This is a genomic window from Hamadaea sp. NPDC050747 (assembly GCF_040654195.1).
In the GTDB taxonomy this organism is placed as follows: Bacteria; Actinomycetota; Actinomycetes; order Mycobacteriales; family Micromonosporaceae; genus Hamadaea.
In genome coordinates, this window is the sequence record NZ_JBFAHM010000014.1 from 112,840 (window position 1) to 222,226 (window position 109,387).

General features: G+C 68.7%; 125 protein-coding genes, 6 tRNA genes and 3 pseudogenes (2 of these 134 running past the window's edge). 100 read left to right on the plus strand and 34 right to left on the minus strand.

Translation table 11 applies throughout. The features are described 5' to 3' along the window. From AB0H43_RS30625 to AB0H43_RS30650, 6 genes are all read left to right on the plus strand, one after another. Positions 1 to 1,221: the 3' portion of an L-serine ammonia-lyase gene (locus AB0H43_RS30625; RefSeq protein ID WP_360005007.1), read on the plus strand. It extends 147 nt beyond the left edge of the window; only the last 1,221 of its 1,368 coding nucleotides appear in the window; its start codon lies beyond the left edge, outside the window; it ends in the stop codon at positions 1,219 to 1,221. 80 nt (positions 1,222 to 1,301) lie between these two features. Continuing rightward, a complete protein-coding gene (locus tag AB0H43_RS30630; RefSeq protein WP_360005009.1) occupies positions 1,302 to 2,111 on the plus strand; it encodes an ABC transporter permease in 810 nt (269 codons plus the stop codon). Between the two features lie 4 nt (positions 2,112 to 2,115). Further along, on the plus strand, positions 2,116 to 2,886 hold the full coding sequence (locus tag AB0H43_RS30635) for an ABC transporter ATP-binding protein (RefSeq protein ID WP_360005010.1): 771 nt from the start codon (positions 2,116 to 2,118) through the stop codon (positions 2,884 to 2,886). Between the two features lie 49 nt (positions 2,887 to 2,935). Beyond that, on the plus strand, positions 2,936 to 3,937 hold the full coding sequence (locus AB0H43_RS30640; RefSeq protein ID WP_360005012.1) for a glycosyltransferase: 1,002 nt from the start codon (positions 2,936 to 2,938) through the stop codon (positions 3,935 to 3,937). 115 nt (positions 3,938 to 4,052) lie between these two features. After that, positions 4,053 to 5,360 carry an ABC transporter ATP-binding protein gene (locus AB0H43_RS30645; RefSeq protein ID WP_360005319.1) on the plus strand — a complete coding sequence of 436 codons (1,308 nt, stop codon included), beginning with the start codon at positions 4,053 to 4,055 and terminating at the stop codon, positions 5,358 to 5,360. A 206-nt stretch (positions 5,361 to 5,566) separates the two neighbouring features. Beyond that, positions 5,567 to 6,268, plus strand: coding sequence for an MBL fold metallo-hydrolase (locus tag AB0H43_RS30650; RefSeq protein ID WP_360005014.1), 702 nt, complete (start codon positions 5,567 to 5,569; stop codon positions 6,266 to 6,268). Positions 6,269 to 6,327: 59 nt separating this feature from the next. Here AB0H43_RS30650 and AB0H43_RS30655 read toward each other — a convergent pair whose 3' ends face one another. The 8 genes from AB0H43_RS30655 to AB0H43_RS30690 form a co-directional block, all read right to left on the minus strand. Continuing rightward, complete coding sequence (locus AB0H43_RS30655; RefSeq protein WP_360005016.1) at positions 6,328 to 7,731, minus strand: glycoside hydrolase family 16 protein; 1,404 nt, start codon at positions 7,729 to 7,731, stop codon at positions 6,328 to 6,330. Positions 7,732 to 7,782: 51 nt separating this feature from the next. Beyond that, positions 7,783 to 8,223: a GNAT family N-acetyltransferase gene (locus tag AB0H43_RS30660; RefSeq protein ID WP_360005018.1), complete on the minus strand. Its 441-nt coding sequence runs from the start codon at positions 8,221 to 8,223 to the stop codon at positions 7,783 to 7,785. Between the two features lie 7 nt (positions 8,224 to 8,230). Then, positions 8,231 to 9,463, minus strand: coding sequence for an adenylosuccinate synthetase (locus tag AB0H43_RS30665; RefSeq protein ID WP_360005020.1), 1,233 nt, complete (start codon positions 9,461 to 9,463; stop codon positions 8,231 to 8,233). Beyond that, the gene (locus AB0H43_RS30670) at positions 9,460 to 10,359 is read right to left on the minus strand and encodes a hypothetical protein (protein ID WP_360005021.1); all 900 of its coding nucleotides are present in this window, start codon (positions 10,357 to 10,359) and stop codon (positions 9,460 to 9,462) included. Before AB0H43_RS30670 ends, AB0H43_RS30665 begins: the two co-directional genes overlap by 4 nt. Before the next feature lie 23 nt (positions 10,360 to 10,382). After that, positions 10,383 to 11,135, minus strand: a complete 753-nt coding sequence (locus tag AB0H43_RS30675) for an NUDIX domain-containing protein (RefSeq protein WP_360005023.1) — start codon at positions 11,133 to 11,135, stop codon at positions 10,383 to 10,385. 281 nt (positions 11,136 to 11,416) lie between these two features. Beyond that, a complete protein-coding gene (locus AB0H43_RS30680) occupies positions 11,417 to 13,021 on the minus strand; it encodes a hypothetical protein (protein ID WP_360005025.1) in 1,605 nt (534 codons plus the stop codon). A 3-nt stretch (positions 13,022 to 13,024) separates the two neighbouring features. Continuing rightward, complete coding sequence (locus AB0H43_RS30685; protein ID WP_360005026.1) at positions 13,025 to 13,891, minus strand: hypothetical protein; 867 nt, start codon at positions 13,889 to 13,891, stop codon at positions 13,025 to 13,027. A 106-nt stretch (positions 13,892 to 13,997) separates the two neighbouring features. Then, positions 13,998 to 14,070: transfer RNA gene (locus AB0H43_RS30690), tRNA-Arg, on the minus strand. A 118-nt stretch (positions 14,071 to 14,188) separates the two neighbouring features. Here AB0H43_RS30690 and AB0H43_RS30695 point away from each other — a divergent pair. The 4 genes from AB0H43_RS30695 (at position 14,189) to AB0H43_RS30710 (ending at position 18,518) form a co-directional block, all read left to right on the plus strand. Next, a complete protein-coding gene (locus tag AB0H43_RS30695) occupies positions 14,189 to 15,517 on the plus strand; it encodes an ATP-dependent 6-phosphofructokinase (RefSeq protein WP_360005028.1) in 1,329 nt (442 codons plus the stop codon). Between the two features lie 94 nt (positions 15,518 to 15,611). After that, positions 15,612 to 16,205, plus strand: coding sequence for a hypothetical protein (locus tag AB0H43_RS30700; protein WP_360005029.1), 594 nt, complete (start codon positions 15,612 to 15,614; stop codon positions 16,203 to 16,205). Further along, a complete protein-coding gene (locus AB0H43_RS30705; RefSeq protein ID WP_360005031.1) occupies positions 16,198 to 16,977 on the plus strand; it encodes a hypothetical protein in 780 nt (259 codons plus the stop codon). The genes AB0H43_RS30700 and AB0H43_RS30705 overlap by 8 nt, the downstream gene beginning before the upstream one ends. Next, the gene (locus tag AB0H43_RS30710; protein WP_360005033.1) at positions 16,974 to 18,518 is read left to right on the plus strand and encodes a hypothetical protein; all 1,545 of its coding nucleotides are present in this window, start codon (positions 16,974 to 16,976) and stop codon (positions 18,516 to 18,518) included. The genes AB0H43_RS30705 and AB0H43_RS30710 overlap by 4 nt, the downstream gene beginning before the upstream one ends. On the opposite strand, the gene AB0H43_RS30715 is transcribed toward AB0H43_RS30710, so the two are convergent. Beyond that, positions 18,511 to 19,734, minus strand: coding sequence for a hypothetical protein (locus AB0H43_RS30715; RefSeq protein WP_360005035.1), 1,224 nt, complete (start codon positions 19,732 to 19,734; stop codon positions 18,511 to 18,513). The genes AB0H43_RS30710 and AB0H43_RS30715 overlap by 8 nt on opposite strands. Positions 19,735 to 19,929: 195 nt before the next feature. After that, complete coding sequence (locus tag AB0H43_RS30720) at positions 19,930 to 20,517, minus strand: TetR/AcrR family transcriptional regulator (RefSeq protein ID WP_360005037.1); 588 nt, start codon at positions 20,515 to 20,517, stop codon at positions 19,930 to 19,932. A 99-nt stretch (positions 20,518 to 20,616) separates the two neighbouring features. On the opposite strand from AB0H43_RS30720, the gene AB0H43_RS30725 reads away from it, so the two are divergent. Further along, the gene (locus AB0H43_RS30725) at positions 20,617 to 21,570 is read left to right on the plus strand and encodes a hypothetical protein (protein ID WP_360005039.1); all 954 of its coding nucleotides are present in this window, start codon (positions 20,617 to 20,619) and stop codon (positions 21,568 to 21,570) included. A 49-nt stretch (positions 21,571 to 21,619) separates the two neighbouring features. Here the strand turns inward: AB0H43_RS30725 and serC are convergent, their stop codons facing one another. Together serC and AB0H43_RS30735 are read right to left on the minus strand one after the other, a co-directional pair. Then, the gene (serC, locus tag AB0H43_RS30730; RefSeq protein ID WP_360005041.1) at positions 21,620 to 22,741 is read right to left on the minus strand and encodes a phosphoserine transaminase; all 1,122 of its coding nucleotides are present in this window, start codon (positions 22,739 to 22,741) and stop codon (positions 21,620 to 21,622) included. A 169-nt stretch (positions 22,742 to 22,910) separates the two neighbouring features. Next, on the minus strand, positions 22,911 to 24,014 hold the full coding sequence (locus AB0H43_RS30735) for a citrate synthase 2 (RefSeq protein WP_360005042.1): 1,104 nt from the start codon (positions 24,012 to 24,014) through the stop codon (positions 22,911 to 22,913). A gap of 312 nt (positions 24,015 to 24,326) precedes the next feature. Between AB0H43_RS30735 and pdxH the strand changes: the two genes are divergently transcribed. From pdxH to AB0H43_RS30750, 3 genes are read left to right on the plus strand one after another with little or no spacing between them, the layout of a single operon-like run. Further along, positions 24,327 to 24,956: a pyridoxamine 5'-phosphate oxidase gene (gene pdxH, locus AB0H43_RS30740; protein ID WP_360005321.1), complete on the plus strand. Its 630-nt coding sequence runs from the start codon at positions 24,327 to 24,329 to the stop codon at positions 24,954 to 24,956. Continuing rightward, entirely contained in the window at positions 24,953 to 26,212 is a 1,260-nt protein-coding gene (locus AB0H43_RS30745; protein ID WP_360005044.1) for an MFS transporter, read from the plus strand. The genes pdxH and AB0H43_RS30745 overlap by 4 nt, the downstream gene beginning before the upstream one ends. Before the next feature lie 9 nt (positions 26,213 to 26,221). Continuing rightward, positions 26,222 to 27,130: an aldose 1-epimerase family protein gene (locus AB0H43_RS30750; RefSeq protein WP_360005046.1), complete on the plus strand. Its 909-nt coding sequence runs from the start codon at positions 26,222 to 26,224 to the stop codon at positions 27,128 to 27,130. 88 nt (positions 27,131 to 27,218) lie between these two features. Here the strand turns inward: AB0H43_RS30750 and AB0H43_RS30755 are convergent, their stop codons facing one another. Then, entirely contained in the window at positions 27,219 to 27,830 is a 612-nt protein-coding gene (locus tag AB0H43_RS30755; RefSeq protein WP_360005048.1) for a nitroreductase family protein, read from the minus strand. 18 nt (positions 27,831 to 27,848) lie between these two features. On the opposite strand from AB0H43_RS30755, the gene AB0H43_RS30760 reads away from it, so the two are divergent. From AB0H43_RS30760 to AB0H43_RS30790, 7 genes and pseudogenes are all read left to right on the plus strand, one after another. Then, positions 27,849 to 28,808 (plus strand): asparaginase, encoded by a 960-nt coding sequence (locus tag AB0H43_RS30760; RefSeq protein ID WP_360005049.1) that lies wholly within the window; start codon positions 27,849 to 27,851, stop codon positions 28,806 to 28,808. Positions 28,809 to 28,870: 62 nt separating this feature from the next. Next, positions 28,871 to 29,200 (plus strand): annotated as a pseudogene (locus AB0H43_RS30765) (helix-turn-helix transcriptional regulator); the annotation flags it as partial. Between the two features lie 56 nt (positions 29,201 to 29,256). Further along, positions 29,257 to 29,712, plus strand: a complete 456-nt coding sequence (locus tag AB0H43_RS30770) for a hypothetical protein (protein ID WP_360005051.1) — start codon at positions 29,257 to 29,259, stop codon at positions 29,710 to 29,712. Between the two features lie 72 nt (positions 29,713 to 29,784). Continuing rightward, positions 29,785 to 30,105 carry a DUF2516 family protein gene (locus AB0H43_RS30775; RefSeq protein WP_360005053.1) on the plus strand — a complete coding sequence of 107 codons (321 nt, stop codon included), beginning with the start codon at positions 29,785 to 29,787 and terminating at the stop codon, positions 30,103 to 30,105. Beyond that, complete coding sequence (locus tag AB0H43_RS30780) at positions 30,102 to 30,989, plus strand: alpha/beta fold hydrolase (protein ID WP_360005055.1); 888 nt, start codon at positions 30,102 to 30,104, stop codon at positions 30,987 to 30,989. Before AB0H43_RS30775 ends, AB0H43_RS30780 begins: the two co-directional genes overlap by 4 nt. A 44-nt stretch (positions 30,990 to 31,033) precedes the next feature. After that, the gene (locus AB0H43_RS30785) at positions 31,034 to 31,768 is read left to right on the plus strand and encodes an alanyl-tRNA editing protein (protein WP_360005057.1); all 735 of its coding nucleotides are present in this window, start codon (positions 31,034 to 31,036) and stop codon (positions 31,766 to 31,768) included. A 63-nt stretch (positions 31,769 to 31,831) separates the two neighbouring features. After that, positions 31,832 to 32,572 (plus strand): EI24 domain-containing protein, encoded by a 741-nt coding sequence (locus tag AB0H43_RS30790; RefSeq protein ID WP_360005059.1) that lies wholly within the window; start codon positions 31,832 to 31,834, stop codon positions 32,570 to 32,572. Positions 32,573 to 32,683: 111 nt separating this feature from the next. On the opposite strand, the gene AB0H43_RS30795 is transcribed toward AB0H43_RS30790, so the two are convergent. Beyond that, a complete protein-coding gene (locus tag AB0H43_RS30795; protein ID WP_360005061.1) occupies positions 32,684 to 33,667 on the minus strand; it encodes a hypothetical protein in 984 nt (327 codons plus the stop codon). Between the two features lie 194 nt (positions 33,668 to 33,861). Here AB0H43_RS30795 and htpX point away from each other — a divergent pair, with 194 nt between their 5' ends. Then, positions 33,862 to 34,737: a zinc metalloprotease HtpX gene (gene htpX / locus AB0H43_RS30800; RefSeq protein WP_253758395.1), complete on the plus strand. Its 876-nt coding sequence runs from the start codon at positions 33,862 to 33,864 to the stop codon at positions 34,735 to 34,737. Positions 34,738 to 34,935: 198 nt separating this feature from the next. Then, positions 34,936 to 35,085 carry a hypothetical protein gene (locus AB0H43_RS30805; RefSeq protein WP_360005063.1) on the plus strand — a complete coding sequence of 50 codons (150 nt, stop codon included), beginning with the start codon at positions 34,936 to 34,938 and terminating at the stop codon, positions 35,083 to 35,085. 249 nt (positions 35,086 to 35,334) lie between these two features. Here AB0H43_RS30805 and AB0H43_RS30810 read toward each other — a convergent pair. Continuing rightward, a tRNA-Tyr gene (locus tag AB0H43_RS30810) sits at positions 35,335 to 35,415 on the minus strand. A 205-nt stretch (positions 35,416 to 35,620) separates the two neighbouring features. Here AB0H43_RS30810 and AB0H43_RS30815 point away from each other — a divergent pair. From AB0H43_RS30815 to rplL, 13 genes are all read left to right on the plus strand, one after another. Continuing rightward, the gene (locus AB0H43_RS30815; RefSeq protein ID WP_360005065.1) at positions 35,621 to 36,115 is read left to right on the plus strand and encodes a YajQ family cyclic di-GMP-binding protein; all 495 of its coding nucleotides are present in this window, start codon (positions 35,621 to 35,623) and stop codon (positions 36,113 to 36,115) included. Positions 36,116 to 36,355: 240 nt separating this feature from the next. Next, on the plus strand, positions 36,356 to 36,553 hold the full coding sequence (locus AB0H43_RS30820) for a hypothetical protein (protein WP_360005067.1): 198 nt from the start codon (positions 36,356 to 36,358) through the stop codon (positions 36,551 to 36,553). A gap of 364 nt (positions 36,554 to 36,917) precedes the next feature. Continuing rightward, positions 36,918 to 39,119, plus strand: coding sequence for a bifunctional diguanylate cyclase/phosphodiesterase (locus AB0H43_RS30825; protein WP_360005069.1), 2,202 nt, complete (start codon positions 36,918 to 36,920; stop codon positions 39,117 to 39,119). A 106-nt stretch (positions 39,120 to 39,225) separates the two neighbouring features. Beyond that, positions 39,226 to 39,298: transfer RNA gene (locus AB0H43_RS30830), tRNA-Thr, on the plus strand. A 31-nt stretch (positions 39,299 to 39,329) separates the two neighbouring features. Beyond that, positions 39,330 to 39,402 (plus strand) — tRNA-Met (locus AB0H43_RS30835). Between the two features lie 101 nt (positions 39,403 to 39,503). Continuing rightward, complete coding sequence (rpmG, locus tag AB0H43_RS30840; RefSeq protein WP_018347744.1) at positions 39,504 to 39,671, plus strand: 50S ribosomal protein L33; 168 nt, start codon at positions 39,504 to 39,506, stop codon at positions 39,669 to 39,671. A gap of 198 nt (positions 39,672 to 39,869) precedes the next feature. Further along, positions 39,870 to 39,942: transfer RNA gene (locus AB0H43_RS30845), tRNA-Trp, on the plus strand. A gap of 130 nt (positions 39,943 to 40,072) precedes the next feature. Continuing rightward, positions 40,073 to 40,459 (plus strand): preprotein translocase subunit SecE, encoded by a 387-nt coding sequence (gene secE, locus AB0H43_RS30850; protein ID WP_360005071.1) that lies wholly within the window; start codon positions 40,073 to 40,075, stop codon positions 40,457 to 40,459. 48 nt (positions 40,460 to 40,507) lie between these two features. Further along, entirely contained in the window at positions 40,508 to 41,170 is a 663-nt protein-coding gene (nusG, locus tag AB0H43_RS30855) for a transcription termination/antitermination protein NusG (RefSeq protein WP_360005323.1), read from the plus strand. A 234-nt stretch (positions 41,171 to 41,404) separates the two neighbouring features. Continuing rightward, positions 41,405 to 41,839: a 50S ribosomal protein L11 gene (gene rplK / locus AB0H43_RS30860; RefSeq protein WP_360005073.1), complete on the plus strand. Its 435-nt coding sequence runs from the start codon at positions 41,405 to 41,407 to the stop codon at positions 41,837 to 41,839. An 80-nt stretch (positions 41,840 to 41,919) separates the two neighbouring features. Continuing rightward, entirely contained in the window at positions 41,920 to 42,633 is a 714-nt protein-coding gene (gene rplA, locus AB0H43_RS30865) for a 50S ribosomal protein L1 (RefSeq protein ID WP_360005075.1), read from the plus strand. A gap of 453 nt (positions 42,634 to 43,086) precedes the next feature. Next, the gene (gene rplJ, locus AB0H43_RS30870) at positions 43,087 to 43,626 is read left to right on the plus strand and encodes a 50S ribosomal protein L10 (RefSeq protein ID WP_360005325.1); all 540 of its coding nucleotides are present in this window, start codon (positions 43,087 to 43,089) and stop codon (positions 43,624 to 43,626) included. 63 nt (positions 43,627 to 43,689) lie between these two features. Further along, positions 43,690 to 44,079 carry a 50S ribosomal protein L7/L12 gene (gene rplL / locus AB0H43_RS30875; RefSeq protein WP_360005077.1) on the plus strand — a complete coding sequence of 130 codons (390 nt, stop codon included), beginning with the start codon at positions 43,690 to 43,692 and terminating at the stop codon, positions 44,077 to 44,079. 48 nt (positions 44,080 to 44,127) lie between these two features. On the opposite strand, the gene AB0H43_RS30880 is transcribed toward rplL, so the two are convergent. After that, positions 44,128 to 45,291, minus strand: coding sequence for a mannosyltransferase family protein (locus tag AB0H43_RS30880; RefSeq protein ID WP_360005079.1), 1,164 nt, complete (start codon positions 45,289 to 45,291; stop codon positions 44,128 to 44,130). 455 nt (positions 45,292 to 45,746) lie between these two features. On the opposite strand from AB0H43_RS30880, the gene AB0H43_RS30885 reads away from it, so the two are divergent. The 40 genes from AB0H43_RS30885 (at position 45,747) to truA (ending at position 77,153) form a co-directional block, all read left to right on the plus strand. Further along, positions 45,747 to 49,187, plus strand: coding sequence for a DNA-directed RNA polymerase subunit beta (locus AB0H43_RS30885; RefSeq protein WP_360005080.1), 3,441 nt, complete (start codon positions 45,747 to 45,749; stop codon positions 49,185 to 49,187). Between the two features lie 82 nt (positions 49,188 to 49,269). Further along, positions 49,270 to 53,160: a DNA-directed RNA polymerase subunit beta' gene (locus tag AB0H43_RS30890; protein WP_360005082.1), complete on the plus strand. Its 3,891-nt coding sequence runs from the start codon at positions 49,270 to 49,272 to the stop codon at positions 53,158 to 53,160. 84 nt (positions 53,161 to 53,244) lie between these two features. Further along, positions 53,245 to 53,568 carry a hypothetical protein gene (locus AB0H43_RS30895; RefSeq protein WP_360005084.1) on the plus strand — a complete coding sequence of 108 codons (324 nt, stop codon included), beginning with the start codon at positions 53,245 to 53,247 and terminating at the stop codon, positions 53,566 to 53,568. Positions 53,569 to 53,617: 49 nt separating this feature from the next. Beyond that, entirely contained in the window at positions 53,618 to 54,055 is a 438-nt protein-coding gene (locus AB0H43_RS30900; protein ID WP_360005086.1) for a hypothetical protein, read from the plus strand. A gap of 540 nt (positions 54,056 to 54,595) precedes the next feature. Continuing rightward, positions 54,596 to 54,979, plus strand: coding sequence for a 30S ribosomal protein S12 (gene rpsL / locus AB0H43_RS30905; protein ID WP_120317147.1), 384 nt, complete (start codon positions 54,596 to 54,598; stop codon positions 54,977 to 54,979). A 2-nt stretch (positions 54,980 to 54,981) separates the two neighbouring features. Further along, positions 54,982 to 55,452: a 30S ribosomal protein S7 gene (gene rpsG / locus AB0H43_RS30910; RefSeq protein WP_360005088.1), complete on the plus strand. Its 471-nt coding sequence runs from the start codon at positions 54,982 to 54,984 to the stop codon at positions 55,450 to 55,452. A gap of 78 nt (positions 55,453 to 55,530) precedes the next feature. Beyond that, positions 55,531 to 57,627 (plus strand): elongation factor G, encoded by a 2,097-nt coding sequence (gene fusA, locus AB0H43_RS30915; RefSeq protein WP_360005089.1) that lies wholly within the window; start codon positions 55,531 to 55,533, stop codon positions 57,625 to 57,627. Positions 57,628 to 57,749: 122 nt separating this feature from the next. Beyond that, positions 57,750 to 58,943: an elongation factor Tu gene (gene tuf, locus AB0H43_RS30920; protein ID WP_360005091.1), complete on the plus strand. Its 1,194-nt coding sequence runs from the start codon at positions 57,750 to 57,752 to the stop codon at positions 58,941 to 58,943. A gap of 460 nt (positions 58,944 to 59,403) precedes the next feature. Then, the gene (gene rpsJ, locus AB0H43_RS30925; protein WP_007073037.1) at positions 59,404 to 59,712 is read left to right on the plus strand and encodes a 30S ribosomal protein S10; all 309 of its coding nucleotides are present in this window, start codon (positions 59,404 to 59,406) and stop codon (positions 59,710 to 59,712) included. 13 nt (positions 59,713 to 59,725) lie between these two features. Beyond that, the gene (gene rplC, locus AB0H43_RS30930) at positions 59,726 to 60,385 is read left to right on the plus strand and encodes a 50S ribosomal protein L3 (RefSeq protein ID WP_360005097.1); all 660 of its coding nucleotides are present in this window, start codon (positions 59,726 to 59,728) and stop codon (positions 60,383 to 60,385) included. Then, positions 60,382 to 61,032, plus strand: a complete 651-nt coding sequence (gene rplD, locus AB0H43_RS30935; protein ID WP_360005099.1) for a 50S ribosomal protein L4 — start codon at positions 60,382 to 60,384, stop codon at positions 61,030 to 61,032. The genes rplC and rplD overlap by 4 nt, the downstream gene beginning before the upstream one ends. Further along, positions 61,029 to 61,331 (plus strand): 50S ribosomal protein L23, encoded by a 303-nt coding sequence (gene rplW, locus AB0H43_RS30940; RefSeq protein ID WP_253758317.1) that lies wholly within the window; start codon positions 61,029 to 61,031, stop codon positions 61,329 to 61,331. The genes rplD and rplW overlap by 4 nt, the downstream gene beginning before the upstream one ends. A gap of 13 nt (positions 61,332 to 61,344) precedes the next feature. Further along, positions 61,345 to 62,184, plus strand: coding sequence for a 50S ribosomal protein L2 (gene rplB, locus AB0H43_RS30945; RefSeq protein WP_360005101.1), 840 nt, complete (start codon positions 61,345 to 61,347; stop codon positions 62,182 to 62,184). Positions 62,185 to 62,196: 12 nt separating this feature from the next. Continuing rightward, a complete protein-coding gene (rpsS, locus tag AB0H43_RS30950) occupies positions 62,197 to 62,478 on the plus strand; it encodes a 30S ribosomal protein S19 (protein ID WP_360005103.1) in 282 nt (93 codons plus the stop codon). Positions 62,479 to 62,512: 34 nt separating this feature from the next. Further along, a complete protein-coding gene (gene rplV / locus AB0H43_RS30955; protein ID WP_360005105.1) occupies positions 62,513 to 62,977 on the plus strand; it encodes a 50S ribosomal protein L22 in 465 nt (154 codons plus the stop codon). After that, complete coding sequence (gene rpsC, locus AB0H43_RS30960) at positions 62,977 to 63,816, plus strand: 30S ribosomal protein S3 (RefSeq protein ID WP_360005107.1); 840 nt, start codon at positions 62,977 to 62,979, stop codon at positions 63,814 to 63,816. The genes rplV and rpsC overlap by 1 nt, the downstream gene beginning before the upstream one ends. Positions 63,817 to 63,819: 3 nt before the next feature. Then, positions 63,820 to 64,245, plus strand: coding sequence for a 50S ribosomal protein L16 (gene rplP, locus AB0H43_RS30965; RefSeq protein ID WP_360005109.1), 426 nt, complete (start codon positions 63,820 to 63,822; stop codon positions 64,243 to 64,245). Further along, positions 64,245 to 64,475, plus strand: a complete 231-nt coding sequence (rpmC, locus tag AB0H43_RS30970; protein WP_253758305.1) for a 50S ribosomal protein L29 — start codon at positions 64,245 to 64,247, stop codon at positions 64,473 to 64,475. The genes rplP and rpmC overlap by 1 nt, the downstream gene beginning before the upstream one ends. 5 nt (positions 64,476 to 64,480) lie before the next feature. After that, complete coding sequence (gene rpsQ / locus AB0H43_RS30975) at positions 64,481 to 64,759, plus strand: 30S ribosomal protein S17 (protein ID WP_253758303.1); 279 nt, start codon at positions 64,481 to 64,483, stop codon at positions 64,757 to 64,759. A 130-nt stretch (positions 64,760 to 64,889) separates the two neighbouring features. Next, the gene (rplN, locus tag AB0H43_RS30980; RefSeq protein WP_253758301.1) at positions 64,890 to 65,258 is read left to right on the plus strand and encodes a 50S ribosomal protein L14; all 369 of its coding nucleotides are present in this window, start codon (positions 64,890 to 64,892) and stop codon (positions 65,256 to 65,258) included. Next, a complete protein-coding gene (gene rplX / locus AB0H43_RS30985; protein ID WP_360005327.1) occupies positions 65,255 to 65,572 on the plus strand; it encodes a 50S ribosomal protein L24 in 318 nt (105 codons plus the stop codon). The genes rplN and rplX overlap by 4 nt, the downstream gene beginning before the upstream one ends. Beyond that, the gene (rplE, locus tag AB0H43_RS30990) at positions 65,572 to 66,141 is read left to right on the plus strand and encodes a 50S ribosomal protein L5 (RefSeq protein ID WP_360005112.1); all 570 of its coding nucleotides are present in this window, start codon (positions 65,572 to 65,574) and stop codon (positions 66,139 to 66,141) included. The genes rplX and rplE overlap by 1 nt, the downstream gene beginning before the upstream one ends. 1 nt (position 66,142) lies before the next feature. Next, positions 66,143 to 66,328, plus strand: coding sequence for a type Z 30S ribosomal protein S14 (locus tag AB0H43_RS30995; RefSeq protein ID WP_253758297.1), 186 nt, complete (start codon positions 66,143 to 66,145; stop codon positions 66,326 to 66,328). A 121-nt stretch (positions 66,329 to 66,449) separates the two neighbouring features. Continuing rightward, on the plus strand, positions 66,450 to 66,857 hold the full coding sequence (gene rpsH, locus AB0H43_RS31000; protein ID WP_253758295.1) for a 30S ribosomal protein S8: 408 nt from the start codon (positions 66,450 to 66,452) through the stop codon (positions 66,855 to 66,857). A gap of 12 nt (positions 66,858 to 66,869) precedes the next feature. After that, complete coding sequence (gene rplF / locus AB0H43_RS31005) at positions 66,870 to 67,412, plus strand: 50S ribosomal protein L6 (protein WP_360005115.1); 543 nt, start codon at positions 66,870 to 66,872, stop codon at positions 67,410 to 67,412. After that, on the plus strand, positions 67,409 to 67,798 hold the full coding sequence (gene rplR / locus AB0H43_RS31010; RefSeq protein WP_360005117.1) for a 50S ribosomal protein L18: 390 nt from the start codon (positions 67,409 to 67,411) through the stop codon (positions 67,796 to 67,798). The genes rplF and rplR overlap by 4 nt, the downstream gene beginning before the upstream one ends. Positions 67,799 to 67,815: 17 nt before the next feature. Next, the gene (rpsE, locus tag AB0H43_RS31015) at positions 67,816 to 68,448 is read left to right on the plus strand and encodes a 30S ribosomal protein S5 (protein ID WP_253758289.1); all 633 of its coding nucleotides are present in this window, start codon (positions 67,816 to 67,818) and stop codon (positions 68,446 to 68,448) included. Further along, positions 68,448 to 68,630 carry a 50S ribosomal protein L30 gene (rpmD, locus tag AB0H43_RS31020; protein WP_360005329.1) on the plus strand — a complete coding sequence of 61 codons (183 nt, stop codon included), beginning with the start codon at positions 68,448 to 68,450 and terminating at the stop codon, positions 68,628 to 68,630. Before rpsE ends, rpmD begins: the two co-directional genes overlap by 1 nt. Then, positions 68,630 to 69,073 (plus strand): 50S ribosomal protein L15, encoded by a 444-nt coding sequence (gene rplO, locus AB0H43_RS31025; protein WP_360005119.1) that lies wholly within the window; start codon positions 68,630 to 68,632, stop codon positions 69,071 to 69,073. The genes rpmD and rplO overlap by 1 nt, the downstream gene beginning before the upstream one ends. A 231-nt stretch (positions 69,074 to 69,304) precedes the next feature. Next, positions 69,305 to 70,636 carry a preprotein translocase subunit SecY gene (gene secY / locus AB0H43_RS31030; protein ID WP_360005121.1) on the plus strand — a complete coding sequence of 444 codons (1,332 nt, stop codon included), beginning with the start codon at positions 69,305 to 69,307 and terminating at the stop codon, positions 70,634 to 70,636. After that, on the plus strand, positions 70,633 to 71,286 hold the full coding sequence (locus AB0H43_RS31035) for an adenylate kinase (protein ID WP_360005123.1): 654 nt from the start codon (positions 70,633 to 70,635) through the stop codon (positions 71,284 to 71,286). The genes secY and AB0H43_RS31035 overlap by 4 nt, the downstream gene beginning before the upstream one ends. A gap of 17 nt (positions 71,287 to 71,303) precedes the next feature. After that, a complete protein-coding gene (map, locus tag AB0H43_RS31040) occupies positions 71,304 to 72,176 on the plus strand; it encodes a type I methionyl aminopeptidase (RefSeq protein WP_360005125.1) in 873 nt (290 codons plus the stop codon). A gap of 327 nt (positions 72,177 to 72,503) precedes the next feature. After that, entirely contained in the window at positions 72,504 to 72,725 is a 222-nt protein-coding gene (gene infA / locus AB0H43_RS31045) for a translation initiation factor IF-1 (protein ID WP_007073013.1), read from the plus strand. A gap of 58 nt (positions 72,726 to 72,783) precedes the next feature. Further along, positions 72,784 to 72,897 (plus strand): 50S ribosomal protein L36, encoded by a 114-nt coding sequence (gene rpmJ, locus AB0H43_RS31050; RefSeq protein ID WP_197006680.1) that lies wholly within the window; start codon positions 72,784 to 72,786, stop codon positions 72,895 to 72,897. A 184-nt stretch (positions 72,898 to 73,081) separates the two neighbouring features. Continuing rightward, entirely contained in the window at positions 73,082 to 73,462 is a 381-nt protein-coding gene (gene rpsM / locus AB0H43_RS31055) for a 30S ribosomal protein S13 (RefSeq protein WP_360005129.1), read from the plus strand. Positions 73,463 to 73,492: 30 nt separating this feature from the next. Next, positions 73,493 to 73,900 carry a 30S ribosomal protein S11 gene (rpsK, locus tag AB0H43_RS31060; RefSeq protein WP_027342532.1) on the plus strand — a complete coding sequence of 136 codons (408 nt, stop codon included), beginning with the start codon at positions 73,493 to 73,495 and terminating at the stop codon, positions 73,898 to 73,900. Positions 73,901 to 73,916: 16 nt separating this feature from the next. Further along, complete coding sequence (gene rpsD, locus AB0H43_RS31065; protein ID WP_360005132.1) at positions 73,917 to 74,543, plus strand: 30S ribosomal protein S4; 627 nt, start codon at positions 73,917 to 73,919, stop codon at positions 74,541 to 74,543. 88 nt (positions 74,544 to 74,631) lie between these two features. Then, complete coding sequence (locus AB0H43_RS31070) at positions 74,632 to 75,675, plus strand: DNA-directed RNA polymerase subunit alpha (RefSeq protein WP_360005134.1); 1,044 nt, start codon at positions 74,632 to 74,634, stop codon at positions 75,673 to 75,675. Between the two features lie 32 nt (positions 75,676 to 75,707). Then, on the plus strand, positions 75,708 to 76,268 hold the full coding sequence (gene rplQ / locus AB0H43_RS31075; protein WP_360005136.1) for a 50S ribosomal protein L17: 561 nt from the start codon (positions 75,708 to 75,710) through the stop codon (positions 76,266 to 76,268). Positions 76,269 to 76,334: 66 nt separating this feature from the next. Continuing rightward, positions 76,335 to 77,153, plus strand: coding sequence for a tRNA pseudouridine(38-40) synthase TruA (gene truA, locus AB0H43_RS31080; protein ID WP_360005138.1), 819 nt, complete (start codon positions 76,335 to 76,337; stop codon positions 77,151 to 77,153). Positions 77,154 to 77,156: 3 nt separating this feature from the next. Here the strand turns inward: truA and AB0H43_RS31085 are convergent, their stop codons facing one another. Continuing rightward, positions 77,157 to 77,774 (minus strand): methyltransferase, encoded by a 618-nt coding sequence (locus tag AB0H43_RS31085; RefSeq protein ID WP_360005140.1) that lies wholly within the window; start codon positions 77,772 to 77,774, stop codon positions 77,157 to 77,159. A gap of 77 nt (positions 77,775 to 77,851) precedes the next feature. On the opposite strand from AB0H43_RS31085, the gene AB0H43_RS31090 reads away from it, so the two are divergent. Then, a complete protein-coding gene (locus AB0H43_RS31090; RefSeq protein ID WP_360005142.1) occupies positions 77,852 to 78,670 on the plus strand; it encodes a hypothetical protein in 819 nt (272 codons plus the stop codon). Here AB0H43_RS31090 and AB0H43_RS31095 read toward each other — a convergent pair. Next, complete coding sequence (locus tag AB0H43_RS31095) at positions 78,657 to 79,139, minus strand: hypothetical protein (RefSeq protein WP_360005144.1); 483 nt, start codon at positions 79,137 to 79,139, stop codon at positions 78,657 to 78,659. The two genes, AB0H43_RS31090 and AB0H43_RS31095, sit on opposite strands and share 14 nt — an antisense overlap. Positions 79,140 to 79,324: 185 nt before the next feature. Beyond that, positions 79,325 to 80,026, minus strand: a complete 702-nt coding sequence (locus AB0H43_RS31100) for an HAD family hydrolase (RefSeq protein ID WP_360005146.1) — start codon at positions 80,024 to 80,026, stop codon at positions 79,325 to 79,327. 128 nt (positions 80,027 to 80,154) lie between these two features. Here AB0H43_RS31100 and AB0H43_RS31105 point away from each other — a divergent pair, with 128 nt between their 5' ends. Further along, complete coding sequence (locus AB0H43_RS31105) at positions 80,155 to 81,054, plus strand: DMT family transporter (RefSeq protein ID WP_360005148.1); 900 nt, start codon at positions 80,155 to 80,157, stop codon at positions 81,052 to 81,054. Here AB0H43_RS31105 and AB0H43_RS31110 read toward each other — a convergent pair. Beyond that, a complete protein-coding gene (locus AB0H43_RS31110; RefSeq protein ID WP_360005331.1) occupies positions 81,051 to 81,872 on the minus strand; it encodes an SDR family NAD(P)-dependent oxidoreductase in 822 nt (273 codons plus the stop codon). The genes AB0H43_RS31105 and AB0H43_RS31110 overlap by 4 nt on opposite strands. A 71-nt stretch (positions 81,873 to 81,943) precedes the next feature. On the opposite strand from AB0H43_RS31110, the gene AB0H43_RS31115 reads away from it, so the two are divergent. Beyond that, positions 81,944 to 82,891: a CoA ester lyase gene (locus tag AB0H43_RS31115; RefSeq protein ID WP_360005150.1), complete on the plus strand. Its 948-nt coding sequence runs from the start codon at positions 81,944 to 81,946 to the stop codon at positions 82,889 to 82,891. An 81-nt stretch (positions 82,892 to 82,972) separates the two neighbouring features. Here AB0H43_RS31115 and AB0H43_RS31120 read toward each other — a convergent pair. After that, positions 82,973 to 83,251 (minus strand): annotated as a pseudogene (locus AB0H43_RS31120) (DUF4190 domain-containing protein); the annotation flags it as partial. 191 nt (positions 83,252 to 83,442) lie between these two features. Between AB0H43_RS31120 and AB0H43_RS31125 the strand changes: the two are divergent. Next, entirely contained in the window at positions 83,443 to 84,216 is a 774-nt protein-coding gene (locus tag AB0H43_RS31125) for an SDR family NAD(P)-dependent oxidoreductase (protein WP_360005152.1), read from the plus strand. Positions 84,217 to 84,300: 84 nt separating this feature from the next. Here the strand turns inward: AB0H43_RS31125 and AB0H43_RS31130 are convergent, their stop codons facing one another. Both AB0H43_RS31130 and AB0H43_RS31135 read right to left on the minus strand, forming a co-directional pair. Beyond that, positions 84,301 to 84,882: a DUF4190 domain-containing protein gene (locus AB0H43_RS31130; protein ID WP_360005154.1), complete on the minus strand. Its 582-nt coding sequence runs from the start codon at positions 84,880 to 84,882 to the stop codon at positions 84,301 to 84,303. A gap of 132 nt (positions 84,883 to 85,014) precedes the next feature. Next, positions 85,015 to 85,464, minus strand: a complete 450-nt coding sequence (locus tag AB0H43_RS31135) for a DUF4190 domain-containing protein (protein WP_360005156.1) — start codon at positions 85,462 to 85,464, stop codon at positions 85,015 to 85,017. Between the two features lie 210 nt (positions 85,465 to 85,674). Here AB0H43_RS31135 and AB0H43_RS31140 point away from each other — a divergent pair, with 210 nt between their 5' ends. Together AB0H43_RS31140 and trxA are read left to right on the plus strand one after the other, a co-directional pair. Continuing rightward, positions 85,675 to 86,865, plus strand: coding sequence for an acyl-CoA dehydrogenase family protein (locus tag AB0H43_RS31140; RefSeq protein WP_360005158.1), 1,191 nt, complete (start codon positions 85,675 to 85,677; stop codon positions 86,863 to 86,865). A 103-nt stretch (positions 86,866 to 86,968) separates the two neighbouring features. Then, a pseudogene (gene trxA, locus AB0H43_RS31145) lies at positions 86,969 to 87,349 on the plus strand (thioredoxin); the annotation flags it as partial. Between the two features lie 9 nt (positions 87,350 to 87,358). On the opposite strand, the gene AB0H43_RS31150 reads toward trxA, so the two are convergent. Genes AB0H43_RS31150 through AB0H43_RS31160 form a run of 3 tightly spaced genes read right to left on the minus strand, consistent with a single transcriptional unit; the run spans position 87,359 to position 88,647 of the window. Beyond that, the gene (locus AB0H43_RS31150; RefSeq protein ID WP_360005160.1) at positions 87,359 to 87,721 is read right to left on the minus strand and encodes a DUF3817 domain-containing protein; all 363 of its coding nucleotides are present in this window, start codon (positions 87,719 to 87,721) and stop codon (positions 87,359 to 87,361) included. Continuing rightward, on the minus strand, positions 87,718 to 88,173 hold the full coding sequence (locus AB0H43_RS31155; RefSeq protein ID WP_360005162.1) for a hypothetical protein: 456 nt from the start codon (positions 88,171 to 88,173) through the stop codon (positions 87,718 to 87,720). Before AB0H43_RS31155 ends, AB0H43_RS31150 begins: the two co-directional genes overlap by 4 nt. A gap of 9 nt (positions 88,174 to 88,182) precedes the next feature. Next, entirely contained in the window at positions 88,183 to 88,647 is a 465-nt protein-coding gene (locus AB0H43_RS31160; RefSeq protein ID WP_360005164.1) for a MaoC family dehydratase, read from the minus strand. A 317-nt stretch (positions 88,648 to 88,964) separates the two neighbouring features. Between AB0H43_RS31160 and AB0H43_RS31165 the strand changes: the two genes are divergently transcribed. The 9 genes from AB0H43_RS31165 (at position 88,965) to AB0H43_RS31205 (ending at position 95,635) form a co-directional block, all read left to right on the plus strand. Continuing rightward, complete coding sequence (locus tag AB0H43_RS31165) at positions 88,965 to 89,465, plus strand: hypothetical protein (protein WP_360005166.1); 501 nt, start codon at positions 88,965 to 88,967, stop codon at positions 89,463 to 89,465. Between the two features lie 50 nt (positions 89,466 to 89,515). Continuing rightward, a complete protein-coding gene (locus tag AB0H43_RS31170) occupies positions 89,516 to 90,271 on the plus strand; it encodes an RNA methyltransferase (RefSeq protein ID WP_360005168.1) in 756 nt (251 codons plus the stop codon). A 38-nt stretch (positions 90,272 to 90,309) separates the two neighbouring features. After that, a complete protein-coding gene (locus tag AB0H43_RS31175; protein ID WP_360005333.1) occupies positions 90,310 to 90,960 on the plus strand; it encodes a DUF6758 family protein in 651 nt (216 codons plus the stop codon). Between the two features lie 127 nt (positions 90,961 to 91,087). Further along, complete coding sequence (locus tag AB0H43_RS31180) at positions 91,088 to 91,246, plus strand: hypothetical protein (RefSeq protein ID WP_253758209.1); 159 nt, start codon at positions 91,088 to 91,090, stop codon at positions 91,244 to 91,246. Positions 91,247 to 91,264: 18 nt separating this feature from the next. After that, positions 91,265 to 92,095, plus strand: coding sequence for a PH domain-containing protein (locus tag AB0H43_RS31185; RefSeq protein ID WP_360005170.1), 831 nt, complete (start codon positions 91,265 to 91,267; stop codon positions 92,093 to 92,095). An 87-nt stretch (positions 92,096 to 92,182) separates the two neighbouring features. Beyond that, positions 92,183 to 92,860, plus strand: coding sequence for a SigE family RNA polymerase sigma factor (locus AB0H43_RS31190; protein ID WP_360005172.1), 678 nt, complete (start codon positions 92,183 to 92,185; stop codon positions 92,858 to 92,860). Further along, positions 92,857 to 94,029 carry a hypothetical protein gene (locus tag AB0H43_RS31195; protein ID WP_360005174.1) on the plus strand — a complete coding sequence of 391 codons (1,173 nt, stop codon included), beginning with the start codon at positions 92,857 to 92,859 and terminating at the stop codon, positions 94,027 to 94,029. Before AB0H43_RS31190 ends, AB0H43_RS31195 begins: the two co-directional genes overlap by 4 nt. 70 nt (positions 94,030 to 94,099) lie before the next feature. Then, entirely contained in the window at positions 94,100 to 94,720 is a 621-nt protein-coding gene (locus tag AB0H43_RS31200) for a MarC family protein (protein WP_360005176.1), read from the plus strand. Between the two features lie 36 nt (positions 94,721 to 94,756). Continuing rightward, positions 94,757 to 95,635 (plus strand): PD-(D/E)XK nuclease family protein, encoded by an 879-nt coding sequence (locus AB0H43_RS31205; RefSeq protein WP_360005178.1) that lies wholly within the window; start codon positions 94,757 to 94,759, stop codon positions 95,633 to 95,635. Here the strand turns inward: AB0H43_RS31205 and AB0H43_RS31210 are convergent. Then, positions 95,607 to 96,293 carry a methyltransferase domain-containing protein gene (locus AB0H43_RS31210; RefSeq protein WP_360005180.1) on the minus strand — a complete coding sequence of 229 codons (687 nt, stop codon included), beginning with the start codon at positions 96,291 to 96,293 and terminating at the stop codon, positions 95,607 to 95,609. The two genes, AB0H43_RS31205 and AB0H43_RS31210, sit on opposite strands and share 29 nt — an antisense overlap. Before the next feature lie 175 nt (positions 96,294 to 96,468). After that, entirely contained in the window at positions 96,469 to 96,891 is a 423-nt protein-coding gene (locus AB0H43_RS31215; RefSeq protein ID WP_360005181.1) for a Fur family transcriptional regulator, read from the minus strand. A 136-nt stretch (positions 96,892 to 97,027) separates the two neighbouring features. On the opposite strand from AB0H43_RS31215, the gene AB0H43_RS31220 reads away from it, so the two are divergent. Further along, positions 97,028 to 97,537, plus strand: coding sequence for a DUF2231 domain-containing protein (locus AB0H43_RS31220; protein WP_360005183.1), 510 nt, complete (start codon positions 97,028 to 97,030; stop codon positions 97,535 to 97,537). A 21-nt stretch (positions 97,538 to 97,558) separates the two neighbouring features. Continuing rightward, a complete protein-coding gene (locus tag AB0H43_RS31225; RefSeq protein WP_360005185.1) occupies positions 97,559 to 98,644 on the plus strand; it encodes a CapA family protein in 1,086 nt (361 codons plus the stop codon). Positions 98,645 to 98,815: 171 nt separating this feature from the next. On the opposite strand, the gene AB0H43_RS31230 is transcribed toward AB0H43_RS31225, so the two are convergent. Then, positions 98,816 to 99,028: a hypothetical protein gene (locus AB0H43_RS31230; protein ID WP_360005186.1), complete on the minus strand. Its 213-nt coding sequence runs from the start codon at positions 99,026 to 99,028 to the stop codon at positions 98,816 to 98,818. Positions 99,029 to 99,052: 24 nt separating this feature from the next. On the opposite strand from AB0H43_RS31230, the gene AB0H43_RS31235 reads away from it, so the two are divergent. Next, the gene (locus tag AB0H43_RS31235) at positions 99,053 to 99,235 is read left to right on the plus strand and encodes a hypothetical protein (protein WP_360005188.1); all 183 of its coding nucleotides are present in this window, start codon (positions 99,053 to 99,055) and stop codon (positions 99,233 to 99,235) included. 28 nt (positions 99,236 to 99,263) lie between these two features. Here AB0H43_RS31235 and mscL read toward each other — a convergent pair whose 3' ends face one another. The 3 genes from mscL to AB0H43_RS31250 form a co-directional block, all read right to left on the minus strand. Next, positions 99,264 to 99,629: a large conductance mechanosensitive channel protein MscL gene (mscL, locus tag AB0H43_RS31240; protein ID WP_360005190.1), complete on the minus strand. Its 366-nt coding sequence runs from the start codon at positions 99,627 to 99,629 to the stop codon at positions 99,264 to 99,266. Between the two features lie 32 nt (positions 99,630 to 99,661). After that, on the minus strand, positions 99,662 to 99,946 hold the full coding sequence (locus tag AB0H43_RS31245; RefSeq protein ID WP_360005192.1) for an FmdB family zinc ribbon protein: 285 nt from the start codon (positions 99,944 to 99,946) through the stop codon (positions 99,662 to 99,664). Between the two features lie 90 nt (positions 99,947 to 100,036). Further along, the gene (locus tag AB0H43_RS31250) at positions 100,037 to 100,615 is read right to left on the minus strand and encodes a 5-formyltetrahydrofolate cyclo-ligase (protein ID WP_360005194.1); all 579 of its coding nucleotides are present in this window, start codon (positions 100,613 to 100,615) and stop codon (positions 100,037 to 100,039) included. A gap of 120 nt (positions 100,616 to 100,735) precedes the next feature. On the opposite strand from AB0H43_RS31250, the gene AB0H43_RS31255 reads away from it, so the two are divergent. The 6 genes from AB0H43_RS31255 to AB0H43_RS31280 all read left to right on the plus strand — a co-directional run bounded on the left by AB0H43_RS31255 (position 100,736) and on the right by AB0H43_RS31280 (position 107,142). After that, entirely contained in the window at positions 100,736 to 102,976 is a 2,241-nt protein-coding gene (locus tag AB0H43_RS31255) for a diguanylate cyclase (RefSeq protein WP_360005196.1), read from the plus strand. A 9-nt stretch (positions 102,977 to 102,985) separates the two neighbouring features. Then, the gene (locus tag AB0H43_RS31260; protein ID WP_360005198.1) at positions 102,986 to 103,996 is read left to right on the plus strand and encodes a UTP--glucose-1-phosphate uridylyltransferase; all 1,011 of its coding nucleotides are present in this window, start codon (positions 102,986 to 102,988) and stop codon (positions 103,994 to 103,996) included. A gap of 29 nt (positions 103,997 to 104,025) precedes the next feature. Then, complete coding sequence (gene glp / locus AB0H43_RS31265; RefSeq protein ID WP_360005200.1) at positions 104,026 to 105,306, plus strand: gephyrin-like molybdotransferase Glp; 1,281 nt, start codon at positions 104,026 to 104,028, stop codon at positions 105,304 to 105,306. After that, positions 105,303 to 105,938: a GNAT family protein gene (locus tag AB0H43_RS31270; RefSeq protein ID WP_360005202.1), complete on the plus strand. Its 636-nt coding sequence runs from the start codon at positions 105,303 to 105,305 to the stop codon at positions 105,936 to 105,938. Before glp ends, AB0H43_RS31270 begins: the two co-directional genes overlap by 4 nt. A gap of 208 nt (positions 105,939 to 106,146) precedes the next feature. Beyond that, positions 106,147 to 107,022 (plus strand): hypothetical protein, encoded by an 876-nt coding sequence (locus AB0H43_RS31275; protein ID WP_360005204.1) that lies wholly within the window; start codon positions 106,147 to 106,149, stop codon positions 107,020 to 107,022. A gap of 43 nt (positions 107,023 to 107,065) precedes the next feature. Beyond that, positions 107,066 to 107,142: transfer RNA gene (locus AB0H43_RS31280), tRNA-Ala, on the plus strand. A gap of 61 nt (positions 107,143 to 107,203) precedes the next feature. Here AB0H43_RS31280 and AB0H43_RS31285 read toward each other — a convergent pair. Together AB0H43_RS31285 and AB0H43_RS31290 are read right to left on the minus strand one after the other, a co-directional pair. Beyond that, positions 107,204 to 107,806, minus strand: a complete 603-nt coding sequence (locus tag AB0H43_RS31285; RefSeq protein WP_360005206.1) for a tyrosine-type recombinase/integrase — start codon at positions 107,804 to 107,806, stop codon at positions 107,204 to 107,206. A 359-nt stretch (positions 107,807 to 108,165) separates the two neighbouring features. After that, on the minus strand, positions 108,166 to 109,387 hold the 3' portion of the coding sequence (locus AB0H43_RS31290) for a DUF262 domain-containing HNH endonuclease family protein (RefSeq protein WP_360005208.1). Its footprint extends 455 nt past the window's final position; only the last 1,222 of its 1,677 coding nucleotides appear in the window; its start codon lies off the right edge, out of view; it ends in the stop codon at positions 108,166 to 108,168.

Consider the following 109,387-nt stretch of genomic DNA (forward strand, 5'->3'; position numbering starts at 1 on the left):
TTCGGCTCGCTGGGTGCGACCGGCCATGGTCACGGCAGCGACAAGGCGGTGCTCCTCGGGCTGGCCGGGGAGGACCCGGAGACGGTCGACACCCAGACCGCCGACGAACGCGCCGGCGTCATGCGAGCGGCCGGGCGGGCGGCGCTGCTCGGCGTCCACGACGCCACGGTCGAGCTGACCCTGCATCGGCGGCGGGCGCTGCCCTACCACCCCAACGGCATGACCTTCGCCGCCCGGGACGCCGCCGGAGCGGTCCTCCGCTCCCGCACCTACTACTCGGTGGGCGGTGGCTTCGTGGTCGACGAGGCCGCGGCCGGGGCCGACCGGATCAAGCCCGACGACACCCCGGTGCGCTATCCCTTCAGCACCGGCGCCGAACTGCTGGCGCACACCCGGGAGACCGGGCTGCGGATCAGCGACGTCATGCTGGCCAACGAGCTGTCCTGGCGTTCTGAGGCCGACGTCCGGGCCGGGCTCCTGCACATCTGGCAGGTGATGGCCGATTGCGTCGAGGCGGGGTGCACCCGGGAGGGCACCTTGCCCGGCGGGCTCAAGGTCCGCCGTCGCGCCGCCGAGTTGCGCCGTCAGCTCCAGTCCGAGGTGGGCCGGCTCGGCATGACCGATCCGCTGCGAGTGATGGATTGGGTGACCTTGTTCGCCCTGGCTGTGAACGAGGAGAACGCCGGGGGCGGCCGGGTGGTGACCGCGCCGACGAACGGAGCCGCGGGCATCGTCCCGGCGGTGCTGCACTACTACGCCCGGTTCGTGCCCACCGCCGACGACGACGGCATCATCCGCTTCCTGCTCACCGCGGGCGCGGTCGGCGTGTTGTTCAAGGAGAACGCCTCGATCTCCGGCGCCGAGGTCGGCTGCCAGGGTGAGGTCGGGTCGGCGTGCTCGATGGCGGCGGCCGGGCTGGCCGAGGTGATGGGCGGGTCGCCCGCACAGGTGGAAAACGCCGCCGAAATCGCCATGGAACACAACCTCGGCCTGACCTGCGATCCTGTGGGTGGTCTGGTGCAGATCCCCTGCATCGAGCGAAACGCGGTGGCCAGTGTGAAGGCGATCACAGCGGTTCGTCTGGCCCTCCGAGGCGACGGGGACCATTTCGTCAGCCTCGACAAGGTGATCAAGACAATGCGGGAGACCGGAGCCGATATGAAGGTGAAGTACAAGGAGACCGCCCGCGGCGGGCTTGCGGTCAACGTCATCGAGTGCTGACCGTGGGTCTTTCCGAGCGGGAGAGCGCTGTTACCCTTGCGCCCACAGTCTTTGAGGATGACGACGCCGGGAGGTCCTGGGTGAGTACGAGCGTGGCCGGGGTCTGGGGCCATCGCAGCACGCTGCGTGTGCTCGTGCAGCGGGATCTGGCGGTCAAGTACCAGCAGTCGGTGCTGGGCTACCTGTGGTCGCTGATCGAGCCGCTGTCGATGGGCCTGATCTACTGGTTCGTCTTCGGCGTGCTCTACTCGCAGCGCAGCACCTTCGAGGGCGCGTCCTATCCGCTGTTCATCCTTTCCGGCATCTTCGCCTGGCAGTGGTTCAGCAGCGCGTTGTCCGAGTCGACGACGGCGCTCACCGCGCAGGCTCGCCTGATCACGACGATCAAGGTGCCGCGCGAGATCTTCCCGCTCGGCCGGGTCACCGGCCGGTTCGCCGAGTACCTGGCGGGCCTTCCGGTGCTCATCGGGGCGGCGATCATCTTCCACGGCCACGTCACGTGGCGTACGGCGGTCGCCATTCCGCTGGCGGTGCTGCTGCAGTTCGTCCTGCTGACCGGCGTCGCGCTGCTGCTCAGCGGCCTCAACGTGATGCTGCCGGACGTCGAGCGGTTCATCCGGCTCGCCCAGCGCATCCTGCTCTACGCCGCTCCGGTCATCTATCCGCTTGAGCGCGTGACCAACACCGACAAGATCCCCGAGTGGGTGAAGATCGTCTACCAGGCCAACCCGCTGGTCGGGATCATGCAGCTCCAGCACTCGGCGTGGTTCCCGCAGGAGTGGCCCTCGACCGGGCTGCTGCTGTCCTGCGCGGCCGGCTGCACCCTCGTCCTCCTCCTCGGCTGGTGGACCTTCCACAAGCTCGAGCCCTCGGTTCTCAAGGAGCTGTGACCCCGTGAGCGAGCCCATCATCAGCGCCCGCAACCTCGGCGTGCGGTTCGTCAAAGGTCGCCGTCGCAACCTGCAGGTCCGTGAACTGATCTTCCACGGCCGTAAGCGCGACATCCACAAGGGCCCGGAAGGCGAGTTCTGGCCGCTGCGCAAGCTCTCCTTCGACATCAAGCCGGGCGAGGCGGTCGGCGTCATCGGCAAGAACGGCACCGGCAAGAGCACACTGCTCAAGCTGATCGCCGGCGTGCTGATCCCGGACGAGGGCAACATCCGAGTACGCGGACGGGTGGCGCCGCTGCTCGAGTTGTCGGCGGGCTTCTCCAACGACCTGACCGGTCGGGAGAACCTGAATCTCGTGGGTTCCCTGCACGGGCTGACCAAGCAGGAGATCGCCGCGAAGTTCGACGAGATCGTGGACTTCGCCGGGGAGCAGGTCGCCAAGTCGATCGACTCGCCGGTCCGGCACTACTCCTCGGGTATGAAGGTCCGCCTGGGCTTCTCGATCATCTCTCAGTTGCAGCACCCGATCCTGCTGGTGGACGAGGTCATGGCGGTCGGCGACGCCGAGTTCCGGGCCAAGTGCTACGCCACCATGCAGCGGCTGCTCGCCGAGGGCCGGACGATGGTCCTGGTCTCGCACAACGAGGCCGACCTCACCGGCTTCTGCACTCGGGGGCTCTTCCTCGACCGGGGCGAGCTGCGCGTCGACGGCACCGTGGAGCAGGCGCTGGAGGCGTACAAGGGTGGTCCGGTGCCGGCTCCGGCCGCCGCCTGATCTGTCGGGATTCGCCCGAAACTTCGGATGCGGCATGCGATGATGCAGCGTGCCGTTGCTGAGCGTCGTGGTGCCGGTCTACCGGGTCGAGGCGTACTTGAGGAAGTGCCTCGACTCGATCCTGCGATCGGCTCCGGAGAAGTTCGAGCTGATCGTCGTGGACGACTGCTCGCCCGACGGCTCCGGTGACATCGCCGACTCCTACGCCGCCCGCGACGGCCGCGTCCGCGTACGACATCTGACCGAGAACGTGGGTCTGGGCCGGGCCCGGAACGCGGGCCTGGACGAGGCGACCGGCGAGTTCGTCTGGTTCGTGGACAGCGACGACTGGCTGGCCGACGGCGCGATCGCCGCGGTGACCGGGCGCCTGGCGGCGGATCCCCGGCTCGACATGCTGATCGTCGACTTCGCCCGGTACGCCGAGAACACCGGCACGAGCCGGCGCAGTGCGATGGCACGGGCGCTGGCCCGCTCGCCGGGACCGGAGGTGTTCGCGGCGGTCGACCGGCCTTCGGTCGTCGGGCTCCTGCACGTTGCCTGGAACCGGGTCGTACGCCGTCAGTTCCTCCTCGACGAGGGTCTGCGTTTCCATCCCGGCTTGTACGAGGACGTGTCCTGGACGTATCCGGCGCTGCTCGCCGCACGGCGGATCGCCTTCCTCGATCAGGTCTGCGTCTACTACCGGCTCCGCGAGGGCGCGATCACCTCGACCGGCGGGGCGCGCCACCTCGGCATGATCCATCACTGGGAGCGGGTCTTCGCGGCGGTGCCACCTGATCACCCGTTGCGGCCGGTCCTCTTCGAACAGTCGATGCGGCAGGGCATAGCTGTCCTCGGCAACGAGGCCCGCATCCCGGAGCCCGGGCTGCGCCGGGAGTTCTTCTTCCGGTTGGCCGCCTTCCAGCACCGGTACGCCCCACCGGGGTGGACGCCGCCGGGCAGCCGAATCCATCAGATCAAATACATTCTGCTGGCCAAGCGGCTCTATCCCGTTTACTCCGCGCTGCGGTGGGGGTACAAGACCGCCCGGCGACAGGACCCCTCTCTCTAGCTGCTGCGTAACGGCTCGAATACGCGCTGAACATCAAACGTTTACCCGATGTACTGACCGAGAGGTTTTCGTCACAGTTACGAGACTTGCGGCCGGAACAGTGTGGGAGGTGACGGTGACTACCGTCGCGCTCAAGGACGTGACCAAGGTCTTCCCGGATGGGACGGTCGCGGTCGACAATGTGAACCTGGACGTAGCCGACGGGGAGTTCATGGTCCTCCTCGGCCCGTCCGGTTGTGGTAAGTCCACGGTGCTGCGCATGGTCGCCGGACTGGAGGATCCGACGAGCGGTGCGATCATGCTCGACGGCGTCCTGGCGAACCAGCTCGCGCCGCGCGACCGGCGGATCGCCATGGTCTTCCAGGACTTCGCGCTCTATCCGCACATGACGGTCGGGGACAACATCGGCTTCCCGCTGCGACTGTCCGGTGTGGAACCCCAGCCGAGGCAGGAGCGGGTCGCCGACGTCGCCGCCGCGCTCGGCATCGGCGACGTGCTCGCCCGCAAGCCCAGCCAGCTCTCCGGCGGTCAGCGGCAGCGGGTCGCGATGGGCCGCGCCATCGTGCGCCGGCCGGGCCTGTTCCTCATGGACGAGCCGTTGTCCAACCTCGACAGTGGACTGCGGGCCGAGCTGCGGGCCGAGATCTCCGGCCTGGTCCACGAGCTGGGCGTCAGCACCATCTACGTCACGCACGACCAGGCCGAGGCGCTCACCATGGCCGACCGGGTCGCGATCATGCGCAAGGGCGTCCTGCAGGACGTCGGCACCCCGACCCAGGTCTACGGCAAGCCGGCGACCCTCTACGTCGCCGCGTTCCTCGGCAGCCCCCGGATGAACCTGCTGGAGGCGTCGGTCTACGTGCACCTGGACCGCTACGTCCAGCTGAACCTCGGCGAGCAGTCGCTGTACCTGCGGTGGGACGACATTCGCGCCCGGGCCGTGTCGCACTATCACGGCGAGCGCATCGTCGTCGGCGTACGGGCCGAGGCGCTGATGCCGGTCGCCCCGGACACCACGGGCGACGTGCTTCAGGGCCGCATCCGCTACCTCGAGCACCACGGTCACGAGTCGCTGGCCTTCGTGGACATCGGCGCGACCGCCGTCGTCATCGACGAACTGGGCGGGGCGCCGGCCGAGGGCACCGACGAGAACGGCAACCGGGGCCTGCGCCGCTTCGGCCACGTCCTCAGCCGGCTCAGCGGCCGCTCGACGCCCCGCGATCCGGCCGCGACGACGGCGGTCGCCGAGCGGACCAGCGTCCTGAGCGACGGCCGCCATCACCGCCGCCCGGCCGAACTGGCCGTCCGGCTCGCGCCCTACCCCCAGGTGACCAACGGCCACCCGCTCGCGGTGTCGGTGCGCATGGAGGCGTTGCACTTCTTCGACGAGCGCGGCGACCGGATCGACATCGGTCGTCGCTGACCGCTTCGGACTTTCACGAGGCCGCGTTATCCGGGGATAACGCGGCCTCACGTCGTTGCGAAGGGACGTCATCCCGGATAACGCGCAAGCGCCCGAGCCCGAGCCCGCGCAAGCGCCCGAGCCCGCGCAAGCGCCCGAGCCCGAGCCCGCGCAAGCGTCCGAGCCCGAGCCCGCGCAAGCGGCGGGCGCGCAGTACCGTGCGAGTCATGCGCTTGACCGTCGTCGGCTGCTCAGGTTCCATCCCCGGCCCGGATTCACCCTGTTCCAGCTACCTCCTGGAACAGGACGGCTTCCGGCTGTTGATCGAGGCCGGCACCGGCTCGGCCGGTCCGCTGCTCCGGTACACCGACCCCGGCGCGCTCGACGCCGTCTTCATCTCGCATCGGCACGGCGACCACGCCGACGACCTGTTCACCATCGGCTACCACAAAGGACGGTTCCATCCCGGGACGCCGCCGATCCCGGTCTACGGACCGGACAACCTGCGCATCTGGCAGCACGACGCCGACGCGGAGCTGAGACGCGTACCGGAGGCGCTCGCGACGACGGCCATCGGTCCGTTCTCGGTGCGGATCGCGCCGGTCCGGCACATCGAGGACACCTGGGCCCTCCGAGTCGACGACCGGCTCTGCTACACCGCCGACACCGAGCCCTGTGCCGAGCTGGACGAGCTGGCCGCCGGATGTGAGGTGGTGCTGGCTGAGGCCGCCGGGTTCGACGCCGATCCGCAGAAGCGCCACCTCAGCGCCGGGGACGCAGGTCGCCTGGTCACGTCGGCCGGCGCGCGGCTGCTGGTCATCACGCACCTTCGGCCGTGGCACGATCCGGCCGCGCTGCTCACGGAGGCCGCGGCGTTCGCGCGGTGCCCGGTGGTCGCGGCGGCCCCCGGTCTCCGTCTCGCCCTCTGAACACCAGGGATACGCACAACGGTGGCTTCCCTGCTGGGAAGCCACCGTCGCGCGGCCGGTCAGTGACCGAACGAGATCCAGTTGACGTTGACGAAGTCGGCCGGCTGGCCGCTGCTGAAGGTCAGGTAGACGTTGTGCGTACCGGTGACGGCGCTGATGTTGGCCGGCACCGTGGTCCAGCTCTGCCAGCCGCCGGTGTTGGCGAGCGCGAACGACCCGATCGGAGCGTTGGACAGGCTGTCGAGGCGTACTTGGACGAGGCCGCTCACGCCGCCGGCCGCGCCGCTGGCCACCCGGCCGTAGAACTGCGTCGCCGGCGTACTGCCGAAGTTCACGTTCTGGTACAGCGCCCAGTCGCCGTTGCCGACGTAGGACAGGTTCTGCCCGCCGCCGCTGTCGGTGCACGCCTCCAGCTGCGTACCGCTTTGCGAGGTGTAGGACTCGGCCTGGATCGTCGAGTACGCGTCCCGCGACCCGCCGCCGTTCGTGGCCGTCGGCGTGGGAGAACTCGTCGAGCCGCCGCCCGCCTTGCTGTAGACGGCGACGTAGTCCACCTTCATCGGGATGCCCGAGACGGTGGCCGACGTGGGTCCGCCGCCGAACGCGGCTGGGAAGCCGCCGCCCATCGCGACGTTCAGGATGATGTAGAAGCCGTGGTTCGTGGCGTTCGTCCAGGTGGTGGCGTCCACCTGGGTGGCGCTGACGGTGTGGAACTGCACGCCGTCGAGGTACCAGCGGATCTGCTGCGGGCTGGTGCTGCGGTCCCACTCCACGCGGTAGGTGTGGAAGTCGGCCTGGCAGGTGGTGGGGGAGCACGCTCGCTGACCGCCGATGCCGCTGGTCTCGTTGCACGGGCCGCCCGGTGTCGTACCACAGTGGAGGGTGGCCCACTCGTTGTTGATCCCGTTGACGTTCTCCATGATGTCGATCTCGCCGACGCTGGGCCAGTTCCAATAGTTCCCGCGATACGGCGCACCCAGCATCCAGAACGCCGGCCAGTAGCCGAGGGCTGAGTTGCCGGTGACGTTGGGCAGCTGAATGCGGGCCTCGACCCGCAGTACGCCGTTCGACGGCGGCTGGAAGTCGGAGCGGACGGTTTCGACCCGGCCGGAGGTCCAGTTCCCGGCCCCGTCGCGCACGGGGGTGATCAGCAGGTTCCCCGAGCCGTCCAGCCGGACGTTCGTGGTGCTGGAGGTCATGGTCTCGACTTCGCCGGTACCGAAGTTGGCCGGCCCGCCGGGATAGCTCGTTCCGGTGGTGTACTGCCAGTTCGCGGTGTTGACGCCGGAACCGGCGCTGCCGGTGAAGTCGTCGGCGAAGACCTGGGTCCAGCCGCTGGGAGTGGCGGGGAGGGCGGCGTTGGCGCCGAGCGTGCCGGCGAACGCAGCGGCGGCGGTGAGGCCGAGGGCGACGGCCGCGACCAGCAGCCGCCGGGGCGAGGAGTTCCGTGAGAGCGCTCTCATGGACGTATAGATAACCCCGGCGTTACACAAACGTCAATACTTCGATACTGCCTACAAGGCGCGGGAGAAGACCATCATGTCCTTGCCCGGCCCGTCGTAGCCCACGACCGGACCGCGTACGGCGAAGCCCATGCGCTGGTGGAAGGCGATCGAGCCGGCGTTCACCGGCGCCGTGATGGCACCCACCCGCGTACGCCCGTCGGCCCGTGCCAGGTCGAAGAAGCGCTCGTAGAGGACGCGGCCGACCCCGGTGCCCCGAGCCGTCGGGGCGACCCCGACGAAATGGATGTAGGCGTCCTCGGCCGACGACGGCGACAGGATGCCGACGAGAAACCCGGCCAGCGTGCCGTCGGCCGTCGCCACCAGGCTCGTCCGGTGGAAGTGGTCGAAGAACAGGCGGGGCAGCGAGGCGGCGATCGGGCGGCCCCACCACTCGTCGACGACGGCGATGATCGGGTCGTAGTCCTCGGGCCGGGCGGCGCGGATCTCCATCCCGCGATCATCCTCGCGGGCGTTTGTCCGCCGCTGTCGGCCCCCACGATTCGAGGAGCACCGGAGCGTCCAGCGCGGCCGAGACGGCATCGGCCGACGGATGGCCGTCGAGCACCGGAGTGGCCTCGAACAAGTGGTTCGTCAGCTTCTCCTGGTACGCCAGATCCCCGAACTCACCGGGCACGATGCGGTCGCCGGTCGAATAGGACGGGCACATCCGCAGGTCGGGCGTACGCGCGGCGACGTCGAGATGCGTGACGGCGAGGCCGTCCACACCGCCGCAAACCTCGACGGCGTAGCGGTGGGCGACGGCGTCGAAGTGGCCGACCCGGAAACCGCCCTGCCAGCGCCCGTCGGTGTTGTACGCGTCGGGCAGCGCCGCGGTCAGGCCGGCGTCCTCGGTCACCATCGGCCCCGGCCCGTGCCGAGTCGTGTAGGCGCGGACCACACCGAGCCGCCGGGCTTCCTGCCCAGCCTCGGCCAGCAGCGTCTCCGCGTTGTCGAACGTCGTCGTCGACCAGGTGGTGTAGGGATGCCAGCCGCGCCACTCGTCCAGCAGGACACCCTGCGCGCCTTCGAAGACGCAGGGTCCGGCGGCCAGCAACTCCGCGCCATAGGAGCCGTCCACAATCGACACCGTGCGGCCGAAATCCTCGAACGCGGCCGCGACGTCGTCGACGGGCACGTCGTACCCCAAGTCGCCCAGCTCGGTGCTGAGCTTCTCGCGTACCAGCTGAAAAGCGCGACGGAGCCGCACCGGATCGCGGACGTCGCCCACCCGCGGCGCGTCGGGATGCGCGAGGCTGAAGGCCATCACCTCACCCACCCCGACCCCACACGAACCGTGACGCTCCCCGCCGCGCCGGGTCTCGCGCAGGCGATTGGCCGCGCGGTGCCACGGCGTCGCGAGCAACGCCCGCTCGTCGATGGTCAATCTCTCCCACGTCGGTACGCCCAACGCCGCGAGATGCCGTTCCTCCATCGCGAGAAGCAGCGGGTCGACGACCATGAAGCGGGACAGATGCGTCCGCACCCCCGGCTGGAACGAGCCGGAGCCGAACTGGGAGAAGGTGTGGTGGCGCCCGTCGGACGCCACCACGTTGTGGGCGGCCTGCGCGCCCCCGTTGAACCTGATGACTGCGAAGATCGGTCCACTCGCGCAGAGCCAGTCCACGACGGTGCCCTTGCCGGCGTCGCCGTAGCCGAGATCGACGACCACCGTGTGCCGGGCGTCGCTCACAGACGCACCACACGGGACAGTGCACGGCCGACGACGAACCCGGCACCCGAGCCGACCTCGGCCAGGTCACCGAGCCCTTGGTCCAGGCTGATGGCCCGCTCGCCCAGGCCGACGGTGAGCGCGATCGTCTCGCAGACCGCGTCGAGGTCGTCCAGCTCGATGACGTTCTGCCCGAGCAGGCGGCGCCAGAAGCCCAGGATCTGCCGGTCGCCGGCGTAGTTCGTGCCGGCCGGGAGGATGTAGTAGACGTCGTAGCGCTGGGTCAGCTCGGCGACGATGGCCTCGGTGCGGATCGGCTCGGGCAGCCGATCACCGATCACCCGGCTGACCTCAGCCGGATCCACCTGCGGGTACGCCATCTCGTCGCCGATGATGAACAGGTAACCACGCCGGCCCCGCCGCTGGAAGCAGTCGATGTCGGTGTGGCGCGCCATGAAGTACATGGCCAGTTCGTAAGACTCGGTGCGCTGGCCGCCACCGCCGCCTTCGAGCACGATCCGGCCGAGGTCGTCGTCCATCCGGTTGTCCGACTCGAACTGCCCGATCTGGAGCGGTACGCGATCGCAGGTGGCGTCGCCGATCGCCCCGAACATGATCTGTGGATCCGTGGCGTAGCCCTTGCGAACCAGCAGGTCGAACAGGTCCGGCAGCTTCGTCTGAAGTTTGCGGGGCACGTGCCCCATCGATCCGGTGACGTCGAAGAGCACCGCGATCGCCGTCGACCGGGGGTGCTCGGCGCTGTCCCGGCTCTCCCGCAGGCGAGCCTGCCGCGGATCCAACCGCGGATGCACCGTTCGCGCGCCGCTGTCGCTGTACGCGAAGGCGCTGCTGCCGGTGGCCGCCCGATACCGTTCCCCGGCCTGATAGACGTCGGTGGACCAGCGTCCGCTTCCCATTTCTCTCCCCTTTCCCCGTCGGGTTACCGCACACCGTCCTCGCTGGTGGGGCGCAACAGTGCGGGATGCAGCAGGCGGGCGTCGCCCGCCCGGTAGAGGCGGGCGCGCGGACCTCCGCGCTCACCGCCGCGCTCGGTTGTGGCACCAGTGCTCTCCACGAACCCGGGCACCGAAAGGACCTTGCGGTGGAAGTTGCCGGCGTGCAGGTCCTCGCCCCAGACCGCGGAATACACCGATCGCAGCTCGGCGATGGTGAACTCGGGGCCGACGAAAGCCGTCGCCAGCGGCGTGTACTCCAGTTTCGACCGGGCGCGTTCGAGCCCGGCCGCCACAATGTCGCCGTGGTCGAATGCGAGCGAACCCACCTCGTCCACCGGGAACCACCCGGCCGCGGTGGCGTCGCCGCCCGAGCGGGGATCCGGCAGGCTCGGCGCGAACGCCAAGTAGGCCACCGAAACCACGCGCATCCGAGGGTCCCGGCCCGGATCGCCGAACGTGCCCAGCTGCTCCAGATGGACCCGCTGCAGAGCGGGCTGCTCCGGGGTCAGGCCGGTCTCCTCGGCGAGTTCCCGTCGTGCCGCCTCCTCGAGCGTCTCCTCGCGGACGAAGCCACCCGGGAGCGCCCTCTTGCCGGCGAACGGGTGCTCGCCGCGCTCGATGAGCAGCACGTGCAGCCGGCCGTCGCGGATCGTCAGCGCCACGACGTCGACCGTCACCGCCGTCGCCGGAAAGGCTCGCGGGTCGTACGCGTCCAGGAACTCGCTCTCTGTTGCCACGCTCGTCCTTCTCCCATTGAGATTAACTCACCCTGAGAAGGACTGTACGCCCGACTCTTCCGTGCGGCAAGCCTTAACTCGGCGCTGGCTTCTGTCCGCTTTCCGCGCTGTCCGCTTCCGCGCTGTCCGCTTCCGCGCTGTCCGCTTCCGCGCTGGCGGCTTTTGGCGCTGGATCAGGGATCTCGGTCGAATCATGAGCCAAGATTCGACCGAGATCCCTGATCCAGTGGCTGGCTTCGGCGCTGGAGTAGCGCGTTCGGCGGTGCGGTGAGCGGGTGCGGTCAGCGTCGGAAGCGGCGGACGGCCTTCCGCAGCGCGGACAGCGGCCCGGTGACGACCCGGCCGATCATGAACGTGACCGACCGGCGCAGTTCGACCAGCTGCCGGTCGCGCTTGGCGACCAGGTCGGTCAAGAACTTGGTCTGCGCCTGCGCCTCGTCGAGTGCCGCGGTGAGCCGGGCGACGGTGGCCAGCGCCTCCCGCTGCCCCAGCGGAGCAGCGCTCTGGCCGACGGGTTCGCCCGTCGCCGTGGCGATCTCCGCATCCAGCTCGGCGGCAGTGCGTACGGCTTCGGGGGTGATCGTGAGGCCGGCCGTCGCCGCTAAGGTGATCGTCAGCCGTTCCGTGGTGGTGCCGACCGGCCACGGGTTCTCGTATGCCCCGGACCGCAGTCGCTGGGCGAACCGCAGGAACCCCCGCGTCGCCACAATGTCCGCTGCCGGTTCGGCGGAACTCGCCCAGCTCGGGTCGAACAGCTCCAGCCCGTCCTCGGTGACGACGACGTTGTCCAGGGTCGCCCCGATCCGCTGATCGATGCTGCTCAGCCAATCCACGTATCGGCTGAGCAGGGTGCGTACCGTCGCGAGATCGTGCTGTGCGCAGGCGTCGAGGAGGACGTCTTCGGCGAGCGGTCCAGCGCTCAGCTTCCCCGCGAGCAGCTCCGGCGATCGCGTGATCTTGCCCGACGACTTGGGGGCCAGGTCGCCCAGCGGCTCGCGGTGCCAGCCGCCGGCGTCGGACCGGAGCGCCTGCACGACGGCGAGTTCCGGCGCGACCGGGCGGTCGGCGTACGCCGTCGCGGCGGAGAGTGTCCCGGTGGGCGTACCAGTGTGGCCGACGAACAGCCATGCCGGGGCGAGTTCGCAGCCGACCCCGGCCCGGATCGCGTCCCGGACGAGGCGGCGCGGATCGGTGACCGCCGGGTGCTCCGGCGACCACGTCCAGGCGGAGGCGATGACGCCGGTGAGGGTCTCGGTCAGCGCCGCGCGCTCGACGACGGCGGTCGGCGCCGCGAGCCCGGGGAACAGTCCGAACGTGCGAACGTCGGCCAGGTCAAGGGTCGCCAGCGCGTCGCCGAGGCCGGTGACCGTGCGCATGGCCGTCCCGGCCGGCCAGTCCTCGTCCGTGGCGCGTACGCCGGAACCCGGGTCGGCGATCCGGTCGACGCCGAACGGATTGGCGACCACGACGGCCAAGGTTCCCCCCGGCCGGAGCTTCCGCCGAAGCGTGGCAACCGCCTCCGGCCAGCTCAAGACGCTTTCGGGCGTGTTCAATCGGGCCAACCCGCCGAGGGCGAGGACAGTGTCGTATCCAGTCCCGGCGAACAGGTTCAAGCTGCCGTTGTGCACGGTCACCGGGAGCTCGGCGTACGCCGCCGCCGCGGTCTCCGCGTCGGTGAGGCCGCGTAGCAGAAGGTCCACCCGCGTGCCTGTCGCGAGTAGCGACCGGATGAGGTCGTCGTCGCGGTAGCCGACGATCAGGACGCGCCCGCCCGGCGTGAGCAGATCCCGGATCGCCCAGCTGAGCACGGCGGAGGAACCTGGACGATCAGCGGGCGGTTCCGCCCAGTCCAGCATCTCCTCACCGGCGAGGTTGACCGCGTCCACGTCTCAGTGCCTCCGGTCGGTTCGCTGATGCGGCACCTCAGACCCGGTGCCGGGATGGGGGAGGGTCCAGCCGCAGGCGTCGGCGAGTTCGGCCGGGCTGAGGATCTGACTCAACCCGAGTTCCTCGTCGGCCACGGCCGCCGCGGCCTCCCGATCCACGAAGGTCGCGTGCAACTGCGGCCACGTACGCCGGATGCGGGCGTTCCCACCGTAGATCGGATGCTCGTTCTCGATGAGCATCTCGTCGCCGTAGACGCCGACCTCACAGCCCACACTGGCGCCGTAGAGCACCGCGGTGGCAAGCCGGTTCGACACCACCCGCCGGTGCCGGCGCAACTCCTGAAGCTGATTGCGCAGCATCGCGTTGCTGCCGCGGTCGAACCCGCCCATGCGGTATCCGTGGCAGATCACGCGGAACCCGGCGTTCTCGTACGCACGCCGGATCTCCGGCTGCTCATACTCCAGCCAATAGAGGGCGGCCGTCACCGGGCCCTCCTCGGTCTCGCGTACCTCGCGGGCGAGCTTTTCGTGATCGCCCGTCACGGACTGCGACGGAATCCCGTGGAACGGATAGAAGATCGTGCCGCTGCGCTCGACCGGTTCGCCCGGCTCCACCTGAAGCAAGTACGCCCACGGCGACCCGATCACGCGATAGTTCCGGTCGCCATAACGCCACCCACGCCGCATCGGCCGGGCCGACCAGACCAGCTTCGTGGCCCCCGGCATCAGCGGCGTTCGGACGCCGAAACCGTTGTGCACATTCCAGCCGTGCTGCAGGTATCCATCGATGCGCGGGGCACGGCCCGAGCCCAGTCCCGCGTACTCCGCGAGGAACTGAGAATGGCCGTACCAGTGGTTCTGCGGATGCATCGACTTCTCTCACGGCGACGGGAGTTCAGGGCGCTCCCAGCGTACCGGCTGAGCGTCGAAAGCCGACTGCCCGCGGACCGAAACGGTCACGCGGGCAGAAACCCGGTGGCCCCGGCGCGAATCGAACGCGCGACACCCGCTTTAGGAGAGCGGTGCTCTATCCCCTGAGCTACGAGGCCTTGCGCGTCGAGTCTACGGACCTGGAGCACCTCGGCGCGAGTCGGTATGCAACCGCAGTGTGAGACGCGGGGCATCCATGCTTGACCAGGCGAAACGCCTTCACGTTAGGCTTTGCGGATGACCCCCGGGACTGCGGATCTCACCGTACGGACACTGGGCGAGTGCCGGATCGACTCACCGCTGGCGGCGCTGCCCGCGGACGGGCCGACCACCGAGCACTACGTCCACGAGGACGACCGGGTCCTCTTCGACGACACCTTGCAGATGGTCGCGGCCCGGGGCCTGGATCCGGCGGAGTTGCCGGGGTTCGAGCCGACCGGGCCACGTCGCAAGATCTTCTTCCAGCCGTCGAAGACCCGCGTGGGAATCGTCACCTGCGGCGGCCTGTGCCCGGGACTCAACGATGTCATCCGTGGGCTGGTGCGCGAGCTGAACGACCACTACGGGGTCAAGAAGATCTACGGCTTCCGCAACGGCTACCAGGGCTTCATCTCCAAGTACGGCCGTGAGGTCGTGGAGCTGACCCCGCAGAGTGTCAGCGGGATCAACGAGTACGGCGGAACCATTCTCGGCACCTCACGAGGTGAGCAGGACGCCGAGGAGATCGTCGACTGCCTGGAGCACATGAGTATCAACGTGTTGTTCGTGATCGGCGGCGACGGCTCGATGCGTGGCGCGCTGCGGATCGCCGACACCGTCCAGGAGCGCAATCTCAAGATCGCCGTCGTCGGGGTGCCGAAGACCATCGACAACGACATCCCCTACATCGATCAGTCCTTCGGCTTCCAGACGGCGTTCGCGAAGGCCACCGAGTCGATCCGCGGCGCGAGTGTCGAGGCGCGGGCTGTGCCGAACGGCGTCGGGCTGGTGCACGTGATGGGCCGGCATTCGGGGTTCATCGCCTGCTACGCCGCGCTGGCCAACAATGACGCGGACTACGTCCTCATCCCCGAGGTTCCGTTCGCACTCGACGGCGAGAACGGCTTCCTGGCGCATCTGCGCCGCCGGGTCGAGCGACGGGGCCGAGCCGTCGTCGTGGCGGCCGAGGGAGCCGGCCAGGAGTGGCTGACCGACGCGGCCCATCCCGGGCACGACGCGTCCGGTAATCGGCGGCTGCGCGACATCGGGCAGTTCCTTCGGCATCGCATCGCGGATCACTTCGCCGAGCACGGTCTCGAGATGAACATGAAGTACATCGACCCCAGCTATGCCATCCGCAGTGTGCCCGCCAATCCGTACGACAGCGTCCACTGCATCCGGTTGGCGCACGCCGCGGTCCACGCCGCGATGGCCGGGCGGACGGCGATGGTCGTCGGACGCTGGCGCGGTCGTTTCGTGCACGTGCCGATCTCGCTCGCGATCAGCAAGCGCAACCAAGTCGATCCGCATGGCGACCTGTGGATGTCGGTGCTGGAGGCGACCGGGCAGCCCCGGGCCTTCGGCTAGGCCCCTGTCGCACGGGGTACCTATACTTCGACGCGCGCCGTAGGTGTGAGTGGTCACAAGCTCTGGGGAGGGCATCGGTGGCATGAGTGGGGTCATGGGCAGGGTCGCCCGCGCGCCGATGCAGTGGTTCCTCTACGTGGTAGGCGGGCTCGCGCTTGCGGTGTCCGCGGCCTTCGGCGGCTTCGCGCCGGTCAAGCAGGCCGAACCGGTGCTCAAGGTGGGCGAGGTCAACGCGGGCACGCCGTGGAACGTCAAGATCACTAGCGTACGCCTGGTGGGCAGCCTGGAACCGCAGGTCAGGCTGAAGGATCCGGCCGACCACTGGCTGGCCGTCATCGCCGAGGTCGAGATCACCGACGTCGAAAGCCGGAGCGACATTCGCGACATCATCCTGGTCAAGGACGTCCCCGGCATCCTTCACGACGAGTTCAACGGCGACGGTGACGAATTCGCCCGCGAGGTGGTGGTGACCAGCGACGGCACTCGTGTCACGACGCTGCATCCCGGACTCACCGAGAAGGTCGCCTTCCTGTGGGAGGTCAAGCCGGACACCGTGCCCACCCAGGTCGAGGTGCAGATCATGGGCAAGACACACCGGAAGAGTTCGCTGACGGACTTGATGGAGTGGCTCGACCTCGCTCCCCGCGCGGTGCTGACCGCGCCAGTGGAGGACAAGCGCAATGGCTGACGGAGCGACCTCAGCCCATCCCATACGCCGTCGGCTGGGCACCGCCGTCCTGTTGCTGGCGGCGCTCGCGATCGGCGGAGCGATCAGCAATTACAAGCCGAGCCCGGAGACGCAGCAGCGGCCCTTCCTCACCAGCGGCGGGGTGAACGACACCGTCCACACTCGATCGTTCGACGCCCGCTTCCTCGGCGTACGAGGTGGCGAAGCGATCGGATCAGGCGGCATCCTGCATGAGAGCAAGGGTGTCTGGATCATCGTCAAGGTCCGGCTCACCGCCAACCACGAAGCCACCCGGATCTTCTACGCGGCCCTGCGCGACGGCGACGAGCGCACCTTCGAGGCGAGCGGCCGCGTCACGCAGAACGCGCTCGGCGGCCGCAACCTCCAGCCCGGCATCCCGGTCGACATGGAGTTCGCCTTCGAGGTGCCGACCGAGGTCCCGCTGAAGCTCTCGCTGCGGCTCGCCACCGACTCGGTGGACCACCGGATGGACGGGATGGCCGAGATCGACCTCCCGATCACCCGGGACGACCTGACGAAGTGGAAGACCGACAAGAACCCGATGACGATCCTCCGGCCGGTCGTAGCCGGGGCGAGTACGAGCCCGACGCCGGCGTCCGTCCCGGGCTCGACGTCGACGCCTGGCGCGACTTCGAGTCCGAGCACCACGTCCAGTCCCCAGTCCACATCGAGTCCCCGGACCACGACGAGTCCGCGGGTGACGAAGAGCCCCAAGGCCACATCGAGTCCCAGCGTGAGGAGCAGCTCATGAGCGGGCAGTGGGATCCGCAGGGCAACCCGGTGCCGCCGCCCACGCAGGGCCGGCATCACGCCGCCCAGCCTCCGGCGCAGCCCGGCTTTCCGGCGCAGCCAGCCCAGCCCGGTCAGCCCACGCAGCCCGGACAGTCGGCGGGGTATCCACCGCCGGGGTACGCGCAGGCTGGTCCGGGCTCGGCGCCCGGTTCGGCTCACGGTTCGCCTCCTGGTTATGCCCCGGCCGGCGTACAGCCCTCGCAGCCGGGCTATCCGTCACCGGCCAGCTCTCCGTCACAGGCTGGGTATCCAGCGTCGGCGGGCCATCCGGCGCAGGCCGGGTATGCGTCGCAGCCGGGTTACGCCCAGCCCGGTTACGCCCAGTCGGCGCAGCCTGGTTACGGTTCCTCCGGCAGCCCGCAGACGGCTCAGCCGAACTACGCCCAGCCCGCCCAGGTCGCGCAGCCGGACTACGCGCAGCCGGGCCATGGGGCGCGACCAGACGCCCAGACTGCGCAGTCGAACTACGCCCAGCCCGCCCAGACTGCGCAGTCGAACTACGCCCAGCCCGCCCAGGCCGCGCAGCCGAACTACGCGCAGCCGGGCCAGCCCGGATACGCCCAGCCGGGTCAGCCCACCCAGTCCGGCTTCGCGCAGGCCGGCTTTGCGGCGCCCGGTCAGCAAGTGCCGCCGGGTCAACCGTCCCAGTTCGCCCCGCCCGGCCCGGGCACTCCCGGATACAACACACAGGGATACGGCGTACCCGGATATGGTCCGCCGCCGGGCTACGGCAATCCCGGTCAGCCCGGCGAGGTTCCGGCGTACCCGGGATATCCGGTGCGTCCCGGTCAGCCCACGGGCGTGCCGTCGCAGGCCCAGGTCCCGCCACGGTCGCCGGTGACCCCGGGCCGCCCGGCCCGTCCCGGCTGGTGGCGGCGCAATCTCTTCGGCATCCTGCTGCTCGTCCCGGCGCTGTTGTTGGCGGCGGTGTCTCCGGTCATCAGCAACTACGAGACGCTGTGGTCCCGTCGGGAACGCGTACCGGTCCACGTCGCCGAAGGCGCTTGGGCGACCTATGGCGGGGTGCGCGTACGCCTGGTCGAGGTGGCCGAGGAGAAGGACCTCCCCGGGTACGCCGGACAACGAAAACCCGCTCCGTCGGGGATGCGCGTCGTCCGGGTGGTGCTGGCGTTCGACGGTCCGGGCGCCGCGCTCAACCTGTGCAAAGTGACGTTGCTGTCGACCGCCGGCGACGAGTACGCGTCCCGCCCGGACGAGCTGGGCAGTGCCAGTCTCGGCTATGACGCCTGCTCCTTCGAGGAGGCGATTCAGCCGACCGGTGAGGAGACCTCGGCTGGGGCGTCGACCAGCGCGTCGCCTTCGGCCACCGGCGGCACCGGCACTTCGGGAGTGGGGGCGAGCGCGACTCCGAGCGTCGACCCCAGTGCGGCGCACCAGTGGCGGACCGAGACCTATTTCGTGATGCCGCTGGACGCGTACCCGGCTTCGGTGCGGCTCTCGGTCAGCACGCAACTGCCGGAGTACCTGGTCCTCAACTAGCTTCGCGCGACCGCAGGATCCGATCGGTCGCCGCGCCCAGCAGGCAGATCAGCAGTACGAAGCGGATCGCGGTGTTGATCGGCGACAGCAGGTAGGACACCGGCCACCAGACCTCCTGGAGGTCCTGCGGACCGATGAGGAGACGCTCGAGTTCCCAGAGCCCGGCGTCGGCCGACTGGAGCAGCACGAACACGAGGCAGAAGAGCAGCATCGGCCGCAGACCGGCCCGGGCCAGCATCCGTAGTCCGCCGAGGAGCGGGCCGAACCGCTTGTGCAGCTCGGCGCTGAGCGGGTTGGCGAAGGACTTCACCACCGGGATGGTGTTCATGCGCCGTGCGGTCGCGGTGAGGATGCGTTCGTCGGTCAGCTTCGGTTCCTCGATGGAACGCCCGTAGACGACGGCGCCCATCGTGAGCCAGGCGATCGGGGCGAGGAAGACCAGATCGGCGTTCTCCCAGAGGACGCCGGACCAGCTGCTCAGGACGCTGGCGATCTGCGTACCGGGGAGTTTTTCGAGCGCGTCGTGCACCCAGGTGCCGACCTGCCGCTGGCCGAACCAGTCGTCGAACGAGTTGTGCGCGGTGTTGACTCCCCAGACGAGCGTGGCGACCCAGATGACCTCGACGTACGCGCCGATGGCGGCGGTCCAGCGCAGCGACCGCCGACGCCGGAGGCGACCGAGCAGGAAGCGCAGCACCACCGCGACCGCCACGACGGAGATGATCCCGACGGTCGGGGAGAACGGCAGGTGATCCAAAGTGGAGAAAGGATCGTTCCGCCACACCTCGTACGCGAACCGCGTGAAGTCTTCCTTCATATACCCGTACGCGGAGTAGATCGCGAGGTAGGGCACCGCGACGGAGCCGATGAAGTCGAGCATCGTCGGCGGGGGCTCCGCGCCGCCCTGGATCGCCGGTGGTTCGGAGTCGAGATGGGGCAGCGAGACGCGGACCACGCGAAGCATGTAGACCAGCGAGGTCAGCGTCGCGATCGGAGCGAGGACGATTACCACCAGCCCGAGGGTGCTGTCGACCAACGCGGCCCGCACCGCGCCTTCCAGGATCAGGTCATGGGCGGCGACGCCGGTCAGTGCCAGGGTGATCAGCACCGGCCAGTGCCGTCCGAAGACGACGCCCGCCTGGCGCAGCACCCAGAGGCTGTCGGCGAGCGCCGCGAACTTGCGGGCGCGAGGGGCCTCGTACGCGATCGCGGACATGGCGGTCAGAGTAGCGAACCCGGACGACACCGCTCCGCCCCGCAGGCAGCGCCGCTCATTCGTTGATCGGTCCGTTAGGGAGTCGATCAGGACGCCCGGGACACGACACGCCAGTGGATCACGACCGTTAGTTCATGATCGCGCGGAAACAAGGCGGGCGCGCGGACAAGGCGGGGCCGTGGGGGGAGCGGAGGGTCAGGGAAGGTTGAGGCGGGTGAGGCCGCCGATGCCGGCGACGTATTCCGTCGGGGAGGGGCCGCCGGTGAGGACGCGTTGGAGGGCGTACCCCTGGGCGAGGGACAGCAGCACGCCGGAGAGTTCGTCGGCTGTCACGCCGTCGGGGAGGGGCAGTTCGGCGGCGTACTCGCGGAATTCGGCGCGCAGTCGTGCGTACAAGTCGGTCACGAGGGTGCGCAGCGACGGATTTGTGAGGGACTCCGACCAGACTTGGAGCGCGACTCGGAACATGCCGTCCGGGCCAAGGGCCGGTTCCATGACGCCGAGGGCGGCCGCGAGGGTGTCTTTGACCGAGAGTCGCGGCCGGGCGCTGGTCACTTCGTGGAGCCGACCGGTGATCTCGTCGACGACTTCGCCGACGATGGCCGCGATCAGCTCTTCTTTGCTCTTGAAGTACCGGTAGACCGCGCCGACCGAGAGCCCCGCCTCCTTGATCACGTCCTGCATGGTCGTGGCGTGGAAGCCGTTTCGCGTGAAGCAGGCCCGCGCGGCGTCGATGATCTGCTGGCGGCGGGCGGCGAGGTGCTGGTCGGAGACGCGCGGCATGGGTCACATCATAAAACGAACGTTCGTTCTTGACGCGAGCACCGCCTGGGAGCATCCTGAGGGCAATAGAGAACGAGCATTCGTTTTATTGGAGGAGCCATGAAGCGAGCCGTATTCCTCGCTGGCGCCGTCGTCATCGCCCAAGCCCTGCTCATTCCGCTCTTCGCCGCACCCGCCGCCAATATGGCGCCGCGGGACCTGCCGATCGCGGTCGCCGGACCGGCCGCCGCGACGAGCGCGATCACCGCGAAGCTGCAGGCCCAGGAGGGCGCGTTCACGATCACCCAGGCCGCCGACGCCACCGCCGCCGACCAGCTCATCCGCGATCGGGAGGTCTACGGCGCGTTCGTCGTCACGCCGACCGGCGTCGAGGTCCACACCGCGCCCGCCGCCAGCCCTGTGGTCGCCACGCTGCTCGGCTCGGCCGCCGCCGAGAACGGCGCCAAGGTCGTCGCGGTGGTCCCGCTCCCGGCCGACGATCCGCGCGGCGCGGGCTTCACGGCCGGCTTCCTGCCGCTGTTGCTCACCGGGATGCTCGCGGGCATCCTGCTGGTCGTCCTGGTGCCGGTGCCGAGGGCCCGCCTGCTCGGTTCCCTCGGGTACGCCGTAGGCAGCGGCCTGCTCGGGTCGGTGGTGTTGCGCGAGTGGCTCGGGGTGATCACCGGGAACTTCTGGGCCGACGCCGCGGCGGTCGGACTCGTGGGGCTGGCCACGTCGGCCCTGGTCGCCGGGCTGGGCACGGTCTTCGGCAATCCCGGCGTGGGGCTCGGCGCGCTGACGGTGTTCCTCGTCGGCAATCCGTTGTCCGGGGTCGCCGGAGCGCCGGAACTCCTGCCGCAGCCCTGGGGCGCCGTGGGGCAGCATCTGCCGGCCGGAGCCGGGGCGACGTTGCTGCGCAGTGTCGCCTTCTTCGACGGCGCCGGTGGGGCGTACTCGATGTGGGTGCTGATCGCTTATGCCGTCGGCGGCCTGGCGCTGATCGCGGTGGGCAGGTCCCCGCGGCCGGCTGTACGCCCGGAGCCCGAACCGGCCCGCGAGCCGGTCGCCGCCTGAACGAGCGAAGGGGAGGCGCCGAGCGGTGCCTCCCCTTCGTATCGGTGCGTCAGAGCTGCGAGATGACGTAGTCGATGCTCGCGGTGAGCGCCTCGACGTCGGCCGGCTCGACGGCCGGGTAGAGCGCGACGCGCAGCTGGTTGCGGCCCAGCTTCCGGTAGGGCTCGGTGTCGACGATGCCGTTGGCACGCAGCGCCTTGGCGATCGCGGCGGCGTCGACGCCCTCGGCGAAGTCGATCGTCGCGACCACGTTGGACCGCAGGCCCGCGTCGGTGACGAACGGCGTCGCGACCGGCGACTTCTCCGCCCAGGTGTAGAGCACCGCGGCGCTCTCGGCGGTCCGCGCCGCCGCCCAGGCCAGGCCGCCCTGCTTGTTCATCCACTCGGTCTGCTCGGCCGCGAGGAAGACCGTCGCGACGGCGGGCGTGTTGAGCGTCTGCTCCAGCCGCGAGTTGTCGATCGCGGTTACCAGGTCGAGGAAGGCCGGGATGTAGCGGCCGGTCGCCTTGATCTCGTTCGCCCGCTCGATCGCGGCCGGCGAGAGCAGTGCGATCCACAGCCCGCCGTCGGAGGCGAAGCACTTCTGCGGGGCGAAGTAGTAGACGTCGCTCTGGGTGAGGTCGACGGCCAGGCCACCGGCGGCCGAGGTGGCGTCGTGCAGCAGCAGCGCGCCCTCGTCAGCGCCGACCACCCGGGTCACCGGGACGGCCACGCCGGTCGACGTCTCGTTCTGCGGTACGCCGTAAGCGTCGACCCCGGCCTCGGCGACCAGTTCGGCGGCGGTGCCCGGCTCGGCCTTGCGGACCGTCGGCTCACCGAGGAACGGCGCGTCCTTGACGGCCTTGGCGAACTTGGCGCCGAACTCCCCGAATGTGGCGAACTGGGCGCGGTCGCGGATCAGCGAGAACGCGGCCACCTCCCAGAAAGCGGTGGTCCCGCCGTTGCCCAGGACGACCTCGTAGCCCTCGGGCAGGGAGAAGAACTCGGCGAGGCCGGACCGCAGCCGGGCGACCTGCTCCTTGACCGGCTTCTGCCGGTGAGAGGTCCCGAGCAGGGACGTGCCGGTCTCGGCCAGGGCGGTCACCGCCTCGGTCCGGATCTTGGACGGGCCGCAGCCGAAGCGACCGTCGGCGGGCTTGAGCGAGTCGGGGATGCGGATCGGATCAGCCATGGATATCGAATCCTTAACGGGCCGTGACGGGACAGCCGGCAACACTGCCGATGTCGCATCCTCCCACGTCAGCCTCGTCCCGCCGACACGCCGCCCACGAAGTGGCCCGTGACGGTCGTCACGGGCCACTGTCGATCAAGTGCCTGATCAGGCGGGTTGTTCAGGTCGCTCAGGCGTGCGCGATGGCTTCCCAGCCCTCGACGTCCTGCGGCTTGCGCGAGCCCGGGCCGACGTACTTGGCCGAGGGGCGTACCAGCCGGTTGAGCTTCTTCTGCTCCAGGATGTGCGCCGACCAGCCGGCCACCCGGGCGCAGGTGAACATCGAGGTGAACATGTGCGCCGGCACCTCGGCGAAGTCGAGGACGACCGCCGACCAGAACTCGACGTTGGTCTCCAGGACGCGGTCGGGCTTGCGGGCGCGCAGCTCGGCGAGGGCCGCCTTCTCGAGCGCCTCGGCGACCTCGTAGCGCGGCGCGCCGAGCTCCTTCGCCGTACGCCGGAGGACGCGGGCGCGCGGGTCCTCGGCCCGGTAGACGCGGTGGCCGAAGCCCATCAGGCGCTCGCCCCGGTCGAGGACGCCCTTGACGTACTCCTCGGCGTTCCCGGACCGCTCGACGCCTTCGATCATGTGCAGTACGCGGCTGGGCGCGCCGCCGTGCAGCGGGCCGGACAGGGCGCCGATGCCGGAGGAGATGCATGCGGCCGCGTCCGCCCCGGTGGAGGCGACGATCCGGGCGGTGAAGGTGGAGGCGTTCAGGCCGTGCTCGGCCGCCGAGATGAAGTACGCGTCGACCGCCTTGACGTGCCGCGGGTCGGGCTCGCCCCGCCACCGCTTCATGAAGCGCTCGACGATGGTGGCCGCCTTGTCGATCTCCCGCTGCGGGACGGCCGGGAGGCCGAGGCCACGGGCGGACTGCGCGACGAAGCTCAGCGCGGTCACGGAGACCCGGGCGAGATCCTCCCGAGCCTGCTCGTCGGCGATGTCGAGGAGCTGGCCGAGGCCCCAGTAGGGCGCGAGCATGGCGACCGCGGACTGCACGTCGACCCGGATGTCACCGGAGTGCACCGGGACCGGGAACGGCTCGGCCGGGGGCAGGCCAGGGCCGAATTTGCCGTCGACCAGCAGCGCCCACACGTTTCCGAAGGACACGTGGCCGATCAGGTCCTCGATGTCGACCCCGCGATACCGCAGCGAGCCGCCCTCTTTATCGGGCTCGGCGATCTCGGTCTCGAAGGCTACGACGCCCTCCAGCCCCGGCTTGAACTCGGACATTCCGCTCTCTCCCTATGGGACGCTCCGTGGAACCCGGCTGCTTCGCGCGTACGACCCGCAGGCGGGGGATGCTGAGTGGTGGTCAACGTCCACGGCTGCGGACGCTGAGTGGTCGTTCAGCGCACATCTTGCCCCCACGAAGGGCATCGAGGCGAGCCTCGCGGGCCTGCGACAAGCGACATTCTCCCGCTTTGCGCCCGGTTTCGCTGCGAAACTGCGTTCGGATTGGCTGGTGACGACACATCTTCGAGCAAAGCCTCACCGGTGTATGAGTATGTGAGCGTGACCACGAACACACCCGACCTCCCGCACATGCGCAACGACTACCGGCTCGACACGCTCGTCGAAGCCGACCTCGCCCCGACGTGGCACGCCCAGTTCGCGGCGTGGCTGGCCGATGCCGTCGACGCCGGGCTGCCCGAGCCCAACGCGATGATCGTCGCGACCGCGTCCGCCGAGGGCCGGCCCAGCGCGCGGACGGTGCTGCTCAAGGCGTACGACGAGGGCGGGTTCACGTTCTTCACCAACTACACCTCCCGCAAGGGCGGCGAACTCGACGCCAACCCGTACGCGAGCCTGCTGTTCCCGTGGCACGGGATGCAGCGCCAGGTGATCGTCACCGGGCGGGCGACTCGGGTGCCGCGGGCGGAGACGGAGGCGTACTTCGCCGAACGGCCGCGCGGGTCACAGCTCGGGGCCTGGGCCAGCCCGCAGTCCTCGGTGATCGACGGCCGCGCGACGCTGGAGGAGGCCTGGGAGGCGTACGCGGAGCGCTTCGAGGACGACGTGCCGCCGCCACCGCACTGGGGCGGCTACCGGATCGCCCCCGACACGGTGGAGTTCTGGCAGGGCCGCCCGTCCCGCCTCCACGACCGACTCCGCTTCAGCCGTCAGCCGCGTCTTGATCACGACGAGTGGATCGTGGAACGCTTGGCTCCGTGACGGCGACCCCCCTCGCCCGCCGGTTCCTCATCGACCTGACACCGCTGCGGCACGCCACGTACCGCCGCGTCTTCGTGGGCAACGCGTTCGGCTTCTTCGGCGCCCAGTTCACCGCGGTCGCGGTGCCGGTGCAGATGTACGCGCTGACGAAGTCGTCGCTCTGGGTCGGTCTCCTGGGCCTGGCGGGCTTCGTGCCCATGCTCGTCTTCTCGATCTGGGGCGGGGCGTACGCCGACGCGATGGACCGCCGCCGGCTGCTGCTGACCTCGTCGGTGATCGTCTGGCTGGCGACCCTGTTCCTGTTCGTCTCGACGGTGACCGGCCTGGTCAACCCGGTGCTGTTGCTGGTCGCCCTGTTCGTCCAGACCACCGGGTTCGCCGTGTCGACGCCGACCCGGCAGTCGATCCTGCCCCGGCTGGTCGGCGAGGAGGATCTGGCCTCGGCGACCACGCTCAACTTCACGATGATGAACGCCATGATCGTGTTCGGGCCGCTCGCGGCGGGCATGCTGCTCGCGTTGGCGCCCGGGCGCGGTGGGCTGACGTTCGCGTACCTCTTCGACGCGCTGCTGTTCACCGCCAGTCTCTGGGCCACCTACCGGCTGCCTCAGTTGCCCGCGCACGATTCGGCCGCCCCGGCGGGCTGGCGGAGCATCGTGGACGGTTTCGGCTTCCTGATGCGTACGCCGATCCTGCTGGCCTCGTTCGCCGTCGACCTCGTGGCGATGGTGATCGCCCTCCCGAGAGCACTGTTCCCGCAGCTCGGAGCGGAGCGGTTCGGCGGCGACGGGGCGGCGGTCGGCTGGCTCTACGCGGCCATCGCGATCGGCACCGTCGCCGCCGGGCTCACCTCGGGCTGGATCTCCCGCGTACGCCGGCAGGGCCTGGCCCTGCTCGTGGCGGTCGCCGGCTGGGGTGCGGCCGTCGCCGCCGCCGGGTTCGTCCGCCATCTCTGGCTGGTGGTCCTGCTGCTCGCCGTCGGTGGGGTGTTCGACCTGGTCAGCTCGGTCTACCGGAACATCATCATGCTGGAGGCGTGCCCGGACGAGCTGCGCGGCCGGGTCCAGGGCGTACGCACAGCGGTCGTCGTCGGCGGACCCCGCCTCGGCGACCTTCGGGCCGGCGCGACCGCGGCCGCCTTCGGCGTCACGAGCGCCTGGGTCGGCGGCGGTGTCGCGTGTGTGCTGCTTGTTGTCACGCTCGCGATGGTCGTGCCTTCGTTGGTCCGGTATACGAAGCCGCGAACGGTCGGTTAAGGTTCGCCCATGCCACAAGCGCCATCGGGCACACAATGGACGATCAGCTTCGCCGACCAGACCGCCACGGTCGTGGAGGTCGGTGGGGGGCTGCGCACCTACCGGGCCGGTGACCGCGAGGTCCTCGACGGGTACGCCGAGGACGAGATCAGCCCCGCCGGTGCGGGCCAGATCCTCACGCCCTGGCCCAACCGGCTGCGGGACGGCCAGTACGCCTTCGGCGGGCACACCTACCAGCTGCCGTTGTCCGAACCGGCGACGCACAGCGCGATCCACGGACTCGTCCGGTGGCTGCCGTGGCGGCTGCTCGACCAGGGGCCCTCGCACGTAACGCTCGGCCTGGAACTCCCCGCGCGTCCGGCGTACCCGTGGAGCTTGAGCCTGACCACCCGCTATGAGCTGGCCGGCGACGGCCTGACGGTGACGCACGGCGCGACCGACACCGCCGCGGAGCCGGCGCCGTTCGGCCTGGGCGCCCACCCCTACCTGACCCCGGCCGGCAGCGTCGAGGACACCTGGCTGACCGTGCCCGCGCGGTCCCGGCTGCTGGTCGACGGCCGCAGCCTGCCGATCGGCGCCGCCAAGGTGGCCGGTTCGGAGTGGGACTACACGACCGCCAAGCGGATCGGATCCGGCCGCCTCGACACCGCCTTCGGCGACGTCGTCCGGGGTTCCGACGGTCGGCACGCGGTCGTGCTGGGCGGCCCCGACGCGCCGCTGACCAGCGTGTGGGCCGACGCCTCGTTCGGCTGGTGGCAGCTGTACACCGCGGACAGCGTCGCCCAGCCGCGCCGCCGCCGATCGATCGCGGTCGAGCCGATGACCTGCCCGCCGGACGCGTTGCGCTCGGGCCGAGACCTGATCGTGCTCAAGCCCGGCGAGCCGTGGTCCGCTTCCTGGGGCATCACGCCGCACTGACCCGCTTCTCCCACGCGGCCTGCCCCGGCGTCGGCGTGTCGCGCCCGGCGGCCCGCTCTGCTCGGAGGCGCGCCCGGTTCGACTCCCATTAGCGGGGGGTGAAGCGGCCGCGGTGCACGACGTCGTCGAGGCCACGCCGCCCGCGACGCAGCGACGGGGACCGCCGGTCGGGTGCGCGGTACCCCACGGTGATCGCCCCGATCGGTGTGTGTGACTCGGGGACGCCGAACGCGGACCGGAAGTCGGCGGTCCGCGTGGGCGGGATGCCGAAGAAGCACGCGCCGAGCCCGTTGTCGACCGCCGTGAGCAGCATCATCAGCGAGGCCATCCCGGCGTCGATGTGCCAGTAGGGGACCGGCCAGCGGGCTTCGTCGCGGTCGGTCCAGCCCTTGTCGGGTTCGGCGTACCGGTCGAGGTAGGCGTCCTTGCAGGACAGCGGCACGATGATCACGGGCGCCGATCGCATGCCGCGCAACCAGTTGCTCGGCGGCCCCGCGTCCGGCGGGGTGGTGGCGGTCCAGAAGTCGTCCACCGTGGCCGGCGAGTCCAGGACGAGGAATGCCCAGCCCTGCGAGAAGCCCGCGCTGGGTGCGTGGATCGCATGCCGGAGGAGTTCATCGACGATCTCCGGGGGCACCGGGCGGTCGGGGTCGTAGCTGCGCACCATCCGCCGCCGGGCGACGACATCGCGGAATTCCATGCCCTCTACCCTGCCAGTATGGGCAAGACCTATCAGGGTGGCGAGTTGCTCGCCGAAGTCGTCCGGTCGGGGTTCGTCGAGGGGCTGCACCGCGGATCGGTGGTCGTCCTCGACGCCACGGGCGCGCGGGTCGCGGGCGCGGGCGACGTCGAGGCGCCGATCTTCCCGCGCTCGTCGAACAAGCCCATGCAGGCGGTGGGCATGCTCCGCGCGGGGCTGCGGCTCACCGACCCGGCTGATCTCGCCCTCACCGCCGCGAGTCACTTCGGCCAGGACTTCCACATTTCACGGGTACGCGCACTGCTGCGCTCCGCCGGGGTCGACGAGTCGGCGCTGCGCTGCCCGCCGGATCTTCCCCTGGACGAGACCGCGCGAGCCGAGGTGTTGCGCGCGGGCGGCCGAGCCGAGCGCGTTTACATGAATTGCTCGGGCAAGCACACGGGCATGCTGCTCACCTGCCTCGCGGCGGGCTGGGCGACCGAGGGATACCTCGACCCCGAGCATCCGCTGCAGGAGCGGCTGCGGCTCGCCGTCGAGTCGTTCGCGGGCGAGCCGGTGGCGGCCACCGGGGTCGACGGCTGCGGCGCTCCCGTACTGGCGATCTCGTTGACCGGGCTGGCCCGGGCCTTCCTCGCGATGGTCGAGGCGCCGGTCGGGTCGGCCGAGCGGTCGGTGGCCGACGCCATGCGGGCCTACCCGGAGCTGGTGAGCGGCACAGGGCAGGACGACGACCGCCTGATGAAGGGCGTACCGGGGTTGTTGTCGAAGGGCGGCGCCGAAGGCGTGCACGCGTTGGCCGTCCCCGGCGTGGGCGCGGTCGCGGTGAAGATCGACGACGGCGGTATGCGGGCGCGGATGCCGGTCGTGGTGAGCGCGTTGCGCCGCCTCGGCGTGGAGGCGCCCGTACTCTCGGAGCTGACGGAGTTTTCGCTGCTCGGTGGGGGAGAGCCGGTCGGGGCGGTCCGGGCTACCTGGTGACTCTGCTAACTCTTGTTAGCATTTTGCTTGCAGGAGTTAACACCCCGGCCTACCTTGGGTGAGTGCACACACCTGACATCGGCTCCTTCATCAAGGACCTGCGCGAGAACGCCAAGATCTCGCTCCGGCAGCTCGCCGAGCAGGCCGGTGTCAGCAACGCGTACATCAGCCAGATCGAGCGGGGGCTGCGTAAGCCGAGCGCGGAGGTGCTCGCCTCCATCGCCGGCGCGCTGCGGGTCTCGACTCCGGCGATGTATCTGCGGGCGGGTCTGCTCGGGAAGGACGACACCCACGGCGTCGTCGCGGCCATCTCGGCTGATCCCGAGCTGACCTTGGCGCAGAAGCAGTCCCTGACCCAGATCTACGAGACATTTCGCCGGGAGAACGCGCGGGACACCGACCGCGACGACGCCGGCACCGCCGAAAGCGCCGTTGAGGAGGACCACCAGTGAACACCACCGACAAGACCGACCAGAAGCGATCGAACGCCGTCTACGCCGCCGCCGGCATCGGCGACCTGGCCGTCGAGCAGCTCAAGAAGATCCCGGCGCTGGCCGAGCAGCTGCGGACGAAGGCCGGCCAGCTCCGTGAGCAGGGCCCGACGCTGCGCGCCCAGGCCACCGAGAAGGCGGCCGAGCTGACCGGCAAGGTCGACGTCGAGCGCATCCGCACCGTTCTCGTGACCAACGCGCAGAAGGCCGCCGAGAAGGCGACTGCCCTCTACGGCGACCTGGTCGCCCGGGGCGAGCGGGTCGTCGACACCGAGGCCGACCAGGCGACTGTGGTCGACGCCGAGCTCGTCGACCCGGCCCCGCAGGCCGTCGCCGACCCGGAGGCGCCCGCCACGCCGAAGCCCACCGCGAAGCCGACCGTCCGCAAGCCGAAGGCCACGCCGGAGGCCTGACGAAAAACGCCGATGCGCCGGGGGCGTCCTCGTGATGTGCGAGGACGACCCCGGTTGCTTACTCTTGGCGGCATGGGTTTGGTTTCGTCGTCGTACTTCGCCGACACCATCGTGGGCTGGGTCAACCTGGTCATCAACATCGCCGCGATCATTCTGGAGGCCTGGGCGGTCATCCACTGCGCGATGCAGCGCCCGGACGCCTTCACCGCCCTCGGCACGCCCATCCCCAAGGGTGGCTGGCTGGTCATCCTCATCCTCTCCCTGATCATCACGCTGTTCTTCGGCGTACTGGGATCGCTGTTCGCGCTCGGGCTGATCGGCCTCGGCTTCACCGGCTTCTACCTGCTCCAGCTGCGCTCGGGCTTCCGAGAACTCCTGGAGGGTCGCTGGTGAACCAGTTCCGCTGGCCGCCGCCGCCGGACGGCACACCCCGGCGGGTGCGGCCGCGGTACGGGGCGCCCCGGTCCGCCCGCCCGGCCCCGCTGGCGGCGACGACCGAGCTGATCGCGACGCCGCACGGCGTACTGCTGGAGCGGCTCGTCACCGGCATCGGCGACCCCGTCACCGTCTTCGCGCACGGGCTGGCCCAGGGCATCCCGGAGACCCGGGTCTACGGCAGCGGCGTCACCGGCCGCCGAGTGTTCTTCCAGTTCCGCGGGCACGGCCGATCCGACGCGCCGCCCGGCGACTGGACTTATGCCGACCTCACCCGCGACCTGCGCGCGATCGCAGATCTGTCCGGTGCCACCCGCGCGCTCGGCGTGAGCCTGGGAGCCGGTGCGCTGACCCGATTGCTGGTGGACTCGCCGGACCGCTTCGAGAAGATCGTCTTCGTGCTGCCGGCGGTGCTGACCCAACGTGCGTCCACGGCCAGCCAGGACCGCATCACCACGCTGCTGGAGGCGCTCAACAGCGGCGACATCGGCCAGCTCGCCAACCAGCTGGTGGCCGAGGTGCCGAAGACGTTCCGCAACGCGGCCCCCGGCTGGGCCTACGTGCGGCAGCGGCTCGACGCGCTGCTCCGGGACGGGCTCGCCCCCGGCGTCGCGGCCTTCGCCGAGCAGTCGGCGATCCCGGATCTCGCTCCGCTGGCCAAAGTGAAGGTTCCCGCGCTGGTGATCGGCTGCCTCGGCGACGAACTGCACCCGGTCGGCGTCGCCGAGGAGCTGGCCGAGGCGCTGCCGAACGCGCAGGTGCAGATCTATCAGCGTCCGGCCCTGCTCTGGACCGAACGCGCCGAGCTGCGCGACCGCATCTCGTCGTTCCTCAACGACTGAGTGGAGCGCCGAAGCCAGGCCGCCCGCAGAGTAGGCTCGCCCGCATGGGTGTGACGCGCCATGGGCGTACCGATCGCTTGGACCTGCTGGACCCCACCCTGCGTGAGTGGGAGTGCACCGTGGTGGCCGCGGACCCCGAGACCGGGATCGTGCTGGACCGGTCGGCGTTCTACCCGGGTGGCGGCGGCCAGCCGCCGGACCACGGCGTGCTGCTCTGGCAGGGAGTGCAGACCCGCATCGCCGGGACGCGCAAGGGCGACGACCTCTACCTGATCCCGGTCGAGGGCGACCCTGTCCCGCCGGTCGGAACGCAGGTCGTCGGCGCGGTCGAGGACGAGCGGCGGTCACTGCTCATGCGGACGCACTCCGGGCTGCACATCCTCTGCGGCGTCGTGTTCCGTGACTTCGGCGCCCTGGTGACCGGCGGCAACATGGAGCCCGGCGAGGCCCGGATGGACTTCAACCTCCCCGAGGTACCCGGCGAGTTCAAGGCCCGGCTGGAAGAGCTGGTCAACGCCGAGATCATGGCGGACCGGAAGGTCGTCACCAAGGTGCTCGCCCGTGACGAGGCACTGGCCCTGCCCGACATCATCCGCACGCAGTCCAACCTGATCCCGGCGGACGAGGCGGAGATCCGCATCGTCGACATCGTCGGCCTCGACGTGCAGGCCGACGGCGGTACGCACGTCGCCTCGACGGCGGCGGTCGGCAAAGTGCAGGTGGTGAAGGTGGAGAGCAAGGGCAAGGCGAACCGTCGGGTTCGCGTACGCCTCGTCTAGCCGACCGCACTTCTGGCGGCTCGCCCCGGTGGCTCCCCGGCGTGTCGGATAGGCTGCGCGACCATGGTGGCGCAGTTGTTCGAGGGCGTACGCATCTTCGGCCGCGGCCTGAAGATCTACGGACGCAATCCGGGGCTGGTCGTGCTCGGCATCATCCCGGCCCTGATCACCCTGCTGCTGTTCGCATTCCTCTTCGGACTGCTGCTGTACTTCGTGGACGATCTGAGCGCCACCGTCACGTGGTTCGCCGACGACTGGTCCGCCGGCTGGCGTACGGCGACGCGGATCGCTGCCGGAGTCGGGCTGGTCGGTGTCGCGCTGCTGCTCTGGGCGGTCTCCTTCACGGCGATCACCCTGCTCATCGGCGACCCGTTCTACGAGAAGATCGCCGAGCAGGTGGAAAACTCGCTGGGCGGCGTACCGGACGAGGTCGACCGGACCTTGTGGCAGGAGCTGTCCCGGGGCCTGCGGGACTCGCTGCGGCTCATGCTCGTCTCCGCGGTCTTCGGCATCCCGTTGTTCCTCGCCGGGTTCATCCCGATCGTCGGCCAGACCGTCATCCCCGTCGTGGGCGCGCTGGTCGGCGGCTGGTTCCTCGCGGTCGAACTCGTGGGCGTCGCCTTCTCCCGGCGTGGCCTGACCTTCCGGGACCGGGTCGCGCGACTCCGTGAGCAGCGGTGGATTGCGGTCGGCTTCGGCGCCTGCGTCTTCCTCTGCTTCCTGATCCCGCTCGGCGCGGTCCTGGTGATGCCGGCGGCCGTGGCGGGCGGAACGATCCTCGCCCGCCGCGCGCTCACGGCCTGACCTGCTCCTTCCGCGTGACGCTTCCCGCCGTAACGTGATCATTGCGTCAGCCATGCTGTTTCCGGCAGCGAAATGCCCGATGAAGCAACATGGCTGGCGCAATGATCATGGTCAGGCGGCGACCGGCGTACGCCGATGCTGCAGGGCGTCCGCCTCGGCCGGCGGTACCCCCGTCGCGACGAGCAGATGCTGCACGGCGGCGTCGGCACTGGCGGCGACCCCGGCCGCGGCCAGACTCAGGTGCTCCTCGCGCAGCATCGTCACCCACTGTGCGGCCGAGACCAGCAGCGGGCGGACGTTGCGCAGGCAGCCTTCGCGGTCCAGTTCCTCCCGGAGCATGCCGGTGCCGTCCGCCAGCGCGTCGAGCGCCTGGGGCAGCGCGATCGGCACCTGTTCACCTGACCGGAGCAGGTCCCACCAGGCGTGCTGAGCGAGGTTGCGGACGTGGCGGACGGCGTACCCGATCTCGGTGGCAGTAGTGGTGTGCGGCGCGAGCTGCTGTCCCGTCGTCCAGCGGAGCAGGAACGCCGATCGGCGTACGCTGAACAGCGCTTCCTCCAGGCGCTGCAGCCACACGTCGGTCTCGACGAGGGCGTAGACCGCCGATCCCGCGGCTGCGGTGTCCCGCTCGCGCAGGGCGAGCGACAGGGCGCGCAGGTTGCCCGTGATGCTCGTCAGCAGCGGCTCGACCGCCTGATTGACCAGACTGATCGGGGCACGGGGCGTCGTGAACCAGGCGACCGCCAGCGCGGTGCCGGCGCCGACGGCGGCGTCGATCAAGACGTGCGGAGTGCTCCAACTGGGTCCGACGATCGCGGTGAGCAGTGCTCCGACGGCGACTCCGAACACCATTTCGACGGCCCGGCGGTGTCTCGGAGCACAAATCAGCTCCATGGTCGTGACCGCGAAGAGCGGGGCGAAGACCGGGAAGGTGTGGTGGCCGAGCAGGAGCGCCAGCGCGGTCGCGACGATGGCTGCGAGGGAGATCTGCACGGCGATCGGGCGGACGACCGGCCAGCTGTCTCGAAGCCTGGCCCGCCAGGTACGCCGCGAGCCGGACGGCAGAGCCGAGGCGAATACGCGTGTGGTGGCCATGCCTCAAGTCTCCGGAAGCAGCCCTTATTGCCCAAGTATTGGGGGAAAGATGTGGTTAATCCCGCAGGTGCGGCCGCTGCTCACAGGCGATTCTCAGCCCAATCGGGGATGATGTGGCGCAGGCCGCCAGTTGACACCTGGCAAGGGAGGCGACCACCGCGGTCGTCACCCGGCTGTATCGAACAGGAGTGATCGTGCACAGCCACAACGGGCTCAAGACGGCCGCGCTGCTCGGCCTGCTGACCGCGATGATCCTCGCGGTCGGGTACTGGCTGGGCGGCAGCACGGGTCTCGTCATCGCCGTCGTCCTCTCCTTGGTCATGAACGGCGTCAGCTACTTCTTCTCCGACAAACTGGCGCTGCGCTCCATGGGCGCGCAGCCGGTCACCGAGCAGGAATTCCCCGCGCTGTACCAGATGGTCCGGGAGCTCTCGCAGCAGGCGGGCAAGCCGATGCCCCGGCTGTACGTCAGCCCCACCTCGCAGCCCAACGCCTTCGCCACCGGCCGCAACCCGCAGAACGCCGCGGTGTGCGTGACCGAGGGCATCACGCGCATCCTCGACTACCGGGAGCTGCGCGGCGTGATCGGGCACGAACTGTCACACGTCTACAACCGCGACATCCTGATCTCCAGCGTGGCGGGCGCCCTCGCGGGCATCATCACCATGTTGGCCAACCTCGCCTGGTTCATCCCGATGGGCGGCGACGACGAAGACGGCCCCAACCCGGCGGTCTTCCTGATGATGCTGATCCTCGGCCCGCTGGCCGCGTCAGTCATCCAGCTGGCCGTGAGCCGGAGCCGCGAGTTCCAGGCCGACCAGTCGGGCGCCTCGCTCACCAACGACCCGCTCGCGCTCGCCTCGGCCCTGCGCAAGATCCACATGGGTACGCAGCAGCTGCCGCTCCCGGCGGACAACCGCCTGACGAGCACCGCGCACCTGATGATCGACAACCCGTTCAAGGGCGGCGGCATCGCCAACCTCTTCTCGACGCACCCGCCGATGGAAGAGCGCGTCCGCCGGCTCGAACTGATGGCGGCCAACTCCGGCCCCATCCAGTACGCCCGCTGACCTCATCCCTTTCGCTGAGGCCGCCTCCCGCCCACCCGGGCTGGAGGCGGCCTCTTTCCCTGCATGCGCCGCCCCTGCCCCCGCCCTCGACCTTCTCTGCGCGATCATGAACTCATGCGCGTGATCGAGCGGCGTGTCGTGTCCCTGCGACCCTGATCGTTCCCCGCGGCGGGTGATCGATCTCGGTACCCTCTTCTCGTGTTTCGTCTGCTGGGGCCGTTGGCGCCGGCAACGGGCGACAACGAGGTCGCTCCGGCGACCCGCAAACAGCGGCAGATGCTCGCCGTCCTGCTCTCCGACTCGAAGTCATCGCGCTGCGGGGAACAGAGCGGTCCAGGCACGAGATGAGACTGGCTGCGACGATCTTCGCGCGGGTCGGTGAGCCGTACGACCGCGTCGTGGAAGCATTCTTGGCTGGAGACGATCCGACTTTGCCGCGACCCGTTCGGTGAAGTCGCGGCCCCCCGTTCGGCCGCCTCCTGCCGAAGGGCACCGTACGGGCGTGACATATACCTGAGATACGACCCGGGATCTTCGGTGCTCGCTTGGGCACCGAACGACAAGAGCCCCTGGCAGATGCCAGGGGCTCTTCGACTGTGGCGGGTGAAGGGTTCGAACCTTCGTAGCTTTCGCGACGGATTTACAGTCCGCTCCCATTGACCACTCGGGCAACCCGCCAAAGCCGTCGCCACACCCTCCGCCGGAGCGCCGGGCGCGGTGACTTGAGAAAGGATAGCGGTACCGGAGGGCGATTGTGCAACCGGGTTGCCCGGCTCACCTCCCAACCCGGTGGGGCGGCCCGATAGGCTGATGAACCGTACATATCTCCAGTCCATGAAGATCGGCCGTCTTGCGGGCGGCCAGTCCACGAGGAGCAGGGAAGATGGCTGCCAACCCGTCGTTCGACATCGTCAGCAAGGTCGACCGCCAGGAGGTCGACAACGCGCTGCACCAGACGGAGAAGGAGCTGGGCACGCGGTTCGACTTCCGTGGCACCGGCGCCTCGATCTCCTGGGCCGGCGAGGAGGCCGTGACGCTGTCGGCGGAGACCGAGGATCGGGTCAGGGCCGCGCTGGAGGTCTTCAAGGAGAAGCTGATCAAGCGGAACATCTCCCTGAAGTCCCTGGACGCCGGTGAGCCGAAGACGTCGGGCAAGGGGTACAAGATCGATTGCAAGATCATCCAGGGCATCGATCAGGAGAAGGCCAAGGCGATCACCAAGAAGATCCGTGACGAAGGTCCCAAGGGTATCCAGGCGCAGATTCAAGGCGATCAACTTCGTGTGACCGGCAAGAAGAAGGATGAGCTGCAGGAAGTCATTGCTCTGCTGAAGTCGGGGGACTTCGGAGTCGCGCTCCAGTTCACCAACTACCGTTGACTTCCTGAATTTGCCCGCTTACTGTGAGCAAGACTCAGAGTCGGACAGGTCGGACTGAACGGAACAGTCGGACCCGGCCGGGGTCCTCCGACTGTCGACATTCTCCGCGCTAAGGGACGAAACCGCGCAAGTCCATGCGGTGGCTCCGCGTTGGGGCTTTCCTTGCCACGCGCTAATGTGGCACTATCCGTTGAGCCCCCATGCCCAACGCAGACGCCGTAACGATGTCAGGAGCCGCCGATGAACACCGATAAGGTTCGTCGCCGCTTGATTATGGGCGCGTTTGCTCTCGTCCTCGGTGGAGTCCTGGCCGCGCCGAACATCGCCAGTGCAGATGACTTCGAGTGGGGCGCCGGGCCGACTGAGCCCGCTCCGGCGGCCACGCAGGTCGATTCCTTGCCGTCGGTGCAGCTCCTCGGCGACTTCGAGTGGGGCTGAGCCGACATCACGGACTGACGCTGCGAACGGCTGAGCGGAGACGAGTGTGGCTGGGGCGAGATCCGGACGGTCGTCTGAGCTTGCCTGGCTAGTCACGGGGCCGTTGGCGCTGGTAGCCGTTGTTCTTACTGCGGTTTTCGCGGCAAGCAATAGAGACGCGACCGGAAAATGGCTTCTCGGCCTACTTTTCCTGGTGTTGTTCCTGTGGGCCGACATGGTCCGGATGCATTTCGAGGTGCGTCGACAGTCGTTTCAGGCGTCTTTGGTGGAGATCCCTTTCATTCTGGGACTCTTCTTCCTCCCGCCCGTGACCTTGATCCTCGTCCGCGTTACTGCAACGTCCCTCAGCCAGATGAGGCGGAAGATGCCGCCCGTAAAGGCGGCATTCAACGTCGCCGCTGCGGGCGCGTGCACTGTCTTCGCCGAGTTGGTGCTGCATCTTTTCGGGGACTTGTCGGCCGACTCGCCACGTACCTGGATCGCGCTTTACGCAGCCGGCCTGACCAGTCACTTCGTCTCGATGTTCGCCGTGACCGGCGTGATCACCATCGTCCAAGGCCGAATTCCGCAGCGAGTCATGTCCAGTACGGCCATCTCTGGCCTGGTGCTTGCGCTCGTCAACATGACCGTGGCGATGGTGGTCCTGGTCCTCTGGGCGCAGAGTGTGTTCGCCCTTCTGCTCTTCGGCATCCTGGGCGCGGGCTTCGTGGTGGCGTACCGGTCCTATGCGGGATTCCTTCGGCAACACAATGCGTTGACCGCAATCTATGAACTGACAAGGGCCATCGCGGACACGCGCTACGACGGCACCTTGATCGACGTGCTACTGGCACGGGTGCGCTCGCTGCTTTCGGCGGAATACGCCTCGCTGTGGGTCCCGGAGCAAGGCCGATACCCAGAGGTTCTCCTCAGTGCCAAGGTCGAATCTCTCGGCCTGCTAGATGTGGTTGTAACGCCTGACCAACTGCGCCACCGCGTGTTCGAGACCGGTGAGACGCTCGCCCTGGGGTCCGCTTTCGGCGAAAGCGACGAGCTGACGGAGCTGCAGTCGGCCGGTGGGAAAGACGCGATCATCGTTCCGTTGCGGACAGGATCGGCTGTCATCGGGACGCTGGAGGTCGCCGGTCGCCTCGGCGATACGGTGACATTCGTCCCCGGAGATGTGAAGCTGCTCGAAGCGGTAGCGGCGCATGCCGCGGTCGCGGTCGAGAACTCGCGTCTCGTCGACCGGCTGCGCTACGACGCGTACCACGACGCGTTGACCGGGCTGCCGAACCGCCGCCGCGTGACGACGGCGCTGGAGGAGTCGGTGAAGGTCCGCGCGCCGGGTGAGGTGGTCGCGGTCCTGTTCTTCGACGTGGATTCCCTGCGGGACGTGAACGACTCGCTCGGGTACGCCGCGGGCGACCGCCTGATCGGTGAGGTGGCGACTCGGCTGCGGAGTGCGGCGGCCCCCGGGGCGTTGGTGGGCCGGGTCGGCGGTGACGAGTTCGTCGTGACTTTGCGGATCCCGAGTGCCGAGGCGGCGACCAGCCTGGCGACGAGCCTCCGTAAGCAGTTGCAGCAGCCGTTGAGCTTCGGGACGCTGACGCTGGACGTGGACACCGCGGTCGGCATCGTCGTGCATCCCGATCACGGGACCGATCCGGCCACCTTGTTGCAGCGGGCCGAGTTGGCTACGCATGCCGCGAAGTCGAGCGCGAACGGGGTGCAGCTGTTCAGCCTGGGCATGGAGTCCCGGTCGGTACGCCGGCTGGGGCTGGCCGGCGACCTGCGGCGGGCCTTGGACAACAACGAGCTGGAGGTCTACTTCCAGCCCAAGGTGGACCTGCGGGATCGTCATCTGGTCGGCGTCGAGTGCCTGGCGCGCTGGGAGCATCCGACGCACGGGTCGGTGGCGCCGGAGGACTTCGTGGCGGTCGCCGAGCACACCGGGCAACTGAGCCGGTTGACGGAGGCGGTGCTGCGGGAGGGTCTGCGGCGGGCGCGGGAGTGGATCGACGCCGGGCGGCCGCTCGGCGTGGCGGTCAACCTGTCGGCGCGTACGCTGCTCGACACCGAGTTCCCGAACCGGGTCGACGAAATCCTCCGGGAGTACGCGGTGTCGCCGGATCGACTCACGCTGGAGATCACCGAAGACGGTTTCGTCGGCGAGGAGGACCGGCCGTTGCCGACTCTGCGCCGGCTCTACGAGTTGGGCGTACGCCTCTCGGTGGACGACTTCGGGACCGGCTATTCCTCGCTGTCCTATCTGCGGCGGCTGCCGGTGCACGAGGTGAAGATCGACCGCTCGTTCGTGCAGGGCATGGCGACCGACGCCGGCGATCTTGCCATCGTCCGGGCCGTCGTGGACATCTCCCGGCACTTCGGGCTCGCCGTCGTGGCGGAGGGCGTCGAGAGTGAACTCACGCTGGATCTGCTGGCCGAGATCGGCTGCGACATCGGCCAGGGCTTCCTCTTCAGCCGCCCGTTGCCCTACGAGCGCCTGGAGGCCTGGCTGGGGGCGCGGACGGACGGCGAACCGACGCCTGGCGGAGAGGTCCGGCGCCTGCGTGCGGTGGGCTGACGGCCGCCACGAAACGCGGGGAGAGCCGAAGGGCCAACCCGATTTCGCGGAAGCGGGGGTGCCGTGTACTCTTACCAAGGCGCGCGGCGCGGTAAGCGTGGCGCACGCCCCCTTAGCTCAGTCGGCAGAGCGTCTCCATGGTAAGGAGAAGGTCTACGGTTCGATTCCGTAAGGGGGCTCGACCCGGGTGTCCCAGGACAGCCCGCGCCCAGCGGTGTAGCTCAGTTGGTAGAGCAAGCGGCTCATAATCGCTGTGTCGCCGGTTCAAGTCCGGCCACCGCTACTTGAGCGTCGTCACATAGTGACTCGCTCTTTTGCGTTTCAGCGGGGTTCTCTCCTACGCTGAGACCTCGTAATGCACAGCTCATTCAGGAAGGCACTGCTGTGGCTAAGGCGACTGACGTACGTCCAAAGATCACCATGGCGTGCGTGGACTGCAAAGAGCGTAACTACATCACGAAGAAGAACCGCCGCAACGACCCGGACCGCATCGAGCTGAAGAAGTTCTGCCCCCGTTGCGGCAAGCACACCGCGCACCGCGAGACCCGCTGATCCAGCGGCTTCGCCTGCAGCTTTCGGAAAGACCGGCACCCTTCTGGGTCGCCGGTCTTTCTGCTGTGTGAACGCGAAATCACGTCCGGCGGCGTACCTGAGTTGGCAACGGGGACGCCTACCCGTACACTGGTCCGCCGTGGGGTGAGTGACCCCGGCCAGTGGTGCACGCCGCCGGTCAGGGTGTGCTTTCCGCACAGGGGTGTGGCGCAATTGGTAGCGCAGCGGTCTCCAAAACCGCAGGTTGCAGGTTCGAGTCCTGTCGCCCCTGCGGCTTGATGCCTTCCGGAGCGGGGCCTGGCCTCCAGCCAACGCAGGCGCGATTCGGCGGGCGTTCGGCTAGCGTGTGACTGAGTGCGGAAACAAGCACTCCCACCCCCGCGACACGGAAGTAGGGCGAAGTGGCCGAGAGCAATCGACGTGGCGAGGGCGCCGCGGCCGAGCACGTCGAGGACGTGTTCGACGACGCTGTCGACGACGACGCCGAGCTGACCGAGGAGAGCCCGACCGGCACGAAGTCGGCCAAGGCGGCGTCGAAGAAGGACGCCAAGGATGCCAAGGCGGCCAAGCGCTCGGAGGGCCGGGGCCTGTTCGGCCTGCGCCGGATCTGGCTGTTCTTCCGTGAGGTCATCGGCGAGCTGCGCAAGGTCATCTGGCCGACGCGCAAGGATCTGCTGACCTACACCGCTGTCGTGGTGGTATTCGTTGCGATCATGATGACGCTCGTCGGCCTCCTCGATCTCGGTTATGCCAAGGGTGTGCTGTACATCTTCGGCAACCCTAAGTGACAGATGTGACGGAAGTGAGCGAGCGTGGCTGAGTACGACGAGACCGCCGTGACCGAGGAGGTCGCAGACCAGGCCGAAGAGACGGCCGTGGTCGAGCCGGCGGACGACGACGCTCCCTTCGACCCGGTCGCCGAGCTGCGGCAGAAGCTTCGCTTCGCCCCTGGCGACTGGTACGTGGTGCACTCGTACGCCGGTTACGAGAACAAGGTCAAGACGAACCTCGAGACCCGGATCACCAGCCTCGACATGGAGGACTTCATCTTCCAGGTGGAGGTCCCGACCCGCGAAGAGGCCGAGATCAAGAACGGCAAGCGGCAGGTCGTCACCAACAAGGTGTTCCCGGGCTACATCCTCGTCCGGATGGACCTGACGCCGGAGTCCTACTCCTGCGTCCGCAACACGCCTGGCGTGACGGGCTTCGTCGGCGCGACCGACCGGGCCGACCGTCCCGCGCCGCTGAGCCTCGACGAGGTCCTCAAGTGGCTCGCCCCGGCGGCCGTGGCCGAGCCTGGCAAGAAGGCCAAGGTCGAGGTCAAGGTGCTGGACTTCGAGGTCGGCGACTCGGTCACGGTGACCGACGGCGCCTTCGCCTCGCTGCAGGCCACCATCAACGAGATCAACGCCGACCAGCAGAAGCTCAAGGTCCTGGTCTCGATCTTCGGCCGCGAGACGCCGGTTGAGCTGAACTTCAACCAGGTCTCCAAGATCTAGCCGATCAAGTCGCGTCAGCCGGCTCACGCGAGTCGGCTGACGCGAGTGCCGCCGCCCGAATGGATGCTCATCTCAGTTTCGGGGCGGGTTCGGAGATCGAATTCATCGGCGTTATCATGGAACGTCCGGCCTGTGAACAGGTGCGCTGACCGTGCGCGCCGAACAGGCCGGTCCGGTGAAAACCACCCCGGGCGGGATGCGGCCGCACCCTGCCCATACAGCCCAGGAAGAGACATGCCTCCGAAGAAGAAGAAGATCGTCAAGACGTTCACGCTTCAGCTGAAGGCTGCGTCGGCGACTCCGGCTCCGCCGGTCGGTCCCGCGCTCGGTCAGCACGGTGTGAACATCATGGAGTTCGTCAAGGCGTACAACGCCGCGACCGACTCGATGCGCGGTGACGTCGTTCCGGCGCAGATCACCGTTTACGAGGACCGTTCCTTCACCTTCGTGCTGAAGACCCCGCCCGCCGCCCAGCTGCTGATCAAGGCGGCCGGCGTGCCCAAGGGCTCGGGCGTTCCGCACAAGGACAAGGTCGGGAAGGTCACCAGCGCCCAGGTGCGGGAGATCGCCGAGAAGAAGATGGCCGACCTCAACGCCAACGACGTCGAGCAGGCCATGAAGATCATCGCCGGCACCGCCCGGTCGATGGGCATCACCGTCAGCGAGTGACCTCAAGGCGCCCGCTCGCCGGGTGCCGTGGGAGAGCCGCCCCACGCGGCTCGTTGCAGACCACAGGAGATTAAGCAGAGATGCAGCACAGCAAGGCTTACAAGCAGGCGGCCGAGAAGATCGACCGCACCAAGCTCTACGCCCCCGCCGACGCCATCAAGCTGGCGAAGGAGACGAGCCCCACCAAGTTCGACGCCACGGTCGAGGTCGCGATGCGCCTCGGTGTCGACCCGCGTAAGGCGGACCAGATGGTCCGGGGCACCGTCAACCTGCCGCACGGCACCGGCAAGACCGCTCGCGTGATCGTGTTCGCCGCCGGTGAGAAGGCTGCCGAGGCGGAAGCCGCCGGGGCCGACGTCGTCGGCACCGACGAGCTGGTCGCCCGGATTCAGGAGGGGTGGCTGGAGTTCGACGCGGCGATCGCCACGCCGGACCAGATGGCCAAGATCGGCCGGATCGCGCGGATCCTGGGCCCGCGCGGCCTCATGCCGAACCCGAAGACCGGCACCGTCACGATGGACGTCACCAAGGCCGTCAACGAGATCAAGGGTGGCAAGATCACCTTCCGGGTGGACAAGCACTCCAACCTCCACCTGATCATCGGCAAGGCGTCGTTCTCGGCCGAGCAGCTGATCGACAACTACGCCGCGGTCGTCGACGAGGTCCAGCGGGCCAAGCCGTCCGCGGCCAAGGGCAAGTACGTCAAGAAGATCACCGTCACCACGACCATGGGCCCCGGCGTCCCGGTCGACCCGAACGTGACGCGGAACTTCCACGAGGGCGCGGAGGCCTGACCGCCACCCGCCGTCCGACGTAGACAGAGGCTTGAGCTCCCCCGTGGCGCTCAAGCCTCTGTCGCTTTTTCTACAGGGAACCCCTGACACTTTCGAGGATCGCCACGTCGTCCGCGCCCAGCAGCCGGGCCGACCCCGAGGTCGGCCGCGAGCTGCCGGATAGAGGGCGCCGGTGTCTCACGTCATAGGCGGGCCGATTTGGCATCGGCGGGGCGCTCCGCGTACTCTTGCTGGAGTTTCACCCAAAGACCGCTGGTCATCGCGCCCGCAAGGGCGTGGTCGAAGGCCCCGCGACAGGCGGGCGGCCCGCGCAGGATGACGGATTTGCTCCCGGCGCGAAAGCGCCGAAGAAGCCCCGTGCGCCTGCGCCGGGGCGTTTTGCTTTTCACGGTTCCTCCCAGCCCGGGTTACCGGGCGCGACCTGACCAGCTCGAAGCAGGAGAGAGGAGGGACATGGCGGACAAGCCGATTCGGGCCGACAAGGCGGGCGCGGTCGCGGAGCTCACCGAGAACTTCCGCAACTCGCCGGCCACCGTGCTCACCGAGTACCGCGGACTGACCGTGGCGCAGCTGACCGAGCTGCGGCGCTCGCTGGGCCGGACGACCAGCTACACGGTCGCGAAGAACACGCTCGCGAAGCGGGCCGCGACCGAGGCTGGCATCGATGGCCTCGATGCGCTGTTCACCGGTCCTACCGCGCTCGCCTTCGTCTCCGGCGACCCCGTCGAGGCTGCGAAGAGCCTTCGTGATTTCGCGAAGGCCAACCCGCTGCTCGTCATCAAGGGTGGCGTTTTCGAGGGCAAGGCGATCACGGCGGCCGAGGTCACCAAGATCGCCGACCTGGAGTCCCGCGAGGTGCTGCTAGCCAAGCTGGCCGGCGCCATGAAGGCGAACCTGAGCAAGGCCGCGGCCGTGCTGCAGGCCCCGCTCTCGAAGACCGCTCGCACGGTCGCCGCACTGCAGGACAAGCGCGCGCAGGAAGGTGCCGAGTAAGCCCTCCGGGCGTTCGGCACCGTGGACCCACGATTTTCGTAGTTTGAGAAAGGACGCCAAACAATGGCGAAGCTGAGCACCGAGGAGCTCCTTGACGCGTTCAAGGAGATGACCCTGATCGAGCTCTCCGAGTTCGTGAAGCAGTTCGAGGAGACCTTCGACGTCACCGCGGCCGCGCCGGTCGCCGTCGGCGTTGCCGCGCCCGCCGCCGGCGGCGCGGCGGCCGAGGCCCCCGAGGAGAAGGACGAGTTCGACGTCGTCCTCGAGAACGACGGTGGCAAGAAGATCCAGGTCATCAAGGTCGTGCGTGAGCTGACCGGCCTGGGCCTGAAGGAGGCCAAGGACCTCGTCGAGGCCGCCCCCAAGGCGATCCTCGAGAAGGTCAACAAGGAGACCGCCGACAAGGCCAAGGCGAAGCTCGACGCCGAGGGCGCGGGCGTCACGCTCAAGTAACACCTGTCGAAAGGGGGCCGTGGACAGCCACGGCCCCCTTTCGCGTACTCAGGAGACGAAGGTGTCCCGGTTGAGGAACGTGAGGATGTTGATCACGTTCAGCGCCATCAGAGCGAGCAGCAGCGACCGGTCCAGCAGCTCCTTCGCCCCGATCCGGCCCAGCACCAGGAAGATCGGGACGATCTCCAGGAGAAACCGGGGCAGGGAACCCAGCGGGTCGTCGGGTCCCACCTCGGTGATCACCAGGGGCAGGAACAGCGCCGCGGCGTACACGAGGAGATAGCGCTGGTCGGCGCGGAACCGGAACGGCCCCACGACCGCGAGCACCAGCGTGATCAGCCCGAGCCCGAACAGCGCGAGCTGCTGCACGTAGAGCAGGCTGCGCGCACTCAGCAGCGGCTGCTCGCCGATCAGCCGCAGCGCGTGCCACTGCGGCACGCCGGGCCATTGATAAGCCCGATGCCAGTGGTCCTGGGCGTGCGCGAAGGCCAGCGGGTCGCCGGTGGTCCGCCAGCAATAGAAGGTGTACGCCAGAAGCCCGGCCGGGACCAGGAAAAGCGCGAGCGCAGACCACCGGGGACGGCGATGCACCCGCAGATACTCGTACGCCAGCGGCAGCAGCAGGAGCAGCCCGAAGAGCCGGACAGTGCCAGCCAGACCGCCCAGGAGCCCCGCGACCCACCAGTTCCCCCGGCGGGCCGCATAGAGGGCGCCGACCGCGAAGAGGATGAACAGGCCTTCGTTGTACGGGGCGTAGAGGAAGAACGCGGTCGGGAAGGCGACGACATAGAAGACCGTACGCCGCGCGACCGCCTTGTCGAACTCGTGCTCGGCCAGCCGCTGGAGGAGGATCAGCGCCCCGAGCGCGACGAGCATCGTGATGATCGGACCGGCCACCCGCTGCCCGCCGGGCAGATAGTCGCTCGCGTGCAGAAGCAGCGGGTACGCCGGGAAGAAGGCGTGCCGTTCGAAGGTGTCGTATCCGCGTTCGGCGATGTCGAGGTAGTGGCCGGAGTCCCAGATGAGCCAGTCTTCGAAGATCAGCTTGGCCGGCCGCGGCTCGGTGCCCAGCACGCGATAGTGGTACGCCGTCGTCAGAAGGAAGACGAAGGCCCCGACACCCCACGCGACCAGGGCCGGAAGGTACCGCCGGAGGGTCTGGCGGGCGGGCGCCCGGCGTGTCGCGGGCGAGGTCAGCACGTTCGAAGTCATGGCTCCTCGACGGGTCTTTCGGCCGGTCAGCGGGGGGTCTGCGGGTGGATTCGCCAGGCTTCGCCGACGGCTCATGATGCCACGCCCACACTGTTATGCGGCATGGTCTTGACGTGGCAGGCGGCGGAGGGCACGCTGATGTCAGAACAACACGCTGGTTGCCAGAAGAGAGGACAGTCGCCGCCAAAGCGCCTGAGACGGTTTGCCCCGTTCGGTTCGAGGGAAACTGTCGCCCCGCTGGGTTAGGGTGGTGTGCGACACGTCTGGCCCGGTTTTGCCGTGGCGACTTTACAGCGGCGTGCCTTCCGGCTACACTGCTAGTTTGCGCTGCCCTTCTATCTGCCCCTGCCTGGGATGACTTCCCCGCGGACTTTCCGCGCGGTAGTTCCGGATCAGGGGTTGTTGGAGTGCACGCGTAACGGCCGTTGCACCATCGGTCCTCGGAAGGACGTATCTTGGCAACTTCCCGCCCTGCGAAGACCAGTCGTACGTCGAGCGCTTTCGCTCCCCGCCGGATCTCCTTCGGCAGGATCACCGAACATCTAGAGGTCCCCAACCTTCTCGCCATCCAGACCGAGTCCTTCGACTGGCTGGTCGGCAACGAGGCTTGGCAGACCCGCTCGGCAGCTGATCAGCACGCCCGCTCGGGCCTCGCAGAAATCCTCGAAGAGATCAGTCCCATCGAGGACTTCTCCGGCACCATGTCGCTTTCCTTCTCCAACCCGCGCTTCGAAGAGGTCAAGGCCTCGATCGAGGAGTGCAAGGAGAAGGACCTGACCTACTGCGCGCCTCTCTTCGTTACCGCGGAGTTCACCAACAACACCACCGGCGAGATCAAGAGCCAGACGGTGTTCATGGGTGACTTCCCGATGATGACGCCGAAGGGCACTTTCATCATCAACGGCACGGAGCGGATCGTCGTATCCCAGCTTGTCCGTTCTCCGGGTGTCTACTTCACCAAGGAGCCGGACAAGACCTCCGACCGTGACCTGACGAGCGTCAAGGTCATCCCGAGCCGGGGCGCCTGGCTCGAATTCGACATCGACAAGCGCGACACCGTCGGCGTGCGGATCGACCGCAAGCGCCGGCAGGCCGTCACCGTCCTGCTGAAGGCGATCGGCTGGTCCGCGGACCAGATCCGGGAGCGCTTCGGCTGGTCTGAGCTGCTCATGACCACGCTGGAGAAGGACCACATCGCCAGCCAGGACGAGGCGCTGCTCGACATCTACCGCAAGCTGCGTCCGGGCGAGCCGCCGACGCGGGAGAACGCGCAGACCCTTCTCGACAACCTGTTCTTCAACCCGAAGCGCTACGACGTCGCGAAGGTCGGTCGCTACAAGTTCAACAAGAAGCTGGAGATCGACGTCCCGATCACCACCGGCGTCCTGACCGAGGAAGACATCGTCTCGACCGTCGAGTACCTCGCCCGCCTGCACGTGGGCGAAGAGGGCTACGAGGCCGACGACATCGACCACTTCGGCAACCGGCGTCTGCGTACGGTGGGCGAGCTCATCCAGAACCAGGTCCGCGTCGGCCTGTCCCGGATGGAGCGCGTCGTCCGCGAGCGCATGACGACCCAGGACGTCGAGGCGATCACGCCGCAGACCCTGATCAACATCCGCCCCGTGGTGGCCGCGATCAAGGAGTTCTTCGGCACGTCGCAGCTCTCCCAGTTCATGGACCAGACCAACCCGCTCGCGGGTCTGACCCACCGGCGCCGACTGTCGGCGCTCGGCCCGGGTGGTCTGTCCCGGGAGCGCGCCGGCTTCGAGGTCCGTGACGTCCACCCGTCGCACTACGGCCGCATGTGCCCGATCGAGACGCCGGAAGGCCCGAACATCGGCCTCATCGGCGCCCTGTCCACCTTCGCCCGGGTCAACCCGTTCGGCTTCATCGAGACGCCGTACCGGAAGGTCGTCGAGGGTCGTGTGAGCGACCAGATCGACTACCTGACCGCGGACGAGGAGGACCGGCACGTCATCGCGCAGGCCAACGAGCCGCTGATGGCGGACGGTCACTTCGTCGGCGACCGCGTGCTCGTCCGCCGGAAGGGCGGCGAGGTCGACTTCGTCGCGCCGACGCAGGTCGACTACATGGACGTCTCGCCGCGCCAGATGGTGTCGGTCGCGACCGCGATGATCCCGTTCCTCGAGCACGACGACGCCAACCGGGCCCTGATGGGCGCGAACATGCAGCGTCAGGCCGTGCCGCTGGTCAAGGCGGAGTCCCCGCTGGTCGGCACCGGCATGGAGTACCGGGCCGCGGTCGACGCCGGCGACGTGGTCGTGGCCGAGGTCGGCGGTGTGGTCGAGGACCTCTGCGCCGACTACGTGACGGTCCACCAGGACGACGGCCACCGCCGCACGTACCTGCTGCACAAGTTCCGCCGCTCCAACTCGGGTTCCTGCGTCAACCAGAAGCCCGTCGTCTTCGAGGGCGACCGCGTCGAGGCCGGCCAGGTCATCGCCGACGGTCCCTGCACCGACGAGGGCGAGATGGCGCTCGGGCGCAACCTGCTGGTCGCGTTCATGCCGTGGGAGGGCCACAACTACGAGGACGCGATCATCCTGTCGCAGCGCCTCGTGCAGGAGGACGTGCTCACCTCGATCCACATCGAGGAGCACGAGGTCGACGCCCGGGACACCAAGCTGGGTCCGGAGGAGATCACTCGCGACATCCCGAACGTCAGCGAGGAGATGCTCGCCGACCTCGATGAGCGCGGCATCATCCGGATCGGCGCCGAGGTCGTCCCCGGCGACATCCTGGTCGGCAAGGTCACGCCCAAGGGCGAGACCGAGCTGACCCCGGAGGAGCGGCTGCTCCGCGCGATCTTCGGGGAGAAGGCGCGGGAGGTCCGGGACACCTCGCTGAAGGTGCCGCACGGCGAGACCGGCACGGTCATCGGCGTACGCACGTTCTCCCGCGAGGACGGCGACGAGCTGCCGCCGGGCGTCAACGAGCTGGTCCGGGTCTACGTGGCCCAGAAGCGGAAGATCCAGGACGGTGACAAGCTCGCGGGCCGCCACGGCAACAAGGGCGTCATCTCCAAGATCCTTCCGGTCGAGGACATGCCGTTCCTCGAGGACGGCACGCCGGTCGACATCGTGCTCAACCCGCTGGGTGTGCCCTCGCGAATGAACATCGGGCAGGTCCTGGAGACCCACCTCGGGTGGGTGGCCAAGACCGGCTGGAAGATCGAGGGCGAGGACGAGGACTGGAAGAAGGCTCTCCGGTCGATCGACGCCCACGAGTCGGAGCCCGACACGAACGTGGCCACGCCGGTCTTCGACGGCGCCAAGGAGGAGGAGATCACCGGTCTGCTCGCCTCGACGCTGCCGAACCGCGACGGCCAGCAGCTCGTGGGCGCCTCCGGCAAGGCCCAGCTGTTCGACGGCCGCAGCGGTGAGCCGCTGCCGGACCCGATCGCGGTGGGCTACATCTACATCCTGAAGCTGAACCACCTGGTCGACGACAAGATCCACGCTCGGTCGACCGGTCCGTACTCGATGATCACGCAGCAGCCGCTGGGTGGTAAGGCGCAGTTCGGTGGTCAGCGCTTCGGTGAGATGGAGTGCTGGGCGATGCAGGCCTACGGCGCGGCGTACGCGCTGCAGGAGCTGCTCACCATCAAGTCCGACGACGTCCTCGGCCGGGTGAAGGTCTACGAGGCGATCGTCAAGGGCGAGAACATTCCGGAGCCGGGCATCCCGGAGTCGTTCAAGGTTCTCCTCAAGGAACTCCAGTCGCTCTGCCTGAACGTGGAGGTCCTCTCCAGCGACGGCGTCGCCCTGGAGATGCGGGAGACCGACGACGAGGTGTTCCGTGCGGCCGAGGAGCTGGGCATCGACTTGTCCCGCCGGCCCAACGAAGGCGTGATCAGCGTCGACGAAGTCTGATCAAGGTGCCGCCGGGGGCCGCGAGGCCCCCGGCACACCCCACGAAGACGATTTAGGCAAGAACGAGCCAGAAGGAAATTAAGTGCTCGACGTTAACTTCTTCGATGAGCTGCGAATCGCCCTGGCGACCGCGGAAGACATTCGACGCTGGTCGCACGGCGAGGTCAAGAAGCCCGAGACCATCAACTACCGCACCCTGAAGCCCGAGAAGGACGGACTCTTCTGCGAGAAGATCTTCGGCCCGCAGCGGGACTGGGAGTGCTACTGCGGCAAGTACAAGCGGGTCCGCTTCAAGGGCATCGTCTGTGAGCGGTGCGGCGTCGAGGTGACCCGGTCCAAGGTGCGTCGTGAGCGGATGGGCCACATCGAGCTGGCCGCGCCGGTCACGCACATCTGGTACTTCAAGGGCGTCCCGAGCCGGCTGGGCTACCTGCTCGACCTGGCTCCGAAGGACCTCGAGAAGATCATCTACTTCGCGTCGTACGTGATCACGAGCGTCGACACCGAGGCGCGTCACCGCGACCTCTCGACGATCGAGAACGAGATCTTCGCGGAGAAGCGCCAGGCGGAGAACGCCCGGGACGCCGAGATCGAGAAGCGCGCCGCCAAGCTCGAGGCCGACCTGGCCGAGCTGGAGGCGGAGGGCGCCAAGGCCGACGTACGCCGCAAGGTCAAGGAGTCCGGCGAGCGCGAGATGCGCCAGATCCGGGACAAGGCCCAGCGGGAGATCGACCGGCTCGACGAGGTGCTCGACACCTTCCGGAAGCTGGACTCGAAGCAGCTGGTCACCGACGAGCTGCTCTACCGCGAGCTGCGTGACCGGTTCGGCGAGTACTTCACCGGTGGCATGGGCGCCGAGGCGATCAAGGCGCTGCTGGAGAACATGGACCTCAGCAACGAGGCCGACGATCTCCGCGAGACCATCCGCACCGGCAAGGGCCAGCGCAAGATCCGGGCGCTCAAGCGACTCAAGGTCGTCGCTGCGTTCCTGAACACGAACAACTCGCCGCTCGGCATGGTGCTGGACTGCGTACCGGTCATCCCGCCGGACCTGCGCCCGATGGTGCAGCTCGACGGTGGCCGCTTCGCCACCAGCGACCTGAACGACCTCTACCGTCGCGTGATCAACCGCAACAACCGCCTCAAGCGTCTGATCGACCTCGGCGCGCCCGAGATCATCGTGAACAACGAGAAGCGGATGCTGCAGGAGGCCGTCGACGCGCTGTTCGACAACGGCCGGCGCGGCCGTCCGGTCACCGGACCGGGTAACCGCCCGCTGAAGTCGCTGTCCGACATGCTCAAGGGCAAGCAGGGCCGGTTCCGCCAGAACCTGCTCGGCAAGCGCGTGGACTACTCCGGCCGGTCGGTCATCGTCGTCGGCCCGCGGCTGAAGCTGCACCAGTGCGGTCTGCCCAAGCAGATGGCGCTGGAGCTGTTCAAGCCGTTCGTGATGAAGCGCCTGGTCGACCTGAACCACGCGCAGAACATCAAGTCCGCCAAGCGGATGGTCGAGCGTCAGCGGCCGGTCGTGTGGGACGTCCTCGAAGAGGTCATCACCGAGCACCCGGTCCTGCTGAACCGCGCGCCCACCCTGCACCGCCTGGGCATCCAGGCCTTCGAGCCGCAGCTGGTCGAGGGCAAGGCGATCCAGATCCACCCGCTCGTCTGCACCGCCTTCAACGCGGACTTCGACGGCGACCAGATGGCGGTCCACGTGCCGCTGTCGGCGGAGGCGCAGGCCGAGGCCCGGATCCTGATGCTGTCCTCGAACAACATCCTCAAGCCGGCCGACGGCAAGCCGGTCACCATGCCGACCCAGGACATGGTGATCGGGCTCTACCACCTGACGCACCTGCGGACAGGGCTGGCGGGCGAGGGCCGGGCGTTCAGCACGGACGCCGAGGCTCGGATGGCGTACGACCAGGGCGAGCTGCACCTGCAGGCGCCGGTCAAGATCCGTCTCGACGGCCTGATCGGTGTCGACAACGGCGCGGGTCAGCCCGAATGGGAGGCCCCGGAGGACTGGGAGCCCGGCCAGCCGCTGGTCGTGGACACCACCCTCGGCCGGGTCCTGTTCAACGAGACCCTGCCGGTCGGCTACCGCTTCGTGAACTACGAGATCCGCAAGGGTCAGCTCTCGGCGATCGTCAACGACCTCGCCGAGCGCTTCCCGAAGGTCGCCCTGGCCGCGACGCTCGACGCCCTCAAGGAGGCCGGTTTCCACTGGGCCACCTGGTCCGGTGTGACCATCGGCATCGAGGACGTCGTCCAGCCGCCGGCCAAGCGGGCCATCCTCGAGCGCTACGAGAAGGAGGCCGAGCGGATCGACAAGCAGTACCAGCGCGGTCTCATGACCTCTGAGGAGCGCCGGGGCGAGCTGATCCAGATCTGGACCAAGGCGACCAACGAGGTCGCCAAGGAGATGGAGACGGCCCTGCCGCAGGAGGGCTCGCTGTGGAAGATGATCCACTCGGGCGCCCGCGGTAACCTGCTCCAGCTGCGGCAGATCGCCGCGATCCGTGGTCTGGTGGCCAACCCGAAGGGTGAGATCATCCCGCGCCCGATCAAGTCCTCGTTCCGTGAGGGTCTGTCGGTGCTGGAGTACTTCATCTCCACCCACGGCGCCCGCAAGGGTCTGGCCGACACCGCGCTGCGTACCGCCGACTCGGGTTACCTGACCCGTCGTCTGGTGGACGTCTCGCAGGACGTCATCATCCGCGAAGAGGACTGCGGCACCGACCGGGCCATCCCGGTGCACGTCGGTGAGCGGGCCGACGGCACGGTCGTCGTGCACGAGTTCGCGGAGACCGGCGCCCACGCGCGTACGCTCGCCGACGACATCACCGACAGCAGCGGCAAGATCGTCGCCAACGCGGGTGTCGACCTCAACTCGATCGTCATCGACGCGCTGGTCAAGGCCGGTGTCGAGACGGTACGCGTCCGCAGCGTGCTGACCTGTGAGTCCAAGCTCGGCGTCTGCGCCGCCTGCTACGGGCGGTCGCTGCCGACCGGTAAGACGGTCGACGTCGGCGAGGCGGTCGGCATCATCGCGGCCCAGTCCATCGGTGAGCCCGGTACGCAGCTGACGATGCGTACCTTCCACACCGGTGGTGTCGCGGGTGAGGACATCACCCAGGGTCTGCCCCGTGTCCAGGAGATCTTCGAGGCGCGGGTGCCCAAGGGCAAGGCGCCGATCGCGGAGACCCCGGGCCGGATCCGGATCGAGGACGGCGACCGGTCGCGGAAGATCATCATCGTGCCGGACGACGGCAGCGACGAGATCGTCCACGACAAGATCTCCAAGCGCGTACGCCTCCGGGTGCACGACGGTGCGCACGTGGAGGTCGGCGAGAAGCTGACCGAGGGCACCATCGACCCGCACGAGCTCCTCCGGGTGCTCGGGCCGCGGGCCGTGCAGGTCCACCTGACCCAGGAGGTCCAGGAGGTCTACCGCTCGCAGGGCGTGATGATCCACGACAAGCACATCGAGATCATCATTCGGCAGATGCTCAAGCGCGTCACGGTCATCGACTCCGGCGCGACCGAGTTCCTGCCGGGTGTGCTGGTCGACCGGGCGCAGTTCGAGTCGGAGAACCGTCGTGTCGTGTCCGAGGGCGGCGAGCCCGCGGCCGGACGTCCGGTGCTGATGGGTATCACGAAGGCGTCGCTCGCCACCGAGTCGTGGCTCTCGGCCGCCTCCTTCCAGGAGACGACCCGGGTGCTCACCGAAGCGGCGATCAACAGCCGGAGCGACTCGCTCATCGGCCTCAAGGAGAACGTCATCATCGGTAAGCTCATCCCGGCCGGTACCGGCATCAGCAAGTACCGCAACATCCGGGTGGAGCCGACCGAGGAGGCGAAGGCGAAGGTCTACTCGATGACCGCCGCCTACGGCGAGACCGACTACGGGTTCGGCCCGGCGAGTGGTCTGGCCGTCCCGCTGGACGACTTCGACTTCGGGGCGTACCGCTGATCTGTCTGATCGGCTGAACAAACGCAAGGCGCGGCCCGCGATCACTTTCGATCGCGGGCCGCGTCGCGTTGATAATCTACGCGAATGCGACACCCGGACGATCCGGAGCCGATCCGCGACAGCAAGGCGCTCACCGCGTACATCTTGGGCTGGCTCGCGGTGGCCACGGGCCTGCTCGTGGGCGGCGTCGTCCCGGCCGTCGTGGCCCTGGCCCTGGCCCGCCAGGCCCGCGGGGAGATCGCCGAGGGGCAGGGCTGGCGCACCGGGGATCGCCTGGCGGTACGCGGACAGTTCCTCGCCTGGATCGCGTTGGCGCTCGCGGCGCTCGCGATCTGCGCGGCCGTGACCATCGGTGTGCTGACCCGGTCGGCGAACCCGGCGCACGACTTCCCGCCCGGCGTGAACTGACCGCACTTCGGCGGTTCGCTGATGCGGCGAGTATGCGAGGATCGCAGGCGTGACCCAGTCGACCGGTCTGCCGGCCCCGATCCCACCGGTGCGGTTTCCCCCGCCGGCGCGGATCGACCCCGTCCCCGGTACGCCCTATGGCCTGGCCATCCTGCCGATCCGCCCGATCCTGACCGGGCTGGCCTCGGGCAGTCTGGCGGCCGGCATCGCCGGGCTGCTCGTCAGCGGGGTCGTGGCGATCTTCGCGTTGGCCGCGACCAGCGCCGATTGGGGTGCGCTCGCCGCCGGCGCGTTCGCAGTCCTGGCACTCGTCCTGAGCGCCGGCGCCGTGGTCCTGGGTGCGTTCGGCTTACGCCAGGTGCGGCGGTCGTCCGCCCTGACCGGCAAGGGCCTGGCCCTCAGTGGCCTGATCTGCGGCGGGCTGGGTGTCGCGGTCACGCTCATCGCTGTGATCTCAGCCATCCTCCTGGTGGCGACCCGGGCTTGACCTGCGGCCGTGCCGATCGGCACCGGTGGGGCCGCTCACAGCTGCCAATCCCGTGCGACGCGGACGAACCGAGCGGGTAGACTGATTCGTGGAGCGGCCTGGAATGAAGCGTGCCGCGAAAACGGTCGGGTTTCCCAGAGCGAGTTTGGACCGGTGAAATCGGTCGGGAGCCCCCGTTTTGACCTGCGCGCTCGTGATAGGTACTCTTTCCCCTCGTGCCCGGGCATGCCTGGGCTCATCGTGCGTGCGCGATGGACGGCTGCCGCAAGGCGTCGGCAGTGCACCGCGACAACGGCAAACCCCGGCGGGCGAGTGATCGCGCGCCTGGCCCGTGGACCGGACGACACGCCCGACCGCGGGGGTCGGCAACGACCGCGACGCCCCAGGAAACGCCCTGGTCGGCGACGTGAGCAGAGCCGGTCGCATACAGGTTCGGCCGACCGGTGAGCGTCGCGGAGACGTCCATCGGCCGATCCAGTGAGAAGACCCTGGTCGCACCGAGCGGCCTTGTACAGGAGAGAACGGGAGCGGAGACACCCGGTGCCCACTATTCAGCAGTTGGTCCGCAAGGGCCGCCAGGCCAAGACGAGCAAGACCAAGACGCCGGCGCTCAAGGGCAGCCCGCAGCGTCGTGGCGTGTGCACCCGCGTGTACACCACCACTCCCAAGAAGCCGAACTCGGCTCTCCGGAAGGTCGCTCGCGTCAAGCTCAGCAGCCAGATCGAGGTGACCGCCTACATCCCGGGCGTGGGTCACAACCTGCAGGAGCACTCGATCGTCCTCGTTCGTGGTGGTCGTGTTAAGGACCTCCCCGGCGTTCGTTACAAGATCATTCGTGGTTCGCTGGACACCCAGGGCGTCCGCAACCGCAAGCAGGCCCGCAGCCGTTACGGCGCGAAGCTTGTCAAGGAAGGGAAGAAGTAACGATGCCGCGTAAGGGACCTGCTCCGCGTCGCCCGCTGGCCGCCGACCCGGTGTACAACTCGCCGCTGGTCACCCAGCTGGTCAACAAGATCCTGCAGGAAGGCAAGCGTCAGCTCGCCGAGCGGATCGTCTACGGCGCCCTCGAAGGCTGCCGCGAGAAGACCGGCACCGACCCGGTCGTCACGCTGAAGCGCGCGATGGACAACGTCAAGCCGACCCTCGAGGTCCGCAGCCGCCGTGTCGGTGGCGCGACCTACCAGGTGCCGGTCGAGGTTCGTCCGGCCCGCGCGACCACGCTGGGTCTGCGCTGGCTGGTGACCTACTCCAAGGCCCGCCGGGAGAAGACCATGGTCGAGCGGCTCATGAACGAGCTGCTGGACGCCAGCAACGGTCTGGGCGCTGCGGTGAAGCGGCGCGAGGACACGCACAAGATGGCCGAGTCGAACAAGGCTTTCGCCCACTACCGCTGGTAGTAATCGTTCGGTGCCGGGCCGACCCGGCCCGGCACCACCCGAACCTAGGTTCACCCACCTTCTGAAGGGAACTCGAAAGTGGCCGCCGCAAACGCCGCGCTCGCCAAGCTCCGCAACATCGGCATCATGGCGCACATCGACGCCGGTAAGACGACCACGACCGAGCGCATCCTGTTCTACACCGGCATCACCCACAAGATCGGCGAGGTCCACGAGGGCGCCGCCGTCATGGACTGGATGGAGCAGGAGCAGGAGCGTGGTATCACGATCACTTCTGCCGCCACCAAGTGCGAGTGGAAGGGCCACCCGATCAACATCATCGACACGCCCGGCCACGTCGACTTCACGGTCGAGGTCGAGCGGTCGCTGCGCGTACTCGACGGTGCGGTCGCGGTCTACGACGGCGTCGCCGGCGTAGAGCCGCAGACCGAGAACGTCTGGCGCCAGGCGGACAAGTACAACGTTCCGCGTATGTGCTTCGTCAACAAGCTGGACCGGACGGGTGCGGACTTCTTCCGCTGCGTCCAGATGATGATCGACCGGCTGAATGCGACCCCGCTCGTGCTGCAGATCCCGATCGGGCTCGAGGCCGACCACATCGGCGTCGTCGACCTGCTGGGCATGCGCGCCCTCACGTGGCGCGGCGAGACTCAGAAGGGCGAGGACTACGCGGTCGAGGAGATCCCGGCCGACCTGCAGGCGCAGGCCGAGGAGTGGCGTACCAAGCTGCTCGAGACGCTGGCCGAGGCCGACGACGAGATCATGGAGAAGTACCTCGAGGGTGGCGAGTTCACCCTGGAGGAGCTGAAGGCCGCGATCCGTCGCGCCACCATCGCCGGCAAGGTCAACCCGGTCGTCACCGGTTCGGCGTTCAAGAACAAGGGCGTGCAGCCGATGCTGGACGCGGTCGTCGACTACCTGCCGTCGCCGCTGGACATCCCGGCCATCGACGGCACGCTGATGGACGGCGAGACCGTCGTCGAGCGCCACGCCGACGTCAGTGAGCCCTTCTCCGGCCTGGCCTTCAAGGTCCAGACGGACAAGCACCTGGGCAAGCTCACCTACGTCCGGGTCTACTCGGGCACGGTGGAGTCCGGCACCCAGGTCATCAACTCCACGAAGGACCGCAAGGAGCGGATCGGCAAGATCTACCAGATGCACGCGAACAAGCGCGAGGAGCGTACGTCCGCGCAGGCTGGTGACATCATCGCCGTCCAGGGTCTCAAGCAGACCACCACGGGTGACACGCTGTGCGACCCGGCCAACGCGGTGATCCTGGAGTCGATGACCTTCCCGGAGCCGGTCATCGACGTCGCGATCGAGCCGAAGACCAAGGCCGACCAGGAGAAGCTCTCCACCGCCATCCAGAAGCTGGCCGAAGAGGACCCGACCTTCCGCGTCAAGAACGACGAGGAGACGGGCCAGACGGTCATCTCCGGCATGGGCGAGCTGCACTTGGAAATCCTCGTCGACCGGATGAAGCGCGAGTTCAACGTCGAGGCGAACGTCGGCAAGCCGCAGGTCGCGTACCGCGAGACCATCCGCCGCGCGGTGGAGAAGGTCGAGTACACGCACAAGAAGCAGACCGGTGGTTCCGGCCAGTACGCGTCGGTGCTCATCTCCCTCGAGCCGCTGCCGCTCGACGGTGAGGCGACCTACGAGTTCGTCAACGCCGTCACCGGTGGTCGCATCCCGAAGGAGTTCATCCCGTCGGTCGACGCCGGCGCGCAGGACGCCATGCAGTACGGCGTACTCGCGGGCTACCCGCTGGTCGGCGTCAAGCTGATCCTGGTGGACGGCAAGTACCACGAGGTCGACTCGTCCGAGATGGCGTTCAAGATCGCCGGCTCGATGGCGCTGAAGGAGGCGGCTCGCAAGGCCGACCCGGCGCTGCTCGAGCCGATGATGGCCGTTGAGGTCACCACTCCGGAGGAGAACATGGGTGACGTCATCGGCGACCTCAACTCCCGCCGCGGCATCATCCAGGCGATGGAGGAGCGTGGCGGCGCCCGCGTCGTCCGTGCCCTGGTGCCGCTGTCGGAGATGTTCGGCTACGTCGGCGACCTGCGGTCGAAGACGCAGGGCCGGGCGAGCTACAGCATGCAGTTCGACTCCTACGCCGAGGTTCCCACGAACGTCGCGAAGGAGATCATCTCGAAGGCGACCGGCGAGTAATCGCCGTTAGCGTTGGAGAACGCCTGGCCGGTCATCGTGGCCGGTCAGGCGACTAGGAGAAGTCCAAAGCGCCGTGTGGCGCCGTCGGGCGTACGAACCAGACAGTCCACAGGAGGACACCAGTGGCGAAGGCGAAGTTCGAGCGGACTAAGCCGCACGTCAACATCGGCACCATTGGTCACATCGACCACGGTAAGACGACGCTGACGGCGGCCATCACGAAGGTCCTGCACGACAAGTACCCGGACCTCAACCCGTACACGCCGTTCGACGAGATCGACAAGGCGCCGGAGGAGAAGGCCCGCGGCATCACCATCTCGATCGCTCACGTCGAGTACCAGACCGAGTCGCGGCACTACGCGCACGTCGACTGCCCCGGTCACGCCGACTACATCAAGAACATGATCACCGGTGCCGCCCAGATGGACGGCGCGATCCTGGTGGTCGCGGCGACCGACGGCCCGATGCCGCAGACCAAGGAGCACGTGCTCCTGGCCCGCCAGGTCGGCGTTCCGTACATCGTCGTGGCGCTGAACAAGGCCGACATGGTCGACGACGCCGAGCTGCTCGACCTGGTCGAGCTCGAGGTCCGCGAGCTGCTGAGCACCTACGAGTTCCCGGGCGACGACGTCCCGGTCGTGCGGGTGTCGGCGCTCAAGGCGCTCGAGGGCGACGCGGAGTGGACCCAGGCTCTGCTTGGTCTGATGGACGCGGTCGACTCCGCGATCCCGCAGCCCGAGCGTGAGACCGAGAAGCCGTTCCTCATGCCCGTCGAGGACGTGTTCACGATCACCGGTCGTGGCACCGTCGTCACCGGTCGTGTCGAGCGCGGCGTCCTGCTCCCGAACGAGGACGTCGAGATCATCGGCATCAAGGACAAGGCGCTCAAGACCAAGGTCACGGCGATCGAGATGTTCCGCAAGACTCTCGACGACGCGCGTGCCGGAGAGAACGTCGGTCTGCTCCTGCGCGGTATCAAGCGTGAGGAGGTCGAGCGCGGCATGGTCGTCATCAAGCCGGGCACGACCACCCCGCACACGGAGTTCGAGGCGACGGTCTACATCCTCTCCAAGGAGGAGGGTGGCCGCCACACCCCGTTCTTCCAGAACTACCGTCCGCAGTTCTACTTCCGTACCACGGACGTCACCGGCGTCGTCACGCTGCCCGAGGGCACCGAGATGGTCATGCCGGGCGACACCACCAACATGACGGTCAAGCTGATCCAGCCCATCGCCATGGAGGAGAGCCTGCGGTTCGCGATCCGTGAGGGTGGCCGCACCGTCGGCGCCGGCCGGGTCACCAAGATCCTCAAGTGATCCATCGGCGGGCGCCCCGATCCGTCGGGGCGCCCGCCGCATGATCTGGGCCACATGCCGGGCTCCCCTCGGCGTGAGGGTCCGCACCCCGATTTCACATTGCCGCACCCAGTACGGCATAATGAATAGGTTGCGTTGCGGCTGGTTCGCGCCTGCCCACAGTTGTGGGTGTCGGTGTGCCGGCCACCGCGGGGCCGGCGATCCGTCTGAACGACGGTAATCGCGGGCGTCGCCCAGCCCCTTGTGCGGGCGTGACGCTCGCCGGGTCAATCCCAACCCTTGTGGGGATGCAGACTGGCCCGACGCGCGACACGCCCGACCGCGGGGGTCGGAAGGACCAGCCGGACGAGCTCTGATTGAGCAGCTCAGACGGGTTGACAAAAAGAGAGCGGACGGCCTGAAACCGCCGGCGGACACACTCCGGCGAGGGTCACAACGAGAGAAGGAAACAGAAGCCACCATGGCGGGACAGAAGATCCGCATCCGGCTCAAGGCCTACGACCACGAGGTCGTCGACTCGTCGGCACGCAAGATCGTCGAGACGGTGACTCGTACGGGCGCTCAGGTCGCGGGCCCGGTGCCGCTGCCCACGGAGATCAACCGCTTCTGCGTGATCCGCTCGCCGCACAAGTACAAGGACTCGCGCGAGCACTTCGAGATGCGCACGCACAAGCGTCTGATCGACATCATCGACCCGACCCCCAAGACGGTCGACTCGCTCATGCGTCTCGACCTGCCGGCAGGCGTCGACATCGAGATCAAGCTGTAGGGACCGGACACTCATGGACAGGCAAGTCAAGGGCCTCCTGGGCGCCAAGCTGGGCATGACCCAGCTGTGGGACAACAACAAGGTCGTACCGGTGACGGTCGTCGAGGTCAGCCCGAATGTGGTGACCCAGGTCCGCACCGCCGACGTCGACGGATACTCGGCCGTTCAGCTCGCCTACGGCGCGATCAACCCGCGGAAGGTCAACAAGCCGCGCGGTGGTCACTTCGCCAAGGCCGGCGTCGCGCCCCGTCGTCACATCGTCGAGCTGCGCACGGTCGACGCCGGCGAGTACACGCTCGGCCAGGAACTGACCGTCGAGACGTTCGCGGCCGGTCAGGCGATCGACGTGACCGGCAAGACCAAGGGCAAGGGCTTCGCGGGTGTGATGAAGCGTCACGGCTTCCACGGCCTGCGCTCCTCGCACGGTGTCGAGCGCAAGCACCGGTCGCCGGGCTCCATCGGCGCCTGCGCGACCCCGGGTCGCGTCTTCAAGGGCGTACGCATGGCCGGCCGGATGGGTGGCGTGCGGTACACCGCGCAGGGCCTCACGGTCCAGGCGGTCGACGTCGAGAACAACCTGCTGCTGGTGCGCGGCGCCATCCCGGGCCCCAAGGGCGCCCTGGTGCTGGTTCGCTCGGCGGCGAAGGAGAAGAAGGGTGGTGCGAAGAAGTGACCGCGGTTGACGTTATCGGCGTCGACGGTGCCAAGGCCGGTTCGGTCGAGCTGCCCAGCGACATCTTCGACGTCCAGGCCAACATCCCGCTGATGCACCAGGTCGTCACGGCGCAGCTCGCCGCGGCCCGTCAGGGTACGCACAAGGCGAAGTCCCGTGGCGAGGTGTCCGGTGGTGGCAAGAAGCCGTACAAGCAGAAGGGCACCGGTCGCGCTCGCCAGGGTTCGACCCGGGCGCCGCAGTTCGCCGGTGGTGGCGTCGTCCACGGCCCCGTGCCGCGTGACTACAGCCAGCGCACCCCGAAGAAGATGAAGGCCGCCGCCCTGCGTGGCGCCCTCTCGGACCGGGCGCGCGAGAGCCGGGTGCACGTGGTCGAGGCGTTCGTGGACGGCGAGCAGCCGTCGACGAAGGCGGCGCTGGCCACTCTGAAGGCGCTCGGCGTCGACGAGGCGAAGTCGCTGGTGGTGCTGGGTGCGGAGGACGAGCTGAACTGGATCAGCCTGCGCAACCTGCCGCTGGTGCACCTCATCGAGTCCGGCCAGCTCAACACGTACGACGTCCTCGTCGCCGACCACGTGGTCTTCACGAAGGTGGCGCTGGAGGAGTTCCTCGGCGTTCGTACGGGCACCGAGGAGGGTGACAAGTGACCACCATCGCTGACCCGCGGGACATCATCGTCGCCCCGGTCGTCTCCGAGAAGAGCTACAGCGAGCTGACGCGCAACTGGTACACGTTCCTCGTGCACCCGGATGCGAACAAGACCGCCATCAAGATCGCGATCGAGCAGATCTTCAACGTTCGCGTGCTCACGGTGAACACGCTCAACCGCGAGGGCAAGCGCAAGCGGACCCGCAACGGTTGGGGCAAGCGCAAGGACACCAAGCGCGCCATGGTGAAGCTGGCCGACGGCGACCGCATTGAGGTCTTCGGCGGACCGGTGAGCTGAGGGGTATAAGACAATGGCTATTCGTAAGTACAAGCCGACGACGCCGGGCCGCCGTGGCTCCAGCGTCGCCGACTTCGCCGAGATCACCCGGTCTACCCCGGAGAAGTCGCTCGTCGTGCCGCTGCCCAAGAAGGGCGGCCGCAACGTCCACGGCCGGATCACCACCCGGCACCAGGGCGGCGGTCACAAGCGTCAGTACCGTCTGATCGACTTCAAGCGGGTCGACAAGGACGGCATCCCCGCCAAGGTCGCGCACATCGAGTACGACCCGAACCGCACCGCGCGGATCGCGCTGCTGCACTACGCCGACGGCGAGAAGCGCTACATCCTGGCGCCGAAGGACCTGAAGCAGGGTGACGCGGTCGAGTCCGGCACGGGCGCGGACATCAAGCCGGGCAACAACCTGCCGCTGCGCAACATCCCCGTCGGCACCACGGTGCACGGTGTGGAGCTGCGTCCGGGCGGTGGCGCGAAGCTGGCCCGTTCGGCCGGCGTCGGCATCCAGCTGCTGGGTCGCGAGGAGGACTACGCCACGCTGCGTATGCCGTCCGGCGAAATCCGCAAGGTGGACGTCCGCTGCCGCGCCACGGTGGGCGAGATCGGCAACGCCGAGCAGTCCAACATCAACTGGGGCAAGGCCGGCCGTATGCGCTGGAAGGGCAAGCGCCCGACCGTTCGTGGTGTCGCCATGAACCCGGTCGACCACCCGCACGGTGGTGGTGAGGGCAAGACCTCCGGTGGTCGCCACCCGGTGAACCCGCAGGGTAAGCCCGAGGGCCGCACCCGTCGTAAGGGCCAGCCGAGTGACCGGCTGATCGTTCGCCGCCGCTACGCCAACCGCAAGCGCGGCTGAGGGAGATAGAAGATGCCTCGCAGCCTGAAGAAGGGCCCGTTCATCGACGACCACCTGCTCAAGAAGGTGGAGACGCAGAACGAGAAGGGCTCGAAGAACGTCATCAAGACCTGGTCGCGGCGTTCCACGATCATCCCCGAGATGCTCGGGCACACGATCGCGGTGCACGACGGACGCAAGCACGTCCCGGTCTTCGTGAGCGAAGCGATGGTCGGGCACAAGCTCGGCGAGTTCGCGCTGACCCGCACGTTCAAGGGTCACGAGAAGGACGACCGGAAGAGCCGCCGTCGCTGACGGTGGACCGTTGAGGATCAAGGGGAAACACGAAATGCCTACCCAGGACGCGCAGGCGCCCGGTGCCCGGGCCGTCGCCCGCCACGTGCGCCTGTCCGCCACCAAGGCGCGCCGTGTGGTGAACCTCGTCCGCGGTCTGCCCGCGAAGGAGGCTCTCACGGTGCTGCAGTTCGCGCCGCAGGCGGCCAGTGAGCCGGTGTACAAGGTGCTGGCCAGCGCCATCGCGAACGCGGAGAACAACGAGCGGCTGGACCCGGACGCGCTCCTGGTCAGCGCCGCGTACGTGGACGAGGGCCCGACGCTGAAGCGGTTCCGGCCGCGGGCGCAGGGCCGGGCGTACCGCATCCGGAAGCGCACGTGCCACATCACCATCGAGGTGGAGGCCGTCGCTCCGCGTACGCCGGCTCGGGCCGCGAAGAAGGCAGCGGCCGCGAAGGCGACGCCGGCGAAGGCCGCGCCCGCCCAGGCCGAGACCGCCGAGCAGGAGGAGACCGAGTAATGGGTCAGAAAGTTCACCCGACCGGCTTCCGGCTCGGCATCTCGACCGACTGGAAGTCCCGCTGGTACGCCGACAAGCTGTACAAGGACTACATCGGCGAGGATGTCAAGATCCGGAAGATGATGTCGAAGGGCCTCGAGCGCGCCGGCATCTCCAAGGTCGACATCGAGCGGACCCGCGACAAGGTGCGCGTCGACATCCACACCGCCCGGCCGGGCATCGTCATCGGCCGGAAGGGTGCGGAGGCCGAGCGCCTGCGCGGTGAGCTGGAGAAGCTCACCGGCAAGCAGGTTCAGCTCAACATCCTCGAGGTGAAGAACCCCGAGTCGGACGCGCAGCTCGTGGCGCAGGGCGTCGCCGAGCAGCTGTCCAGCCGGGTCAGCTTCCGCCGGGCGATGCGCAAGTCGATGCAGTCGGCGATGAAGAACCCGCTCGTGCGGGGCATCCGGGTGCAGGTCTCGGGCCGCCTGGGCGGTGCCGAGATGAGCCGCACGGAGTTCTACCGCGAGGGCCGGGTCCCGCTGCACACGCTGCGGGCCAACATCGAGTACGGCTTCTTCGAGGCGCGTACGACCTTCGGCCGGATCGGCGTGAAGGTTTGGATCTACAAGGGTGACGCCGTTCCGGGCCGCGAGGCCCTGGCCGACGCCGGTGCGCAGCGCCCGCGTCGCGAGCGGGCCGATCGTCCGGAGCGGCCGCGCCGCACCCGGTCGGGCTCGTCCGGCACCACCGCGGGTGGCACCGAGGCCGGCCGGGCGGCCGCCGCGGCTGCCGCCAGCACCGAGAACACCACCGAGGCGGCTCCCGAGGCCGCGCCGGTGCAGACGCAGGAGGGCTGATCAATGCTGATGCCGCGCAAGCCCCCAAAGGGCTTCCGCAAGCCGCACCACCCCGACCGCAGTGGCGCGTCGAAGGGCGGCAACCGGGTGGTGTTCGGCGAGTTCGGCATCCAGGCGCTCGAGCCGGCGTACGTCACGAACCGCCAGATCGAGTCGGCGCGTATCGCGATGACCCGTCACATTCGTCGTGGTGGCAAGGTCTGGATCACGGTCTACCCGGACCAGGCTCTGACCAAGAAGCCCGCCGAGACCCGGATGGGTTCCGGTAAGGGCTCGCCGGAGTGGTGGGTCGCGAACGTCAAGCCGGGCCGCATTCTCTTCGAGATGCAGTTCCCGAACGAGGCGATCGCGCGTGAGGCGATGCGTCGCGCGATCCACAAGCTCCCGATGAAGTGCCGCATCGTGAAGCGTGAAGTGGGTGAAATGTGATGGCGGCGGGCACGAAGTCGGCCGAGCTGCGTGAACTCTCCGGCGAGGAGCTGGTCACGAAGCTGCGGGAGGCCAAGGCGGAGCTGTTCAACCTCCGCGTGCAGGGTGCGACCGGGCAGCTGGACAACAACCGGCGGCTGCAGGTCATCCGCAAGGACATCGCCCGGATCTACACGATCATGCGTGAGCGCGAGCTGGGGCTCTCGGCCGCGCCGACTGAGGTGGCGTAATCAACATGAGTGAGACCAACGAGAAGGCCGCCGAGCGGACCTCGCGTAAGGTGCGTGAAGGCCTGGTCGTCAGCGACAAGATGGACAAGACCGTCGTCGTCGAGGTCGAGGACCGGGTCAAGCACCCGCTGTACGGCAAGGTTCTGCGCCGTGCCAGCAAGCTGAAGGCGCACGACGAGCAGAACGCGTGCGGCATCGGTGACCGGGTGCTCCTGATGGAGACTCGTCCGCTGTCCGCCACCAAGCGGTGGCGGGTCGTGGAGATCCTCGAGAAGGCCAAGTGACGGCTGGGTTTTCCCCGGCAAATAAGACAGCCCACGCTCCGCGGGGCCGGTTCGCCCGGTTCCGCGGAGTGGGGACGAGTTCCGCCAAGCTCCGGTGTTCCGGAGAACTGGCAGACATACAGGAGTTGACGTGATCCAGCAGGAGTCGCGACTGCGAGTCGCCGACAACACGGGTGCCCGGGAGATTCTGTGCATCCGCGTTCTCGGTGGTTCGGGTCGGCGCTACGCGAGCATCGGCGACGTCATCGTGGCCACCGTCAAGGACGCCATCCCGGGCGCCGGCGTGAAGAAGGGCGACGTCGTCAAGGCGGTCATCGTCCGGACGGCCAAGGAGAAGCGCCGCCCCGACGGCTCGTACATCAAGTTCGACGAGAACGCCGCTGTCATCATCAAGGACGGTGGCGACCCGCGTGGTACCCGTATCTTCGGCCCGGTGGGCCGGGAGCTCCGGGACAAGCGGTTCATGAAGATCATTTCTCTCGCCCCGGAGGTGCTCTGATCATGAAGATCAAGAAGGGCGACACCGTCGTGGTGATCTCCGGCAAGGACAAGGGCATCGAGGGCAAGGTCATCGCGGCCTACCCGAAGCTCGAGAAGGTCCTGGTCGAGGGCGTGAACCGGATCAAGAAGCACACCAAGATCCGCACCACCCAGCGGGGCGCGAAGAGCGGCGGCATCGTCACTCAGGAAGCGCCGATCCACGTCTCGAAGGTCGCGTACCTGGAGGACGGGAAGCCGACCCGGGTGGGCTACAAGATCGACGAGAACGGCACCAAGGTCCGTATCTCCCGCCGCAGCGGCAAGGAGCTGTGATGTCGACGGCGACTGTTGAGAAGACCCTTCCCCGACTGAAGACCAAGTACCGGGAGCAGATCGTGCCGGCGCTGCGCGAGCAGTTCCAGTACGCCAACCCGATGCAGGTTCCGGGGCTGACCAAGATCGTCGTCAACATGGGTGTGGGCGAGGCCGCTCGCGACGCCAAGAAGATCGACGGCGCGGTACGCGACCTGACGGCCATCACCGGCCAGAAGCCGCAGATCCGGAAGGCGACCAAGTCCATCGCGCAGTTCAAGCTGCGTGAGGGTATGCCGATCGGCGCGAAGGTGACCCTGCGCGGCGACCGCATGTGGGAGTTCCTGGACCGGCTGCTGTCCATCGCGTTGCCGCGTATCCGTGACTTCCGCGGTCTGGACGGGCGCAAGCTCGACGGGCACGGCAACTACACGTTCGGTCTGACCGAGCAGTCGGTCTTCCACGAGATCGACCAGGACCGGATCGACGCGGTGCGGGGCATGGACATCACCCTGGTGACCAGCGCCACGACCGACGATGAGGGCCGGGCGCTGCTGAAGCTGCTGGGCTTCCCGTTCAAGGAGAACTGATATGGCCAAGAAGGCGCTGATCATCAAGGCGGCCGCGAAGCCGAAGTTCGCCGTGCGTGCCTACACCCGCTGCCAGCGGTGTGGCCGGCCGAAGTCCGTGTACCGGAAGTTCGGTCTCTGCCGGGTCTGCATCCGGGAGATGGCGCACCGTGGCGAGCTGCCCGGCGTGTCGAAGGCTTCGTGGTAACCGATCACATCCCCACCAGCCCCGAGGGGCTGCTGGTGACCGAATACTTGCTTCGCCGTAGGCCCCGGCCGGGATCGTCCGGCAGCCGGCGGAACCGCGGCGAGAAAGGTTAAGACAAACCATGACGATGACCGACCCAATCGCAGACATGCTGACGCGTCTGCGCAACGCCAACCAGGCGTACCACGACCGGGTGCAGATGCCCTACTCGAAGATCAAGGCGAACATCGCCGAGGTCCTCAAGGCCGAGGGTTACATCTCCGCCTGGGCGGTTGAGGAGCCCGAGGAGGGCGCCGTCGGCAAGACGCTGACGGTCGACCTCAAGTACGGCCCGAGCCGTGAGCGCAGCCTCGCCGGCATCCGCCGGGTCTCCAAGCCCGGCCTTCGGGTCTACGCCCGTTCGCAGGAGCTCCCCAAGGTGCTCGGCGGCCTGGGCGTGGCGATCATCTCGACGTCCCAGGGACTGCTCACCGATCGGCAGGCCCGCAAGCGAGGGGTGGGCGGGGAAGTCCTCGCCTACGTCTGGTGAGGAAGGTCTGCTATGTCGCGAATCGGACGTAAGGCGATCCCGGTCCCGACCGGTGTCGATATCACCATCGATGGCTCTACCGTCAAGGTCAAGGGCCCCAAGGGCACGCTCGAGCACACCCTCGCCGAGCCCATCACCGTCGAGCGCGGTGAGGGTGGCGAGCTGCTCGTCAGCCGCCCGAACGACGAGCGCCGCGCCAAGGAGCTGCACGGTCTCTCGCGGACCCTGGTCGCCAACATGATCGTCGGCGTCACCGAGGGCTACCGCAAGAGCCTGGAGATCAACGGCACGGGTTACCGCGTCACGGCCAAGGGCTCGGACCTCGAGTTCGCCCTCGGCTTCTCGCACCCGGTGCTGGTGACCGCCCCCGCGGGCATCACCTTCACCGTCGAGCGGCCGACGCTGTTCCACGTGTCGGGCATCGACAAGCAGCTCGTCGGCGAGGTCTCGGCGAAGATCAGGAAGATCCGTCCGCCGGAGCCCTACAAGGGCAAGGGCGTCAAGTACACGGACGAGGTCATCCGCCGCAAGGCTGGAAAGGCAGGTAAGAAGTGAGCGCCCAGCTCCTCAAGCGCCGCAGCGGCGTCGCGGCTCAGCGCGCCGTCGGCAAGGCGCGCCGGCACTTCCGGATCCGCAAGAACCTCAGCGGAACGGCGGAGCGGCCGCGTCTGGTGGTCACCCGCAGCCTGCGGCAGATCACCGCGCAGATCGTGGACGACCTCAAGGGTCACACCCTTGTGTCGGCCTCTTCCATGGATGCCTCGATCCGGGGCGCCGAGGGCACCAAGAGCGACCTCGCCGGCAAGGTGGGCGCTCTGGTGGCCGAGCGCGCCAAGGCGGCGGGCATCAGCAAGGTTGTGTTCGACCGTGGCGGCAACCGCTACGCCGGCCGTATCGCGGCTCTGGCGGACGCGGCCCGCAGCGGCGGGCTCGAGTTCTAGGAAGGAGTGGACTACTAATGGCAGGTCCACAGCGCCGGGGCTCCGGGTCCGGTAACAGCAACGAGTCCGGCGACGGTCAGCGTCGCGGTCGCGGCGATCGTCGCGACGGCGGCCGGGACCGCGCGCCGGTCGAGAAGACCCCGCACATCGAGCGGGTCGTCACGATCAACCGCGTCGCGAAGGTCGTCAAGGGCGGTCGTCGGTTCAGCTTCACCGCGCTGGTCGTGGTGGGCGACGGCGACGGCACGGTCGGCGTCGGCTACGGCAAGGCCAAGGAGGTGCCCGCGGCGATCGCCAAGGGTGTCGAGGAGGCCAAGAAGCACTTCTTCAAGGTGCCGCGGATCGGTTCGTCGATCCCGCACCCGGTGCTGGGGGAGGACGCCGCCGGCGTCGTCCTGCTGAAGCCGGCGAGCGCCGGTACCGGTGTCATCGCCGGTGGCCCGGTGCGTGCCGTGCTGGAGTGCGCGGGCATCCACGACGTGCTCTCCAAGAGCCTCGGCTCGTCCAACCCGATCAACATCGTGCACGCCGCCGTGAAGGCGCTGCGGATGCTGGAGTCGCCCGAGGCCGTCGCCGCTCGCCGCGGTCTGCCGGTCGAGGACGTCGCCCCGGCTCGCATGCTGGCGCTGCGCGCGGGAGCGGGTGCGTGATGGCGCGGCTGAAGGTTACGCAGATCAAGTCCAAGGTCGGTGCCAAGCACAACCAGCGCGAGTCGCTGCGGTCGCTCGGCCTGAAGCGGATCAACGATGTGGTCGTCAAGGAGGACCGTCCCGAGATTCGCGGGATGATCTTCGCGGTGAACCACCTGGTGAAGGTTGAGGAGGTTGACTGATGACCATCAAGGTCCACCACCTCCGCCCGGCGCCCGGCGCCAAGACCGCGAAGACCCGAGTCGGTCGCGGTGAAGGCTCGAAGGGTAAGACCGCCGGTCGCGGTACGAAGGGTACGAAGGCCCGCTACCAGGTCTCGGCGGCGTTCGAGGGTGGGCAGATGCCCATCCACATGCGCCTGCCGAAGCTGAAGGGCTTCAAGAACAAGTTCAAGGTCGTCTTCCAGGTGGTCAACCTGGACCGGCTGGCCGAGCTGTTCCCGAACGGCGGCCAGGTCGGCCCGCAGGAGCTGGCCGAGGCCGGTGCGGTCCGCAAGGGCCACCCGGTCAAGGTGCTCGGCACCGGCGACCTCGGCGGCGTCGCTCTCCAGATCTCGGCACACGCGTTCAGCGCGTCCGCGAAGGAGAAGATCGCCGCTGCCGGTGGTACCACCACCGAGCTGTAAAGCACGGGCAATCAGGGCGCCGGCTGCTGCTTCCATCTGGGAAGCCGGCAGTCGGCGCCTTGGTTTAGCACAGATCTAGGGGCACTGAGGCAAATAATGTGTCGGCACCCCTGAGCAGAACCCCCCTTGGACTGTTACAGTCCAAACCCAGCTATGGGAATCGTCCTGTAGCCATCCCGTCACGCCCCCGCCACCGACCCCGAGCGGGTCGCCTCGCGCAGGAGGATAGAGTTGCTCTCCGCGTTTCTCAGTGCGTTCAAGACGCCTGACCTGCGCAAGAAGCTGCTGTTCACGGCGGCCATCATCGCGCTTTACCGGCTCGGTGCCACCATTCCCAGCCCCGGCGTCTCCTACGGCAACGTCCAGGAGTGCATCAAGAACGCTCAGGCGGGGGACACCAACGGGATCTTCAGCCTGCTGAACCTCTTCTCCGGCGGCGCGCTGCTGTCGTTGTCGGTGTTCGCGCTGGGCATCATGCCCTACATCACCGCGTCGATCATCCTGCAGCTGCTGACCGTCGTCATCCCGCGGCTCGAGCAGCTGCGTAAGGAAGGCCAGTCCGGCCAGGCGAAGATCACGCAGTACACCCGGTACCTGACGCTCGGCCTCGCGGTGCTGCAGTCGTCGGCGTTCGTCGCGCTCGGCAAGTCCGGTCAGCTGTTCGGCAACGCCTGCCCCCCCGGCGTCGAGATCATCCCGCAGACCGCGATCCCGCAGTGGCTCACGCTGACCGCGCTGGTCGTCACCATGACCGCCGGTACCGGCGTCATCATGTGGCTGGGCGAGCTCATCACCGACCGCGGCATCGGCAACGGCATGTCCGTCCTGATCTTCACCTCGATCGCCGCCCGCCTCCCCTCCGAGGGCTGGCAGATCTACAAGTCCAAGGGCGCGTACTGGTTCATCGGCGTACTCGTCCTGGTCATCGCGGTCATCGCCGCCGTCGTCTACATCGAGCAGGCGCAACGCCGGATTCCGGTGCAGTACGCCAAGCGCATGGTCGGCCGGCGGATGTACGGCGGAACGTCGACCTACATCCCGCTCAAGGTCAACCAGGCCGGCGTCATCCCGGTCATCTTCGGCTCGTCTCTGCTCTACCTGCCGCAGTTGGCGCTCCAGTTCACCAAGAGCGACGACCCGGGCAAGGTCTGGACGTGGGTCGACCGGCACCTGGCGAACCCGAGCGACTGGGTCTACATCCTGACCTACTTCCTGCTGATCATCTTCTTCACCTACTTCTACGTGTCGATCACCTTCAACCCGACTGAGGTGGCCGACAACATGAAGAAGTACGGCGGATTCGTGCAGGGCATCCGGCCGGGCAAGCCGACCGCCGACTACCTGGACTTCATCCTGACCCGGATCACCCTGCCGGGCGCCCTCTACCTGGGCATCATCGCGGTACTGCCGAACTTCTTCTTCATGTGGCTGGGCGGCAGTCAGTACCAGAACTTCCCGTTCGGTGGCACCGCGGTGCTGATCATGGTCGGCGTCGGCCTGGAGACGGTCAAGCAGATCGAAAGCCAGCTGATGCAGCGTAACTACGAAGGCTTCCTGCGATGAGGCTGGTTCTCGTCGGCCCGCCAGGCGCGGGGAAGGGTACGCAGGCGGAGTTCATCGCCTCGACCCTCTCCGTGCCCAAGATCTCCACCGGCGACATCTTCCGGGCGAACGTCTCCCAGGGGACTCCGCTGGGGCTGGAAGCCAAGCGGTACATGGACTCGGGCGGCCTCGTCCCGGACGAGGTCACCATCAACATGGTGCGTGACCGGCTGGCCGAGGCCGACGCCGCCGACGGCTTCCTGCTGGACGGCTTTCCGCGTACGGTGCCGCAGGCGACCGCGCTCGACAAGATGCTCGCCGACGCCGGTACGGCGCTCGACCTGGTGCTGGAACTCGTCGTGGACAACGACGAGGTGATCCGGCGGCTGTCCGGGCGGCGTACCTGCCACAACTGCGGCAAGATCTGGCACGTCGAGTTCGACCCGCCCACCCGGGAGGGTGTCTGCGACCGGTGTGGCGGCGAGCTCTACCAGCGCGACGACGACAAGCCGGAGACCATCGCCGAGCGGTTGCGCGTCTACGAGCGCGACACCGCGCCGCTGGCGGACTACTACGGCGCTCAGAACAAGCTTGTGGGCATCGACGCCACCGGCCCGGTGGAGGACGTCACCGCGCGCGCGATCGACGCCCTGCGCTCCTACGGCGGCTGACCGCCGCATAATCTGGTTTGATGCGTCACCAGCCCGACATTCAGCTCAAAACCTCGGCCCAGCTCGCGAAGATGCGGGAGGCCGGTCTCGTTGTGGCCGCCGCCCTGGCCGCGATGCGAGAGGCCGTGCGGCCCGGGATCTCCACCGCCGATCTCGACGCCATCGCCGAGAAGGTCATCCGTGATGCCGGCGCCATCCCGTCGTTCAAGGGCTATCAGGGCTTCCCGGCCTCGATCTGCGCCTCGGTGAACGAGCAGATCGTCCACGGCATCCCGTCGGCCCGGCAGGTGCTCGCCGAAGGCGATCTCATCTCGATCGACTGTGGCGCGATTCTGGACGGCTGGCATGGCGACTCCGCGATCACGGTCGGGGTCGGCGAGGTCGCGACGGAGCTGACCCGGATGGCCGCAGTCGCCGAGGACTCGATGTGGGCGGGGATCGCCGCCGCGGCGCGCGGGGTGCGCTCCGGGCGGGGCCGGCTCACCGACATCTCGTACGCGATCCAGGCGTCCGTCCGAGGCGAGAAGTCGGCCCTCGTCGGCCGGGTGACCGGGGCTCGGCGGCGGTACGGCATCGTCGACGGCTACGGCGGGCACGGCATCGGCACCGAGATGCACCAGGACCCGCACATCCTCAATCACGGGCGCCCGGGCAAGGGCCCGTTCCTCGTCCCGGGGATGGCCCTGGCGATCGAGCCGATGATCACGATGGGCTCTCCGCGTACGCTGGAGCTGCGCGACGGTTGGACGGTGGTGAGCGTCGACGGCTCCTACGCCGCCCACGTGGAGCACTCGATCGGCCTCTACGAGGACGGCGTCTGGGTGTTCACCGCCGAGGACGGCGGCCGCGAACGGCTCGGCGACCTGGTCACCGCATCCGCCACGGCGTGATCATCGCTCACCGGCGTCGTGATCATTGCTCGAACGACGTTGTTGAAGCGGACATTTCGCGGCTCGAAACAGCGTGGCTGACGCGATGATCACGAAAAGGGGAACTGTGACGCGCCCGACCGCGGGGGCGGCGGACCCTGATTTGGCGTCGATGCATATGGCCGCGTAGACTGGCTCAACGGCGCACCGCGTCCCCTCTGTCATGCCTGCCAATGCTCCGGCGGATGACAGTGCCGCGGCTGGCGTGCCGGCGACCCGGATTCCCGGGCGGCCTGCGCGAGGACAACGTGAGCCGATCAATGCAGCCGATGTCAGGTAGCGGAGGACATGCCGAAGAAGGACGGGGCCATCGAGATCGAGGGCCGGGTCATCGAACCACTCCCGAACGCTATGTTCCGGGTGGAGTTGGCCAATGGTCACAAGGTCTTGGCCCACATCAGCGGAAAGATGCGCCAGCACTACATCCGCATCCTGCCCGAAGACCGGGTGGTCGTGGAGCTCTCGCCCTATGACCTCACGCGGGGCCGGATCGTCTACCGCTACAAGTAGCACCAGCACACCGACATCGGACGCATGTCCGTGTCCAAAACCGGAGTAAAGGCGAACCGTGAAGGTCAAGCCGAGCGTTAAGAAGATCTGCAACAAGTGCCGCGTCATCCGCCGGCACGGCCGGGTCATGGTCATCTGTGACGACCCGCGCCACAAGCAGCGCCAGGGCTGAGCCCCGGCGCTGATCGCGTCCGCAGATCGCGCACGTCCGAATAGCTCGTCCCGGCCGCGGGGACGTCCCTTGTTGGGGAAACTCTCGTGGCTGACCCCCGGTCGGAGGCCGGGGCCTCACCCGGGCAGGTGGGGAAGGGGCCGGGCACAGACCTCCGCCACATCCACGAGGAGCTAGCCCACACATGGCACGTCTTCTGGGCGTCGACCTCCCGCGCGAGAAGCGCATGGAGATCGCGCTGACTTACATCTTCGGCATCGGCCGTACGCGGGCTGCCGAAACGCTCGCCGCCACCGGCGTCGACCCGAACAAGCGGGCGCGGGACCTCAGCGACGAAGAGGTCGTCCAGCTTCGGGACCACATCGAAGCCAACTTCAAGGTAGAAGGCGACCTGCGCCGCGAGGTCGCCGCTGACATCCGCCGCAAGGTGGAGATCGGCTGCTACGAGGGCATCCGGCACCGCAGGGGCCTGCCCGTCCGTGGTCAGCGCACGCGGACCAACGCGCGTACGCGCAAGGGTCCGAAGCGGACCGTCGCGGGCAAGAAGAAGCCCGGCAAGAAGTAGTAGCTGGATCGAGAAGGAGCGCATAAAGCTATGCCGCCGAAGGCACGCGCTGGGGCCGCCGTCAAGAAGGTCCGGCGTAAGGAACGCAAGAACGTCTCCCACGGGCAGGCGCACATCAAGAGCACCTTCAACAACACCATCGTGTCCATCACGGACCCGACCGGTGCCGTCATCTCCTGGGCCTCCGCCGGCCAGGTGGGCTTCAAGGGCTCCCGTAAGTCGACGCCGTTCGCCGCGCAGCTGGCCGCCGAGGCGGCCGCCCGTCGTGCCATGGAGCACGGCATGCGCAAGGTCGACGTGTTCGTCAAGGGCCCGGGCTCGGGCCGCGAGACCGCCATCCGTTCGCTGACCGCCGCGGGTCTCGAGGTCGGGGTCATCTCCGACGTCACGCCGCAGCCGCACAACGGATGCCGTCCGCCGAAGCGTCGTCGGGTCTAAGGGGAGATAGAGGAAGATGGCTCGTTACACCGGCGCTGACTGCCGCCGCTGCCGTCGCGAGAAGACCAAGCTGTTCCTGAAGGGCAGCAAGTGCGACGGGCCGAAGTGCCCGTTCGAGTCCCGGCCGTTCCCGCCGGGGCAGCACGGTCGCGGCCGCACCAAGGACACCGAATACCTGCTCCAGCTGCGCGAGAAGCAGAAGGCCCGCCGGATCTACGGCGTGCTGGAGAAGCAGTTCCGCACCTACTACGAGGAGGCCAACCGCAAGGCTGGCAAGACCGGTGAGGTGCTGCTGCAGATTCTCGAGTCGCGGCTGGACAACGTGGTCTACCGGGCCGGCTACGCCAAGTCCCGTGACCACGCCCGCCAGCTGGTCAAGCACGGTCACTTCACGGTGAACGGCAAGAAGGTCGACATCCCGTCGTACCGCGTCTCCGACCACGACATCGTCGAGGTCCGGGCGAAGTCGAAGGAGCTGACCCCGTTCCAGGTCGCGCAGGGCGAGGCGGGCAGCCGCACCGTTCCGGCGTGGCTCGAGGCGATCCCCAGCCAGCTCAAGATCCTGGTCCACTCGCTGCCGGCCCGGGGTGCCATCGACACCCAGGTCCAGGAGCAGTTGATCGTCGAGCTCTACTCCAAGTAAGGGCTCCGGCCGGCGCGTCCGCAAGGGCGCGCCGGTCACTCACGGCGAGCGTCATATAGCGGGCGCTCCTGAAAGAGAAGAGAACGAAGTGCTCATCACGCAGCGGCCGACTCTCACCGAAGAGTCGATCAGCGAGGTTCGCTCCCGGTTCACCATCGAGCCGCTGGAGCCGGGCTTCGGCTACACGCTCGGCAACTCGCTCCGTCGTACCCTGCTCAGCTCGATCCCCGGCGCCGCCGTGACGAGCATCAAGGTCGACGGCGTCCTGCACGAGTTCACCACGATCCCCGGAGTCAAGGAGGACGTGGTCGAGCTGGTCATGAACGTCAAGGAGCTGTCGGTCAGCTCCGAGCACGACGAGCCGGTCAGCATGTACCTGCGCAAGCAGGGCCCGGGCGACGTCACCGCCGGTGACATCCAGCCCCCGGCCGGTGTCTCGGTGCACAACCCGGATCTGAAGCTGGCGACGCTGAACAGCAAGGGCCGGCTGGACATGGAGCTGACGGTCGAGCGCGGCCGGGGCTACGTGACGGCCGCGCAGAACAAGCAGGGTGGTGCGGAGATCGGCCGGATTCCGGTCGACTCGATCTACTCGCCCGTGCTCAAGGTGACGTACCGCGTCGAGGCCACTCGCGTGGAGCAGCGGACCGACTTCGACCGCCTGATCATCGACGTCGAGACCAAGGCCTCGATCTCTCCGCGTACCGCGCTGGCGTCGGCCGGCTCGACCCTGGTCGAGCTGTTCGGGCTCTGCCGGGAGCTGGACGAGACCGCCGAGGGCATCGACATCGGCCCGTCACCGCAGGACGCGCAGCTCGCTGCCGACCTGGCGCTGCCGATCGAGGAGCTGGACCTCACTGTTCGCTCGTACAACTGCCTCAAGCGCGAGGGGATCAACACCGTCGGTGAGCTCATCGGGCGTACCGAGGCCGACCTCCTCGATATAAGGAATTTCGGGCAGAAGTCGATCGACGAGGTCAAGATGAAGCTGGCCGGGATGGGCCTGGGCCTGAAGGACTCGGCGCCCAGCTTCGACCCGGCGAACGTCGTCGACTCCTTCGGCGACGCCGACTATGACGACGCCGACTCGGACACCGACGTCGACGACTACCGCGAGACCGAGCAGCTGTAACCCGCTGCCGCCACCACACAGGGAGCAGAACCATGCCCACGCCCACCAAGGGTCCCCGCCTCGGCGGCAGCCCCGCGCACGAGCGGCTGATGCTCGCCAACCTGGCGACTTCGCTGTTCAAGCACGGCCGGATCACCACCACGGAGACGAAGGCGAAGCGGCTCCGGCCGATCGCCGAGCGTCTGGTGACCTTCGCCAAGCGTGACGACCTGGCGGCTCGCCGCCGCGTCCGTCGCGTCATCCGCGAGAAGGACACCTTCGTGGAGCTCTTCGAGCAGATCGCGCCGCGCTACGTGAACCGGCCGGGCGGCTACACCCGCATCGTGAAGATCGGCCCGCGCCGCGGCGACGCCGCGCCGATGGCGATCATCGAGCTGGTCGAGGAGCTCGAGGTGGCCACCACCTCGAACGCGAAGACCGAGAAGCGGAAGGCCGCCAAGGCCGACGTGGTCGCGGCGCTCGCGGGGGACACCGACGAGGAGACCCCGGCCGCGGCGAAGGCCGAGGACGCCGAGGACACCGCGAACGTCTCCGACGAGGAGACCGCCGCCGAGGTCGAGGCGATCGAGGCCGAGGCCGACGAGAAGAAGTAAGCACGACCCGTCAGCGAGCCGGCATCTGTTCAGGGTGCCGGCTCGCTGCGTACCCAGTGGGGAAAGATGACCCGGATCAGGCTCGACATCTCCTACGACGGCACCGACTTCTCCGGGTGGGCCGTTCAGCCGGACCGGCGTACCGTCGCGGGGGTGCTCCTGGCCGAGCTTGATCGCATCCTCGGCGCGGGCACCGCGACCGGGCTCACGGTCGCGGGGCGTACCGATGCCGGCGTCCACGCCACCGGCCAGGTCGCGCACCTCGATCTTCTGGGCGACACCTGGTCCGCGGTGCGCGAGACCCTGGTCCGGCGCCTGGCCGGTCTTCTTCCGCTCGATCTGCGGGTACGCACGGCGCACGAAACACCGCCGGAGTTCGACGCCCGGTTCTCGGCGCTGTACCGCCGCTACGAGTACCGCGTGACCGATGCGCCGTTCGGTGCTGAGCCACTGCGTCGCCGCGACACGTTGGCGTGGCCGCGACGGCTGGACCTCGCGCGGCTGAACGAGGCGGCCGAGGGACTCCTCGGTGAGCACGACTTCGCGGCGTACTGCCGGCGCAAGGAGAACGCCACGACGATCCGGCGGATCACTCGGCTGGATTGGCGGCGGGATCCCGACGGCATCCTGGTCGCCACCGTGCAGGCCGACGCGTTCTGCCAGAACATGGTGCGCAGCCTGATGGGCGGCCTGCTCACGACCGGGGACGGGCGGCGGGCGACGGACTGGCCGGCCACCCTCCTCACGCGTACGCAGCGAGCCGACGACGTCCCCGTCGTGCCCCCGCACGGACTGACTCTGGTCGAGGTCGGCTATCCCGAGGATGCCACCGCGCTGGCCGAACGCGCCGACGCCACTCGCCGCATCCGCACCCGCCTCGGTTGATCATCAACGGGGCGGGGGCGGGCTGACGCGGAGGATGCGGAAGCCTTTTTGGGAGGCGCGGCGTTCGGTGGGCCAGCCCTGGTCGATCAGCCACTGCTGCAGCGAATCCCCGCCGAGGTTCTTGCCCACGACCAACCAGGCCACCCCGTCCGGAGCCAGCCGAGGCAGCCAGCGCCGCAGCAACGCGTGCAGTTCGGACTTTCCGACGTGGATCGGGGGGTTGGACCAGATCTGGTCGAAGGACACCTCGTCACCGACCTCGTCCGGCGCCGCCACGCGTACCCGCTGAGCCAGACCGAGTGTCTCGGCATTGCGCCGGGCCAGTTCCCGGGCCCGCTCGTTGACGTCCACCGCGACCACTCGCGCGAGCGGCGCCACGGTCGCGAGCACCGCGGTGATCGGTCCGTAGCCGCAGCCGAGGTCGAGCAGGGTGCCGGTGGTGCCCGGGCCGGGCAGGTCGGCCTTGCGGAGCAGGACCGCGGTGCCGGGGTCGAGGCGGTCCGACGAGAAGACGCCGGTCGATGCGGCGAGCGTGTAATCCTGCCCGCCGACGCTGAAGGAGACCTCACGCGGGCGCGCCGTCGAGCCGGGCGCTGGCGTGAAGTAGTGCTCGCCTGTCACGCCACATTTCACCATCACCCCGACGGGCGGGCTTGTCGGGGGCTGAAGATCGGTATTATCCACTATTCTCCCTTCCTATGGGAATGGTGCACTCGTCCGAAACATCCCCTCGGACGAGAGTCGAGACGCGCCGTGCCGCCCGCCGCACCCCTCGCTCCCATCGAGCGCCGGCCTTCAGCTTCTGGGACGCGTTCCCGACGGCCTGGTTCAAGGCGAGCCTCGCCGGGCTGGCCGCGCTCGTCCTGCTGATGGTGTGCGGTTTCGGCAGCTGGCAGATCCTGCGCGACGAGCAGACCGGTACGCGGGCGACGGCGAACGAGCCGAAGCCGACGACGCTCCCGCGCGACATCGGTACGCGCAAAGCCGACCCCGCGCCGTTGACCTCAGCGGAGGTGTTCCCCGGTCGGCAGCTGTCGATCGACCCGGCGCAACCGGCGTACCAGGTGATCGGGGCGCAGAACCAGGCCAACTGCAAGAACGCGGCCGACGGCGGGATCAGTGCTCTCCTTGCCGGGCTGGGCTGCTCCCAGGTCGTCCGGGCGACCCTGCGTTCGCCGACCCGGGAGTACCTCGTCACCGGCGGCGTCTTCAACCTGGCCAGCACCAACGCGGCGAAGACGGCGTACGACCGGATCAAGCAGATCGTCGACGACCGGCAGGGCCGCTTCAAGGGCTACGTGCCGACGAACGCGGCGAAGCCGCTGGCGCTCTCGTCGACGCACCTCGGCTGGGACTACCGCGGGCACTTCCTCGTCTACTGCGTGATCGCCCGCGCTGACGGCAAGGACTTCGTGGAGGGCGACGCGTACGCCCAGCAGATCCTCTACGACATCATCGAGATGCACCTGCTCGGGACGGTCGTCCAGAAGCGTTCCGTCCGGCCTATCGCTTCTTGACCTTGTGCAGCCGGAACGGCTTACGCGTCTCCCGGAGGACGCTCGCCGGCCGCGGCGCGGTCGCCTCGCTGTCGTCGGTCGTCGGCACCGTCTCCCGCGCTTCCAGGGAGATGATCGTGCAGGTCTCCGCCCAGCGGGTCACGACCTCGTCGGTCGTGCCCGAGGCGTTGAGCCGCTTCTGCGCCAGCTGCGGCGCGACCGCCTCCCACTCGGTGCCGTTCGAGTGGATCTCCGTGACGGTCGCGTCGAAGGCCACGATCCGGCCGCCGTGGTCGCCGCGCAGGCTGACCGTGGCTGGGGCGTCAGCGGCCAATGCGTCGGCGAGACCGGGCAGGTCCTGCTCGCCGGGGCCGGCGACGACGTAGAGCTTGCCTTCCAGCGGAAGACACCAGACCGCGTACGCCGGGCCGCCGAACGCCACCCAGGCGATCGCGGCCTTCTTCGACGCCTCCTCCACGAGCGGATTCATGCGCCCATCCTATGCCGCCTCGCCCGTCCGGCCTTGCGCTCTCTCCCGCGGCCCTTGCTCTCTCCGCGCGGCCTTTTGCGCTGGATCAGGGTTCTCGGTCGAATCTTGCCCCATGATTCGACCGAGAACCCTGATCCAGCCCTCATGGCGGTGGCCATGAAGGCGGCGGGCGCGGACGGTGGGGACTAGGCGGGGACGAGGTCCCGCGTGAAGATCTCGGTCAGCGACCGCGCCGACGGCCCGCAGAACTCCTCGTCGGGCCGGAAGACCAGGTGGTCGCCGAGGTCGGGGGCGGCCAGGCGGATGGCGTACATGCCCAGCGCGCTCGCTCCGGTGAGTTCGCGGGAACCGCCGTCGCCGACGTAGAGGCAGTGTCGCGGCTCCACTCGGAGCGCGGCGCACGCCGCCAGGTAGATCGTGGGATCCGGCTTGACTGCTCCGATGTGGACGGAGAAGATCGCGGCGTCCAGCAACGGGGCGATCGGCAGCGTCGGCAGGATTTCGGTCAACTCGTGTGTGCAGTCGCTGACGACGGCCATCCGGACGCCGTCCGCCCGCAGCCGGGCCAGCACGGCGTACGCGTCCCGGCGGAGCCGGATGTCGGCCCGGAGAGCGGCGATCCGGGCCTGGTATGCGGCCCGCAGCGTCGTGTCGTCCGGGCGCCGCCCGAGTTCGGCGGCCACCCAGCGCAGGGTGGTCAGCGCGTCCCCGTAGTCGCCCCGGCTGCGCCGGTAGAACGAGGTGTCGAGGACGGCGGTGAGCTCCTCCGGCGAGCAGCCCAGGAGCCGGGCCACTTCGGCGTGCCCGGCACCGCGGGGCGCGGCCTGCGTGAGGGTGCCGAAGAAGTCGAAGAGGACGGCTCGCGGATATCCGTGCGAAGCGAACACAGCAGAAGAGTCCCATTGTGAAAGTTGCAGATTGCAAGCGACCGCCCGAGCGTAGCGACTCGTTCACCGACTGTGCATCCGCCAAAGCGGCGGGGAACCGACCGTAAGGTGACTGTTACGGTCGCACCGTGAAGATCAGCCTGCCGACCCTGCTCGCGCTGACGCTCGCCGTCCTCGCGATCTCGACGTCCGGCCCGCTGATCGCGTACGCGGCGGCCCCGGCGCTGGCGCTCGCCTTCTGGCGCAACGCTTTGGCCACCGCCGTCCTGACTCCGGCCGCGCTGATCACCCGCCGGGCCGAACTCGCCCGACTCTGGCGGGGCAGGGAATTCCGGTGGAGCGTCCTGGCCGGGCTCGCCTTGGCCGTCCACTTCGCCACGTGGATGGCCGGCGCGCAGCTCACCGCGGTCGCGACCGCCACCGCGCTCGCCGCGACGCAACCCGTCTGGGCCGGGCTGATCGCGTACTGGCAAGGTGACCGGCCCACCCGAGCCATGTGGCTCGGTATCCTCGCCGCCGTCCTGGGCGTCACGCTCGCCACCGGCGCGGACGTCGGCGGCTCCGGCCGAGCCCTCCTCGGCGACGTGCTCGCGCTGCTAGGCGGGCTCGCGGCCGCGGTCTACACCGTCTTCGGCGAACGCGCCCGCGCGCAGGCCAGCACCACCAGCTACACCACCATCTGCTACGCGGTGTGCGCGGCCGTGCTCCTCTGCGGCTGCGTGGTGTTCCGGGTTCCCCTCAGCGGGTACGCACCCAGCACCTGGCTGGCCATCCTCGGCTTGACCGCCGGCACCCAGTTGCTGGGGCACTCGATGTTCAACTACGCGTTGCACGAGCTGTCCGCGACGGCGGTGAGCGTCCTGGTGATGCTGGAGGTTCCGGGCGCCGCCCTGATCAGCTGGCTCTGGCTGGATCAGCGGCCCGCCCCGTTGGCCTGGGCCGGGATCGCGTTGCTCGTCAGCGGGGTCGCCTTCGTCATCCTGGGCTCGGCCAAACGGCGGCCGGTCCCGGTGAACCTGGAACTCTAAGCCTCGACCGCGCGTTCGGACGCCGCCCAGAAGCGCGCTGCGAACTCTTCGTCCGCCAGGTACGCCTTGGGCCGCAGCACTTTCCGCTCGGCGTAGTACGCCCCGTCGACGAGCGACTCCGCCGGTGCGGTCGCGAGGTGCACCAGGGTGTCGGCCCCTTGCTCCGGTGTGGACAGGCCCGGGGCGATCTGGAAGAACAACTTGGCGAGCGGGGTGCCGAAGTTGCTGCGGATCACGCCTGGATGGAACGAGAATGAGAGCAGGTCCGGCCAACGCCGGGCGGCTTCCGCGGCGAAGAGGATGTTGGCCGCCTTCGACGCGCCGTAGGTCAGCCAGGCGCTCCACGGCCCGCGTGTGCGGTCGAGGTCGTCCGGGCGCAGCATGCCCCAGGAGTGCGCCATCGACGCCGTCGAGATGATCCGCCCGCCGGCCGGCATCTGGTCCTTGAGCAGGGTGGTGAGCAGAAACGGGGACAAGTGGTTGGTCTGGATGGTCAGCTCGTGCCCGTCCACAGTGGTCTGACGGCGGCTGGTCACCACCCCGGCGTTGTTGGCGAGCACATCGATCCGGCCCAGCTTGGCCACTTCCAGGGCGGCCTCCCGGACGGAACCGAAATCGGCGAAGTCGGCCCGCACCTGGATCGGCTCCGGCCCCGTCGCCTGGTCGCGTACCAGGGAGAAGGCGGCAGCGAGACGGTCTGGATCCCGCCCGACCAGGGCGACTCGCCAGCCACGCCGCGCGAACTCCACCGCGGCGGCCCGGCCGACGCCGGAACTCGCTCCGGTGACGACGACGGTCGAGGCGGTGAGATCTTCCACAGAAGCGTTCTCCTGACCCACGGCGGAAGGTTACCTTGTCGAAGTTACTGAACGGTTGCTAAGGAGCGCGCATGGGTGCCATCGGCCGTCCCCGTCGATCCTGCCTGGCCGTGCCGGGTTCCAGCGTCAAGATGCTGGACAAGGCCAAGGGCCTGCCCGCCGACCAGGTCTTCCTCGACCTGGAGGACGCGGTGGCGCCGCTGGCCAAGCCGGAGGCCCGCAAGAACATCGTCGCCGCGCTCAACGAGGGCGGCTGGGGCGACAAGACCCGGGTGGTACGCGTCAACGACCTGACCACGCCGTGGACCTACCGGGACGTCATCGAGATCGTCGAGGGCGCCGGCGCCAACCTCGACTGCGTCATGCTGCCGAAGGTGCAGGACGAGGCGCAGATCCACTGGCTCGACCTGTTGCTGACGCAGATCGAGAAGACGATCGGGTTGCCGGTCGGCGGCATCGGCATCGAGGCGCAGATCGAGAACGCGGCCGGCCTGGTCAACGTCGACAAGATCGCGGCGGCCTCCCCTCGCGTCGAGACCATCATCTTCGGCCCGGCCGACTTCATGGCCAGCATCAACATGAAGTCCCTGGTGGTCGGCGCGCTGCACCCGGACTACCCCGGCGACCCCTACCACTACATCCTCATGCGCATCCTGATGGCCGCGCGGATGCACGACAAGCAGGCCATCGACGGCCCGTTCCTGCAGATCCGCGACGTCGACGCGTTCCGGGAGGTGGCCAAGCGATCGGCCGCCCTGGGCTTCGACGGCAAATGGGTGCTGCACCCGGGCCAGATCGACGCCGCCAACGAGGTCTACTCGCCCTCCCAGGAGGACTACGACCACGCCGAGCTGATCCTCGACGCGTACGACCACTACACCTCGGAGGCGGGCGGCAAGCTCGGCGCGGTCATGCTCGGCGACGAGATGATCGACGAGGCCTCCCGCAAGATGGCGCTGGTCATCGCGGGGAAGGGCCGGGCGGCCGGGATGTCCCGGACGTCCACCTTCACCCCCTGATCCCGCCCCTTCGGTGCGGCGCTGGATCAGGGTTCCGGGTCGAATCTTGGGCCAAGATTCGACCGAGATCCGTGATCCAGCTCAGTAGACGACGCCCTCGTAACCGGGTTCGTCGAAGAAGTCGTTCGCGATCAGGAAGACGATGAGCGCCGCCGCGGCGACGGTCAGGGCGAAGCCGATCCAGCCGACCACGATGCCGGCCAGGGCCAGGCCGTCGCCGTCCTCACCGGTCTCCCGGATGCGCCGCCGTGCGACGTGACCGAGGATGGCGCCCACGATCGTGAGCGGATAGCAGAGGCTGAACGCCACGATCGAGGTGACCAGCGCGGCGATGGCCAGGCCGTTCGTCTTGCGGGCGGGGGCGTACTGCATCGGGTAGGGCGCGGCGTAGCCCGGTGGGACGACGTAGCCGGTGGTGGGCGGCTGAACCTCCGGCGAGGTGGGCTCGGTCATGGACGCAGGGTAGTGTGCCGCCGCCCGTCCGAGGGATCCCCCGGCACAAGGGGCCGACCCGGTTGCCCCGGCTTGCGACGATCCGCAAGGATCGGGGCATGGAAACCGTCGACAGTCCGTTCACCCTCGCCGGGAAGGTCGCGCTGATCACCGGCGCGGGCAGTCCCTACGGCATCGGCTACGCCACCGCGCGTCTGCTCAAAGCCCAGGGCGCCCGGGTGGCGATCGTCTCGACCACCAAGCGCATCCACGACCGCGCCGTCGAGCTGGGGGTCACCGGGTTCGTCGCCGACCTCACCGACGACGCCGAGGTCGCCGCGCTCGCCGACGCTGTGGGCGACCAGCTGGGCGAGGTCGACATCCTCGTCAACAACGCCGGCCTGGCGAGCCGGGCCTCGCCGGAGATCATCCGCCCGGTCGCCCAGCTCACCGCGGACGAGTGGCGTACGGAGATCGACCGGAACCTGACCACGGCGTTCCTCTGCAGCCGGGCCTTCGGCGACGGGATGTCCGAGCGCGGCTGGGGGCGCATCGTGAACCTCTCGGCCACCGCCGGGCCGGTCAACGCGCTGCCCGCCGAGGCGGCGTACGCGGCGGCGAAGGCGGGCGTGCTCGGCCTGACCCGGGCGCTGGCCATGGAACTGATCGCCGACGGTGTCACCGTCAACGCGGTCGCGCCCGGTCTGATCCACACCTCGGCGTCGACCCTGGTCGAGCTGAAGCAGGGCTACGGCTCGCCGATGGGCCGCCCCGGTACGCCCGACGAGGTGGCCGGCGCGATCGCCTTCCTGGTCTCCCCGGCGGCGTCCTACATCACCGGGCAGCTGCTGGTCATCGACGGCGGCAACAGCGTCCGCCAGGCCGCCTTCTGACGGCGTACGCCGTCCGGCGTGGAGAAGGGCGGCCCCGCCGGAGTCCGGAGGGCCGCCCTTCCAAGGTTGTGCGGTGACGCGACCTCAGGTGAGGTTCATGGCCACGCCGGCGATCGCGTTCACGATGCCGAGCAGCAGGCCGACGCCACCACAGATGAGGCCCGTGAGGGCGAAGCCCTTGCCGTCCTCACCACGCTGGGCGATCTGCTTGTTGGCCACGATGCCGAGCACGATGGCCACGATGCCGGCGATGATGCCCAGGATCGCGCAGCAGGCCAGCGGGATGCTCGCGATACCGGTCGCCATGGCGCCGATCGCCATGCCGTTCTTCTTGGCCGGGCCGCCGGCCGGAGCGCCGTACGCCGGGTACTGCGGAGCGGCATAGGGCTGCCCGTACTGCGGAGCGGGCGACTGCTGCTGCGCGTACGGGTCGTAGGGGTTCTGCGGCGCGGCCGGAGACTGCTGGCCGTAGGCCGGCGACTGCGGGGCGACCGGCGAGCCCGGGGCCGCGTACGGGTCGTAGGGGTTCGGGGCCGGGGCCGGAGTCGGCTGCTCCCCGTAGGCGGGCTGCCCGTAAGCGGGCGGCGGCGAGGCGAACGGATCCTGCGACGGCTGCTGCTGCGGCTGGCCGTAGGGATCGGGGTTGCCGGGCGGCGGGTAGGTCACGCGAGTTCCTTCCATGTATGCACGTCGTGCGGGGTGCGCCGGACATGATCGTCGTGCGGTCGATCACCATCGTACGAACGTGTGTCAGCGGGCGCGGCCCGGCCGCGCCCGCTGCAGGACCGGGGTGCCCGGTCAGTAGGTGCTGGAGCCCGCCTCGTTGATGGCGACGACGAAGATGATGCCGTAGATGCAGCACAGCAGCACACCGAGACCGGTGAAGATGTAGCCCATGACGAGACCGGCGGTGGCCAGGCCGTCGCCGCCCTCGCCGGACTGCTTGATCTGCTTCTTGGCCATGTGGCCGAAGACGATGGCCAGCGGCGCGAAGACGAAGGCGAAGACCAGCGACAGGATCGCCATGGTGTTGGTCGCCGCCGGCGGAGCGGCGTACGGCTGCGCGCTGTAGGGCTGCGCGGCGTACGGCTGCTGCGGCTGCTGGCCGTACTGCGGCGCGGCCGGGGAGCCCGGGGCGGCGTACGGGTTGTACGGGTCAGGCTGCGGCTGCTGCGGCTGACCGTACGGGTCCGGCTGCTGCGGCTGCTGACCGTACGGGTCAGGGTTACCCGCTGGGGGGTAGGTCATCGTTCGGCTCCTGATTTCCTCATCGGAGCGAACCGCGTAGGATGCGCGGCCGTGCTCCCGGGGTGGCGTACTGGCGCAGGGTACTAGACGGGGTGAAGCTTTTCACAGAGGTTCTGGTCGCATCCCACCTTCTCGCGGGATCGATCCACGCGAGATACTCATCGAACCTGAGTTACCGTCTAGTAACTTCGTTCACCTGGAGGGTTCGCCATGCCCCGCCTTGCCCGTACGCACGGACTCACCGACATTCAGGAATCCATCCTGGCCACCGTCCACGAGTTCGTCGACAAGGAGATCATCCCGCGGGCGCAGCGGCTGGAGCACGATGACGCCTATCCGACAGAGATCGTCGACGGCATGCGCGAGATGGGCCTGTTCGGACTGACCATTCCGGAGGAGTTCGGCGGGCTCGGCGAATCGCTGCTCACGTACGCCCTCGTCGTCGAGGAACTCTCCCGGGGCTGGATGTCGGTCAGCGGCATCGTCAACACTCACTTCATCGTCGCGTACCTGGTGTCGCAGCACGGCACGGCCGAGCAGAAGGCCAGGCTGCTGCCGCGGATGGCGACCGGCGAGGTCCGGGGCGCGTTCTCGATGTCGGAGCCGGAGACCGGGTCGGACGTGTCGGCCATCAAGACCCGGGCGGTGCCCGACGGCGACGACTACGTCCTCAACGGACAGAAGATGTGGCTGACCAACGGCGGCTACTCCAGCGTCGTGGCCACCCTGGTCAAGACCGACCTGGGCGCGCCCAGCGTCTACGGGAACATGACCACCTTCCTGCTGGAGAAGACGCCCGGCTTCGGGGAGACCGCGCCCGGCCTGACCATCCCCGGCAAGCTCGAGAAGATGGGCTACAAGGGCGTCGAGACCACCGAGATGGTGCTCGCCGACCATCGCGTACCGGCGTCGGCGATCCTCGGCGGCGAACCCGGCAAGGGCTTCTACCAGATGATGGACGGCATCGAGGTCGGCCGGGTCAACGTCGCCGCGCGAGCCTGCGGCATCTCGTTGCGCGCCTTCGAACTCGCCGTCGCGTATGCGCAGCAGCGGCGTACCTTCGGCAAACCGATCGCCGAACACCAGGCGGTGGCGTTCAAGCTGGCCGAGATGGGCACCAAGATCGAGGCGGCGCACGCCCTCATGGTGAACGCGGCCCGGTTGAAGGACTCCGGTCAGCGCAACGACGTCGAGGCCGGCATGGCCAAGCTGCTCGCCAGCGAGTACTGCGCCGAGGTCGTCCAGGAGGCGTTCCGGATCCACGGCGGCTACGGATACTCGAAGGAGTACGAGATCGAGCGCCTGATGCGGGAGGCGCCGTTCCTGCTCATCGGAGAGGGCACGAGCGAGATCCAGAAGACCATCATCTCGCGCGGGCTGCTGCGGGATTACCGCTTGTGATGCCGGGTATCCCAGCTGCCGAGGAGTAGGGTGAGCTGCGCCACCGCACGGGCGGGAATGCCCGGCACCCCCTGCTCGTTGCGATAGACGCAACCATTGGCATAGATCGGAGCGTGACATGGCGACCGTGGAGTTGACCGCCGCCAACTTCGACGAGATCACCAACAAGGACGGCATCGTCCTGGTGGACTTCTGGGCGAGCTGGTGCGGCCCGTGTATGCGATTCGCGCCGGTCTACGACGCCTCCTCGCAGAAGCACGAGGACATCACCTTCGCCAAGGTCGACACCGAGGCGAACCCCGACATCGCGATGAAGTTCGACATCCGGTCGATCCCGACGATCTGGGCGATCAAGGACGGCGTGATCGTCTTCGCTCAGCCGGGCGCGCTTCCGGGCGCCGCGCTGGAGGAACTCATCGGCAAGGTCCGCGAGCTGGACATGGACGAGGTGCGCAAGCAGCTCGCCACCCAGGCGCAGGGCTGATTCGAAAAGCTAGACCGCGGCGCGGTCGGCCTCGTCCTTGGACGCGGTCGGCTGCGCCGTCGCCTGTGCACCTGTCGACGGCACGGCCAGCCAGTGATCCACCTTCCGCTCCACGACGAAGCTGAGGAACGGGATCGTCCCGGCGATCATGACCCCGAGCGTACGCGTCAACGGCCAAGTGGTCCGCCGGGCGAGGTCGAAGGTGATCACGAGGTAGATGGCGAACAGCCAGCCGTGGATCGGGCCGATGATCTGCACCGGCAGCGAGTTGTCCCCGAAGTACTTGATCGGCATCGCGATCAGCACCAGCACCAGCAGCATCACGCCGACGACGTATGCGGCGACGCGGTAGCGGGTGTGCGCGGCTTTCATGACGTCTCCTGCATCTGCTGGGCGCTCTGCGGGCGCTGGCCGGGCTCATCGGCGCGCTCGCCGGGATAGTCGGCCGGGCGGGCGCCGGGATGCGCCGCCAACCAGGCCAGAAGTCGGTTGTACTCGGCCAGCTCAGGGTCGTCGTCGGCCGGGACGGCCGCGGTGGCGCTGGTCACCGGCCGGTTCGTGACTACGGGACGGCCGAATCCGGTGCTCGGGGCCTTCTCGGCGGGCTTCGCCGGGGCACGCCCGAGCGCCAGCCGCATTTCGCGTACCCAGATCAGCACGACGAAGCCCGCGAACGCCGGCCAGAAGAAGGCGTACCCGAAGCTGAGGACGTTGCCCCCCATGGCCCGCGTGATCTGCCACCAGGTGAGCCCACCGGAGGCGAGGACCATGACCACCGCGAGCGTGTGGCCGGCCAGCCAGCGGGGTGTGAGCAGGGGTCGCACGAGCCGAGACTACTCCGTCGCGGCCGGTGCCTTCGGCACCATGACCTTCCGCTTGAAGATGCAGACCATGGTGCCGTCCTGCTTGTAGCCGCGCGTCTCGACGGTGATCACGCCCCGGTCGGGCTTCGACTCGGACTCGCGCTTGTCCAGGACGGTTGTCTCGCCGTAGATGGTGTCGCCGTGAAAGGTCGGCGCGACGTGGCGCAGCGACTCGACCTCGAGGTTGGCGATCGCCTTGCCGCTGACGTCGGCGACCGACATGCCCAGCAGCAGCGAGTAGATGTAGTTGCCGACCACCACGTTGCGCTTGAAGTCGGTCTGCGTCTCGGCGTAATGCGCGTCGATGTGCAGCGGGTGGTGGTTCATGGTCAGCAGGCAGAACAGGTGGTCGTCGTACTCGGTGACCGTCTTGCCGGGCCAGTGCTTGTAGACCGCGCCGACTTCGAACTCCTCGAAGTACCGACCGAACTGCATGGGACCATCCTTCGGGTGCTGGACGACGATGTCCACGTCCGGACCCGGCGCGCCGCCTGACGGTCCTACGGACGCCTGAGAAACGAGACGCCTGAGAACGCAATGAGCGGCGGGGCCCTAACGCACCCGCCGCCCACGCTCTTGATAAAACATCTTGCCCGAATATGGCTTGACCTGTATAGAGGTTTGTTCGCGTTAGGCAGATCACATCGCTGACGGATAATTGACCGTCACTGAGGGTAACCAGAGTGCCTTTCGTTTACATCGGCGTGCGAGCCGTCCTCGCGGGCATATGCTGACCTCGAGGAGGTCGTGTCATGCCGAGCCAACCAACGGCAGGCCCGTGGGCCCGATCCGCGCCGCCGATCGCCTTCGCACCGGATGAGTGGGACCTGCTCACCCGCCTGCCCGCTCGAGTCATGATCGCCGCTACGTCGGCCGAACCCGACAGCGACCGGCGTACGGTCGCCGAGGGCCTGGCCGGCATCGACGCCATCGCCGCCGGGACGGTGTCCGACTCCGACCTGGTTCGTGCGGTGGTCGCGGCGATCTACGCCGAAGCCGATCCGGATCCGCCCAGCGCCGAGCAGTTCCGCGATCGTCACGCCGGCATCACCGAGGTCCTGGTGAACTGCCGCGCCGCCAGTCTCGTGCTGGCCCGGCGGGCCGATCCCGCCGACGCCGCCGCCTATCGGCAGTGGCTGCAACACATCGCCGCCCGGGTGTGCGGCGCCGCGCGTACCGGGGTCTTCGGGCACCGGGTGAGCGACGCCGAGACCGCGTTCCTCGCGGATCTCCACCGCGCCCTGCAACCCTGACCGGCCCGAGCCCGCCGATCCCGGCGGGCTCGGCCGTTACGCTCGGCCTCATGCCGTCGCACCTGCAAAGTTGGTACGCCCACCGCGACCAGCCGGACGTCGTGCTGGTCGACGGCTTCCACGCCGTGAAGCACGCGCTCCGATTCGGCGCCGACGTGCTGGCGGTGCTCGCGACCGACAAGCCGGCCGCGATGGCCCTGGCGCATGAGCTGGCGCCCGATCTCGCCGGGGCGTTCGAGATCCTGGCCGCGTCGGTGGAGCCGGCCGTCTTCGCCGACCTGGTGCCCCGGCCGCATCCGACCGGGGTGGCCGCGCTCGCCCTGCGGCCGTCGCTCGACCTGGCCGCGCTCGCCGGGCGGGACAGCCCCGTCGTCCTCCTGGAGGACCCCCGGCACCTGGGCAACATCGGCGCCGTCGTACGCCTCGCGGCCGGATTCGGCGTCGCCGGCGTACTGACGACCGGGGTGACCGATCCCTGGCATCCGGCCGCCCTCCGGGGCAGCGCGGGGCTGCACTTCGCCACCGCGGTCGCCCGGATCGACCTCGGCGCACGCCCGGCGGGCCCGGTCTACGTGCTCGATCCGGACGGCGCGGACATTCGGGACCTGAGCTTCCCGGACGACGCGGTGCTCGCGTTCGGCACCGAACGGCACGGCGTCTCCGCCGAGCTGCGGGCGATGGCCACGCAGCTGGTCGCGATCCCGATGCGGCCCGGCGTCTCCAGCTTCAACCTCGCCACCAGCGTGGCGATGGCGTTGTTCCACTGGACCACGCGAGATCGGCAGCGGATGGTCGACTCCGCTTGACGCGAGGGGCCGTCGGGAGCAGGGTGAAGTCTGTGGGGATGGTCGTCTCGTGCCCGCGGTGCGGTGGCCCGGTGCGGCCGCCGGATCTCATGCGGTCCGTGTGGCGCTGCGACCGCTGCGGCCCCGTACCTCCGTTGCACGTCGCCGAACACGCCGCCGCCGAGACGGTCAACACCGCCGCCACCCTCGCCGCCAAGGCGGAGTTCCCCGTCTGGTGCCCGTGGCCCCTGCCGACGGGCTGGATGGTCACCGGACTGGGCTGGGCGGGAGACGAGCGTACGGGGGTCTCGGCGACCGTCATCGCCTGCAGCGGACCGGCGTCGCTGATCGACGGCCCGGCCGACATGCTGTTCATCGCCGAGGACCCGGGCGTCGGCCTCGGCGTACGCTTCGCCGGCCTGCCCGGGCCGGACCCCGGTCCCACCATCACCGAGCTGGCCGTCACGACGCTCGCCCACGCCAAGGTCAAAGTGGCCGGTCATCCGGCTCCGATGTGGGCACTCGACGCGCCCGAGGATCGAAGCGCGTACGTGGGGGAGGCCCGGGGCCGGTGGCTGTGGACGGTCGCGTGGCCCGCGCCCGCCGGATACCTGCTCGCGGAGGATCTGTCCTTGCACGACCTCGCCGAGTGGGTCCCGGGTGGACTCGTCTTCGGCGCCGCGTCGCCTTACCTCTCAGGACGGTCCTGACCAGGCCGTTAGTGCATCCGGCGCGGTCACTCCGAAGTGCGCGAATGATTCACTGAGGACCCCCTGGACTGCTAGGCTTATGCCCGAATGCGGCGAATGGGCGCCGCGTGGAGGGGGAGTGGACCGCATGGTCAAGAAGATCCTCGTCTGGGGCGGGCTTGCCTTTCTGATCTTCTTCGTGGCGTTCCGACCTGACTCGGCGGCCAACGTCGTGAAGTCGATGGGGGGCACCGTGATGGACATCGCGCAAGGCGTCGGTGACTTCGTCTCCAGCCTCGTGGCCTGATCGGCCGGTTCACCCCCGATGACGACCGGACCTTTTGAGCCCGACGGCTCCGACGAGCCGCGGCGCGACCGCGACAACGAACCGATTCCCCAGGCTCGTGGGGAGTCCACTCCTCAGTCCGATGACGACACTCATTTCATCGGCCGCGCGCACGTAGGTGCCGCGGCCGGTGCCGCTTCCGCCGGCGGCGCACCGCCACCGCCATACGCGGGTGGGCCGGACGACTTCCCGGACATCAGCGAGGAGGAGGTCTCCGGGCTCGGCGGCGGAGCGGGCGTCCCGATCAGCCCCCGGCGGGTGCTGCCGCTCGAGGACGAGCCGAGCGCTCTGGTGGCGCGCTATCTCTTCCCGACCGAGCGCTATCGCGGTGAGTGGCGCAAGCACTGGATCCACTTGATCAACCACATCCTGGTGGGCGCGGTGGCCACACTGGCCCTGGGCTACCTCACCGGGTTCCTGGCCAAGCAGGACATGCCGAGCCTCAGCGTCATCGCCGTCGTGGTGTACGCACTGGTCATGGGCTGGGTGGCCTGGAGCGTGGCGGACTGGTACTACGACCGGTTCATCCTGACGAACAAGCGGGTCATGGTCGTGCGTGGGTTGATCACCCGAAACGTCGCCATGATGCCGCTGCTGCGGGTCACCGACATGAAGTACGAGCAGTCGCCGTTGGGCCGCATGCTCAATTACGGCACGTTCGTGCTGGAGTCGGCCGGTCAGGACCAAGCCCTCCGCGAGGTCAAGCACCTGCCCAACCCGAACGAGCTCTACCTGCGCGTCGTCGAGGAGATGTACGAGCCGGCGGCCGTCGAGGCGCGCCTCGGCCGAGAGGCCGAAGACGAGGGCTGACCATTCGGACCCTGGTCCTCCTCCCCTGGGATGTGCCACTCTGTGGGACACGACACAGGGTGCCGGGCGGGGAGGCGGTGGCGCGCGTTGGCTGGAAGGTCCACGATCGAGGACGAGTTCCGCGAGTTCGTCGCGGCTCGTTCCGGTGCCCTCCTGCGCAGCGCGTACCTGCTCGCCGGGGACTGGGCGACCGCCGAGGACCTTCTCCAGACCGCGTTGACCAAGACCTATCTCGCCTGGCGGCGGCTCGGCGAGATCGAGGCCGTCGAGCCGTACGCGCGACGCGTACTGGTCAACACGGCGACCTCGTGGTGGCGGCGGCGCTGGCACGGTGAACGGCCGACGGAGTTCCTGCCGGAGCGGGCCGTCGCCGACGCCACCGAGGAGCAGCTCGACCGGGATCTTCTCTGGAAGCATGTGAAGGCGCTCCCAGCACGACAACGCGCCGTGCTAGTTCTGCGTTTCTACGAGGACATGTCCGAAGCACAGACCGCCGAACTCCTCGACATCTCCCCGGGAACCGTCAAGAGCCAGACATCCCGGGCACTCGGCACCCTCCGGCAGCGGCTCGCAGCCGAGGGTGTCCAGATTCCGGGGCTGACCCTGCCCGAACCGAAGCCCGCGGCCCGCCCCGCCCCGGCGGCGGAGCAGCGACCGGCGACCGAACGCCGGGCCGCTCCCGCCGCGGCCAAGCCGCAACGCGTACCGGCTCCGCGGAGCACCAGCGCCCGTCCGGCCATTCCGGTCCCGGCGGAGGGGCGATGAAGAGCGCGCCCTCCGAGACCGAGGCCACCCGAGCCCTCCGCGAGATGTTTGCGGCCCAGGCCCGGGAGGTGCCCGTCGCCCAGGACCTGTCCGGCGTGACTGTGCGGCGGGCTCGCAAACTCGCCCGGCGCAGGGCGGTCCTCGGCGGTCTCGCCGCCACCGTGGCGTTCGTCCTGACGATCACCGGTATCGGCGTCTGGCGGCAGTGGACCGCTCCGGTCGAGCAGTCCGACCTCGCCGGGTCCGGCCGGGTGGAGTTCGAGGCGGACGCCCACCAGGTCCCGATGGGCAGCGGCACCGCTCCGCTCATGGTGGACCTCGTCCTCGGGAATCGCCTCTACGACGCCACCAACGGGACCTGGCGGGACCTCAAGGGCGGCGCCGACTCGGGCGTTGTGCGTACCCAATCCGGCTGGTTGGTCGGCGGATCGACCACCTTGCGCCTGCTGCGGACCGATGGGTCCCAGGTGCCGTTGGCCGACGCGGTCGACGGCTGGGCGGTCAGCGCGGACGGGTCGGAGGTGGCCGTGGTCCGGGGCGAGACCCTGCAGCTGGACCGGCTGGGCCGCGACGGCCTGCAGAACCTCGTGACCGGCGCCATCCCGGCCGGCTGGCGGCCGATCGGCTTCCTCGCCACCGCGGTGCTGCTGACGTCGAGTGACCGCAGCCAGTTCGCGGTCTGGCGCCGCGACGGCACCTTCGACCAGGCCGACGGGCTGACCCAGGTCTACCCGAGCTTCCAGTCCGACACCTTCGCCGTCGTCCCGGGCTCGGTCGGCCGGCCCTGCCTCGTCCGGGTCTCGGTGAGCAGTGGTCACCTCGAACGCGAGGACGCGGCCGGGTGTCACGAGTTCCTGGAACGGGGGGCGGCGCACGCCGTCGTCTCACCGAACGGGCAGAACCTCGCCACGCCGTTCGACGGTGGACTGTGGATCATCAACCTGGCCCGGTCCGTGACCGCCGCGAGCGCCAACGGGGCGGCCGCCCCGGTTTGGATCGCGGCCTGCGCCTCCGACGCCGACGCCGTTCCGGTCTGGCAGGACGACGCCACCGTGATCACGACCTTCCGCGGCGACCTCGTGGCCTGCGCGGTCGACGGCACGCAGCGCGCCGTGCAGGCGCCGCAGGGCGTACCGTCCGGCGGCCGGCTCGTCACGATCAAGCGGTAGCAGGTCCGACGGGATCTTCGCCGGGGAGTATCCGGCCGGTTGACGCCCGTCACGCCCTATGGTGACGAGTGTGAACATGCAACTGTTCGGCGAGATGTTCGTAACCCTGCTCGTCATCACGGACCCGCCGGGCATGGTCCCGATCTTCCTGGCGCTCACCGGAGCCCTGCCGGCGCGGGAGCGCAACCGGGCCGCGTGGCAGGCGGTCGCGCTCGCCTTCGTGGTGATCGTGATCTTCGCGGTCGCCGGGCAGAAGATCCTGGACTACCTGCAGATCGACCTCCCCGCCCTGCAGGGAGCGGGTGGACTGCTGCTCATCCTGGTCGCGCTCGAGCTGCTCACGGGCAAGGCCGACGACCCGCACCAGCAGGCCACCTCCAACATCGCGCTCGTGCCGTTGGGCACGCCGCTGCTGGCCGGGCCGGGCGCGATCGTCGCCACCATGCTCGAAGTGCGCAAGGCCGACGAGCCGGTCGACTACGTCGCCATCTCGTTGGCGATCATCGCCGTGATGGTGGCCGTCTGGCTGGTGCTGCGGTTCTCCGGGACGCTCGTGCGCATCCTGCGGCCCGGCGGGATCGAGGTGCTCACCCGGATCGCCGGTCTGCTGCTGGCGGCGATCGCGGTGCAGCTCATGGCCGGCGCGATCGGGCAGTTCGTCGACGCGTACCGGTCGTCGCGGGGGATGTGAGCGGGCGTTGTCACACCGGTGCGGCAGGATGGTCGCATGACGTCGGAACGCACGGGCAGCATCCCGGAGCAACTGGGCTTCGACCTCGGCGAGCTGCCCGACCGGCTGTTCACCTGCACGCCCAGCAAGCTGACGTCCTATCTCGACTGCCCGCGGCGCTACCGCTACGCGTACGTGGACCGGCCCGCGCCCCCCAAAGGCCCGCCGTGGGCGCACAACTCGCTCGGGGCCAGCGTGCATACGGCGCTTAAGAATTGGTACGCCGTGGAGCCCGCCCGTCGTTCGTCGGTCGCGTTGGCGCCGTTGCTCCGGGCGACCTGGGTCACCGAGGGCTACCGGGACGCCGACCAGCAGCGGGAGGTCTTCGCCCGGGCGCTCGCCTGGCTCGAGAGCTACGTCGCCACGCTGGACCCGGCCGACGAGCCGGTCGGCGTCGAGCGGGTCGTCGCGGCGAAGACGTCGGTGCTGGCCCTGTCCGGGCGGGCCGACCGGATCGACCGCCGGGGCGACGAGCTGGTCATCGTGGACTACAAGACCGGTCGTTCGACGAGTACGCCGGACGACGCGCGCGGCTCGCTGGCGCTCGCCCTTTACGCGTACGCGGCGACGCGGCAGTTCCGCCGCCGGTGCACCCGGGTGGAGCTGCACCACCTGCCGACGGGCACCGTCGCGGCGCACGAGCACACCGAGGAGACCCTGCAACGGCAGGTGACCCGGGCCGAGGGGACGGCCAAGGACATCATCGCGGCGGAGAAGCAACTGGCGCAGGGGCGGGACCCCGACGACGTCTTCCCGCCGCAGCCGGGCGCGCTGTGTTCGTGGTGCGACTACCGCAAGACCTGCCCGGCCGGAGCCGCTGCTCCCGTCCGCGAGCCCTGGACGTCGGTCACGTTGCCGACGGGCGACGAGAGCTGACCGCCGCCACCGCGAAGACGTCGGGGACGCCGTCCTCCGGGCCGGCCTCGACGGTGTCGACGATCTCCAGTCCGGCGGCCCGGAAGGCGTTGAGGAGATCGGCCAACGGCAGGTGCCAGGCGCCCACCCGGTTGCGTACGCCCTGCGTGGTGAACGAGTCCCAGCGACGTTCGCGCCGGTGGTAGCCGCCGTCGACGATGATCCGGGCCGGATCGCTGCGGTCGGCGAAGGCCCCGGTGAAGCAGGGATGGATTCCGACGTGGACGAAGCGGCCGCCGGACCGGATGACCCGCGCCGCCTCGCCGATGACGCGCGGGTAGTCGGGCAGGTCTGTGTGGGTCAGGATGCTCACCGCGAGGTCGACCGACCCCGTCGCGATCGGTAGCGCGGCGGCGTCGGCGGCGGCGACGGGCAGGACCCGCCGGGCGTGGCGCAGCTGACCCGTCGACAGGTCGACGCCGACCGGCCGCCAGCCCAGGTTACGCAGCACTCCGGCGCGCGCGCCGGTCCCACAGCCGATGTCCAGGCAGGTACGCCCGTCCCCAGGCGGGACGAGTCGCTGGAGGACGTCGGCGACGCGCTCCGAATAGGAGTTGTGGAGTCCGCCGACCCAGTCGGCGTACCAGTCGGCGATTTCGTCGTACGCGGCCACGGGCATGCGCTCACGCTAAGCCGCTTCCGCGTGCGCTGCCCGTCCCGTTCGCGGCTGGCGAACGGCGTCGGCGTTGACGAACGGAATCAGCGTTGATCATGGAGTTTGCCCCTCGACACACCGGCGACACCGCAGTTAACTCCATGATCAACGCGGAGGGGGTTGGGGGTGGGGGTGGGGGTTAGTCGAGGGTGCGGCGGGATTGGCAGTCGGGGCAGAGGCCCCAGAACGTCACCTCGGCCTCGTCGACTTCGAAGCCGTGTGCGGTGTTCGGATCGAGGCAGGGTGCCGCGCCGACGGCGCAGTCGACGTCGGCGACCAGTCCGCAGCCTCGGCAGACCACGTGGTGGTGGTTGTCTCCCGTACGCGCCTCGTACCGCGCGGGCGATCCGGCCGGTTCGATCCGGCGGGCGAGTCCTGCGCGGGAGAGCGCGCCGAGGACGTCGTAGACGGCTTGGGTGGAGACCGAGTCGATGCGTTCCCGGACGCGCCGGGTGATCTCGTCGACTTCGAGGTGGCCACCGCCGTCGAGGACGTCGAGCACGGCCAGCCGCGGCCGGGTGACACGCAACCCGGCCGAGCGGAGCTGCTCCTCACCCGACATGCTGATATCAAAGCACGGTCTCTGGAACGGTCCAAGAAAACGGTCGATGAGGTCGCGTGGATCACCGACTACGCTGTGCCGCGGAAGGGTCGCACGACCCACGGGGGCCGCTCGGTGAGACATCGAGGAGAAGCGCGTGTTCCAGTACATTCTGGGCATTCCGGCCCATCCGTTGATCGTGCACTTCGCGATCGTCTTCGTCGTCCTGCTCGTCGCCGGTTCGGCCGTCTACGCGCTGGTCCCGCCGGTGCGGCGGCGTACGGGGTGGGCGGTCGGGCTGCTCGCGGTGGCCGGCCCGATCGCGGCCTGGGTCGCCACGGAGTCGGGCGAGCAGCTGGAGAAGCTGGTCGTCGCCCAGGGTTACCCGCAGGAATTCCTCGCGAAGATCAACCAGCACGTCACCTACGGCGACCGCACCTGGTACTTCAGCGCCGGCCTCGGAGTGGCGACGTTGCTGCTGATCTTCGTCTCGACCGCCATCGGCAAGCGCCCGGCCGCCGAGGGGGAGAGCCGCCGCGGCTCGCTCCTCGCCACCATCGGGCTCGGCCTGGTCGTCCTCGTGCTGGCCGGCTTCACCGGCTACTACCTCTTCAAGACCGGGGACACCGGCGCCCATCTGCGGTGGGTCGACTTCGCGCAGAAGTGACGAACGGGTAGAAGGGGAGGAATGACGCCGTTCCTCCCCAGGTTCGCGGTTTTGGCGCTCGCCGTCGGACTGCTCTCCGCGTGCACATCGACTGATACGCCGAAAGCCGCGACCGAGTCTCCCCAGCCGGTGCGCAGCTCTCCGCGTACCAGTGAGATCACGGTCGTGGGAGCCGGTGACATCTTGGTCCACCCGCAGGTCTGGGCCCAGGCGAAGCGGGACGGTGGTTTCGCGGCGATGTTCGCGGGCGTGCGCGACGTGATCGCGGGCGCCGACCTGGCGCTCTGTCACCTGGAGACCCCGGTCGGCGAGCCGTTCCGGGGGTATCCGCGGTTCAACGCGCCGCCCGCGGTCGTGGCGGGCATCAAGGCGACCGGGTTCGACGGCTGTTCGACGGCCTCGAACCACACCTTCGACCAGGGGCAGGACGGCGTCACCAAGACGATCGCGGCGCTGGACGCGGCCGGGCTGGGCCACGCGGGGACGGCAAGCCGGCCGGCCGACGCCGGGCACGCGACCGTCTACACCGTCCACGGTGTACGCGTCGCGCACCTGGCCGCGACGTTCGGCTTCAACGGGCTGGCGGCCCCCGGCGGCAACACCTGGCTGGCCGAACGGATCGATCCCGACCGGATCCTGGCCGAGGCGCATCGGGCCAAGCTGGCCGGGGCCGCGATCGTCATCGTCAGCCTGCACTGGGGCACCGAGTACCGCCACGACCCGAACGCCGATCAGCTCGCCTGGGCGAATCGGCTCGCCGGGTCGCCGGACATCGACCTGATCCTGGGCCACCACGCGCACGTCGTGCAGCCGATCCGGCGCATCAAGGGCACCCCGGTCGTCTTCGGCCTGGGCAACGAGCTGGCCCGGCACGCCGCCCCGGAGAACGCCAACCGGGAGGGGCTCATGGTTCGGGTGACCTTCGCCGAGACCGGTACGCGCTGGGCGGTCAAGACGGTGGAACCGCTGCCGACCTGGGTGGACCTGAGCCCCGGCATCCGCATCGTCAACCTGACGTCGGCGCTCGGCGAGACCGGGCTCGACCCCGCCCGGCGGCGGACCTATCAAGCCGCCTACGACCGGGTCCTCCAGTACGCCCGCAGCTGACTCTGCTCAGCGTCGGCCCGGCGCCGCCGCCTTCGCGCTGGATCAGCTGGTCGGCTGGCGCTGAATCAGCTGGTCGGCTGGCGCTGGATCAGGGTTCCAGGTCGAATCTTGGGTCAAGATTCGACCGAGAACCCTGATCCGGCGCCCACATTCGGCGCGGACGGCAGCGGGTCAGAAGAGCCACATGACGAGCACCAGCGCGCACAGGGTAAGCGCGGCGATGCCGCCGATGAAGAAGGTGAACTGCCGGGCGGCCGCGTCCTCCCGGTCGAGCGCGGCATGGTCCTGAAACGGCAGTTTGCGGGGGAAGGACTCGCCCTCGATGATCTCCGGCTGGTAGTTCGGGTCGTGCGGCGTGACCGGCGGACCCGCGTACTCGGACACCCGTGGACCTCCTAAGCTGGCTGTGTGGCCCGTGACGACCTGACTGCCGAGGCGCACTCCCCGGATGACGACCGGGAGGTCCAGCTCGAACCCGAGGAGCCGCCGATCCTGCCGGACCGGACGGTGGATGAGACCTCGACGGGGTGGAACGACGAGTGGGACTCCAACGACTCGCGGCTGCTCGAGGATCGTCCGCCGCACTGGTGAACCCCGTCGACCAGCGCGGTGTTACGTCCTAATTGCCGAGCTTATCCCTGATTTGGGTGAGCAGGCGTACCTCGTCGGACATCTCTTCCTCGAGGAGCTTGCCGCGTCGCTTCGCCCAGGCGTTCATGGGCACGACGACGAAGTAGTAGACCGCGGCCGCCGTGAGCAGGAACGTGATCACCGCTCCGATGAAGGCGCCGTAGTCGAAGGTCTCACCACGGATCTTCCAGACGCCGCCGGTGCCGTGGCCGCCGGTGATCACGGCGATCAACGGCTCCAGGAACGACTTCGTGAACTGCGTGATCATCGCGCCGAAGGCCGCGCCGATCACGATGCCGACGGCTAGATCGACGACGTTGCCGCGGGCGATGAACTCCTTGAACCCCTTGAACACGCGGCTCATTGTCGCCCGTCAGGGCGCTGAGCTCAGGAAGACGCGCTGGAGGAGCTGGACGAAGAGGATGAACCGGACGAACCGGACGAGCTGGACGAAGACGAGCTGGACGACGATCCGCTCGACGATCCGCCCGCGGCCTTCCGGGAGTCGGTTCGGTAGAAGCCCGAGCCCTTGAAGACGACGCCGACGCCGGAGAAGAGCTTGCGCAGCGTGCCGTCGCACTCCGGGCACTGGGTCAACGGCGCGTCGGTGAACGACTGCACGGCCTCGAGCTGGTGACCACAGGCCGTGCACGCGTACTGGTACGTGGGCACGATTCCTCCAATTGACGCCGGCCGGAGTGAGGGCTGGCACTCTACCTCTTCGAGTGCCAATAGTGGCACGGCGACCTCGCCACTCTCAACTCAGCGAGGCAACGGGATCATTCCGCCCAGCGGTGTGACGACCGCCGTCACGCGCCGGTCGTGCGGCTGAGCAGGCAGTCTGTGAACAAGCTCACCGTCGTGGAGCAGGGCGAGGACGGGCGTACCGGTCGGGACTCGGGCCAGCGCCCGGTCGTAACTGCCGCCGCCGCGGCCCAGCCGCACGCCGCTCCGGTCGACCGCCAGCGCGGGCACGATGATCAACTCGACCTCCGCGATAGCCGCCGGGCCGAGGCGTTCGCCGGGGTCGTTCCAGTCGCGCCAATCCAGGTCGTTGTCGCTCATCAGCACAGGCACTAGTACGCGCGGCGCACCGGACGCCGCGGCCAGCAGCGCCGGAAGGGACCCATCCAGGTGCACTCCAGGCTCGGTGCCGAACGGTTCGTACGCGGCGATCACGGCCGGCTGCGTTGTGCGTACAAGATCTGACAGATGGGCCACGACGCGCCGCGACGCGTCGGCCAACTGATCCACAGTGCGCTCGCGACGGGCCGTGAGCAGCGCGGATCTGACCGTCGCCTTGTCGGCGGCGATCTCCGCCGGAAGATCGACCGGTACCACCGGGAGAGGATCCGAAAAATCCGACACGCGACACTTCCGTAACAACCCGACCGTAGGGGGCGAACCGTGCAAGCATCGCACCCGCGACAGCTGCCAATTCTACGGACCACGGAGTGAGCGGTGACCCTGCGTACCCGGCTGACCAGCGCCTTCCTCGCCACGGTGCTGGCTCCGGTGCTGGTCGGCGCATTGGTCGCGGGCAGTGTCCTGACCTCCGTCGCGCGGGACCAGGCCGCGCAGCGGCTGGCGGTGGCGGCGTCGGCCGTGCGGACCAGCGTGATCGCGTTGTGCGGGCAGCTCGGAGCGGTCGCGCAGGCGGTCGCGGCAGCCCCCGCATCGGACCGCGCCGTGGTGGCCCAGGGGTATGTGGCGCGGGGTCTCGCGACCGGCGTGCACATCGAGACGGGCGGCGAGGCGGACTACGCGGGGATCACCACGCCGGGCGCGCCCCCGCCGCCGTGGGCCGACTGCCCGCCGGGGTCGGCGACCGACATCGGCCCGGCCAGCTATGAAGGTCTCGCCGCGCGCGTCGACCTGATGTCCGACGGTCAGACCATCGGCAGCGTGTACGCCGCCCAGACCGTCGACCGGGCCTTCCTGAAGCGGCTCAGCGACGCCGTCGGGGTCGATGTCGACCTGCGGGCAGGCTCGTTCTTCCATGCCTTCGGCGACTCGGCCGAGGTGACCGATCCGGCCGACGACTTCGAGGCGCTGCCCCGCGCGCAGACCACCTCCGCGCCCGTCGAATCCGGCGCCTTCGAGCGAGTCCTCGGCGCGGGCGACGGGCTGCCGTTGCCGTTGACGTTGTCCGTCCCCGAGCCCGACGCGTACGCCCGCTACGCGATGCTCGCCGCGATCGTGCTCATCACCGCGGCCGCCGCCGTCCTCGTGGCGTGGTGGCTGGCCCGGACGACCACGGCTCCGCTGGCCAACCTCGTGACCGCCGTCGACCGGGTCGCCGACGGCGACCTGCAGGCGCGCGTACCGGTGCGGGGCGACGACGAGATAGGACAGGTCGCCGCCGCCTTCAATCGCATGACCGGCGAACTGGAGTCCTACGTAGACGCCTTGACCGCCAGCCGCGACCAGTTGCGCGGCCAGTTGGGCGTGCTGGGCGACACCCTCTCCAGTACGCACGACCTCCACCGCATCCTCCAGGTGATCCTGCAGACCGCCCGGCACGCCGCCGGAGCCCGAGCCGGAGTGGTGCTTCTCAACGATCCGGCGACCGGACTGCTGACCGGCCAGTGCGCCGAAGGACTCGATCCGGCCGTCCCGATCCGGGTGCCGATCGGCGAGGGGCTGCTCGGCTCGGTCGCGGCGACCGGCGTACCGGTGCGGGGGCGGACCGATCGCGACGGCCCGGTGCTGCTCGCGTCGGAGCCGCAGTGCAAGTCGTACGTCGTCGTGCCGTTCACCCTGGGCGGGCCGGTGCCGACGTCGGCCACCGCCTCGGCCGCTTCCGACCCGGCTTCGCCGGCGGGGTTGTGGCCCGCTGGTTTGCCCGCAGCGCAGGGCGTCCTGGCCGTCTACGACCGGGTCGGCCGGGACGAGTTCGACGACGGCGACCTCGACACACTGCGGACCTTCGCCGGTCAGGCGTCGGTCGCCGTGGACAACGTCCGGGTGCACGAGGAGGCCCAGCGCCTGTCGGTCACCGACTCGCTGACCGGGCTGCTCAACTACCGGTCCATGCTGGACTGCCTCCGCCGGGAAGCCGATCGGGCACACCGGTTCGGGCGGCGCCTCTGCGTCCTCGCCCTGGACCTCGACCGGTTCAAGGAGATCAACGACTCCTACGGACACGCCGCCGGTGACGTCGTGCTCGCCGAGTTCGCCCGTCGCGTACGCGCCGAGATCCGCGAGGTCGACCTGGCGTTCCGCCACGGGGGCGAGGAATTCGTGGTCCTGCTGCCCGAGACCGACCTGGCCGGCGGGGTGGCCGTCGCCGACCGGTTGTGCGCCGCCATGCGTACGCAGCCGGTGTTGCTGCCGCGCGGGCGGGTGGACGTCACCGTCTCCATCGGCATCGCCGTCTTCCCGGAGCACGGAGCGACCGGATCGGCTGTGCTGCAAGCGGCCGACGACGCCCTGTACGCCGCCAAGGCCGCCGGCCGGGATCGCCATCGGACCGCATTCTCACCGGGGGTCGCCTCGGTGCCGCCGGCTTCCCTGCTCGACCCGCCGGCTCCGACGGGCGGGCCCGCATCCGGCGCTTCACCTGCGGGTTCGTCCTCGGCTTCGGCGTCTTCGGCGGCGGGCGGCGCAGGCGATCAGACGGACGGCGCGACAGTGACGGAATTGACCACACGCGGCGCGTCGAGCGGTCCGCATCCCCCTCGACAGGTCAACGGCCGATAGTCTCGCCACATGCTCGGACACACCCCCAACCCAGCAGGCGACGCGGTGACCGCACCGACGGCGGCCGGTGCCGCCGGGGGTGGCGCTCGGCGCGCCACCAAGGCTGTCATCCCCGCCGCGGGGCTGGCAACCCGATTTCTGCCCGCGACGAAGGCCGTACCGAAGGAATTGCTGCCGGTGGTGGACCGGCCGGTTCTGCAATACATCGTGGAGGAGGCGGCACACGCCGAGATCAAGGACATCCTGCTGGTCACCGGGCGGGGCAAGACGAGCATGGTCGACCACTTCGACCGCAACCCCTACCTGGAACAGCGGCTGGAAGCCAAGGGCGACACCCAACGACTGAACGCGGTGCGGCGGACGTCGGAGCTTGCCGAGATCTACACCTGCCGGCAAGGCGAGCCGCTCGGCCTGGGCCACGCCGTCTCCTACGCCGAACTGCACGTCGGCGGGGAGCCGTTCGCCGTCCTGCTCGCCGACGAGTTCTGCGAAGAGGAACGGCCCCTGATGCCGTCCATGCTGGAACTCCAGGCGAAGACCGGCGGCATCGTGCTGGCCTTCATCGAGGTGCCCGACGATCAGGTCGACCGATACGGCATCGCATCCGTCGAGCAGGTGACAGCCGAGTTGGACGCGATCAGCGACGCTGGACCTGTGGTGAAGGTGACGGGGCTGGTCGAGAAGCCGAAGGTCGAGGACGCGCCGAGCAATCTGGCCGTCGTCGGTCGCTATGTGCTGCCCTTCAGCATCTTCGACGCGATCCGCCGCACCAAACCCGGCAGCGGCGGCGAGATCCAGCTGACCGACGCGATGGCGATCCTGCTCGAGGAGGGCACTCCCGTGCACGGGATCGTCTATCGGGGACACCGCTACGACACCGGCATCCCGCTGGGCTACCTCCAGGCGACGGTGCAGCTCGCGTGCGAGCGCGAAGACCTCGGGCCGGCCTTCCGCCAGTGGCTCGTGGAGTACCTCGCGAACTCCTCTTCCGCGGCGGGCGCTTCGGCCGGGGGAGCCTGACCGGCGGAGATCGACTGGATGACACGGAGATGACCGCAACGGCCGAGTTCGAGTCGGCGTCAGCAGCCGAGCTGACGCCGCTCGCCGACTACCTGGGCAGCGTGCTGCGCAGGCTCAGGGCGCTGCCGGCGCTCGACCTCGACCTGACTCAGGCCCACGGCAACGTGCTGGCCGAGAACGTCCTGGCGCCGCACCCGTACCCGGCCTTCGACTCGGCCGGCATCGACGGGTACGCCGCCCGCGCGGAAGATCTCATCCCGCCCGGGCCGGGGCGTCCGGTGCGGCTCAACGTCATCGGCGACCTCTCGGCGTCGAGCTGGCGTCCGGTCCGGCTCACCCCGCAGAGCTGCTTCTCGGTAGCGGCCGGTGCGCCGATGCCGATGGGGGCCGACGTCGTCGTCCCGGTCGACTGGACCGACCAGGGCATGGCGGCCGTCGAGATCCAACGCCTGCCCAAGCGCGGCTTCGGCGTACGCCGAGCGGGCGAGGAGATCGGGGCCGGCGACGTGCTGGCCCGGTCGGGCGCGGTCGTCACACCGGCGCTGGTGGCGGTCCTGGCCGCCAGCGGCATCGGCCACGTCGTCGTACGCCCGACGCCCCGCGTGGTCATCGTGGCCACCGGCGACGAACTCGTCGAAGCCGGCCGGGTCAGCCAGCCCGGTCAGGTCGTCGACGTCAACTCCCACGCCCTGACGGCCGCCGCCGCCGAGGCGGGCGCGCACGCGTACCGGGTGGGGATCTGCGACGACGACCCGGAGGGTCTCCGTGGTCTGCTGGAGGATCAGACCCTCCGGGCGGATCTGATCATCACCACCGGCGGGACCGGCACCGGGCCGGGCGACATGGTCCGGCGCATCCTGTCCCGCCGGGACGGCGGCCGCGCCGGCAGCGTCACCTTCACGGAGGTCTCCCTCTATCCCAGCTCGGTCCTCGGCTTCGGCACCTACGGGACGGCCGAGGAAGTCCCGATCATCTGCCTCCCGGGCGACCCCGGGTCCGCCCTGATCGGCTTCGAGGTGCTCGCCCGCCCGGCGATCCAGCTGCTCGCCGGCGCCGAACCGGTGTTCCGGCCGTCCGTCCGCGGGCACCTCCTCGAAACCGTGACCTCCCCACCGGGACTCCGGGAGTTCCGGCCCGCCCTGGTCGCGGAGCGTCGAGGCGGTGGATACACAGTGCAGCCTTTGGCGGGCGGAACGCGTACGCTGGCGGGGTTGGCCGAGGCGAACGGCCTGCTGGTCCTCGGCGAGCGGGTGACGACCGCCCCGGCCGGGTCCACCGTGGATGTGCTGCTGCTGGACAGGCGACGATGAACAGAGCCTTCGGGTATCCGGCCGTACTCAGCGACGGGCCGGTGCTGCTGCGCCCCTACCTGCGTTCCGACGGACAGGCCTGGTCCGAGGTACGCCAGCTCAACCAGCGCTGGCTCGCGCCCTGGGAGGCCACACCGATCGGGCCGTGGGCGCAGATGAACTCGACGGCCGCCTTCAAGCAGGTCTACAAGGGTCTGCGCGCGGCCGCCAAAGAGGGCGAGGCGATGCCCTTCGCCATCTGCCTGCGACCGCCCGACGGCGGACCCGAGCGTTTCGTCGGCCACATCAACCTCGGCAACATCGTGCGCCGGGCCTTCGCGTCGGCGTACTGCGGCTACTGGATCGACTCCCGGGTGGCCGGGCAAGGCATCATGCCGACCGCGCTGGCCCTCGTCGTCGACCACGCCTTCAACGCCGCCGGCCTGCACCGAGTCGAGATCAACATCCGCCCGGAGAACAAGGCCAGCCGCCGCGTCGTCGAGAAACTGGAGATCCGCGAAGAGGCGTACCACCCGCACTACATGTTCATCGACGGAGCGTGGCGCGACCACATCGGGTACGCCGTCACCGTCGAAGACGTCGTGGGTGACGGCGGCCTGCTCCGGCGGTGGCACCGCCTCCGCTCCCAGTGATTTCCCGCCGATCATGAACTTACGACCTGATGCGTAATTGGCTCAAGATCGACCCCCGAAGGCCCTGATCGACACGCCGCCCTACGCTGTGATGTCGCGCGTGTCGGCGAGCCTGCGGCCCACTCCGGCGTCTCCCGCTTACCCTCGGTAAACGATCTATCTGATCGCGGGACCGCCGCCAGGTCCCGATCCGAGAGTGACGGGAGGGGTGAGGGTGCCGACCTCGGTGCTCCTCGCCGTCCTCACCGCTGCCGGGCTGCTCGCCCTGGCGCCGGCGCTCGTGCGCCGGTACGACGCCACCGAGCGGCTGGTGGCGGAGCGGGCGCTGTCGACGGCGCGGGTCCTGTCGAGGAACCGGCGCCAGCGCACCGTGCCAGGACGCCTCCCGGTCAACCCGCCACGGGCGTTCATCCCGTCGGTGCCCATCGACTACCTGCCGGTCTCGGCCATCCCCGTGGTCAGCGGCATTCCCGTGTCGGCGCCGGCCCGCTCCGGCCCCCGGCCGTCCTCCCGCCGTCCCACCCTCACCGTCGTACCGCGCTCGGCCGTCCCGTACACACTGCGTGACGCGACCGGCGGTCGCAGCCGCCTCAAGCCGGCCGTCTACCGCCGTCGCCGGGTCCTGGCCGCCCTGATCCTCTTCAACGCCGTCGAACTCGTCGGCGTCTTCGCCGTCGGCCCCGGCTTCTGGATCGGCGTCGCCGCCAGCCTCACCCTGCTCGTCGCGTACGTGATGCACTTGCGGAGCCGAGCCCTCCAAACGCAACGCCGCCGCCGCGCCGAGGAGGCCGAGGCCCGCTGGCTCGCGGACCAGCAGGCCGAGGTCCGCCGCGCGCAGCGCCGCCGTGCCGCCGCCCGGCGCGAGGCCGCGCGCCTCCTCCAAGAAGAACTCATCCGCCAGCGCGCGGCCCTCGAAGCCGCGCAAGCGGGCGAGCAAGACCTCCCCCGCGCCGTCGGAGGCCCGGTCATCTCCTACCGTCCGGCTCCGCGCGGCCCGGCCATTCAGCCAAGATCACGGGTACGCGGAAAGCCGTACCACGCCGGACCGGCCGTCGGCGGGGGTGATTCGCGCTCTGCCGGGTAGACCTGCTAGCCTTATCGCCGGTCCGAGGATTCGGATCGAACCGGGGGACGTGGCGCAGCCCGGTAGCGCACCTCGTTCGCATCGAGGGGGTCAGGGGTTCAAATCCCCTCGTCTCCACCAGTACCACTGTTGAACAGCCGAAACTCTCCGCCTAGATCATCTAGTACAGATCCAGTACAACTTAGGCTGGATCTTGGTTTTGGGGCTGAGCCCCTTTCAGGCCGTCCGCCGCACGTCGTAGAGCCCCGCTCACAACGTTCCGAAGCCGTTGTTTCCGAGGCCACCAGTGCACGTAGGTCTCCAGCGTGGTGCGCAGGAGCTTGTGTCGTAGCGCCCGCTGCACCTCGGTTGGGTCGGCCCCGGCCGCGATCAGCATCGTGGCGAAGAAGTGCCGCAGTGAGTGGAACGTGGCCTCTCTTGGCCACCCGGCAGTGTTGCACCACGTCCGGAACATGTCCGACCACTTCTGGTCATGGATCGGTCGGCCCTGTTCGTCAGTGAACAGCAGGAGCGCCCTCCGACGCTTCGGCTCCTTGCCGGGGTCCGGTGTTCCGCTGGTGATGTCCACCATCTCGACCGGGACCGGTGGGTACTTCTCGATGTGAGCGAGGATGACCTCGGAAAGTTCGTCATCCATGTCCACCGTGCCGACCGACCCGGCCTTGGGTGGGGCGAGGTAGAAGCCGCCGTACTCGCCGATGTGGAACTTGAGTTGCTGACGGACGTGCAGTTCCTTCTCGTCACCGTGGTTGGCACATCGGGTACCGGCTTCGAATCCGAGCACCTCGCCGAGGCGTAGTCCGGCGACAGCGCTAGTCGCCCAAGCAGTAAAGCCACGCCTCCGGCGGGCCTCGGGCTCGCACCACACCTCTCGCTGCGCTCGCTCCCATGTCCGCGAGTCCAAAGGCCAGCTGGCGCCTCCGGCGGAGATCTCCGGCTCCAGGATGGCCTTCCGTCACCGACGACCCGGGCAAGCCGACATGGAGCCTTTGGACCGGCAAGCTCGTACGTCCGGTTGGGCGCTCCAGCTTGCCGGCCCAGCAGAACCCGTGCCCACGGAGCGCAGGTCGATGGCAACGGGATGGGCACGGTTACCGCGAGAAGTTGTCGCTGCGGCACGACGCCAGGAGCGCCCGAAGCTCCCTACGGATCAGAGAGGACCGTCTTGGCAAACTGCTCGGTGCGCTCCTTGACTACGTCTGGGGTCCATGCATTATATCCAAGAACCTCCATGCTGCGAGGAAAGTCCGAGACCCTAGGCTTCAGATATTTATCCTTCTTTTCGCCGAAGTTCTTGTTGCTTGCAGAAGAATTCTTGCTCTTGCTGAGGAGAACGAGGTTTCCAGCCGTGTTGACAAGTTGCTTTCGCTCCTCGTCGGTGAACGTGTCCATCCAGGCACTGCTTTGACCTGGATTCTGCGGAAGGACGTGTTCGACGGAACGAACGTAAAAGTGTCGAGGGTGGTCTAATTCACTAGAGACGATCTCGGCCCTCACCAAGAGGTACTTTGCATAGCCTGCGCCGTAGAATCCGCTGATCCTACACGCGTCCTCTATCGCCTTCAGGTTAGGTGTCATGGCATCGATTGCGTCCGCCGGGCTCTGAGAATCCTGTATGTTGCGCAATATTTTCGTATAGATACCATATCGTTCGTCTTTTCTTACACCGCGGACCCACAAGTCTAGATACACCTTCTCCAACCTTAGGGCGAAGGCATAAAGGTCGCTCTTGTCAAACCGTTTAGCAAACGAGAGGATGCACGCCTTCCACTCCGAGGCTGTGAAGTAGGTGACCATTGCCTCCATGAGTGTGTGGTACCGAGCATCGGGCGTTCCGTCTTCGGCGTCGAGGTAGTCGCGTGCAATGAACAAGGAATCGTAGAGGTCGACGTAGGTCGTTAACTCGTCTAGGAAGTTGCTTCCCGGCTCAGGCAGCTCCTTCTTGGCATAGATTCTGTTGAGGAACTCTGAGTACAGGTCTGCCTGGGGCTTGTCCTTAACATAAATGAGTCGCAGGAGATGGAAAACCTCCTCAAATGGGCCTTCGCCAAGCTGGGCCTCCATGCTCTCCCAACGCGAAGCGTACTTGATTCGAGCGCCGTCGTTCGGGACCGCATTGGGATCTAGGTTATGAGCCTTCAGCACATCTATACGACGAAGCTGTTTGCCTCGATCATTTACTACCGTAAAGAGACGGAATGCGTCGTCAAAGGAGTCCGTTGCTAAGTAGATTAGACTGCACTTTTGAGTTACGAATGCAGCGAACGCCTTGACCTGTTCAGATGTCATCTTTGAGATCTTTTCCCAGAAGATCGCTCGTGCAAGTTCGTAACGTCGTTCGCTGGGGTCATCTTTTAGATCGGAG

Bases quoted from the DNA above. Each gene is read 5' to 3' on its own strand.
- AB0H43_RS31035 (WP_360005123.1), top strand. From the start codon at position 70,633: ATGAGGCTGGTTCTCGTCGGCCCGCCAGGCGCGGGGAAGGGTACGCAG.
- AB0H43_RS30775 (WP_360005053.1), top strand. From the start codon at position 29,785: ATGGGTTTGGTTTCGTCGTCGTACTTCGCCGACACCATCGTGGGCTGG.
- AB0H43_RS31225 (WP_360005185.1), top strand. From the start codon at position 97,559: ATGACGCCGTTCCTCCCCAGGTTCGCGGTTTTGGCGCTCGCCGTCGGA.
- AB0H43_RS31185 (WP_360005170.1), top strand. From the start codon at position 91,265: ATGACGACCGGACCTTTTGAGCCCGACGGCTCCGACGAGCCGCGGCGC.
- rpmD (WP_360005329.1), top strand. From the start codon at position 68,448: ATGGCGCGGCTGAAGGTTACGCAGATCAAGTCCAAGGTCGGTGCCAAG.
- rpsE (WP_253758289.1), top strand. From the start codon at position 67,816: ATGGCAGGTCCACAGCGCCGGGGCTCCGGGTCCGGTAACAGCAACGAG.
- AB0H43_RS31095 (WP_360005144.1), bottom strand. From the start codon at position 79,139: ATGAATCCGCTCGTGGAGGAGGCGTCGAAGAAGGCCGCGATCGCCTGG.
- AB0H43_RS30720 (WP_360005037.1), bottom strand. From the start codon at position 20,517: ATGCCGCGCGTCTCCGACCAGCACCTCGCCGCCCGCCGCCAGCAGATC.
- rplC (WP_360005097.1), top strand. From the start codon at position 59,726: ATGGACAGGCAAGTCAAGGGCCTCCTGGGCGCCAAGCTGGGCATGACC.
- AB0H43_RS30725 (WP_360005039.1), top strand. From the start codon at position 20,617: ATGAAGCGAGCCGTATTCCTCGCTGGCGCCGTCGTCATCGCCCAAGCC.
- pdxH (WP_360005321.1), top strand. From the start codon at position 24,327: ATGCGCAACGACTACCGGCTCGACACGCTCGTCGAAGCCGACCTCGCC.
- serC (WP_360005041.1), bottom strand. From the start codon at position 22,741: ATGGCTGATCCGATCCGCATCCCCGACTCGCTCAAGCCCGCCGACGGT.
- rpsJ (WP_007073037.1), top strand. From the start codon at position 59,404: ATGGCGGGACAGAAGATCCGCATCCGGCTCAAGGCCTACGACCACGAG.
- AB0H43_RS30710 (WP_360005033.1), top strand. From the start codon at position 16,974: ATGAGCGGGCAGTGGGATCCGCAGGGCAACCCGGTGCCGCCGCCCACG.
- rpsD (WP_360005132.1), top strand. From the start codon at position 73,917: ATGGCTCGTTACACCGGCGCTGACTGCCGCCGCTGCCGTCGCGAGAAG.
- rpsC (WP_360005107.1), top strand. From the start codon at position 62,977: ATGGGTCAGAAAGTTCACCCGACCGGCTTCCGGCTCGGCATCTCGACC.
- rplK (WP_360005073.1), top strand. From the start codon at position 41,405: ATGCCTCCGAAGAAGAAGAAGATCGTCAAGACGTTCACGCTTCAGCTG.
- AB0H43_RS30785 (WP_360005057.1), top strand. From the start codon at position 31,034: ATGGGTGTGACGCGCCATGGGCGTACCGATCGCTTGGACCTGCTGGAC.
- AB0H43_RS30895 (WP_360005084.1), top strand. From the start codon at position 53,245: ATGCGACACCCGGACGATCCGGAGCCGATCCGCGACAGCAAGGCGCTC.
- AB0H43_RS30650 (WP_360005014.1), top strand. From the start codon at position 5,567: ATGCGCTTGACCGTCGTCGGCTGCTCAGGTTCCATCCCCGGCCCGGAT.
- AB0H43_RS30795 (WP_360005061.1), bottom strand. From the start codon at position 33,667: ATGGCCACCACACGCGTATTCGCCTCGGCTCTGCCGTCCGGCTCGCGG.
- AB0H43_RS30700 (WP_360005029.1), top strand. From the start codon at position 15,612: ATGGGCAGGGTCGCCCGCGCGCCGATGCAGTGGTTCCTCTACGTGGTA.
- AB0H43_RS30695 (WP_360005028.1), top strand. From the start codon at position 14,189: ATGACCCCCGGGACTGCGGATCTCACCGTACGGACACTGGGCGAGTGC.
- rpsQ (WP_253758303.1), top strand. From the start codon at position 64,481: ATGAGTGAGACCAACGAGAAGGCCGCCGAGCGGACCTCGCGTAAGGTG.
- AB0H43_RS30820 (WP_360005067.1), top strand. From the start codon at position 36,356: ATGAACACCGATAAGGTTCGTCGCCGCTTGATTATGGGCGCGTTTGCT.
- AB0H43_RS30815 (WP_360005065.1), top strand. From the start codon at position 35,621: ATGGCTGCCAACCCGTCGTTCGACATCGTCAGCAAGGTCGACCGCCAG.
- AB0H43_RS31150 (WP_360005160.1), bottom strand. From the start codon at position 87,721: ATGAAAGCCGCGCACACCCGCTACCGCGTCGCCGCATACGTCGTCGGC.
- rpsM (WP_360005129.1), top strand. From the start codon at position 73,082: ATGGCACGTCTTCTGGGCGTCGACCTCCCGCGCGAGAAGCGCATGGAG.
- AB0H43_RS31195 (WP_360005174.1), top strand. From the start codon at position 92,857: ATGAAGAGCGCGCCCTCCGAGACCGAGGCCACCCGAGCCCTCCGCGAG.
- rplQ (WP_360005136.1), top strand. From the start codon at position 75,708: ATGCCCACGCCCACCAAGGGTCCCCGCCTCGGCGGCAGCCCCGCGCAC.
- AB0H43_RS31125 (WP_360005152.1), top strand. From the start codon at position 83,443: ATGGAAACCGTCGACAGTCCGTTCACCCTCGCCGGGAAGGTCGCGCTG.
- AB0H43_RS30755 (WP_360005048.1), bottom strand. From the start codon at position 27,830: ATGGAATTCCGCGATGTCGTCGCCCGGCGGCGGATGGTGCGCAGCTAC.
- AB0H43_RS31205 (WP_360005178.1), top strand. From the start codon at position 94,757: ATGACGTCGGAACGCACGGGCAGCATCCCGGAGCAACTGGGCTTCGAC.
- AB0H43_RS30655 (WP_360005016.1), bottom strand. From the start codon at position 7,731: ATGAGAGCGCTCTCACGGAACTCCTCGCCCCGGCGGCTGCTGGTCGCG.
- rpsH (WP_253758295.1), top strand. From the start codon at position 66,450: ATGACGATGACCGACCCAATCGCAGACATGCTGACGCGTCTGCGCAAC.
- truA (WP_360005138.1), top strand. From the start codon at position 76,335: ATGACCCGGATCAGGCTCGACATCTCCTACGACGGCACCGACTTCTCC.
- AB0H43_RS30760 (WP_360005049.1), top strand. From the start codon at position 27,849: ATGGGCAAGACCTATCAGGGTGGCGAGTTGCTCGCCGAAGTCGTCCGG.
- rplV (WP_360005105.1), top strand. From the start codon at position 62,513: ATGCCTACCCAGGACGCGCAGGCGCCCGGTGCCCGGGCCGTCGCCCGC.
- AB0H43_RS30750 (WP_360005046.1), top strand. From the start codon at position 26,222: ATGCCACAAGCGCCATCGGGCACACAATGGACGATCAGCTTCGCCGAC.
- AB0H43_RS31215 (WP_360005181.1), bottom strand. From the start codon at position 96,891: ATGTCGGGTGAGGAGCAGCTCCGCTCGGCCGGGTTGCGTGTCACCCGG.
- rpsS (WP_360005103.1), top strand. From the start codon at position 62,197: ATGCCTCGCAGCCTGAAGAAGGGCCCGTTCATCGACGACCACCTGCTC.
- AB0H43_RS31180 (WP_253758209.1), top strand. From the start codon at position 91,088: ATGGTCAAGAAGATCCTCGTCTGGGGCGGGCTTGCCTTTCTGATCTTC.
- AB0H43_RS31175 (WP_360005333.1), top strand. From the start codon at position 90,310: ATGGTCGTCTCGTGCCCGCGGTGCGGTGGCCCGGTGCGGCCGCCGGAT.
- AB0H43_RS31170 (WP_360005168.1), top strand. From the start codon at position 89,516: ATGCCGTCGCACCTGCAAAGTTGGTACGCCCACCGCGACCAGCCGGAC.
- rplJ (WP_360005325.1), top strand. From the start codon at position 43,087: ATGGCGGACAAGCCGATTCGGGCCGACAAGGCGGGCGCGGTCGCGGAG.
- rpsG (WP_360005088.1), top strand. From the start codon at position 54,982: ATGCCGCGTAAGGGACCTGCTCCGCGTCGCCCGCTGGCCGCCGACCCG.
- AB0H43_RS30880 (WP_360005079.1), bottom strand. From the start codon at position 45,291: ATGACTTCGAACGTGCTGACCTCGCCCGCGACACGCCGGGCGCCCGCC.
- AB0H43_RS31090 (WP_360005142.1), top strand. From the start codon at position 77,852: ATGGGAATGGTGCACTCGTCCGAAACATCCCCTCGGACGAGAGTCGAG.
- rplL (WP_360005077.1), top strand. From the start codon at position 43,690: ATGGCGAAGCTGAGCACCGAGGAGCTCCTTGACGCGTTCAAGGAGATG.
- AB0H43_RS31160 (WP_360005164.1), bottom strand. From the start codon at position 88,647: ATGCAGTTCGGTCGGTACTTCGAGGAGTTCGAAGTCGGCGCGGTCTAC.
- AB0H43_RS30735 (WP_360005042.1), bottom strand. From the start codon at position 24,014: ATGTCCGAGTTCAAGCCGGGGCTGGAGGGCGTCGTAGCCTTCGAGACC.
- AB0H43_RS30705 (WP_360005031.1), top strand. From the start codon at position 16,198: ATGGCTGACGGAGCGACCTCAGCCCATCCCATACGCCGTCGGCTGGGC.
- rplE (WP_360005112.1), top strand. From the start codon at position 65,572: ATGTCGACGGCGACTGTTGAGAAGACCCTTCCCCGACTGAAGACCAAG.
- rplA (WP_360005075.1), top strand. From the start codon at position 41,920: ATGCAGCACAGCAAGGCTTACAAGCAGGCGGCCGAGAAGATCGACCGC.
- AB0H43_RS30715 (WP_360005035.1), bottom strand. From the start codon at position 19,734: ATGTCCGCGATCGCGTACGAGGCCCCTCGCGCCCGCAAGTTCGCGGCG.
- AB0H43_RS31260 (WP_360005198.1), top strand. From the start codon at position 102,986: ATGCTCGGACACACCCCCAACCCAGCAGGCGACGCGGTGACCGCACCG.
- AB0H43_RS30685 (WP_360005026.1), bottom strand. From the start codon at position 13,891: ATGCATCCGCAGAACCACTGGTACGGCCATTCTCAGTTCCTCGCGGAG.
- AB0H43_RS31210 (WP_360005180.1), bottom strand. From the start codon at position 96,293: ATGCCCGTGGCCGCGTACGACGAAATCGCCGACTGGTACGCCGACTGG.
- glp (WP_360005200.1), top strand. From the start codon at position 104,026: ATGACCGCAACGGCCGAGTTCGAGTCGGCGTCAGCAGCCGAGCTGACG.
- AB0H43_RS31115 (WP_360005150.1), top strand. From the start codon at position 81,944: ATGGGTGCCATCGGCCGTCCCCGTCGATCCTGCCTGGCCGTGCCGGGT.
- rplB (WP_360005101.1), top strand. From the start codon at position 61,345: ATGGCTATTCGTAAGTACAAGCCGACGACGCCGGGCCGCCGTGGCTCC.
- AB0H43_RS31165 (WP_360005166.1), top strand. From the start codon at position 88,965: ATGCCGAGCCAACCAACGGCAGGCCCGTGGGCCCGATCCGCGCCGCCG.
- AB0H43_RS31135 (WP_360005156.1), bottom strand. From the start codon at position 85,464: ATGACCTACCCCCCAGCGGGTAACCCTGACCCGTACGGTCAGCAGCCG.
- infA (WP_007073013.1), top strand. From the start codon at position 72,504: ATGCCGAAGAAGGACGGGGCCATCGAGATCGAGGGCCGGGTCATCGAA.
- rplO (WP_360005119.1), top strand. From the start codon at position 68,630: ATGACCATCAAGGTCCACCACCTCCGCCCGGCGCCCGGCGCCAAGACC.
- rplP (WP_360005109.1), top strand. From the start codon at position 63,820: ATGCTGATGCCGCGCAAGCCCCCAAAGGGCTTCCGCAAGCCGCACCAC.
- rplF (WP_360005115.1), top strand. From the start codon at position 66,870: ATGTCGCGAATCGGACGTAAGGCGATCCCGGTCCCGACCGGTGTCGAT.
- rpmC (WP_253758305.1), top strand. From the start codon at position 64,245: ATGGCGGCGGGCACGAAGTCGGCCGAGCTGCGTGAACTCTCCGGCGAG.
- rpsK (WP_027342532.1), top strand. From the start codon at position 73,493: ATGCCGCCGAAGGCACGCGCTGGGGCCGCCGTCAAGAAGGTCCGGCGT.
- AB0H43_RS30825 (WP_360005069.1), top strand. From the start codon at position 36,918: ATGCCGCCCGTAAAGGCGGCATTCAACGTCGCCGCTGCGGGCGCGTGC.
- AB0H43_RS30790 (WP_360005059.1), top strand. From the start codon at position 31,832: ATGGTGGCGCAGTTGTTCGAGGGCGTACGCATCTTCGGCCGCGGCCTG.
- AB0H43_RS30995 (WP_253758297.1), top strand. From the start codon at position 66,143: ATGGCCAAGAAGGCGCTGATCATCAAGGCGGCCGCGAAGCCGAAGTTC.
- AB0H43_RS31140 (WP_360005158.1), top strand. From the start codon at position 85,675: ATGCCCCGCCTTGCCCGTACGCACGGACTCACCGACATTCAGGAATCC.
- AB0H43_RS31270 (WP_360005202.1), top strand. From the start codon at position 105,303: ATGAACAGAGCCTTCGGGTATCCGGCCGTACTCAGCGACGGGCCGGTG.
- AB0H43_RS30660 (WP_360005018.1), bottom strand. From the start codon at position 8,223: ATGGAGATCCGCGCCGCCCGGCCCGAGGACTACGACCCGATCATCGCC.
- AB0H43_RS30670 (WP_360005021.1), bottom strand. From the start codon at position 10,359: ATGGGAAGCGGACGCTGGTCCACCGACGTCTATCAGGCCGGGGAACGG.